The following is a 113,663-nucleotide window of genomic DNA, read 5'->3' as shown; positions in this document are numbered from 1 at the left end:
CCTACAGCTCGCCCGTGCGCGGCGGACTGTCCGGCGAACTGGCGTACGGCTTCGGCGAAGTGCCCGGCGACGCGGCGGCCAGGCGCTACACGGGCGCGGCAGCCACCTATGCCAGCGGGCCGCTGTATGTGCGCATGGCGCACCAGGATGCCAACACCTTGTCGGCTGTGCAGGTGACGGGCAGGGCGCGCAACACGGTGCTTGGCGCCACCTGGGACTTCGGCGTGGTCAAGGCGCATGGCGCCGTCGCCGTCAGCAAGAGCACTGCGGGCGCTGCCACCACGGTCGACAGCGCGGACCTGATGCTGGGCGCCACCTTGCCGGTAGGCCCGCACCGCGTCCTGTTCTCGTACGTGCGGCGCGACGACCGGCGCGCCGCCAACGGCGACGCTTCCCAGATCGGCATCGGCTACACCTACGCGCTGTCGAAGCGCAGCACCTTGTACGCGGCCTATGCGCATATCGACAACCGCAACGGCGCCGCCTATGTGGTGGGCAATGCCACCGAGAACGGCACCGGCAACCAGGCATGGAACCTCGGCCTGCGCCACACTTTTTAACTGGAGAATGGAATGAAGAAGATCGGATGGATTTTGGTCGGCGCCAGCACCGTGGCGCGCGAATGGATGGTCGACGCGATCCGCCAGCAGGGTGACGCGGAAGTGCTGGCCGTGGTCAGCACGGACGCCGCGCGCGGCGCCGCCTTTGCCGAGCAGTTCGGCATAGCCGCCAGCTACACGGACTTGAATGCGGCGCTGGCCCATCCGGGCGCGGACGCCGTGTACATCAGCACCACCAATGAGTGGCATATGGCGCAGACGCTGCAGGCGGCGCGCGCCGGCAAGCACGTGCTGTGCGAGAAGCCGCTGGCGCTGAACCTGGAGGATGCCCGCCGCATGCTGGACGGCTGCGCCGAAGCGGGCGTGGTGCTGGGAATTAACCACCACTTGCGCAACGCCGCCAGCCACGGCAAGGTGCGCGAGCTGATACGCGCCGGCGAGATTGGTCAGCCTTTGTATTGCCGCGTGCTGCACGCGAACAACCTGCCGCAGCACCTGCGCGGCTGGCGCCTGCACGCGCCGGAGTCGGGTGGCGTCACGCTCGACATGTTCGTGCACGATGTCGACACCTTGCGCTTCCTGCTCGATGCAGAACCGCGCCACGTGACAGCCTGCGCCACCAGCGGCGGCATGACGGTGGCCGGGCTGGAAGAGGGCCTGATGGCCGTCATCGAGTTCGACAACGGCACCCTGGTGCAGGTGCACGACGCGTTCAATGCGCCGCATTCCCTGTCCGGCGTGGAAATCATCGGCACCAAGGGCACGATCTTCGCCACCGGCGTCATGACGCAGCGCCCCGTCGGCACCATCTGCCTGACCCGCGACGATGGCAGCGTCGACATCCCCATCGAGCATGAAAACCTGTACGTGCGCTCGGTGCGCGCCTTCCAGCGCGCCATGCGCGGCGAAGGGCAGCCGGCCGCCACTGGCGACGACGGCATGCGCGCGCTGGCCACGGCGCTGGCGGCGCAGCAGGCCAGCCGCAGCCACCAGCGCGTGACCCTGGCCGGCTGACGTCCTGCGGCAGACGTAAAAAAGCCGCCTGATCGCGAAATCAGGCGGCTTTTTTTGCCTTGAAGCATCGAACGCCTGAAAAATCGTAGCGAGCGGATGGGAGTTGCGGCTAAGAAGCGCAACTGTGCTATGGCACAGTGAGCATCGCAGGCCGCAAATCGCGACGCGCAGTAGATTTTTCAGGTGTTCATCACTCTTCGCGGCGCAGATGAGGGAACAGCAGCACGTCGCGGATGTTTGGCGAATCCGTGATGATCATCATCAGGCGGTCGATGCCGATGCCGCAGCCGCCGGCTGGCGGCATGCCGTATTCCAGCGCGCGGATGTAGTCGGCGTCGTAGAACATTGCCTCTTCATCGCCGGCGTCCTTGGCGGCCACTTGCGCCAGGAAGCGGGCCGACTGGTCTTCCGCATCGTTCAACTCGGAGAAGCCGTTGGCGATCTCGCGGCCCACCATGAACAGTTCAAAACGTTCGGTGATGCCGGCCACCGTGTCGGAAGCGCGCGCCAGTGGCGACACTTCGACCGGGTAGTCGATGATGTAGGTCGGTTCCCACAGCTGCGCTTCAGCCGTCTCTTCGAACAGCGCCAGTTGCAGCGCGCCCAGGCCGGCCGTGGCGAACGGCTTGACGCCGAATTTCTTCAGCTCTTCCTTGATGAATTCCGCATCGTTCAACTGTTCCGGCGTGTAGCCTGGCGCGTATTTGTTGATCGCTTCGACGATGGTCAGGCGGTGGAACGGCTTGGCCAGGTCCAGCTCGCGGCCGCCGTAGGTCAGGGTAGCGGTGCCGTGCGCGTCGATGGCGGCCTGGCGGATGACGGCTTCCGTGAAGTCCATCAGCCATTTGTAGTCGGTGTAGGCCGCGTAGAATTCCATCATCGTGAATTCCGGGTTGTGACGGATCGACACGCCCTCGTTGCGGAAGTTGCGGTTGATTTCGAACACGCGGTCGAAGCCGCCCACGACCAGGCGCTTCAGGTACAGCTCGGGCGCGATGCGCAGGAACATCTGCATGTCCAGCGCATTGTGGTGCGTGATGAACGGTTTTGCCGCCGCGCCGCCCGGGATCGTGTGCAGCATCGGCGTTTCCACTTCCATGAACTCGTTCTTTTCCATGAAGCGGCGGATCGACGAGATGGCGGCGGTACGCGCCTTGAAGGTGCGGCGCGTCTCTTCATTCATGATCAGGTCGACGTAGCGCTGGCGGTACTTGGTTTCCTGGTCGGCCAGGCCGTGGAATTTGTCCGGCAGCGGGCGCAGCGACTTGGTGATCAGGCGTAGTTCCGTGACCTTGATGGTCAGTTCGTCCGTCTTGGTCTTGAACAGGGTGCCCGTCACGCCCAGGATATCGCCCAGGTCATAGTGGTGCAGGGCGGCCATGGCCGCTTCGCCGGTGAGATCAAGGGTGGCGTAGATCTGGATGCGGCCGTCGGCCTTCGGGCCGGAAGCGTCTTGCAGGGTGGCGAAAGCGGCTTTTTTGCCCGCTTCGCGCTTGAGCATCATGCGGCCGGCCAGCACCACGGTGACAGGTTCGGCTTCCAGCTCTTCGCGCGTCTTGGCGCCGTATTGCGCGTGCAGATCGGCCGCCTTGTGCTCGGGGCGGAAATCGTTCGGGAAGGCGATGCCTTGTTCGCGCAGTGCGGCCAGCTTGACGCGGCGCTCCGCGATGATCTTGTTTTCATCGGGGGCGGCGGCTTGTTCTTGGATATCCGTAGTCATGGTGTTCTTCGTTGGTGATTATTGATGATGTGGTGCCAGCGCTGGCGCCACGCTGGCAAACAGTGCGTCGACGTCGAGTGCGGAGAAATCCGGCACGATGGCAATGACGTTGTCGAAAGTGGCAAACGCCTCGGCCGGCAGGGTGGTGGTGAGTACCACGACGCGCATGCCGGCACGGCGCGCCGCTTCCACGCCCAGGGGCGCGTCTTCAAAGACGATGCAGTTGTGCGGCAGCGCGCCGGCCAGCAGCGCGCCTTTCAGGAAAACGTCGGGGTGCGGCTTGCCCCGTTCCACGTCGGCGGCGCCGACGATGGCGTCGAAGCGGTGGCGCAGGTCCAGGCCGTCGAGCGTGAACGCGATGTTCTCGTCCGGCGCGGCCGTGCCCACCACCAGCCCGACACCGGCCTGGCGCGCGCTGGCGATCAGCCGGTCGAAGCCGGCCACCGTGGCCAGGTGCGGGCCGTACAGTTCGCGGTAGACGACTTCTTTTTCAGCCAGCAGGGTCACGTGGTCGGCATCCTCGCCCAGGTACTTGGCGATGATTTCGTGTCCCTGCCGTCCTGCCGTGTCGCGGAAAAAGGCGTCCGCATCCAGCGCATGGCCGTGGCGTTCAAAGAACGCCAGCCACGATGTCGTGTGGAAGGCCATGTTGTCGACGATCGTGCCATCCATGTCAAACAGGAAGGCGCGCTGCGCTGGAACGGATGCGTTCATCCTTATACGCCTTGCTTGAGCGAGGCGGAAATGAACTCGTCGATGTCGCCATCGAGCACGCCCTTGGTATTGCCCGTCTCGAAACCGGTGCGCAAATCCTTGATGCGGGACTGGTCCAGCACGTAGGAGCGGATCTGGTGACCCCAGCCCACGTCCGTCTTCGAGTCTTCCAGCTTTTGCTGTTCGCTCATGCGCTTGCGCAGTTCATGCTCGTACAGTTTCGCTTTCAGCATTTCCATTGCTTCGGCGCGGTTGCGGTGCTGCGAACGGTCGTTCTGGCACTGCACCACGATGCCGGTCGGCGCATGGGTCATGCGGACGGCGGAGTCGGTCTTGTTGATGTGCTGACCACCGGCGCCCGACGCGCGGTAGGTATCGACGCGGATATCGGCCGGGTTGACGTCGATCTCGATCGAATCATCGACTTCCGGATACACGAACAGCGACGTAAACGAGGTGTGGCGACCGTTGGCCGAGTCGAATGGCGACTTGCGCACCAGACGGTGCACGCCCGTTTCCGTGCGCAGGAAGCCGTAGGCGTGATCGCCCTCGACCTTCAGGGTTGCCGTCTTGATGCCGGCAACCTCGCCGTCGGATTGTTCCAGGATCTCGACCTTGAAGCCCTTGCGTTCGCAATAGCGCAGGTACTGGCGCAGCAGCATCGAAGCCCAGTCCTGGGCTTCCGTACCGCCGGCGCCGGCCTGGATATCGATAAAGCAGTTGTTCGGGTCCATCGGATTGTTGAACATCCGGCGGAACTCCATGCTTTCGATGACCTTGCGGATTTCCTGCACGTCCTGCTCGATCGCTTCGAGTGTCTCGTCGTCGCCTTCTTCGCGGGCCATGTCGAACAGGTCGCGGGTGTCGCGCAGGTCGGCATCGGCCTTGGCCAGCGTGAAGACGATGGCTTCCAGCGCCTTCTTCTCTTTACCGAGGTCCTGGGCGCGCTTGGGATCGTTCCAGACGGTCGGATCTTCCAGCTCTTCGTTGACTTGCTCTAGTTTCTCCGACTTGACAGTGAAGTCAAAGATACCTCCGAAGTTCGGCTTCGCGGACCGTCAGGTCGTTGAGCAGGGCGGAGATGATATTGATGCGTTCGGCTTCCATAATGTTCTGGTCTTCTATGGTGAAATCAAACCCTGAATTATACGCGAGCGCGGCGCGTTTCCGTTGCCGCCGCGGCGCAATTGCTGGCGCACGGGGCAATAAAATGACGATTTTGCTGTATTTGCGACAATATTTTTGCCTTGAAGATGGCTGCCGTGCTGCGTATGATGCTGGCGATATTGTCTTTCCACAGGAATACATCATGCTTCAACTTCCCCGTCTTGCTCTGTTACCGCTGCTGCTGGGTGGCTGCGGCGCCTTGCCGCCCGCCGCCACCGGACCTGCCCGGGCGCCATCGGCCGCGCCGGCCGGCAGCAGCGCCATCCTGGCCCTGCTGGAGACGACGGACTTGCACGCGAACGTGCTCAGTTATGATTACTATAAGCTGCAGGCCGAGCCGTCGATCGGCCTGGAACGCACGGCGGCCTTGATCGCTCAGGCGCGTGCCGAATTCCCGAACAACCTCCTGCTCGACAACGGCGACACCATCCAGGGCACGGCGCTTGCCGACTACCAGGCCCTCGTGAAACCGCTGGCCTGCGACCAGACGCTGGCCATCTACAAGGCCATGAATCTGTTGAAAGTGGACGGCGGCGGCATCGGTAACCATGAATTCAACTACGGCCTGGCGTTCTTGAGCCAGGTGACGGGCAACCGTTTTGACGTCGACAGCGTGGACGCGGCCAAACCGCGCTGCGCCGGCCCCGCGTTCCCGCAAGTGCTGGCCAACGTCTACAGCGTCAAGACGGGCAAGCCCCTGTTTGCGCCATACCACATCATCGACAAGCAGATCACGGCGACCGGCCCCGATGGCAAGACCGTGACGAGCACCGTGAAGGTGGGCATCATCAGCTTTGCGCCACCCACCATCATGGCCTGGGACAAGCGCTGGCTCGAAGGCCGGGTCTACACGCAGGGCGTGCGCGAGACGGCGGAAAAATTCATCCCCGAGATGCGCGCCAAGGGCGCCGAGCTGGTGGTGGCGATCTCGCACGGCGGCCTCGATAACAGCCCGTATTCGCCGAGCATGGAAAACGGCAATTACTACCTGTCGCAAGTGCCGGGCGTGGACGCCATGCTGATCGGCCATTCGCACCAGCTGTTCCCGAACGCCGCCAGCACGGTGCCGCAATTTAATTTGCCCGGCGTCGACAAGGTCAAGGGGCTGGTCAATGGCGTGCCCACCGTGATGGCCAATTTGTGGGGCAAGCACCTGGGCGTGATCGGCTTACGCCTGCGCCATGACGGCAAGCAGTGGGTGGTCGACAAGAGCGCCACCACGGTGGAAGCGCGCGGGATCCAGAACGCGGACAAGAGTTATGTCGCGCCCGACGCGGCCATCGCCAAGCTGGTGGCGGAAGAACACGCGGCCACCATCGCCTACGTGCAGACGCCGGTTGGCGCCACGGACTTCCGCATGTCGACGTATTTCGCCGACGTGGGCGATGTCAGCGCCATCGAAGTGGTAAACCAGGCGCAATCGGGCTATCTGGCCGCATATGTGAAGGCGAACCTGCCGCAGTATGCGCACTTGCCCGTGCTGTCGATGTCGTCGCCGTTCAAGAGCGGCTCGGCCGGCGTGTCCGACTACACGGACGTCAAGGCGGGCAATGTGGCGCTGAATAACGCGGCCGATTTGTACCTGTATCCGAACGCGCTGTACGGCGTGAAGATGAATGGCGCGGAGGTGAAAGCCTGGCTGGAACAGTCGGCGCAGCGTTTCAACACCATCGATCCGCACAAGGCCGCGCCGCAGGAACTGGTCAACACGGCGCACCCGAGCTACAACTTCGATACGCTCACCAGCGCCGACGTGCGCTACCAGATTGACGTCACGCAGCCGCCGGGCCAGCGCATCAAGGCGCTCACCTACAAGGGCAAGCCGATGGGCGGGGGCCAGGAATTCCTCATCGCGACAAATAACTACCGCGCCAGCGGCGGTGGCAATTTCCCTGGCCTCGACGGCAGCAAGACGGTGGTGGCTTCGCCCGACAACAATCGTGAACTGCTGATCGCCTACGTCACGCAGCAGAAAAACCTGACGCGCGCGAAAAACGGCTCGGCGCGCAGCTGGCGCTTCGCCAAAGTCGCCACGCAAGGCCCGGTGGTCTTCCATTCCGCGCCGAACGTGATCGACCTGGCGAAAGCGGCCGGCATCGATAACGTTACGCAGCTGAAGCTTGATGATGGCGCAGGCAAGGGCTTTGCGCTGTATCAGCTCGACCTGTCCAAATGAAGCGGGCGGCATGGCTGCTGGCAGCCGCCCTGGCGTCGCCCCTGGCATTGGCGGCGCCCGATGTCACGGCCCGGGCCAAGGTGTTGATGCGCGCGGGAGAAGCGTCCCAGCCGCAGGCGCGCGCCCTGTTCGAACACGCGGCGGCGCAGGGCAGCGGTCCCGCCGCGTATTACCTGGGCCTGATGGTCAAGAACGGCATGGGCGGGCCGCAGGACGGCGCCGCCGCGCTGGGCTGGCTGGAGCTGGCCGCGCAACGCCAGGTGGCGCCGGCCATGTTCATCGTGGCGAACCTGCTGCAGGACAGTGACGACGCCAGGGCGCGTTTCTGGCTCGATGCGGCCTGCGACCTGGAGTACCCGGAAGCACTGCAGCAGAAATCCGTCGCCCTGGCGGAGGGACGCATGGGCTATGCGCACAACGAGGAGCAGTCGTTTCTGTACCTGAAAATGGCTACGCACGCGATGGGACACCGCCCGCCCGAACCCTGAGGCACCCGTCTACGCCGGTTCTTCCTTCTTCGACCTGACCCGCAAGCTGGCCGCCGCCTCGCCGATGGCGATCGGGTCGCGCGACAGGATGGCTGCACCCAGGTCGACCAGCTTGGCCGCCGCGACGATGGCTGCCTTGATGTCGGCGATGCGCTTGAGCTGCAGCTTGCCCTTGGCGATGGCGCCCTCGATATCGCCGCGCGCCTGCTCGGCGCCTGCGGCGGTCAGGTAAATGCCATACGCGCGAAACAGGGCCACCATCTGGTCCAGGTGGTTTTCATATTGCTCCAGCAGGGCGCGTTCGTCTGGCGCCAGCGCTTCCCGTTCGCGGATGCGCAATTCCAGCACCAGGTTTGACGCTTGCGCCAGGCTGTCGGCGATGGCGTAGCTTTGGTCTTTCGTCAGTTCGGTCAGTGGGGCCATGGGATTCTCCGGTGGGCCTGTCATTTACCAGCGGGCCGGGGCATAGAACGCCGCTTGCCGCTGCAGCGTCGCGACGTCGCGTGAAAACTGCGCCAACTGCCGTTCCAGTTCGGGCGCCTGCAGGCGGTCGAGATTGCTCCGCAGCGCGGCCACGCTGGCTTGCAGCGCGTCGACGGCGGCGACATACGCGGCGACGATCTTTTGCCTTTCCTGCAATTGCCGGCCTTCCAGGTGCAGACGCGTGCGGATATAGTTGGCGGCCAGCGGTTCGCGCGGCGCGGACTTGTCGACGGCGCCGCGCAGCAGCTCCAGGTCGCGTAATTCATCCTGCAAGCCGGCACGGTAGCTGCGCTGGGCATACTCCTTGAGCGCATTGCTGACGATGTCGACGGCTTCCTGCTCATCGAGCAATTCGCGCAAGGCCGATTTCTGCAGGCGCTGCGTGGCCAGGCGGCTCAGGTGTTCGCTCAGTTTCATAACCTTGTCCAGCTTGCCCACATCGAGCAGAGGCGCGCCGCCATCCGGCTGTGCCAGGCCGCCCAGCGCATCGCCCAGTTCGCCAAGCTCTTCCTTGTAGACAGGCAGCTTGTCATCGGCCAGCGCCGCCAGGGTGTGGGCATAGCGCAGCAGGACGTCATTCAGGCTGGCGACCGACGCGCTGGCCTGCGCGATGGCGGCGCAATCGGCGCGCGCCGCCTGTTCGCTGGCTTGCGCATCGAAACGCTCTGCCAGGATCAAACGCTTGCGCATGGCCTTGTCCATGCAGCTGTGGACGCCGCCCGCCAGCATGGGTTCGAAGTGGACCGACATTTTCTGCGTCTGTTCGGCGAAGGTGCGCACGGGCGCGAGGTCAGTTGCGCAGCCGCCCAGCAGCAGGCTGACGACGGCGCCAAGTAGTGGGGGAAAAAGGGACGAGTTCGACGGGCGCTGCATATGGCCTCCATGCGGTAGGAGCGGCTGATTGGACCGGCGCGCACGCGCTGGCATGGCCGACGTTAGCATGCTGGACAGTGCCAGTATTGCGCCAGATCAGCGGCCAGGCGAATAGCCGAGCTCGCCTGCTTGTCTGTCGCGTTTTGCCACAGTCATGTTGCCGAATGGCGCAGTTGCGCCAATTTGCCTCATATTTTCCTTACAAAAGACTGACATCAGGCCAGCAATTGCGTCTTTTCCGCATGTTGCGACGCGTCATATGTAGTTGTTGCTGGTGCATGTTTACTCACCTACAATGATTTATCGATGGGGCGGTTATCCAGCGTACGACTATAAAAATAAGTGGCATTAAAAACGTTGTATCAGAGGAGATGACAATGAATTTGAAACAGAAATTGCTCGTGGCAAGTTTGGTTTTGGGTTTCTCGCAGGCGGCAGTCGCAGCCGACCCCATCAAGATCGGCGTGTCCGGTCCGTTCACGGGCGGTTCCGCGCCGATGGGCGTGTCGATGCGCGACGGCGTCAAGCTGGCCGTCGCTGAAATCAATGCCAAGGGTGGCGTACTGGGCCGTTCCCTGCTGCTGATCGAGCGCGATGACGAAGCGAAGAACGAACGCGGCGTGCAAATCGCCCAAGAGCTGATCAACAAGGAAAAGGTCGCCGCCACCGTCGGCTACATCAATACGGGCGTGGCCCTGGCGTCGCAGCGCTTCTACCAGGAAGCGAAAATTCCCGTCATGAACAATGTGGCGACGGGTTCCATTGTCACCAAGCAATTCGCCGACCAGCCGGAAAACTACATTTTCCGCAATGCGGCCAATGACACCATCCAGTCCGGCATGATCGTGCATGAGGCCATCGAGAGCCGCAAGTTCAAGAAAGTGGCGATCCTGGCCGACTCCACCAACTATGGCCAGCTGGGCCGCGAAGACCTGGAAAAGGCGCTGGACAAGAAGGGCATCAAGCCCGTTGTCGTTGAAAAATACAACATCAAGGACGTCGACATGACGGCCCAGCTGTTGAAAGCCAAGCAGGCGGGGGCGGAAGTCGTGCTGACTTACGGCATCGGCCCGGAACTGGCGCAGATCGCCAACGGCATGGAAAAACTGGGCTGGAAAGTGCCGCTGATCGGCAGCTGGACCCTGGCCATGGGTAACTTCATCGACAACGCAGGCAAGAACGGCAATGGCACGCGCATGCCGCAAACCTTCATCCAGGATGCCAGCACGCCGAAGCGCAAGGCCTTCATCGACGCCTATGTGGCAGCCTACAAGCCATCGGGCGGGCGCATGCCATCGGCCGTCTCGGCCGCGCAAGGCTACGATTCCATCTACCTGCTGGCAGCCGCCTTCACGCAGGCAGGCGGTACGGACGGCCCGAAAGTGCGCGCCGCGCTGGAAAACCTGAATGAAAAAGTGGAGGGCGCCGTCACCACCTATAACAAGCCGTTCAGCAAAACCAACCATGAAGCGATCACGGCCGAACTGACCGTGTTTGGCGAAGTCAAGGACGGCAAGGTCGTCCTTGCCAAATAAGTCCGGCTAATTCCAACCATCTAGCCGCGAAATGGCCAGCCTTGAGGAATCAGGACTGGCCATTTTTTCATCTTTCGTCTTCCGGGGACTACCATGGAAATCTTCCTGCAGCTCGTCTTCAGCGGCATCGCGCTGGGCATGATCTATGCCGTCATCGCCTTCGGCTATCAGCTGACCTTTGCCACTTCCGGCACCCTCAATTTCGGCCAGGGCGAATCCCTGATGCTGGGCGCGCTCGTGGGCCTTTCCCTGGTGGGCACCATCCACGGCGGCCCGTACATGAGCTATCTCTTGATGATCCCCATCGTCATCGTCTTCGGCGCCTTGCAGGGCGTGTTCGTCGAATGGATAGGCGTGCGGCCCGCCATCAAGATCAAGTCCGAATTCGGCTGGATCATGTCGACCATCGCGCTGGCCATCATTTTCAAGAACGTGGCGGAAAATATCTGGGGCAAGGATGACCTGATGTTCCCGTCGCCGCTGTCGGCCGCGCCGTTCCAGGTGTTTGGCGCCAATGTGCAGCAGATGCAGGTGGCCGTGATCGTCGGCGCGCTGGCCATCATGCTGGCCGTCGAAGTGTTCAACCGCAAATCGATCTACGGCAAGGCCGTCGTGGCGACGGCGAATGACCGCGACGCGGCCGGCCTGATGGGCATCAACACGGGCATGGTCATCACCTTTTCCTACGCGCTGTCGTCGGCCACGGCCGCCTTTGCGGGCGTGCTGGTGGCGCCGTTGACCTTGACGGGGGCCACCATGGGCGCCTCGCTCGGTTTGAAGGCATTTGCCGTGGCCATCATCGGCGGCCTGACCTCGGGCGTGGGCGCCATCGTCGGCGGACTGATACTCGGCATCGCCGAAACGACCACCGGCTACTACATTTCCACCGGCTACAAGGAAGTGCCTGGCCTGCTGCTCCTGCTGCTGGTGCTGGCCATCAAGCCGTCCGGCCTGTTCGGCAAAGCCGCGATCAAGAAAGTCTGAGGATCACATGAACAAGAAAATCACCATGCTGGCGCTGAGCGCGGTGGGCCTGGCCGCGCTCGTGCTGTTCCCCATCGTCATTCCGAATCCCTATTACATCCACCTGGCCGAGACCATTCTGATCTACGCCATCCTGCTGTTCGGCCTCGATATCGTCGTCGGCTACACGGGGCAGGTGTCGCTGGGTCATGCGGGCCTGTTCGGCATCGGCTCGTACGCCACGGGCGTGCTGGTATTCAAGCTGGGCGCGCCGTTCTGGCTGGCCATCCCCGCCAGTATCGTGGGCGCGGCCGTGTTTGGCGCCATCCTGGCCTTGCCTGCCTTGCGCGTGACGGGGCCCTACCTGGCCATGGTGACTCTGGCCTTCGGCACCATCGTGCAAATCCTGATCAATGAAATGAGCTTCCTGACGGAAGGGCCGATGGGCATCAAGATCCACAAGCCCGTCCTGTTCGGCCATAAACTGACAGAGGTGGAGTACTACTATATGGTCGCCGCGCTGCTGGTGATCTCGCTGGTGGTGGTGCACCGTATTTTGAAGTCGAACCTGGGGCGGGCGTTTGAAGCCTTGCGCGACAGTCCCATCGCCTCGGACTGCATGGGCGTGTCCGTCTACCGCTACAAAGTCTACGCTTTCGTCATCAGCGCCGGTTTCGCGGGCCTGGCCGGTAGCCTGTATGCATATTCGGAAGAATACATTTCGCCCAATACCTACAACTTCGAGCTGACGATCTTGTTCCTGCTGGCCGTCATCATGGGCGGACGCAAGACGCGCTCGGGCGCGCTGATCGGCGCCTTGATCGTCGTCATGTTGCCCAGCCTCCTGTCGGACATCGAATTGTTCCGCAAGATCGCCGTCAGCGCCGCCGTGCTGGGCGTGATCGGTTCCACCTTCATGCTGGCCAAGAAGCGCTCTACGCTGCGCGGCGTGCTCGTGCCCCTGGTGGCCACCATCGGCCTGGCTGCGTTTTCCTACAAACTGGACAACATGGTCGACTGGCGTTTGACCATCTTCGGCCTGATGACCCTGTTCGTCGTGTACTACCTGCAGGACGGCATCGTGGGCTTTTTGATGAGCTTTATCGGCAAGGGCCGGCGCCATGTGCAAGCCGTCGCTTCTCAAGGTGTGGCGCCGTTCGCGCAGATCGACCCTGCACAGGGCGGGCAGCAGGGCGCGACCCTGCTGCGCGTGGATCAGGCCCTGATGCAGTTCGGCGGTCTGAAAGCGCTGAACCAGGTGGACTTGAACGTCACGCAAGGCTCCGTGCATGGCTTGATCGGGCCGAACGGCTCGGGCAAGAGCACGATGATGAACGTGCTGACGGGGATCTACAAGCCGACGGCGGGTAAAGTGGAATTCGCCGGCGCCGTGATCTCCGGCCGCACGCCGTCCGAAATCGCGCTGGGCGGCGTGGCGCGCACCTTTCAGAACGTGCAGCTGTTCGGCGAGATGACGGCCACCGAGAACGTGCTGGTGGGCTTGCACAATACCTTCAAATCGAATGTGCTGGACGTGATGCTGCATACGCCCCGCTACAAGCGCGAAGAAACGGCCGCGCGCGAGCGGGCCGCCAGTATCCTTGAATTCGTGGGTTTGGCCGACCTGGCCAACGAAGAGGCGCGCAATCTGCCGTACGGCAAGCAGCGGCTGCTGGAAATCGGCCGCGCGCTGGGCCTCAACCCGCGCCTGCTGCTGCTCGACGAGCCGGCGGCGGGGCTGACGGCGCCCGACATCAAGGAATTGATGGCCATCATCCGCAAGATCCGCGAGCACGGCATCACCATCATCCTGATCGAGCATCACATGGATGTGGTGATGGCGCTGTCGGACGTGGTGACGGTGCTGGACTTCGGCCAGAAGATCGCCGAAGGCGTGCCGAGTGCCGTGCAGAGCGATCCGAAAGTGATCGAAGCCTACCTGGGCGGCAGCGCCGAAACCCTGGCGCCAGCGGCGCACTGAGAGGAAGACCATGCTGACCATTAACAATCTGCACGCCGCCTACGGCAAAGTCGAAGTCCTGCACGGCATTTCGCTCGACGTCCCGAAGGGCAAGCTGGTGACCCTGATCGGCTCGAACGGCGCCGGCAAGACCACCACCATGCGCGCCATTTCCGGCATGCTGAAACCCAAATCCGGCACCGTCACCCTGGGCGGCAAGGATGTCACGGGTTTAGACTCGCACCGCATCGCCCGCGCCGGACTGGCCCACTCGCCGGAAGGACGGCGCGTGTTTGCCTCGATGTCGGTGACGGACAACCTGCTGCTGGGCGCATTTCCCCGCTTTACGCGGGCGCGCCCGAAAGGCGACATCAAGGGCGACCTGGACAAGGCGCTGGAGCTGTTCCCCCGCCTGAAGGAGAGGCGCGACCAGCTGGCCGGCACGCTTTCCGGCGGCGAACAGCAAATGCTGGCCATGGCCCGCGCCGTGATGCTGAACCCGGAAGTGATCTTGCTGGACGAACCGTCGATGGGACTGGCGCCCATCCTGGTAGAGGAAGTCTTCCGCATCATCACGCGATTAAAGGCGGAAGGCGTGACCATGCTGCTGGTCGAGCAATTCGCCGCCGCCGCCCTGAACGTGGCCGATTACGGCTACGTGCTGGAGAACGGCAGTATTTCCGTGCACGGCCCGGCCGAGAGTTTAAAGAACGATCCGAAGGTGATCGCGGCGTATCTGGGCGGTGGGCATTAAAGCGGCAATGGGACCACTGCGCCTGCAGGGTGCGGTTTTTCTTGCAAAAGGGTTATGCTACCGACTTATTATCTTGGAATGCAACGATGACGACGCCAGATATGGATGTTGCGGAGTGGGAGCCACTTGACCTTGAATGGCACGGGGACTTCGCGTTTATGGACGGGGCGTTACTGGGGGACGAGTGTGCACGCGAGATATACATCATGCTCGCGCTTGCAGGAAAGCCGCCCTTTGAGATCGCTCAAGAGGCAAGTGCCAGGCATTTTCCGCCGTCGCCATTGTCTGTTCGGCAAGTAGTCTGGCGACATCGAAGCCATCCGGGTTTGTTGCGCGATAGTCAGCGTGATTACCACCTGCTCCCGCAGTACCTTGCGCGATATGGCTACCATGCGGTACAGGCCTTGCCGTTTCGTTTCAAAGGCACTCTGGAAAACCTGGGATACCATTACTGGCGTGACCAGTCCAGCGCCTATTGGTTTGATGATTATTCGGTCACTTTAATGGTTGATGTAAAGCACCAGGATCTTGCTTTGCTCGAGCCGGCGCCAGCTTTTGTATCAGCCGATTGCGCGCTGTTCAGCGATGGCGTGAATGTCTTTCTGTCTGGAAAGGTGACCGCGAGTGCGCACGACCAGATACGTTATACCAATCACCCGGCTTACCGGGTGATCAACGGACAGGTCTACAGAGGATATAAGCGATTGCACCAGAAGGATGGCACACCTTTGCTCATCGCCAATCCTGACGGCTTTCACATGCTTGCGCGGCGCTGGGGAACGGATGGAGCGTCGATTATTGTGCAGGCACAGCAGGGATCGAGCGTTGCATACGAATACTTTTACCGCATTGACAATGCCGATCTGGCCACATTCACCGTACTGAACGAACGTTATGCGAAGGATAGGCAAAGTGCGTATTATTTGACGGGAAAGTCCATGCGCTATGTGGGCGATTTCCAATTGCTCAAGTGCCGGCAGCCGGAATTTGATGAGGCTGGCCGGGTGGTGTCTGCGAGTGAATATCAGCACGAGTATATTGCCGTGGATGATCAGTTTGTTTACGCAGCAGGGACGCGTGTGCGTGGCGCTCACGGCCCCAGCTTTCAACACCTCGGATTCGACTATTACCGCGATCATCAGCGCGCTTACTGTCGCAACAAACCGCTGCATGTGGATGTAGACAGTTTCGTCGTGGCGCAGTTATATCATGCAGGACGCGATTACTCGCCGATACTGGTGGGCGACCGAAATGGGCCGCTGGGCAGCGACGGGGTACTCGACAAGGCCATGCAGCTGGAGTGGGCGCCATTTTTCGAGGCGCATCCGCAACTGACGGATTACTGGTGGCACCGCTTGCAGGCGCAGGAAGAGGCGCAGGCGGCACCAGAGGAAGAAATCTCGGCGCGGCGTGTCATCGGTCTTGGCTTCGAACTGGGCCGACAGGTGTACTTTCATGGACGGCCTATCATCGGATTGGATGCAGCCAGCTTCAAATTATTGGGTAAACATCTGTGCGGCGATGTCAATGGCTTGTATCTGATCCCGTATCATGGGGTTGACAGCGCCGTGCCTGAACGGTTTTCTACTGAGTCTGTGGAACATTTCAGCGCATTCGATTCGACTTACCTGAGTGACGGTAAAACAGTATATTGCCACAGAATTTTCTATCACTGTCCTCAGCCCATTTTCAAGGCTGACATTGCCACCTTCGTGAGCTGTGGTTATGGCTGGGCCAAGGATAGCCGTGCCGTTTACCACATGGGGCAGGCAAAAAAAAGCCTCGGTCCTGAAAATACACAGATACTTGGTACTTATGCGTTCAATTCCACATTGATGATGTTCCATGGCAAGCCATTGGATGTCGAGTTCAGCCCGGAAGAAGTCTCGGTGCCGCATCCTCATTTTCTGCAGCTAGGCACGCGTAAATTGTTTTGTGGCCGACGCCCGCTGAGCGCCAAGCGCATAGACTTGGCCACGTTAGCGTTTCTCGATGATCGCCATGCGCGCGACAAGCAACGGTTCTACCGCTACGAAGGCCATGCCGGATTGACTGAGGTGAGCGAAGAGGACTACCGGGTGGGACTCGCAAACCAGACAGTATCGTGACGCTTATCCTGAGTGGTCATCTGCTGGCCCCAGGACTTCCTCGGTCTATTGGTTTGTGACGAGGCGCCGTTTCAGGGGCGTCACAGCCATTCCCACGGCTGCTGCTGCCAGACGATAACGCGCGGCAGCAGCACCAGCAGCGCCAGGAATGGAAGAGCGTTTCCAGTTCGGGCGCCAAGCGTTCGAGGGCTGCCGCGTCGATGAGCGTGCGCAGGCGCACACTACTTGCCGCAGAGGAAATCGAGAAGCTGGCTTCGGCTTGCCAAATCCTCTACACTGCGCGCTTCCTCATATGGCGTAGAACAGCTCTCATGCGCAGCAACTTCAGGTATCGCCCCCTCGTTCTCATCCTGCTCTCAGCCATGGCCTGCGCCGACGATGGCGCGCTGCAAAAAGTGGAGGTCTTCGCCGCCAGCGGCGCTGCGCAGCGCGAAGCCGACACGGCCGCCAGAATCATTATTGGTCGTGACGATATCAGCCAGTACGGCGATAACGACCTTGCTGCCGTGCTCAAACGCCAGCCTGGCGTGTCGGTGGTTGGCAACGAGGTGCGCATGCGGGGCCTGGGCGCCGGCTACACGCAAATGCTGATCAACGGCGACCCCGCGCCACCGGGTTTTTCCGTTGAATCCATCGCGCCCGAAATGATCGAGCGCATCGAGATTTTGCGCAGCGCGACGGCCGAATACAGCATGCAAGCCGTCGCCGGCAGCATCAACGTGGTCTTGCGCAAGGGCGCCAGCGGCGCCGAGCGCGAATGGAAACTGGGCGCGGGCCGGCAGAATGGCCGCTGGCAGCCTGCCGTGTCCTTGCGCGTGGCGGACAAGCTGCCCGGTTTCGCCTATACGCTGACGGGCGCGCTGGAGCGCACGGCCGATGACGTGGCGGGACGGACGACTGAAACAATCGCTGATTCCACCGGCATGTTGCTGGCGCTGCGTGACACGCGCACGCGCAACGCTTCGTCCGTCAACAAGGCCAGCCTGACGCCGCGCCTGCACTGGACCCTGGACAATGGCGACACGCTCACCTGGCAAAGCTTGCTGGACTGGTATCGCACGGGGTTTGACGGTGTGGCCCGCGAAACGGTGCTGACGGGGGCGGCCAGCAGCTACCCGCGCAATGGCGCCGCCTCGCAGGCCAGCGTGTTGTCGGCGCGCAGCGATGTGAGCTGGGCGCACTCGCTGGGAACGGCGGGCAAGCTGACGGGCAAGTTGGGCGTCAACCACAACCGGCGCGATACGGATTACGCCTTCCATGGCGAGGCGGCCGATGGCGCGCCCCTGCTGCTGCGCGGCGTGGTCTCCGACGCCATCGATGACAGCGTCAGCAGCAGCGGAAAATACCTGGGAAGGCTGGGCGGCGGGCATGCCCTGAGCCTGGGCTGGGACGGCAGCCTGATAAGCCGTAGCGAGTCGCGCCGCCAGCGCGACACGTATTTTGCCGGCGGCGCACCGTATGCGCTCGATGAAGACTACACGGCCGATGTACGTCGCCTGGCCCTGTATGCGCAGGATGAATGGGATGTGACACCGCGCCTGCAAATGTATGCGGGCGTGCGCTGGGAAGGCTTGCAGACGGCGACCGAAGGGCGCACTTTGAGCGAAGTGCGCACGCGGGCCAGCGTCTGGAGTCCCGTGGCGCAGCTGCTGTGGAAGCTGCCGGAGCAGGAGCGCGACCAGCTGCGGCTGGCGCTGGCGCGCACCTACAAGGCGCCCACCACGCGCAACCTGGTGCCGCGCCGCTATACCGTCAACAATGGCAATGGCGCCAATAATCCCGATTTTCAGGGCAATCCCGACCTGCGCCCGGAGCTGGCGTGGGGGCTGGACGCGGCCTGGGAGAGCTATTTTGGCAAGAGCGGCGTGGCCAGCCTGTCGGCATACACGCGGCGCATCAGCGACGTCACCGTGCAGCACCTGTTCCAGCACGATGGCATCTGGATTGCCAGCCCGTTCAACAATGGCACTGCCACGGTGCGCGGCATCGAAATGGATGTGAAATTCCCCTTGCGGACCTGGTGGGTGCAGGCGCCCGATATCGACGTGCGCGCCAATGCGGGGCGCAACTGGTCGAGCGTCGCCGCCGTGCCGGGTCCCGGCAACCGCCTGGCCAGCCATGTGCCGGCCACGCTCAACCTGGGACTCGATTACCGGCTCTCGCCGAGGATGAGCATGGGCGGTAATCTGAACGTGCAGACGGGCGGCCTGGCGCGGCTCGATGCGCATGCCAGCAGCCATGCGGGCGTGCGGCGCACCCTTGACGCATATGCGCTGTGGCAGCCGGACGCGAAAACGCGCGTGCGCCTGTCGGCGGCCAACCTGCTGCATCAGCAGCAGGTGCAGGGGCAATCCTATGTGGATGATGCGGGCCGCAGCGATAGCGTGACGGCCCTGGACGGCAGCGCAGCGCTGCGCCTGATGTTCGAGCGCAGCCTGTAAGCATCAGTGTCTGGTGGGCTTTTCCTGCTGCACCAGGATGAATGGGCTGACGACGACGGCCCATAGCGCGGCATCGGCTGCCTGCCAGTCCAGCGCCTGCTGGTCCGACACCTTGGCCACTTTGCCATCGACCATCCACTGCGTGATGGTGGCCTTGTCGTCGTGCGAGATGCGCACGGCCACTTCGACCAGGTCCAGTTCATTGGCGACCCAGACGACGTTGCCCTGGGCGAAGTGTTTTTCCAGCTCGCTCCAGGCCAGGCGGGCCGTTTCGCTGTTCACTTTGAGGCGTAGTTCGGTGTCTTTTTCAGGATTGGTTTGCATGCGAAATATCAGGTTGCGGTGAGTCGGGTGCCGATGCGCGCGGTTATTTGCCTGGCAGGGCTTCCACGTGCGGCGTCGGCGTACCCTGCCATGTTAACCGATAGGCCGTGCCTTTGCGAACATTGCCCACGAGGGCAGGGCGGAAGCAGGCGAGGTTGGTGCCGCCCGCCAGCCGGGTACTGGGGAAGATGATGCCCATGGAACCGGCTTCGAGGAGGATGGCGGCCAGGTCTTGCGAGGCGATGTAGCTGGCCGGATCGAGGCAAGCCTGGTAGCGCTCCTGGCCGCGCAAGTCGTGGAAGCTGGCGGAAAAATCGGCCAGCAGCGACTGGTAGTTGACGCTGTCGTCGAAATAATCGATTTCCTGGTATTCCACGGTTTTGTGGAAAATGATCTCCGCCAGCGCCGTTTTCATGTCGAAGGCGCAATACCAGGCCCCCCGTTCGCCATCGTTGAAACGCGCCCCTTCCGGGCGGGCGTACGTGTAGGCGGCATTGATGATGCGAAAGTGCGGCACGCCAAAAACCAGCTCGTCCACGCCAATTCCTGGCGCGCCGCCGTACTCGGCCACCAGGCGCGCGTTGGTCGCGTTATCGAGCTCGAACAACTCGCGCAGGTGGTCGTCGTCCTCGGCCAGGGGCGCCAGCACGGAGTCTTCCATGTCGGCGAAGCGCGAAGGAATCAGGCGGCAGGTGTCGATCTGGCGCAAGGCGGCCAGCGGCGGCAGGGGAGTATTCGGGGCGGCAGGCACGCTTACAGCCCTCCGCGGCGCGCGTCGAGCAGCTTGCGCACGGTCTGCATCGCCAGCAAGCCGCCGGCCAGCATCTGCGACAGGGGCGTGCGCCCGCCGAAGATGGGGTTTTTGTTGGGCAGACTCACCCATTCGTCCGCCAGTTTGTCGCCATACAGGATGTGCAAGGCCTTGTAGATGCCCAGCAAATAGGAAATGCGCGTGATGCGGTCCACTTCCAGCACGCGGTCCGGGTGCTTCTTCCACTCGTAATAGGCGCTGCTGGACAGACCGCCCAGCAATTCGCGCGCATCGTCGTCGCGCAGTTTCCAGGCGGCGGCCAGCTTGAAAAACCCTTTCAATGCCGCCTGCGACAATCGCTCGCGCTCGGCTTTGGCATTCAGGTCGACGAGCACGGCCGGCTCGAAGCGGCTCTTGGGGTAGGCATAGGCGAGATTCATGGCAGTCCTTCTTTAAAACTCTGTTTATGGATTATTTATACTCCTTTTTAGGATTCATTGCAAGGGCGTGCACATGAAAAACGGGGCGCGCCAGGACATGTGTCCCGGTGCGCCCCGTTGGCGGGCCGTGCCGGCTTATCTGGCCGTGACAGTCACCGGCACGGTCAGCTGCGCCGTCAGGCCGTTATTGTCCAGCGCCACCACCTTCAGCGTATAGCTGCCCGTCACCGGCAGGGGCCAGCGGGCCGTGATCGTCATGCCGTTCATGGAAAACTGCATGCCCAGCGGCGCGCCGGTAATCGAGATCCACAGGGCGTTCGCCCCGGGCGCCGTCAGCACGATGCTGCCGCTCATGGCCTTGCCGGCCACGCCCGTCATGGTGGCGGCGCTGATCGTGGGGCCGGCGGCGGCGATTTTCACCGTGGCCACGGCCTGGCCGCTCAAGCCCGTCCTGGTGTCCCTGGCGACGACCGTCACGCTGTAGCTGCCCAGTACGGGCTTGGCCCAGTTGACAACGCCGGTGGCATTGATGGTCATGCCGGATGGCGCGCCCGACAGGCTGTAGGTGACGGGGTTGGGCGCCACCGTCGTGGCGGTGAACGACAGGGCCACGTCCGGCTTGCCGCTGATGCTGGCCACGGTGACCACGGGTGGCAAGGGGGCGGCGATGGCCACTGTGTAGATGCCTTTGCCGCTCAGCTCAGTTTTGCTGTCCTTGGCTGTCACGGTGACGGCATAGGTGCCGGCCACAGGTGCAGCCCAGCTCACCAGTCCGGCGTTGCTGATGGTCATGCCGGCCGGCGCGCCGCTCAGCGTATAGCTGACAGGATTGGCGGCGCTGACGCTGACGTTGAATGCCAGCGCCGTGCCAACCTTGCCCGTGATGGCGCCGGTGGCGACGACGGGCGGCGCGACGGGGGTAATGACGATGGCGTACACGCCCTGGCCACTGAGGCCGCTGACGCTATCCTTGGCCACCATGGTCACGGCATACGTGCCCGCGATGGGGGCGGCCCAGCTGACCACGCCCGTGGCGGCGATGCTCATGCCGGCCGGCGCGCCCAGCATGGTGTAGCTGAGGGGATTGGCTGCGCTGGCCGCTACGGTGAACGACAGCGGCTTGCCGGCCGCGCCGCTGATGTTGGCCGGCGCTACCACGGGGGCGGCCGGTGCGATCTGCGTGCCCGACAGGCTGGCCAGCAGGCTTTTCACGTTAGGCGTGCCCAGGCCGCCCAGCGGGTCGTAGCCGACCCTGGCCGTGCACACGCTGCACGTGCCGTTGCTGCCGCGCGTGATGTCGGCAAAGCTGCTGGCAAAGGTGCCGGGCACGGTGGCGATCTGGCCGTACAGCATGCTGTGCGGCAAGCCGAGCGCTGTCTTGGCTTGCAGCGCGCGGCTGGCGTTGGCGACGGCGACCAGGCCGGCCCATTGCGGCGTGGACAGGCTGGTGCCGCCGATGCTGAGCCAGCTGGCGGTGCTGCTGCCGGGAGTCATCACGGCCGTGTACTGGCCCGTGGCGGGGTCGGCATTGAAGGCCACGTCGGCAACGTTGCGCCGCAGCAGGTTGGTCAGGCCGGGGACGCTGGCCGTCTGGTAGGTGGGCAGCGCCGTATAGGCGCTGATGCCGCCGCCCGTGCCGGACCAGGCCGTTTCGCTGCGCACGCCGCTGCCGCTGTAGCTGAGCGTGGTACCGCCCACGGCCAGCACGTTGGACGACACGGAGGGCCAGGACACGCCGCTGCCCGAATCGCCCGTGGCGGCCAGGTAGCTCATGTTCTTGCCCGTGAAGGCGCTGTCGACGGAAGCTGTCCAGTTGCCTTCGGCGGCGCCAAAGCTCATCGAGACGACGCCAGGCCCCATCAGGTTGGCCAGGCGCACGGCGCCCAGCAGGCTGTTGATGGAAGCGTCGGGCGCCTCGATCAGCACGATGCGCGCCAGCGGTGCCGTGGCATGCGCCCATTGCACGTCGAGCGCGATTTCCATGGCCCAGCCCGAATTATAGGCGGGCGCGGTGGCCGTCATGGTGCTCGATGGCGTGTTGTACACGACGGAAAATTCACAGCCGCTGGCCAGGGCGGGCGGCAGTGGCAAGCTGGCATTGGTGGCGATGGCTTTGGTGGTGCAGCCGGGCAAGCCGAACTTCTGGTTGAAGATGGTCAGTTCGGCCACCGCGTTCGGGTTGTGCATGGCGTCGACGATGTAGATCGTCTGTCCTGCGCCCAGCTGTGCCGCCTGGGCTGGCGTCAGCGCCGTGCCAGCCGCCGGCAGGGCGGGCAGGTCGTAGGCGGCGCGAATTTGCGCGGGCGAGTAGGTGGCCACGACGCTGCTGCCGGCCATGGGCGCGGCGATGTCTGCCGAGCCGCCGGACAGCAGAGGCGCGATGTCCTGTGCTACCTGTTCCGCGGCGGCGATTCTTTGCGCCGTCAGGCGGCGCGTGGACATTTCCTCCATGGCGCCTGGCACGTTCTGCAAGTGCGGCCGCCAGTGGGCCGAGCCGTTGCTATTGGCGCTGTCGCGCCCGTCAGGCGCATCGAGCAGGGCCGGGGCCGCATGAAACATCGGTTGCGCCACCAGCGCGCCGACGGCGGCGGGGATGACGGGTGCCTCGACAGTGAACTGTGTCGCGGCCGTGGCGATGGCGGCAGGCGGCGTCGAGGTCTCCTGGCCGGGGCCGCAAGCGCCCAGCAGGAGGGCGGCAGTGGCGCCCAGCAGCAGGCGCCCGTGACGGGGATGCGGCAGGATGAATCTTTTCATGGCGAAACTCTCCGAGTTGGGCGAGGGCCACATCTCGACAATGCATCCAGGCTGGGGGCCGCGCGCTGGCGGTCCTGGTCCTGCACATTGGCAACCCCGCTGCCATGGCGCTTGTGCGCGGTAGGCCGGTGGCTTTGCGTCCCCGCCTTTCGACGGGTTTGCCCTCAGAATTGATCATGCATCGTTATAAACTTCCTGATGCGTTATCAATTCTAGTGAATTTGACAAATAAGTGTTAACTATTCTCAATCAATATTTTTATTTTTACAATAAAATGTGGTAAATTTGTCTATTGATGAGTGGAATCTTGTCAGCTTTATTAAGTCTTAAAAGCAAGGTTATCAGGGGAGTATCGATGCGTTACAGTGTTTTTCCACAGAAACGGTGCTTGTCTTTTTGATTTTTAAATGAATTTAACGAATTTATTGAATATGCGGTATTTTCAGGATTAGTCCTCGAACACCATGCCTGGATACGGCGCCGCGCGGCAGGCCGCCAGCCGCTGCGCCAGGCTGCCCGCATGGGCCTCCAACTGGTGCCCGTCCGGATCGAGAAAATACAGGGAGTCGCCGGCGCTGCGATTTTGCTGCCATTCCACCACGCCAGCGGCGCGCAGGCGGGCGGCAAAGGCGGCGAAGTCTTCCTGGGAGATGGCAAAGGCATAGTGCGTGTAGGCAGGTCTGGCCAGCGCAGCCGTGTCTTGCCCGTCCAGCGCCAGGCACAGCCACAAATCCCCGGCCGACAGATACGCGCCCCTGTCCCAGCGCGCATGCAGGCGCAGGCCCAAGGTGTCGCGGTAAAAAACGACACTGCGCGCCAGGTCGCGCACGGACAGGGTGAGGTGGTTCAGGCCGGTCAACATGGATGGGAGTGTGTCAGGAAGGTGACCCATGGGTTTGGGCAAGTGCCGTCAGACAGGTTCGGCATGCTCCACCATGAGTTGCACCTTGGTCGTGCCATTGTATTCATTCGCATCGAGCCGGAAGGCCACGCGCGTGCGTTCGCCCAAGGCGTCCGTGTGGCCGAACCAGATGGCGTCGAAGCGCACGCCGTTCTTTTCCAGCAGCAGTTTCAAATGGCGCTCTTTTAATATGCGCTGGCTGACGACGCGGAATTCATCGCAGAAGACGGGCGGGGCGAAGCCCTGGCCCCACACCTGGCCATCCATCAGCTCGATGAAGGCCGTCGTGTAATAGGCGTCTTCCAGCGGGCCATCCGTTTCCACGACCCGTTCCAGTTGTTGCTGGCTGAGCCAGGCCTGGCCCACGGCTTCGAAGGCCTGGGAAAATGCGTCGAAAGCGTCGGCGCGGATGGTCAGTCCCGCCGCCATGGCGTGGCCGCCGAACTTGTCGATCAAGCTGGGCGCCCGTTTCGACACGAGGTCGAGCGCGTCGCGCAAGTGGAAGCCGGGAATCGAGCGTCCGGAACCCTTGATCCAGCCATCCGCGCCCGGCGCAAACGTGATGGTCGGGCGGTAGAATTTTTCCTTCAGGCGCGAGGCCACGATACCGATAACCCCCTGGTGCCAGGATTCATCGAAGACGCTGATGGTGCTGCTGTTGGCCGGTTCGAAATCATCGAGGTGCAGCAGGGCCGTATCCTGCATTTCCGCCTCGATTTCGCGGCGTTTCAGATTGATGTCGTTGAGTTGCTGGGCCAGCGCCCAGGCGCGGCCTTCGTCGTCCGTGATCAGGCATTCGATGCCCAGGGACATGTCTTGCAGGCGTCCGGCCGCATTCAGGCGCGGTCCCAGCGCAAAGCCCAGGTCGAACGGCGTGGCGCTGCGCGCTTCGCGGCCCGCCACGCGGAACAGGGCGGCCACGCCCGCGTGCATATTTCCCTTACGCATGCGTTTCAAGCCTTGCGCGACGAGGATGCGGTTGTTCGTATCGAGGCGCACCACGTCGGCCACCGTGCCCAGCGCCACCAGGTCGAGCAGGTTATCGAGCTTGGGTTGTGTTTGCGCATCAAAGATGCCGCGCCGGCGCAGCTCTGCGCGCAAGGCCAGCAGGACGTAGAACACCACGCCCACGCCCGCCAGGTGCTTGGATGGGAAACCGCAGGCGGGCTGGTTCGGGTTGACGATGACGGCCGCGTCGGGCAGGGTGTCGGCCGGCAAATGGTGGTCGGTGACGACCACCTGGATGCCGCGCCGGTTGGCCTCGGCCACGCCGTCGATGCTGGCGATGCCGTTGTCGACGGTGATGATGATGTCGGGCGACTTTTCGCGGGCAGTGAGCTCGACGATTTCCGGCGTCAGGCCGTAGCCGTATTCAAAACGGTTGGGCACGATGAAATCGACGTCAGCGCCCATGGCGCGCAAGCCGCGTATGGCCACAGCGCAGGCGGTGGCGCCGTCGCAATCGTAATCGGCCACGATGACCATGCGCTTCTTGGCGGCAATCGCGTCGGCCAGGAAGACGCCGGCCGCGCCGATGTGCAGCAAGCCGGACGGCGGCATCAGGGCCGCCAGTTCGCTCGACAGTTCTTTCACGTCTGACAGGCCGCGCGAGGCGTACAGCCGGGCCAGCACGGGGTGGATGCCGCCCTGGCGCAGCAGTTCGGATTCGCGGTAGGGGCAGGGACGGGTGGCGATGCGGGTACGGGTCATGATGCTTTCAACTTGTTCAGGGTAATCGCGCGCCAGAATTTGCGCTGCGCATGCTTGCTGGTGGTGCAGGCTAGCCAGGCGTCGCGGTGGCTCAGCACCAGGCGCAGCTGGCCCAGGCGGCCATCTTTCAGGGCCGCCAGCAGGGGCGCGAACCAGTCTGCTTCCAGTGCCTGCAACTGCTGCAGCCACATGCCCCACTCCTGCGCCTGCGCTGCTTCGATCAGGCCGCCCAGCGCGACAATCGCATCCTGTTTGCTTGCCAGTACACTGTTTGGACTGGCATCGCGCCGCGTTGGTTCCGCCAGCGCGGCCAGCCAACCAGCCGCGTCCTTGGTATGCAGGCTGGCCGCGCAGCGCGCAGGTGCCGGTGCAGATTCCGCCGTGGCCAGGCTCCCGCCCCAGATCCAGAATGAGTTGATGGCTTTCAAGCCCCGCTCTTCGCGCGCCGCATTGACGGGATGTTCATGCCACAGCATCTGCACTTCGTTCTGCAGGCGGCGCGCGGCGCGCGCGTGCTCGCCTTCCGGCATCCACACGGACAGGTCTTGCGTGGTGGCGGCGTCCGGCGTGGCGCACTGCAAGTCGCTCCAGCCATCGGCGCGCATGAACCAGGTGCCCGCGTCGCCATACGCCAGGGGCTGGCCGATCTCGTCGAAATACGGACGCGCCGTGTCGAACAGTGTGCGGCCATCGGCCTCGCTCAGCTTGAGCTGGCGCAAGTCTTCCAGGCTGATATGGCTGCGGGCAATGGCCAGGTGGGCCGGATGCAGCAGGAAGTAGCGCGCGCCCGGTTCCGGCACGAGGCCATAGCCGCGCATGGCCTGGGCCGCGAAGGCCGCCTGCGCCGCCTCGCCGTTGGGCGCGGGCGACAGGCCCAGCGCGTGCGCCAGCCACGCTTCGTGCGGCAGCAGGCGGTTGGCGTTGTCAAAAGTTTCCAAATTGCAAGTGGAAGTGCGCGACAGCAGGGCCGCCAGGGCGGGCGCCTGCAAGACCTTGAGCAGGTCGGCAGCCAGTTCGGCATTGGGCAAGGCGAAGGGCAGGACGAGGGTAAGTTGATTCATCCCGAGATTGTAGGCGATTGTGGCGGTAGGGGAGTAGTCTCCGCGGTTTTTCCCTTGACGGCGGGCGCGGGAAAGTGGCGCCACGGTGATGTGTTTCACGCATGAGTGTCATTTGTGTGGCACACTGCGCGCTCGCATATTATCGTTGTCGCGGGAGCGCATGAGCATCATCAAACAATTTCCTTTTGAGTGGCAGGTTGGCGTGCGCTATACGCGTGCCGGGAAACGCAGTGGCCGCAACAGCTTCATTTCCTTCATCTCCCTCATTTCCGTGGCCGGCATCGGCCTGGGCGTGGCCGCCCTGATCGTCGTCCTCTCCGTCATGAACGGCTTCCAGAAGGAAGTCACCGACCGTTTGATGTCGGTGCTGGCCCACGTCGAGGTGTTCGATACCAGCGGCTCCATGCCGAACTGGCAGGAACAGGAGCGCGCCGCCTACGCCAACCCGCAAGTCAAGTCCGTATCGCCGTTCGTGGAAACCCAGGGCATGCTGCTGAACGACGAAACCATGCGCCCATCCGTCGTGCGCGGCGTGCTGCCGCAGCAGGAAGCCACCGTGTCGAGCGTGGCGAACCAGATGAAGCAGGGCAGTTTCAAGGACCTCACGCCAGGCTCGTACAACATCGTGTTGGGCATCGACCTGGCCAAGGCGCTCGACGTGAAAGTGGGGCAGAACGTGACCCTGATGCTGGAACGCGAGCCGAAGGCGGGCGACCCGGTCAATGGCATCGTCATGCCGCGCATGCGCGCGCTCAAGGTGGCCGGTATCTTCGAGGCTGGTCATAATGAACTCGATGGCAGCCTGGCGTTTGTGAACATGCAGGATGCCGAGCAGCTGCTGCAGCTCGATGGCCCGTCCGGCCTGCGTTTGCGCCTGCACGACATGAACAAGGCGCCGCAGGTGGCGCGCGAACTCAAAGCGTCGATGCCGGGCCAGCTGTGGATGCGCGACTGGTCGCGCGCCAGTGCCAGCTGGTATGCGCTGGTGCAAAGCCAGAAGAACATGATGTTCATTATCCTCAGCATGATCATCGCAGTGGCCGCGTTCAACCTCGTCTCGACGCTGGTGATGTCGGTCACCGACAAACAGGCCGATATTGCCATTCTGCGCACCCTGGGCGCCTCGCCGTTTTCCATCATGAAGATATTCATGATCCAGGGCGCGCTGGTGGGCTTGCTGGGGAGTGCCCTGGGCGTGATCGGCGGCGTCGTGCTGGCGCTGAACGTGGGCGTCATCGTGCCCTTCATCGAAGGCATTTTCGGCCTGCACTTCATCTCGAAGGAAATCTACCAGATCAGCGCCGTGCCATCGGACGTGCATTGGCTGGACGTGGCGCAGATCGGCCTGATCGCCTTTGGCCTGGCGCTGGTGGCGACCATCTACCCGAGCTGGCGCGCCGCGCGTGTCAAGCCGGCCGAGGCATTGCGCTATGAGTAAATGGCTGATCAACAAACTGCTGGGGTCAGACCCGGCCGGTCAGACCCCTGAGAATTAATGAATCAATGAGCATGTTAAAAAATATTCCCTTCGAATGGCTGGTCGGCTTGCGCTACACGCGGGCCGGCAAGCGCAGTGGCCGCAACAGTTTTATTTCCTTCATCTCCCTCATTTCCATGGCCGGCATCGGCCTGGGCGTGGCGGCGCTGATTGTCGTGCTCTCCGTGATGAACGGCTTCCAGAAGGAAGTGACGGACCGCATGTTGTCCGTGCTGGCCCACGTGGAAGTGTTTGACAACAGCGGCAGCATGCCGGACTGGCGCGCCGAGGCGGCGCAGGCTTTTAAAAATCCGGCCGTGAAGGGCGCCGCGCCGTTCGTGGAAACGCAGGGCATGCTGTTGCGCGACGATGCGCTGCGCCCCGCCATCGTGCGCGGCGTGCTGCCCGAAGAAGAGCCGAACGTTTCCGACGTGGCTGGCCAGACGCGCATGGGCAGCTTCAAGGCGCTGCAGCCGGGCACCTTCAATATCGTGCTGGGCATCGAGCTGGCGCGCGCCCTGCGCGTCAACCTGGGCGAAAAAGTCACCCTGATGCTGGCGCAGGGGCAGGTCACGCCGGCTGGCGTGCTGCCGCGCATGCGCAGTTTTACCGTCAGCGGCATCTTCCAGGCGGGTCACAATGAATTCGACGCCGGTCTTGCCTTCATCAATATCGAAGACGGCCAGCGTTTGCTGCGCATCGACGGGCCGTCCGGCCTGCGTCTGCGCCTGGCCGACATGAACCAGGCGCCGCAAGTGGCGGCGGAGCTGAAAAAATCCATGCCGGGCGACCTGTGGCTGCGCGACTGGTCCAAGCTGAACGCCAACTGGTTCGCCGCCGTGCAGACGGAAAAGCGCATGATGTTCATCATCCTGACCCTGATCATCGCGGTGGCCGCCTTCAACCTCGTGTCGACCCTGGTGATGACGGTGACGGACAAGCAGGCCGATATCGCGATTTTGCGCACCCTGGGCGCTTCTCCCCGTTCCATCATGAAGATATTCATGATCCAGGGCGCGCTGGTGGGCATCCTGGGCACGATGTTGGGCGTGGGAGGCGGCGTGCTGGTAGCCATGAACATCGACGTCATCGTGCCCTTCATCGAGCACCTGCTTGGCGTGCAATTCCTCTCCAAGGATATCTATTTCATCAGCACCGTGCCGTCCGACCTGCGCTGGCCCGACGTCACCAAGATCGGCGTGCTGGCCGTGATCCTCGCCTTTTTGGCAACCCTTTACCCAAGCTGGTGGGCTGCCCGCGTCAAACCTGCGGAAGCCCTGCGCTATGAATAAACCATTGACTACGACCATGACCGATCTGAACAAACCCGCTTCCAACGGCGCTTCCGCTGATTCTGCCGTGCTTTCCTGCCGCGGCCTGGGCAAGACTTTTACGCAGGGCGCCTACAAGGTGCAGGTGCTGGCTGGCATCGACATCGATGTTCACCGCGGCGAGCGCGTCGCCATCGTCGGTGCCTCCGGCTCGGGCAAGTCGACCCTGCTGCACTTGCTGGGCGGCCTCGATACGCCCACCAGCGGCAAGGTGACCTTGCTGGGCAAGGACTTCGCCACCCTCAGCGAAAAGGCGCGCGGCGACTTGCGCAATGCCTCCCTGGGTTTCGTCTACCAGTTCCACCACCTGCTGCCCGAGTTTTCGGCGCTGGACAACGTCGCCATGCCCCTGATGATACGGCGCATGAAGCGCGCGCCCGCCACCGACCTGGCGCAGCAGATCCTGACGCGCGTGAACCTGGCCAAGCGCGTCACGCACACGCCGGGTGAATTGTCGGGCGGCGAGCGCCAGCGCGTGGCCCTGGCCCGCGCCCTCGTCACGCAGCCAGCCTGCGTGCTGGCCGATGAACCGACGGGCAACCTCGATCACGCCACGGCCGAACAGATTTTCGACCTGATGCTGGAATTGTCGCGCACCCTGGGCACGGCCTTCGTCATCGTCACGCACGATATCGAACTGGCCAAGCGCTGTGACCGCGTGCTGCGCCTGACGGACGAAGGGCTGCAGCCTTATCAATACTGAGCAATACTAAGGAGCCGCCATGCTGTGGATCGACACGCACTGCCACCTCGACGCGCACGAATTCGGCAGCGAATCGCTGCAGGTGGCGGCGCGCGCGCAGCAGCAGGGCGTGGGCATGATCGTCATCCCCGCCGTCGAACGGGCCAATTTTGCCATCGTGCGCGAGCTGGCGGCAGCGGCGCCCAACACCTGCTATGCGCTGGGCATCCACCCGATTTACGTGCCGCACGCCACGGAAGACGATTTGATCGCCCTGCGCGAGGCCGTGCAAGCGGCCATGGCCGACCCGCGCTTTGTGGCCATCGGCGAGATCGGCCTTGATTTCTTCATTCCCATGCTGTGCGAACCGGCCATGCGCGTCAAGCAGGAGCATTTTTTGCGCGAACAGCTGAAAATTGCCCGCGACTTCAACCTGCCCGTGCTGACTCATGTGCGCCGCTCGCAGGACATCGTCCTCAAGCACGCGCGCCAGATCCGCCCGAATGGCGGCATCGCGCATGCCTTCAATGGCAGCTTCCAGCAGGCGCAGGGCTATATAGACCTCGGGTTCAAGCTCGGTTTCGGCGGCGCCATGACGTTTGCCCGCGCGCTGCAGATACGCCGCATGGCCACCGAATTGCCTTTGGCGTCCATCTTGCTGGAGACGGATGCGCCCGATATTTCTCCTGCCTGGATACACCCTGGCCGCAACAGCCCTGAAGAATTGCCGCGCATCGGCGCCGTGCTGGCCGAATTGCGCGGCCTGGAACTTGCCGACGTGGCGGCGCAAACCAGCGCCAATGCGCGCGCCGTGATGCCTCGATTACCCCTGATGGAGTGAGACCATGAACAAGAAAATGCTTGCGGGCGCCCTGGCAGCCTGCCTTACCGGCGCGTTTGCGCCAGCCCTGGCGGCGACGACCAGCGCCCAATGCGACGGCATGCCGCGCCTCGACGTCACCACGCCGGCCGGTTTTTGCGTAGCCGTGCTGGCCGACGGCCTGAAATTCCCCCGTGGCGTGCTGCCGCTGACGAATGGCGACATCCTCGTCACGGACATGGCGGGTTGGGCGCCGAAGCAGGGTAAATTGTGGCTGTTGCAGCCGAAGGCGGCCGGCGCCGGCTACGAGCGCAAGCTCCTGCTCGACAAGCTCGATCGCCCTAACGGCATCGTGCAGGGACCGGACGGCATGGTCTACGTGGGCGAAGTGGGGCGCATCTTCCGCTTCGACATGCGCGATCCCGCACGCGCCACCACCGACATCATCGGCGGCACGGCCAAGACCCCGCGCCTGCCGGGCCTGGGCTTGCACCTGCTGACGAACATGCGCTTTGGCCCCAAGGGCGACCTGTATGTGAACGTGGGCTCAAGCACCGACCATTGCGAGAACGATGGCAAGGCACCCGATCCGGCCAAGGCTTGCCCTTCGGCCGAAGGCCCGGAAGCGCTGGGCGCCATCCGCGAATACAAGATGGCCTGGCCGGCCGGCACGGTGACGAGCTGGCGCACGCATGCGCGCGGCTTGCGCAATTCGATGGCGCTGGCCTTCCATCCGGCCACGGGCGAGCTATGGCAGGCGGAAAACGCGCGCGACGCCATCCAGGCCGCCATGCCACAACTGAAAAGCGACGAGAACCTGCCGCATGAAGAACTCAATTTGATTAAGGCCGACCGGCACTATGGCTGGCCGTACTGCTACGACGACAATGTGGCCAGTCCCGAATATCCGAAGACGGCGTGCGACGCCCAATATGCGGCGCCGCAGCGCCTGCTGCCCGGCCACGCCGCGCCGCTGGGCATGACCTTTTACACGGCCAGCCGCTTCCCTGCGTTATACAAGAATAGCCTGATCATCGGCTACCACGGCTACCGCAGCAATGGCCACCGCCTGGTGGCCCTGCTGCCCGACAAGGCCGGTGCACCGCTGGGCAAGTCCGTCGACTTGATCAGCAACTGGGAGCGCAAGGGCAAGCAGGGCAGGGGCGCGCCCGTCGACGTCAAGCAGGGGCAGGATGGCGATATCTATATGGCCGATGACCACAATGGCCTGGTGTTGAAACTGCACTATGCGGCGGTTAAACCCTGATGTCTGATTCCGGGCGCTGAGATAAAGCCTATTTGAACTTCTTCGAGCGCCCACGTGACGCCGCATTGTGCGCGCGCAGGATGGAGTCGACGCGCTCCGACGCATCGCGTGACAGGTTTTGCGCCACCGCGATATCGGGGAAGAACTCGGGCAGGCGGTAGCTGAGCCACGCATAGGCGGAGTAGTAGCGGCAGGTGTCTTCCACCTGCTGCAAATTCTGCGTGCCGCCGCCATAGGCGTGCTGACGCAGCGTGCTCGTTTTCCCCTGCGACAGATTCTTCGCCCAGTGTTCCCAGGCCGTTTGCAGCGACGGCACCTTGCTCGATATCGGCACCAAGGACAGGGTGAACTTGTCGGCCACGGACAGGGGCAGGGTGTCGAGCCAGACGGCGCGCTCCTTCTGGTCTTCCGTGATGCGCGGGAAGAAAAAGCCGTCCGGCACGTCGATATTGTGGATGAAGCGGCGTAGCAGTTTTGACAGCGACAACTCGCCCGTCACCGACGAAATGCGGTGCAAATGTTCGAGCGACGGCGCCACGGCAAAGCCGCTGGTGTTCAGCGGGTGCAGCTTTTCCTTCAGCAGGGCGCGCATCACTTCATGCGTCTCGTTGTCGTAGCCGGCCACGAGTCCCTCCTCATGCACGCCGTAGCGGCCCGCGCGCCCGGCGATCTGGCGCGCCAGCGCCGCCGAAATCTCTTCCTCTTCACGGCCATTGTATTTGACGCAGGTGGTCATGACGATGCGCGCGATCGGCATGTTCAGGCCCATCGCCAGCGCGTCCGTGCCGACGACGATATCGGCCGTGCCGTCGCGGAAGCGCTGCGCCTGCGCGCGCCGCACTTCGGGCGACAGGTTGCCGTAGACGGTGGCCACCGACAGCCCCGTTTCCGTGATCATGTCGCGCCACATCAGCACTTCACGGCGCGAAAAGGCGATGACGGCGTCGCCGCGGCGCAGGTTGCGCACCTTGCGCACGGCAGTCGGCTCCATCGACAGGGGCGCCATGCGTTTCAAGACATGCACTTCCAGCGGGCAGTCCAGGCGCTCGGCCAGCGCCTCGATGGCGCGCCGCGCTTCGGGCGCCCCTACCAGGTAGACGGTGTGGGCGGGCGCGCCGCAGACGGCCGCCGTCCACGCGGCGCCCCGGTCCGGGTCGGCCAGCATTTGGATTTCATCGATGACGGCCACCTCGACGACGGTTTTCGTGTCCAGCATTTCCACCGTGCTGGCCACGTGCGTGGCGCCGTCGACGACCCTACGCTCCTCGCCCGTGATCAGGCTCACGGCCAGCGGCTTGCCATGCGGCGCGGCTTCCTGCAGGCGTTCGTAGTTTTCCAGGGCCAGCAGGCGCAGTGGCGCCAGATAGATGCCGCTCTTCGCCTTGACCAGCGCCTCCATGGCGCGGTGCGTCTTGCCGGAGTTCGTCGGTCCCAGCAGGGCGATGAAGCGGCGCGGCAGGCGGCGCGCCATCTCGAACGAGGCGGGATACTCGGCCAGGTTGATGCTCTGGCGCGTGCGTGCCGCGTGCTGTTCTTCCTGCTGGCGCTCAATGGCATGATTGAAACGCTGGCGGATGCGGTCGAAGACCATGCCGGCCGGCTCGGACGTCTGCATGTCGGCCAGCGTGTGCAGGAAGACCATCGGGTCCGTATCGACGTCTTCGCTCAGGCCCGCGATATCGGCGACGAAATCCATCACATGCTGGCGCAGCTCCTCGAAGACGGCCGCGCTGGCCCGTTCGCGCACCAGGGCCAGCTTGGTCTCGCGGTCCATCTTGCGCCACTTGGCTGGCCGCGCCAGCACGCCCTGTGCGGGCACCAGCGCATACGGCACCACCAGGTGGCCCGCCTTGACCACGCCGGAAAAGCGCACGAAGACGCGGCCTTCCATCTTGACCAGGCGGATATGCTCGGCCAGTTCCCCCAGTTCCGCGACCAGAGTGGCGTCGTTATTGTCTTCGGTGCTGTCGGAAATGTCGGTGGAAGTGTCGGGAGGAAGTGCGGAGGAAGTCATGTCATGCCTGGGTGTTGAAGTAAGCGAGGCCGATTATACCGTCGATGGAGGCGGGCGGTAGTGGCCAGCCTTGGCGTTCGCATTTTCAGGCGGCACGCGCGCGCACCAGGCGCAGGCCCCAGCCGGTGGCGATCTTGCCATCGCCGTTTTGCAGAGGCGCCACGGCATCCATGAACGCGCTGCGCAGGCGCTGTCTGGCGTCATCGTCCAGGCGGTCGATATCGTAGGTGTCGGTCAGGGCGGCCCACAGTTCGGCCGGCATGGGCATCCATGGGACGTCGATGTCGTCGGATGCAAGGTCTGCGAAACTGGCATCGAGCAGTTCCCGCCAGCCGGCTTCGGAAGCAGTGCGGCGATCGCCGAAGCGCAGCGGCGGCAGCGCGTCGCTGGCGATGGGTTTGAAGACGCGCATGAAAACGTCGTTGACTTCGCCCAGTAAAAAAGTCCGGCCGACGATGGCCGCGAACTGGCCACCGGGGCGCAGCACGCGGCGCATTTCGCGCACGACCTGCTCGATGTCGTCCATCAGCATCAGCGCCATGTGCGAGACGAGATAATCCACGCTGGCCGATGGCAGGTCGAGCGCCTGGCCGCGTCCCTGCTGCAGCAGCACGGAGGCGGGCAGGGTGGCGCGCGCGGCGGCCAGTTCCGCCTGGCTCATGTCGACGCCGAGCAGATGCAGCCGGGGCTGCCGTCTGGCCGCCAGCAAGCCCAGCAGATGGCCGTCGCCGCAGGCCAGGTCGAGCACGCTCAACGGCGTGTCCACGGCCGGTACCAGGCTGGTCAGCACGTCGTAGGACGAGGCCCAGCTGCCGGTGCGGGAACTGGCTGGCAGATGGGCAAATGCGGCGCTGGTGACGCCCACTTGCCGTTGATGAAAGTCCTGCAAATAGGTTTCGGCCGCTGTCAGTAGGGTCATGCAAGGTCCGTAAAGTCGTGGCGCCCGGGCGCCGGATGACCATCTTAGCATGGGGGAAGTTTCGTCTGCGGTGGTGACGGATGGCGTAACTGAACTTTCTTATTCAGGGCACCATTGCGCCAGATCAGACAGTAAAGAGTAGAAAGGAGGCACAGTTGCTGAGCCTTTTTCGCAGCGAGCCCCCATGCGCACCCTGATACTCGGCTTTGCCGCTGGCGCCGCCTGCTTGCAGACGCAGGCCAGCTTACCATCGCAGGCAGGCGTGTTGCTGTGGGTGGTCGCTGGCGTGTCGCTGCTGACGGCACTGCTGTTGCGCCATCACGCACGCTGGCGTTCCGGCTGGCGTTCCATTATCGCGCTCGCTGCTGGCGTGGGATTGGGCTTTTATTGGGCGGCCTGGCTGGCCCAGGCCGCCATGGCGCCGCAGCTGGCGCTGGCCGATGAAGGACAGGACATTAGCGTCACGGGCACCATCGCCAGCCTGCCGTACCGCTTCGAGCAGGGCGTGCGCTTCAATTTTGCCGTGGAGAAGGCTGTTGGGGCGAAGGTGCCGCCCTTGATCGCCCTGTCCTGGTACGCGGGTTTTCGCGACGAAGTGACGAACGCGGTGGGGGACGTGCAGCCAGGCGAGCGCTGGCGGCTGACGGTGCGGCTGCAGCGCCCGCATGGCAATGCGAATCCCATGGGTTTTGATTACGAGGCGTGGCTGCTGGAGCAGGGCGTGCGCGCCACGGGCTACGTGCGGCCGCAGCCGCGCGCCGATACGCCGAATGTGCGCCAAGCGAGTTTCGTGCCTGGCTTCGGCAATGTGGTGGAAGCCAGCCGCGCGGCCTTGCGTGCCCGCATACTGCGCAGCCTGGAAGGCAAGCAGTATGCGGGCGTGATCGTCGCGCTCGTGGTCGGCGACCAGCGCGCCATTCCGCAGTCGGACTGGCAAGTGTTCAACCGCACGGGCGTGAGCCACCTGATCTCGATATCGGGTCTGCACATCACCATGATCGCGGGACTGTTCGCGCTGGGTGCGGGCGCGCTGTGGCGGCGCTCGTTTTTTACCGACTGGCAACTGCCCCTGCGGCTGCCGGCGCAAAAAGTGGCGGCGCTGGCGGGCGCGCTGGCGGCCTTTCTTTACGTGCTGCTGGCCGGCTTTGGCGTGCCCGCGCAGCGCACCTTGTATATGTTGCTGGTGGTGGCGCTGGCCCTGTGGCTGGGACGCATCACCAGCATCGGCCATATCCTGTGCCTGGCGCTGGGCGTTGTCGTGCTGCTCGACCCGTGGGCCGTGCTGTGGCCCGGCTTCTGGCTGTCGTTCGGCGCCGTCGCCACCATGCTGTACGCGACGGCAGGCCGCACCACGGCACCGATGCCTTTGCAGGCTGGACGCTGGCGCCGTTTGCGCGCCGCCGTGGCGCTGGGCGCCCATACGCAGTATGTGGTGACGGTGGGGCTGGTGCCTTTGACGATGCTGCTGTTCTCGCAAGTGTCACTCGTCAGCCCCGTGGCCAATGCACTGGCCATTCCCATCATCAGCCTGCTCGTCACGCCCCTGTCGCTGGCGGGCAGCTTGCTCCCCGCGCCCCTGTGTGATGGGCTGTTGCTGCTGGCGCATGCCATCGTGCAGATGCTGGCGCAGGTGCTGGAATGGCTGGGCGCGCGCCGCTTTGCCGTGTGGACGGCGCCCGCGCCGCCAATGTGGAGTTTTTGCTGGGCATTTTTTGGCACGGCATGGCTGCTGGCGCCACGCGGGTGGCCGCACCGCTGGGCCGGCATGCTGGGCTGGCTGCCGCTGCTGACGGCCTTGCCATCGAGCCCGCCGCCGGGCCGCATGTGGGTGACGGCCTTTGACGTGGGACAAGGTATGGCCGTGCTGGTGGAAACGCACAATCACCGCCTGCTGTACGACACGGGACCTGCCTACAGCCTCGACTCCGATGGCGCCAGCAGGGTCATCGTGCCTTACTTGCGCGCACGCGGCATCGCCAAACTCGACGGCGTGATCATTTCCCACAGCGACCTCGATCACGCGGGCGGGGCCGTGTCGCTGCTGGAAAACGTGCAAGTGGGCTGGCTGGCCTCGTCGCTGTTCGACGGTCACCCTGCCGTCGAGGCCCGGCGGGCGTTGCGCCGGCCCCATCTGCACTGCATGGCGGGCCAGAGCTGGACCTGGGAAGGCGTGCACTTCGCCATGCTGCACCCCTTGCCCGCCAGCCACACGGACATTGCACTGAAGCCGAACGCCCGCAGCTGCACCGTGAAAATCACGGCAGGCAAGCATGCCATCTTGCTGGCCGGCGACATCGAGGCGGCGCAGGAAGCGCAATTGCTGGCGCGCTCGGCGGAGGGCGAACTGGCCGCCGACGTGCTGCTGGCGCCGCACCACGGCAGCGGCACCTCATCGACGCCAGCGTTCCTGAACACCGTCCATCCGACCTTGGCGATTTTCCAGGTCGGACACAGGAATCGTTATAAACATCCGAAGGCGCAAGTGTATGCGCGCTATGGCGAAATGGGGATTATTCGGTTGCGCACGGATGTGGAAGGGGCGGTGGTGATGGATTTTGGCGAAGATATTGATGTGACGCAGTATCGCGCCAGCCGGCCGCGCTACTGGCATGGGCGCTAGCGCTTTCATGCTACGCTCCCGCTATCATCGTTTCAGGAGTCCTGATTGCACCATTTCAGCCACGCTTATCTTGTCAGCACGGCCCAAGCCGACGACATCGACGCTATCACGGTCTTGCTGCAAGCTAATTCCCCATCGCAGGGCGGTAGCCTGACGGGCGAGTTTTCGCGCGACAAGGTGGCCAGCATGGCGGATGGGCAGTCGCCCGTCATCGTGGCGCGGCGCGTAGCCGATGGGCCTGTCGTTGGCGTGCTGTTCAGCGCGGCGACAGCCACCGCGCAGGCGCCCGTGGTATTGGCCATGCTGGCTGCGTATGCGGCGAGGGAAAACGCCTATGTGTACGGTCCCGTCTGCATTGCGGACTCGGAGCGGGGGCAGGGCTTGCTGGCGCTGCTGTACTCTGCCATGCGCGAGCAGCATGGGGGCGCGGAGGCGGTGTTGTTCATCCGGCGCGACAATATCGGCTCGCTGCGCGCGAATGAACGGCTGGGCATGCGCGAGGTGGCCGCCTTTGTCTTCGATGGCGCGCAGTTCGCCGTGTATAGATATGCCATCGTCGCGCAATAGGCGCTACATTACGCGTTCATCAGGTATCTCCAGTCCTCTCTGCCGCACATACTCCAGAAACAGCCGCGCGCCCTTGGCCATGCGCGAGGTGCCATACACGGCATGGATGCTGGGATCGAGCTCTTTCGACGACGTCAGCCGGTATGCCGTGCAGACCCGGCGCAGGGTGCCGGCGGCGACGGCCGGTTCCGCCAGCCAGCTGGCCAGGCGCACGATGCCGGCGCCTTCCAGAGCGGCCTGGAAGGTGGCGATGCCGGAAGTGAAGCGGAAGCGTGGTTGCACCTGGTAGCGTACGTTGCGCGTAGCAGAGACGAAATGCCAGTCGCGCAGGATGCGCGGGGCCGAATGCATGATGATGTCGTGGCTGGTCAGCTCCTCCGGTTCGTCCGGTGCGCCCATGCGATCGATATAGTCGGGCGAGGCATACATGTAGCGGCGGTAGTTCCACAGGGGATAGCCGATCAGCTCGCTCGATTGGGGAAACGCTCCGCGGATGGCAAAGTCCAGCTTTTCCTGGATGGGATCGATCGACTTGTCCGAGAAATGGATGTCCACCGACACGTTCGGGTAATCGCGCGAAAATTGCGCCACCACCTTCGGCAGAAAGCCCAGCGACAGGATTTCCGGCGCGGACAGGCGCACCCAGCCTTGCGGCGAGTTGCTCAATTCCGCCAATTGGTCTTCCGCCTCGGCTTGTGTTTCCAGCAAGTGCTTGGCCGACGCGTAATACGTTTCGCCGGCCGTGGTCAGGGTGAACTGCTTTTGCGTGCGCAGGATGAGCTCGGCACCGATGGCCTCTTCGAGGAACTGGATGGCGCGCGTGACGGCCGACGGCGAGCGTCCCAGCATGCGCGCCGCATGGATGAAACTGCGCTTTTCGACCACGGTGCAGAAGGCGCGGATTTCCCACATCAGTTTCATCGACATCGCGTGACTCCCGGCAAAAGAGGCCAGTAGACCGCACGGGGCGCATTCCGTCAAGCGTTACGCCTGATTGCGTTTTCCGCAATTTGAAGTTGCATCCGGAAAAATCCACGGCGCCTATACTGCCGCTGTCGTCCATTCCTTACCGCCTATCATGCTGACCATCTCGCTGCTGTGTTTATTTGCCTTCTTTGCCGGCCTGATCGATGCCGCCGTGGGCGGGGGCGGGCTGATCCAGCTGCCGGCCCTGTTCAACCTGATGCCGAACATGGCCTCGACCTCCTTGCTGGGCACGAATAAACTGGCGTCCGCCTGCGGCACCACGTTTGCCGCCCGTTCGTTTGTCGGCAAGGTACATATTCCCTGGCTGCTGGTGCTGCCGGCCGTGGCCAGCGCCTTCGTCATGTCGTTTATCGGCGCGGCCGCCGTGTCCTACGTGCCGCAGCAGGTGGTGCGCCCCATGGTGCTGGTATTGATCATCATCATGGCCATCTACACCTTCATCAAGAAGGATTTCGGCACGACCCGCGAAGCGCGCCCCATCGGACCGCGCGAACGCATCCTTGCCATCGTCATCGGCGGCGCCATCGGCTTTTATGACGGCCTGTTCGGGCCGGGCACGGGCAGTTTTTTGATTTTCCTCTTCATCCGCGTCTTCGGCTTCGATTTCATCCTTGCATCGGCTTGCTCGAAACTGGTGAATATCGCCACCAACGTGGCCGCGCTGGCTTTCTTCATTCCTGCCGGCCACGTGGTGTACGCCGTGGCCGCACCGATGGCCGTGTGCAATATCCTGGGCGCCCTGACGGGCACCTGGATCGCCGTGCGCCGCGGCGCCGCCTTCGTGCGCATCCTCTTCCTCGTGTTGCTGGTGCTGCTGATCGTCAAGTTGTCCTACGACATCTTCTTCAAGTAAGTTTTCAAACGACAACAAGCCATGAAAACCATCCAGGGCGTGCTGTGGGACAACGATGGCGTGCTGGTCAACACCGAACAGCTGTTTTACGAAAGCAACCGCGACTTGCTCTTGCCCTACGGAATAGACCTGACGCCGAAGCAATTCTTTGACTGGTTCCTGGACAATAACTACGGCGCCTGGCATGTGCTGCTGGGGCAGGGCCACGCCATCGAGCTGGTCGAACGCCTGCGGGCCGAGCGCACCGTGCTGTTTGCGCAACGCTTGCGCCAGGCGCGCCAGCTGGCCATGCCAGGCATCGGGCAAGTGCTGGCGGCGCTGCGCCCGCATGTGACCATGGGTGTGGTGACGAGCGCCTACGCACAGCATTTCCAGATCAGCCATGCGGCCACGGGCCTGTTGCAACACTTCGACTTCGTGCTGACGCGTGAAATGTATGGCGAGAGCAAGCCGGCGCCCGACGGCTACCAGCTGGGCTTGCAGCGCCTGGGCCTGGCCGCTGCCGACTGCGTGGCCGTCGAAGACTCGCCGCGCGGCTTGCGCGCCGCCAACGCGGCCGGGCTGGAATGCATCATTGTGCGCAATCACATGAACCGTCACCACGCATTTGACGACGCTTTTTGCGTGGTGGAATCGATGGTGGAGCTGGGCGAAGTGCTGGCCTCGTTCGTGCCCGGCATGGCGTCAGCGCGCTCGCTGGTACCTCGGAAATTAGAGGCCTTCCTCTGATACGTCTTGCCGGCATGCCATTACAATTGTCTATCGCATTCACCGGCTCCGTCCCACGATGACCCTCCCGCAACTGCACTTTGCCCACGCCAATAGTTATCCAGCCGGTACCTACCGCAAGCTGTTTGGCTTGCTGGGCCAGCATTACACCGTGCAGGCGCTCGACATGCATGCGCACGACCCCGCGTACCCCGTCAGCACGGGCTGGCCTGAGCTGGTGCGCGAGTATATCGACGAGCTCGAACGCCGCTACAGCGCGCCCGTGATCCTCGTCGGCCATTCGCTGGGCGGCATGCTCAGCGTGATGGTGGCCAAGCAGCGGCCCGACCTGGTGCGCTGCGTGGTCTTGCTCGATTCGCCCGTGGTGGCGGGCTGGCGCGCCTTGCTGGTGCGTCTGGCGCGCAACACGGCGCTGGGCGAGCGGTTTTCTCCTTCGCGTTTTTCCGCCCGGCGTCGCAAGCTGTGGCCAAGCGCGCAAGCCGCGTATGAACACTTTGCGGCCAAGGACATGTTCGCCATCTGGGCGCCGCACGTGTTGCGCGATTACATAGACAGCGGCCTGGTTCCTCATCCGGAAGGGGTGCAGCTGCGCTTTACGCGCGAAGTGGAAACGCAGGTCTATCGCAGTTTGCCGCACCACATCGGCGGCCTCGTCAAGGATGGCTTTCCCGTGCCCATCGGTTTTATCGGCGGCATGGAATCGGTGGAATGCCGCCAGGCGGGGTTGACGGCCACGCGCAAGCTGGTCGGCAAGTTTTTCCGCCAGGTGCCGGGCGGCCATCTGTTTCCAATGGAAAACCCGGAACTGACGGCGCAAGTGGTGCGCGAGATGATCACGGCATTGCTGGCGAAACAATAGCCTGTCGCCAAGGATTTTCAGGGGAAGGGGGCCAACAGCGGCGGATTTTCGCGTAAAATCCTGCCATCCGGGCCGTGCCTGCAGCAGGCGTGCGGCCCCAGCCATTCCGATATTCTAGAAAGATACCCCTGCGATGACGATTAAAAGCGATAAATGGATACGCCGCATGGCGGAAGCAACGGGCATGATCGAGCCGTTCGAACCGGGCCAGGTCAAGGAACGCGACGGTAACCGCATCGTTTCTTATGGCACGTCCAGCTATGGCTATGACATCCGTTGCGCCGACGAGTTCAAGTTGTTTACCAACATCAACACCACCATCGTCGACCCGAAGGATTTTGACGCGAATAACTTCGTCGATGTGTCGGGCAAGGGTTATTGCATTATCCCGCCGAACTCGTTCGCGCTGGCCCGCACGGTCGAGTATTTCCGCATTCCCCGCAACGTATTGACGATTTGCCTGGGCAAGAGCACCTATGCCCGCTGCGGCATCATCGTCAACGTCACCCCGTTCGAACCGGAATGGGAAGGCTATGTGACCCTGGAGTTTTCGAATACGACACCGTTGCCGGCGAAAATCTACGCCAACGAAGGCGTGGCGCAAGTGCTGTTCTTCGAATCCGATGAAGTGTGCGAAACGTCGTACAAGGACCGCGGCGGCAAATACCAGGGCCAGGTCGGCGTGACGCTGCCCAAGACCTGATTGCTCTGAAGGGCGGCGCGCCAGCCGTCTTTACCTGTCTTTACCTGCCTTTACACCCGCGGCTCTACACCCGCGCCCATGCTTGCCGTTAACCTTGGTATTGAAACACTGAGGAGGCAGTATGGTAGCGGCAATCGGTACAGGCGGCGCGGTCAGCGCGGCCGGTGGCGCCAGTGCAGGCAGCAGTTCGCAGATCGCGGCGCTGCAAAAGCAGATCACGGCAGCGCAGAAGCAGTTGACGGAATCGCAGAAGGGCGAGCAGACGGAAGCGTCGCAAAAGTTGCAGCAGCAATTGGCGCAGCAAATCCAGGCCCTGCAGGCGCAAATTGCCCAGTTACAGGCGGCCGCTGCGCAAAAGGCGGCGCAGCAAGACTCTCAGACGGCCAGCAGCGCCGATACGGCGACGGGTCCGGCCAAATCAAGCTCGTCCACCCTCGGTAGCATCATCGATACGCAGGCGTAACAGCACATCCGCGCGTAAAAAAACGCCAGGCTCGCCGACAGGTCAGCCTGGCGTGTTGACGGGCAACAGCATTTCCACGCACAGCCCGCCGCCGCTGCGCAAGCTGGCCCCGATGCGGCCGCCATGGGCGTTGATGACGTGCTGGGCGATGGCCAGGCCCAGGCCATGGCCGTCCGTGCTGTGCTCGGTATTGCTGGCGCGGAAGAATGGTTGAAAGATGTTGGCCAGGTCGGCGCTGGCCACGCCGGGACCCCGGTCCAGCACGGCGATGCGCAGCCAGTCATGCTGGCGCGACAGCTCCACGTTCACCGTGCCACCATCGGGGCTGTGCTTGACGGCATTGCGCACCACGTTTTCCACGGCGCGCGCCAGCAGTTCTGGCTGGCCCGTGACGCTGGCGTCGGCCGTGGCCGCGTCGCCCGCCAGGTCGATGTCCAGCAGGCGCGCCCTGGCCTCATAGCGGGCGTCGTCCACGATGTCGTGCACGAGGTCGGCGATGCTGACGTCTTCGCTGTGCGTGTGCCCGACGCCCGCTTGCCCTGCGCCCGCTTCCAGCCGTGACAGGGTCAGCAGCTCACCAATCAGTTTATCCATGCGTTCGCTTTCGCGTTCGATGCGCTGCATCGAGGCGCCCATCTTTTCCGGTTGCTGGTGCGCCAGGCCGATGGCCGCCTGCAAGCGCGCCAGCGGCGAGCGCAACTCGTGCGAGACGTCATGCAGCAAACGCGTCTGGCTATCCATGAGGCTGCGCAAACGGCCCGTCATGCGGTCGAAATCGCGTCCCAGATCCGTCAATTCATCGCCGCGCTTGCCGCTGGCGTGAAAGCGCGGCGCCAGGTTGCCGTGCGAGGCGGCCTCGAACGCTTGCCGCAGATCGCGGATGGGACGCGCAAAATACCAGGCCAGCAAAAAAGCGAACAGCAGGCTGGCGGCGATGGCGGCGGCCAGGGGAATGAAGGTGCGGTAGGGACTGTCCATGCGCGGGCCGGGCGGCATGCCGCGGCCGAATTCGCCGCGTGGCGGCGGGGCGCCCGCTTCGTTGGGCCGTGGACCGGGTCCCATGTTGCGCGGGCCGCTCATGGCGACGGCATTGAGCGTGTTGCGCGCGGCGTCCGCTTCGGCATTGCGGAAGCGTTCGGACGAAGGCAGGAACAGCAGGTAGCGCTTGCCATCGCTGCCGGCCGCTTCGCGCACCACGGGATGGGCCTGGCCCTGTTCCAGCATGGCGCGCGCCTTGGCCAGCATGGTCGGATGGACCGTGCGGCCCATCAGTTCTTGCCCTTTGGCATCGACGGCAAACACGCGCATGCGTTCGAGCTTGCCCAGGAATTGCCGCAAGGCCTGGCTGCCGCCCGCTTCCAGAGTGGCGCTGGCGGCCTCGATGATCATTTGCGCTGGCGGACTGGTGTCGATGTCGAGGGCCCGTTCCTGCTGTGCGGCCCGGTTTTTCAGCCAGAAGGTGCCGCCGATGCCGATGGTGGCCGTCACTTGCGCCAGCATGATGCACAGAAAAAACTTCCAGAACAGACGGCCCACGCTTACTCCTTGATCAGCTGGTAGCCGAGACGGTACACGGTTTGCAGGCAGGAGCGGCCGTCGGCCAGGCTGCCGAGCTTGCGTCGCAGGCTGCTCAAGTGCACGTCGATATTGCGGTCGAAGCGGGCCATCGGTCGTCCGAGGCCCAGTTCCGACAATTGATTCTTGCTGACGGGCTTGCCCGCATGGCGTACCAGCACTTCCAGCAGGTTGAATTCCGTGCTCGTCAGCTCCAGGTGCGCGCCGGCCCAGGCGGCGCGGCGCTGCTCGGGCCACATCGTCAGTTGCCCCACGGTCAGCGGCGCCAGGCCTGACGTATCGTGCGGCACGGCTTGCGAACGGCGCAGGATGGCGCGGATACGCGCCGTCAGCTCGCGCGGCGTGCACGGTTTCGTCACGTAATCGTCGGCGCCCAGCTCCAGCCCCACGATGCGGTCCGTATCGTCGCCGCGCGCCGTCAGCATCAAGATGGGCAGGCTGCTGCCGGCGCGGATGCGGCGCAGGGTTTCCAGGCCATTCATGCGCGGCATCATGACGTCGAGGATGGCGATGGCGTACAGGCCCGTCAGCGCTTCGGCCGCACCGCTTTCGCCGTCATGCACGGCACGGGCATCAAAACCTTCCTGCGTCAGGTATTCCTGGAACATGCCGACCAGTTCCACGTCGTCATCGATTAACAAAACCTTGCTCATGCCTGTGCTTTTTTCGGGTGAATATCGCCCGATGATAGCAGTCAAAGGGCGCCGTTCAGGGCGGTTTTACCCGCTTTTACATACGTTCACTTACATTTGCGCACCTTCCTTTACACGCTTTTACGCGGCCCTAACGTTGCTTTACACGCCAGACGCCGACAATCAGGGCTGATCGCCACGAAAGGAAAGCCCGATGAAATACCTGAGTATCGCCGTATCCCTGTTGCTGTTGTCCGCCTGCAGCATGCCGCTGCTGGCGCTGGCCCAGCAAGAATCTGCACCGGACGGCCCGCTAGCGCGCGCCATGGAAGGGCCGCCGCCCGGCTTTGGCCACGCGTCAGGCTTGCCGCCGTTCCTGCATGGCATCGACTTGAGTGAAGCGCAGCAAGACAAGGTTTTCGCCGCCACCTACGCCCAGGCGCCCTTGCTGCGGGAACAGGAAAAGATTGCCTTCAAGGCCCATGCGCAGCTGCGCGCGCTGGCCGGATCCAGCGCCTATGACGATGCGAAGGCCAGCGCGCTGGCGAACACGGCGGCGCAAGCCATGGCGACAATCAGCTTGCAGCAGGCGCGGCTGGAGCAGCAATTGCTGGCCGTGCTGACGCCGGAACAGCGCAAGCAGGCGGAGCAGCGGCGCGACAGCCGCCCCGGCCCGCGCGGCGCCCAATAAGCACAGGAGATTAACCATGAGCATCAGTGCCTTGAGTTCGACCAGCGCCACCAGCCAGCTGAGTGCGTTCAGCCGCCTGGACGGCAGCGACAGTTCCAGCAGTACCAGCAGTGTGGGCGGCACGCGACCGCCAAAGCCTGACGATGGCGCGTTCCTCGACGCCATTAGCAGCGCCCTGTCATCGATCGGCGTGTCAGTGGACGCAAGCGATGGCGGCAGCGATACGGCCACGTCTGAAAGTGGCGCCAGCAGCGACGTAGGCCAAGCGCTGGGCGCCTTCCTGCACCAGCTGATGGGCAGCCTGCGTGCGCAGAGCGGCAGCAGCGCCGGCGGGCAAGAGGAGGGCGCCGAACCGCCTTCGGGGCCGCCGCCCGGCGGTGGCGCGCGCGCTGGCGGTCCCGGCAATATCGAGTCCGACTTGCAAAGCCTGCTGCAAAAACTCTCCGCGTCCAGCAGCGACAGTAGCAGCAGCGACGGCACGGACAGCAGCGTGACGGACTTGCAGTCCAGCTTTGCCAGCCTGCTCAGCGCGCTGGGCGGCGATGCGGGGAGCACGAGCACCAGCAGCAGTAGCAAATTGAGCAGCTTCTTGCAGGCGCTGTCGGGCAGCCTGGGCGCGGCGAGTGCGGGCGGCAACTTGTCCGCCAGCGGCAACCTGGTCAATACAACGGCCTGAACCATGGCACGCAAGCTCGCCCTGGCCGCCAGGAAGGCGCTCTCGCGACATGCGACACAGGCGCTGTACCTGTGCGCCAGCCTGAGCCCCGCCTTGGCGGGCTTGCCCCACTTGATGGAGTATGCATGGACTTACATGATCACGGCCTGGCATCCGACCTCGAAATGATGCGGCGACAGGCGGCTGAGCGGCGGCAAGTCCTGCGCTGGCTGCTGGCCGGCGCCGCCACCGTGCCGTTGATGAGTTGCGGTGGCGGGTCGGACGCCAGCAGCACCGCCGCGAGCAGCGGCGCCAGCACCGGCACATCCGGTACGGCTACGGACGCGACGCCGGCCACGGGCGCCTGCACGGTGATCCCCGAAGAAACGGGCGGGCCGTATCCGGCCGATGGCACGAATACGAATGGCGGCAGCATCATCAACGTGCTGAACCAGTCGGGCGTCGTGCGCAGCGATATCCGCGCCAGTTTTAATGGCGCCACTGGCGTGGCGGCAGGCGTGCCGCTCACTATCAAGTTGCAGTTGCTCAACGCCAGCGGCAGCTGCGCCAGCCTGGCCGGCTACGCCGTTTATCTATGGCATTGCGACCGCGAAGGCCTGTATTCGCTGTATTCGAGCGGCGTGACGGCACAAAATTATTTGCGCGGCGTGCAGGAAACGGACAGCGCTGGCAACGTCGGCTTCACGACCATCTTTCCCGGCTGCTACGCGGGACGCATGCCGCACGTACACTTCGAGGTCTATCCCAGCCTGGCCAAGGCGGCCAGCGCCGCGAACCGCCTCAAGACGTCGCAGTTCACCTTCCCGATGGCAACGTTAAACGAGGCCTACACAGCCAGCGGCTACACGGCCAGCGTGCGCAACCTGGCGCAGATCAGCTATGCCACCGACAATGTCTTCCGCGACGGCACCAGCCTGCAGATGGCCACGGTGACGGGTAATGCCACCGATGGTTATGTGGTGACCTTGACGGTGGCCGTGAACGGTTAGCTTGCCGTCATGAAACCCAGGTCGCGCCGGTTGAAGTTGCCGATATTCGGGAACACGTCGGCCAGCTGGCTGTCGGCCACGCCGAACCACTTGGCCAGCGTGGCGCCGTATTGGTCGACGGAGGTGGTCGGGAGCAGGGCGCCGGAACCCACGTCCAGCGCATGGCCCAGGCCCGTGACGGGGAAGGTGCCGTAGATGTCGCGGCCCTTCACGGCGCCGCCCACGACAAAGTGGTGCGCACCCCAGCCGTGATCCGTGCCGTCGCCATTGCTGCTGAAGGTGCGGCCGAAGTCCGATGCCGTGAACGTCGTCACCTGGCGCCGTACGTCGGCGCCCTGCAGGGCCGCCAGGGTTGTGTCGAAGTACGCGAGCGCATGGGCCAGGCGGGCCATCAGGTCGCCATGCAGTTCCTTTTGGCGGTCATGCGTGTCGAAACTGCCCAGGGTTACATAAAACACTTGCCGTTTCGCCCCCAGGGGGCCGCGCCCGCCGATGATGCGCGCCACCGTTTGCAATTGCACGGCCAGCTGGTTGACGCCGGACGCGCCCGTGTTCGGGTTGACGTAGGGCGGGGGATTGGGCACGCCGCCCGCGCCGGCTGCCAGCATGGCGCCGCTGAGGATGCTCTGGCTGGAAATGGCGCGCTGCGCGACTGCCACGTGTTCCTGTTCGATCAGGTCGCTGCCCGCATCGTTGATGATGGCTTGCAGTGCGCTCGCGCCGCCCGTGCTGCCATACAGGTTGCCGCTCAGGCCGCGGATAGGCACAGCGCCTGCCTGGCCCACCTGGAACTGGCGCACCTGGCGCCCGCTGAGGAAGACGGTGTTGCCCGCGGCGGAAATGGCCGTGAACATGGCATTCGTATTGAGCGAGCCGGCCACGTCGGCCACCCGGCCGCCCCAGCCCACGCTGGCCCCTTCCGGCGAACCCGATTGCCACGTCGATTGCTGGTCGTTGTGCGAGAACAGCTTGGGTGGCAAGGCCACGCTGCCCGCCTTGTACTGCGCCAGGGTGGCGGGCTGGATCAGGGTGCCCACATTGGCCACGATGGCGGCGCGGCCATTGTCGAACAGGTCTTTCAGCGGCGCCAGCTGGGGATGCAGGGCGAAGGTACGGCCCGTTTGCACGGTAGCGGGCACGACTGGCAAGACGCCGCCCGTCTCGCCCACGCCGGGCAGATGGATGGAATCGGCGCCGCCCGTGTTGCGCAGGCGCGAGTATTCATTCCATGACGTGGGATCGGTGGCCAGCACCGTGTTGAAGGCGTCGTTGCCGCCTGCCATGAACAGGCAGACCATGGCCTTGTAGTCGTCGGCCGATTGCGCGGCGGCGTTGCCCATGGCGGCCAGGTTCATGGCGAAGGGGGTGGCCGTGGTGCCGGCCAGGCTCAGCATGGAACCGAGGAAGCGGCGCCGGGAAAATGGGAAGTTTTGCATGTGATCGCTCTTATTTTTGTACCAGGTAGGCCGGCGAGGCCATGGTCAGGAAAATGGCCAGCTTGACGCGGCGGGCCTGGGCGGTGGCTACCTGTGTGGCATTGCTGGCCGTGGCTGCGGGGATGCTGACACCGTTGACGGCGGTCAGGATTTGGCCGCGCAGCCTGGCGGGCATGCTGCCATGCATCAGGAGCAGGTCGACGCGGTCGAGCAGGGCGCCCGTGTCGCTGGCCAGCGCCAGTTCACGCGTGTAGTCGGGCTTGACTTCATTGCCCTCGCCCACACCGCTATTGATGGCTTCCTGCATGAAGTTCAGGTAGCCCGTCACCGACGGTTCAGCCGTGATTTGCAGTTCCGGCGCCACCAGGCCCGCGCTGGCAAGGGCGGAGTTGGGCGGCGTATAGGCGGGGCGGAAAAAACTGAATACGGAAGACGGATTCAAGGGACTCTGGCCCAGGCCGCTCAAAGGGTCGTCGAGGTAATAGAGGCTGTAGCTGCCGCCGGCCGGCTTGGCGTTGAAGGCACGCATCCAGCCAGCCAGGCGCAGCAGTGGCTCGCGCAGCTTGCCTGTGCGCAAAGTGGTGCCGCTTGGGGCCAGCGCCTCCGGGTCGAGCAGCACGGCACGAATCACGGCTTGCATGTCGCCGCGCACGCCACTGCCATTGTTGGCAAACGAGGCGGCCACGCGGCCCACGTAGGCGGGGCTGGGATTGCTGCTGACCAGGCGCTGGATCAGCTGGCGGGCAAAGAACGGTCCCGTATTGGGATGATTGAACAGGGTATCGAGCGCCAGTTTCAGGTCGGCCTGGCCGCTGCTGGCGCCGGAGATGCTCTGGCCCAGGAAACGCTTGTCGCCGCTGGAATGATAGGTCGCGTAGTTCTGCATCGGCTTCCAGTCGCGGTCGGGATCGGTCGTCTCGCCATAGAAGCGCGTGGCGCTCTGGTCCGGGCCGGCCCAGCTCCAGCCCGTAAAGACGCGAGCCAGGCCCGCCACGTCGTCGCGCGTGTAGGTGTCGATGGGCTTGCCACCGGACAGTTTCAGGCTGCCGTCCGGATTCAGCTGGTACAAGCCGATGGTAAACAGTTGCATCACTTCGCGGGCGAAGTTTTCATCGGGCGTGCGCGTCGCCGATTCCTTCTGGTTGCGCAGGTGGGACAGGTACAGTCCCATCATCGGATGCAGGGCCACGCCTTGCAGCAGGTCGCGGAAGTTGCCAAAAGCATGCTGGCCCAGCATGTCGTAGTAACTGGCCACGCCACGCACCTGCGGCCGCACGGACTCATTCTGCATGGAAATAACGAAAATCTCGGACAGGGCAAAGGCCATGCGCTGGCGCAATTGATCCTCGCCGCGGATACCCTGCTGCCAGAAGGTTTCATACACCCCCGTAAAACCCACTTGTTGCCCGCCGGCGGCCTGCGCTGCCAGCATGGCGTCGATATATTTTCGATGCAAGGTTTGCGGCTTGGAAAACTGCGCGCGGAACCAGGCGTCGCTATCGCTGGCGGCCAGCGCGTCGATGGCCGCCATGTCCGGTCCGAACGTGGCGCGGCCCAGGAAGCGCGACGCTTCCTGGCGCGTAAAGGTCGCTGTCTGGCCGGCCGGGGGCGTGGTCAGGGGTGGTGGCGGAATGGTGTCGCCAGGCGCGGCCGTACCGGGGGCTTGCGGATCGCCGGGGGCGGTGGTCGCTGGCGGCACGACCGAGACGTCCGGATTCTGGGTGGAGCCGGTCTTGCTGTCGCCGCCACCGCCGCAGGCGGTAAGCAGGCTGAACAAGGTAATGGCCAGCAAACGGCGCAAAGTAGGGTCAGTCATTTAGTTTCTTTCAGGCAATCAATTCTGGCCCGTTAATTGTAGGGCTTGCTAACCAAAATCCTGTTTTCAATTAACTATTTGCGTGTTGGCTACGTTTGTTTTTGCGATGCGTTTACATGGTGTTGATGGTGTTTTCGGCGCGGTAGCGCGAAGTTTATTTTTTAGAAATGAAAAATATTTTTTCCCGGTCACGGGGACTGTGGCGGATAGGCGACGTAATCATTCCTGGAAATTAAGCTTGAGTTAAAGATCATCTTGACAACGAAACCCGCTACGCGGGAACCGATGGTTTTTACGTCATCGGAGAAACGCCGTTCGCCTGTCTTTCAGCGGAGCGCGCGGCGGCCTGAAATGAAAAACGCCGCCTGATTTACATCAGGCGGCGTCCGTGACCGCGGTTCAAGGAAGGGCGATGTTTTTAGACGTTTTCGTCCAGTTTCACACAGTCAACAAAATAGCCACGCTTGCCATCGACTTCGCGTTTCACGAGACCATGCACATCCGTCTCGAAGCCGGGGAAGCGCTCGTTGAAGTCGCGCGCGAAGCGCAGGTAGTCGACGATGGTTTTGTTGAAGCGCTCGCCCGGGATCAGCAGCGGAATACCCGGTGGATACGGCGTCAGCAGGATGGACGTGATGCGGCCTTCCAGTTCGTCGATGGCCACGCGCTCGATTTCGCGGTGCGCCATCTTGGCGAACGCGTCCGACGGCTTCATGGCCGGGATCATGTCCGACAGGTACATTTCCGTCGTCAAACGGGCCACGTCGTAGGCCTTGTAGAAATCGTGGATTTGCTGGCACAGGTCGCGCAAGCCCATTTTTTCGTAGCGTGGATTGGCCGCCGCGAATTCCGGCAGGATGCGCCACATCGGCTGGTTCTTGTCGTAGTCGTCCTTGAATTGCTGCAATGCCGTCAGCAGGGTATTCCAGCGGCCCTTGGTGATGCCGATGGTAAACATGATGAAGAACGAGTACAGGCCGCATTTTTCAATGATGACGCCGTGTTCGGCCAGGTACTTGGTGACGATGGACGCGGGGATGCCCGTGTCGCCGAACTGGCCGTCCAGCGACAGGCCCGGGTTGACGATGGTCGCTTTGATCGGGTCGAGCATATTGAAGCCGGGAGCCAGGTCGCCGAAGCCGTGCCAGTCATCTTCGGCGCGTATCATCCAGTCTTCTTGCTGGCCCATGCCTTCGTCGTTGAAGCTGGCCGGACCCCATACCTGGAACCACCAGTCCTGGCCCCATTCCTGGTCGATCTTCTTCATGGCGCGGCGGAAATCGAGCGCTTCCATGATCGATTCTTCCACCAGGGCCGTACCGCCCGGCGCTTCCATCATGGCCGCGGCCACGTCGCAGGAGGCGATGATCGAGTATTGCGGCGAGGTCGAGGTGTGCATCAGGTAAGCCTCGTTGAAGGCGTCCTGGTCCAGTTTGACCGTATCCGATTCGCGCACGAGGATTTGCGAGGCCTGCGACAGGCCGGCCAGCAATTTGTGCGTGGACTGGGTCGAGAAGATCATCGATTCCTTGGCGCGCGGACGGTCCTTGCCGATGGCGTGCATATTCTTGTAGAAATCGTGGAAGGTGGCGTGCGGCAGCCATGCTTCATCGAAGTGCAGGGTGTCGATCTTGCCGTCCAGCATTTCACGCAAGGTTTCCACGTTGTAAATCACGCCATCGTAGGTCGATTGCGTGATCGTCAGGATGCGTGGTTTCTTGTTCTTCGCTTCGCGCGCGAACGGATTCGCCTCGATCTTGCGGGCAATGCTTTCCGGCGTGAATTCATGCAGCGGAATGGGACCGATGATGCCCAGGTGATTGCGTGTCGGCATCAGGAACACGGGAATGGCGCCGCACATGATGATCGAATGCAAGATCGACTTGTGGCAGTTGCGGTCGACGACGACGATGTCGCCTGGCGCCACGGTCGAGTGCCACACCATCTTGTTCGAGGTCGACGTGCCGTTGGTGACGAAATAGCAATGGTCGGCATTGAAGATGCGCGCCGCATTGCGCTCCGACGCGGCGACAGGACCCGTATGGTCGAGCAGCTGGCCCAGTTCCTCGACGGCGTTGCAGACGTCGGCGCGCAGCATGTTTTCACCGAAGAACTGGTGGAACATCTGGCCGATCGGCGACTTCAGGAACGCCACGCCGCCCGAGTGGCCGGGGCAATGCCACGAGTAGGAGCCGTCGTTGGCGTAGTGCACCAGCGCGCGGAAGAACGGTGGCGACAGGCCATCGAGGTAGGATTTCGCTTCGCGGATGATGTGGCGCGCGACGAATTCCGGTGTATCTTCGAACATGTGGATGAAACCATGCAGTTCGCGCAGGATATCGTTGGGGATGTGGCGCGAAGTGCGCGTTTCGCCATACAGATAAATAGGGATGTCGGCGTTCTTGTAGCGGATTTCCTCGACGAAAGCGCGCAGCGATTTCAAGGCGTGATCGGTTTCCTCGATGGAACCGGCGCCGAATTCTTCATCGTCGATCGACAGCACGAAGGCTGACGCGCGCGATTGTTGCTGGGCAAATTGCGACAAATCGCCGTAGCTGGTCACGCCCAGCACTTCCATGCCTTCTTTTTCCATTGCGGCGGCAAGGGCGCGAATGCCCAGGCCGGACGTATTTTCAGAACGGAAATCCTCGTCAATGATGACGATGGGGAAACGAAATTTCATGCATGTCTCCAAAAAAGCAAGCCGCCCCTGACATAATGAAGGGGCGGACTAGGGCGCGACTTCAGGCGGTGGTACAACCCGGCAGCCGCAGAAAAAAAATAAGAACGGGATTCTCGCAGAAATGCGGCGTCTGCGGGAAAAAAATATCGCAGCTAAGCGTCACACGCTTGCGCTAGCGTGACGCAAAGGTGTGACAGGGGTATTACAGCAACATTCTGGCTATCAATATCACCTTATCAGGCTTTGCGTTGCAGCGTGACAAAGGCGTAAGGCAGGCCGGATTTCTCCGAAACATGCGCCTCGCGCGCGGTTTCTTGCCACACAGCATGGTCAACGGCGGGGAAAAAGGCGTCGCAGTCAAACGTCTGGCCGATTTCCGTGATGATCAAGCGCTGCGCCAGGGCCAGTGATTGCTTGTAGATTTCGGCGCCGCCGATGACATAGCCTTCGGCGCCGTCCAGCAGGGCGATGGCCGCTTCCACCGACGACACCGCTTCCACGCCCTCATGGCGCCAGTCCGGATTGCGCGTGATGACGATGTTGCGGCGGTTCGGCAGCGGACGGCCGATGGAATCGAAGGTCTTGCGGCCCATGAGGATGGGGTGGCCCGTCGTCAGGCGCTTGAAATGCGCGAGGTCTTCCGGCAATTTCCACGGCAGGGTGTTGTCGATGCCGATGCCGCCTTGCTGGTCGGTGGCGACGATGATGGTCAAATGGCTCATTGGTTCTGTGAAAAAGGTGGGGGCGAGGCCCGATGCCCGTCATTATCGTTGAAATTGCCGGCAGCCTCCAGATGCGCACGCATGGCTTGCGCCAGCGCGTCCGGTGCCTCCAGCGGTATCATGTGGCCCGTGTTGTCTTTTAATAAGTGCAGGGTGGCTTGCGGCAGGCGTGCGGCCATGGCGCGCAGATCGTCGGGATCGACGAGCTTGTCGTCTTCGGCGCCCACGATCAGCACGGGAAAATCGAGCTCCGGCAAGCGCGCCATCAGGTCGGGACGGGCGATGGTGGTGATGAATTGGGCCAGCAGTACGTCCTTGCCCAGGTCCAGGCCCATCTGCTGTATCAGTCCCGTGATGGCGATATCGCCCAGGTGCGATGGATGCAGCAGTTCGCGCAGGCGCTGGCGCGTGATGCCCGCATAGGCATTGCGCTCGAGCATGGCGACGATGCGCTGGCGCGCGCTAATTTCCGCCGGCAGCAAACCTTTGGCGGAATTGGCGATCAAAGTGAGGGACTTCACGCGCCGCGGGTGCGCCAGCGCGTGTTCGAGCGCCAGGTAGGCGCCCAGCGAAAAACCCACCAGATGGGTTTGCGGCGCGCTGTGGCTGGCGATTATCTGCTGCATCTGCAGGCGCGTGCGCGCCTGGTGCAGGGGCACGTGCTGTAGCTGAAAGGCGCCGCCCAGGGCAGGCGCCAGGCGCGACCACAGGCGCTCGTCGCACAGGGTGCCAGGAATAAAGTCGAGTCGTATCTTGGTATTGGTCAAGGACAAACCTGGATGAGGGTGAAAATTCTTATCGAGCGGCATTATCCGTCATTTTGCGCATCCGGGCAGTGGCACCGTCTCCCCGTATGGCATTATTTTCAATAGTGCGCGGTTGGCAAGCGGGAACTTTATGGTAGGCTCATGGCTCATCAAGCCGGCGTGCCGGCGACGTGACCTGAAACACCGAATGCAACCCCCACATTAAAGAGGAATTACCATGGCGATCAGTTTGCAAAAAGGCGGCAATGTCAACCTGAGCAAGGAAGCTCCTGGCTTGAAGAAAATCGTGATTGGCCTGGGCTGGGACCCGCGCGCCACCGATGGCGCCGCATTTGACCTGGACGGCAGCGCCTTCCTGCTGAAAACGGATGGCAAGGCCCGTTCCGATGCCGATTTTATTTTTTATAACAACCTGAAGTCGGCGGATGGCTCCATCGTCCACGCAGGCGACAACACCACGGGTGGCGGCGATGGCGATGACGAGAAAGTTGCCGTCGACCTGGCCAACGTGCCTGCCGACATCGACAAGATCGCCGTGGCCGTCACCATCCACGATGCGGAAAACCGCAAGCAAAACTTCGGCATGGTTGGCAAGGCCTATATCCGCTGCCTGAACGGCGACAATGGCGCGGAAATCGCCCGCTACGACCTGTCGGAAGACGGCTCTACGGAAGCGGCCATGATCTTCGGCGAAATCTACCGTGCCGGCAGCGAATGGAAATTCAAGGCAATCGGCCAAGGTTTCAAGGGCGGCCTGGGTCCTCTGGCCCGTTCTTTTGGTATTAATGCTTAAAAAGCATGTTGACGCCTGAAAGGGCGTACCTTTGCCGGGCGGCCACGCTGCCCGGTTTTGCTTCTCTTTTGCACCTCCCTCTTATCTACCTGACTCCATGGAAAACCTGATCAAGGGGCAGCGCCTGGCGCTGTCCGGCCTCGTCACGGGCAATATTGTGCAACTGGGGCTCGCCAGCGCCGGCGTGCCGCTGGATTTTGCCTGTTTCGGCCTCGATGCCAACGGCAAACTGTCCGACGACCGCTACATGACTTTCTTCAACCAGCCGCGCACGCCGTGCGGCGGCGTGGAAGCCTCGGCGCCGTCCGGTGATGCGGCCGGGTTCAGCTATCAGCTCGACCGCTTGCCTGCCGCCATCGAGCGCCTGGTCGTCACGGCCGCCATCGATGGCGCGACCACGATGGCGCAGTTGCGCAGCGGCTGTCTGCGCCTGCTCGACGGCGGGCGCGAGCTGGCCCGCTACACGTACGCGGGCGCTGATTTTGCGCAAGAAAAAGCCGTCATGCTGGGCGAGTTCTACCGCAAGGACGGGGGCTGGCGCTTCATGGCCGTGGGCCAGGGTTTCAATGGCGGCCTGGACGCGCTGGTCGCCCATTTCGGCGGCGAAGTGGCGCACGCGGCCCCCGAAGCTGTGGCACCCAAGATTTCCCTGTCGAAAATCTCGCTGACCAAGGCGGGCCAGACGCACAAGGTGTCGCTGGAAAAGGGCGCGGGCGCGCCGAGCAAGCTCACCGTCAAGGCTACCTGGGTCGATAACGGCGATGGCGACGACGATAACGACGACCTCGATTTAAGAGTCGGTATCCTCTTGCCGAATGGCCAGATGCGCTTTATCCAGGCGCCCGATACGCCCGGCAACTTTGACGTCATGCCCTTCGTGCGCCATCTGGGCGACGTGGCGGGCGCATCGGGCAAAGAGCCGGCCACGGAAACGGTGGAAGTCAATCCCGCGCTGGCGCAACATTACGGCGGCACGGTGGGCCTCGTCTTCAGCGTGTATTCGGCGGTGGCCAACGGCGCCGTGTCGGTCGCTTCCATGCGGCCGAAAATGGTCATGCAATATGGTCAGCAGATCGTCGAGTGCGCGTTCGACTTCCGCCTGTCCAAGGCGGCCGAGGACGATTCCGTCTACACCTATGTGATCGGCATGGCGCGCATCACGCCGGACAGCATCATTCTGGAGCCTTCGGGCAAGACATCGGAGCCCGGCAGCGAAGCGACGCCGTGGCTGAGCTGGCAGGGCGAGAACCTGCAACTGGCCTTTAACGGTCCCGTCGTCTTCAAGGGCGAGGACAAGGAAGATGAAGATGATTTCAATGCGGACAATCCGCGCCGCTATATCGCCTAGGAGAGACGGATGGAAACCTTGAACAAGGGTCAGCGCTTGCCGCTGGCCAATCTCGTTCCCGATGGCGTGCTGCAGATCGGCGTGGCCGCGCAGGGGCTGGCGCTCGACGTCGCCTGTTTCGGCCTCGACGCCCAGGGCAAACTGTCCGACGAGCGCTACATGACCTTTTTCAACCAGCCGCGCACGCCGTGCGGCGGCGTGGAAGCGCGTGTCGGCAGCGGTGGCGACATGGCCGAGTTTGCCTTGCAACTGGCGCGCTTGCCGGCCAATATCGACCGCCTCGTCGTGACGGCGTCCATCGATGGCGGCGGCGTGATGTCGCAGTTGCAAGCTGGCCACGTGCGCCTGCAGGCGGGCGGGCGCGAACTGGCCCGCTTTGCCTTTGCCGGTAGTGATTTCGCACAGGAAAAAGCCGTCATGCTGGCCGAGCTGTACCGCAAGGATGGCGGCTGGCGCTGCATGGCCGTGGGACAAGGTTTCAATGGGGGACTCGACGCGCTGGTGCGCCACTTCGGCGGTGAAGTCGACCAGGCCGCGCCGGCCGCTCCGGCGGCTTCGGCCGTCATGCAGGCGAAGATCAACCTGGAAAAGCGCGTTGAACGCGAAGCACCGCAACTGGTCAGCCTGGTCAAGCAGGCGGGCGTGTCCCTGCAAAAAGTGGGCTTATCCGACCACCGCGCCAAGGTCTGTTTATGCCTGGACATTTCCGGCTCCATGGGGCGGCTGTATAAAGAGGGGCTGGTGCAGCGCTTTGCCGAACGCATCCTGGCTTTGGGCTGCAAGTTCGACGACGATGGCGAGATCGATGTTTTCCTGTTCGGCAAGAACGTCCACCATCCGGCGCCCATGGCCTTGAGCAACTGCAATAGCTACGTGGGCCAGGCCATACAGCGCCATCCGCTGGAAGGCGATACGCGCTATGGTGCCGCCATGCAAGCGATCCGCGCGTTTTACTTCCCCGACGCGGCTGGCGGCGAGCGCACGCTGCCCGTCACGGCGGAATTACCCGTGTACGTCATGTTCGTCACCGATGGCGGCACCAGCGACCAGGCGACGACGGAGAAGCAATTGCGCTGGGCCAGCAATGAGCCGATTTTCTGGCAATTCATGGGCATCGGCAAGGGACGCAAGTCGAAAAGCAAGTTCCTCGCCGCCTTTGCCGATTCCGACTTCCCGTTTCTGGAAAAGCTCGACGAATTGCAGGGACGCCTGGTGGACAACGCCAATTACTTTTCCGTCAGCTCGCCCGATGAGCACAGCGATGCGGAACTGTATGATTTATTGATGACGGAATATCCGGGCTGGCTGAAACTGGCGCGCGGCAAGGGCTTGCTGAGCTAGCGTAAAGGTAGCGCAAAGGTCATCGGATGAGGCTGTACGATCACAAGTGCAAGAGATTTGTAAATTGAAGTAAATAACAATGGTTCGCATTTGCTTTGATCAATGGAGTCGTGGCATGCTTTCACTGTGCCCTGACATGTGCCCTCACGCCGCGGCGTAGTGCCTCATCCGTAGCGTCTCCATTATTTTTTAGCCAAATGCATAAACTCTTTTTTCATTGCCTGGCGGGTAGCAGCCTGCTGCTCGCCAGCGCCGCTGTCCAGGCGCAAACTGTCACCGGCGATACTGCCGTCAAGCCGGCGCCGGCCAAGGCGCCCGCCGTCGATGCGCCGCCATCCGTCAGCGTCACGGCCGAACGTCCCACGGGCCGCATCGACCGGCAAGTCTACGACGTCAAGTCCGACGTGGGCAGCAGCAATGGCACGGCGGCCGATGCCTTGAACAATGTGCCGTCGGTGGCCGTCGATCCCGATGGTTCTGTGTCCTTGCGCGGCAGCAGCAATGTGCAGATATTGATCGATGGCAAGCCATCGGCCATGCTGCAGGGCGATTCGCGCGGCGCTACGTTGAACGCCATGGCGGCCGACGATATCGAATCCGTGGAAGTGATCAACAATCCTGGCGCCCAGTTCGGCAACGAAGCCGGTGGCGGCCCCATCCTGAACCTGGTGATGCGGCGCAACCGCAAGCCGGGCGGCTTTGCCACCGTCAACGCAAATGCTGGCATCGCGGGACGCTACAACAGTTCCGTGTCAGGCACTTATAATGAAGGGCCTTGGGGCTATCAGGGCGGCATCAATGTGCGCCACGATGGCCGCAATTCCGTGGGCGAGGTCAGTCGCGAGCGCCTGGAACGCGACACTGGTGCTTTCGCCCCCAGCAGCCAGCAGTCCAGCAACAATGGTTTGAATGACTCGCTGGGCTTGCACGGAACCGTCAATTACAACCTGAACGCCAACGACACTCTGGCCGCCAGCGTGTCGTATAACGGACGCAGCAACGACCAGCGCTCGCTCGACCGCTATATCAACGGCGACAGCACGGGCAGCACCATCGGCGACTACGTGCGCAGCACCGTGCGCAATGGCGACAGCCGCAATTACAGCTGGGGCGCGCGCTACGACCACAAAGGCGAGTTGCCGGGCGAAACCCTCAAAATTGACTTGCGCGTGTCCTCGTCGACCAACGAGAGCGACAGCGATTACGCCAACACCTACACGGTGGCGCCCGTGAATGCCTTCGACAGCCGCGCGCGCCAGCACAGCGAGACGGGCAACCGCATCGTCGACTTCAGCGGCGACTACGAGCGTCCGCTGGCGGGCGGCACGGCCAAGCTTGGCTACAAGGTGGCCGATAACAAGAGCAGTTTCGACACCCTGTACACGGACATCAATCCGGGTAGCCTGGCGGAAACTGTCAATCCCATGCGCAGCAACCGTTTCGAACTCGACGAGCGCACCATCGCGCTGTATGGCTCCTACCAGATGCGTCTGACCGAGCGCTGGGGCGCGCTGGCTGGCTTGCGCGCCGAATACACGGACTTGAACGTGCGCCAGATCACGGGCGGCATCGAGGCGAGCAACAATTACGTCAACTACATTCCCAGCTTGTTTGCCACCTACAAGGTCAGTGACGAGAGCAATGTGCGCTTCAGCTACGCGCACCGCATCCGCCGCCCGAATGCGGGCGACCTGAATCCGTACGTGGTCTACCGCGACGAGTTCAATGTGTCAGCCGGCAATCCCAAACTGAAGCCCACGCAGACGGACTCGTTCGAGATTGGTTATGAAACGAAGATCGCGGGCCTGGAAAGCAGCTTGCGCGCCTATCACCGGCGCGACACGGACGCCATCGTCGATTACCGTTACTTCATCAGCGATAATGTGCTGCTGACCACGCGGGAAAACGGCGAAGGCAGCCATTCGAGCGGCCTGGAGTTCAGCGTCAGCGGCAAGTTGACGCCATCCCTGACCCTGAACACGAGCGGCAATCTGGCGCGCAGCCAGCAAACCAGCTCGGATGACCTGGGCAACCGCAGCACGCGCACGGCGAATGCCCTGAGCGGCCGTGCGCGCTTGAACTACCAGTTCGATGCGGCGAACCAGCTGCAACTTGCCCTGCAAATGCAAGGCAAGATGCTGTCGGGACAGGGCTACCGCTCGCCGAACAATACTTTGAATGTGAGCTGGCGCCACACGGTGACGCCGCAGTTGAGCCTGGTCATGAATGTGACCGATGTGTTCAGCAGCAACAAGATGGAAACCGTCATCAACAGCGCTTCTCTGCGCGAGACGAGTACGCGGCGCTTCGATGGCCGCATGATTTATGTGGGGCTGTCGTACCGCCTCGGCGGCGCCACCTCGGCGGCGAAAGAGGGCGAACGGGAACCGCGCTTCGGTCCGCCGGGCGGACGCGGGCCAGGCGGACCCGGCCCGGGCGGACCGGGCGGCGAAGCAGGCTAGGCCGCCCGCGCGATTTCGTGCAGGAAGTCGATGAAATCGTCCGTATGGAGCTCGAAACGCCATCCGCCCGTGCCATGTTCGGCGCGGTACACGGGCAAGTCACCGTCGATGCTTCTTTCTTCCAGGTGCACGCAGTACGGGGCGCCGCCCGCATCGGCAATCACCACGAGCTTCGACTGCCAGCTCGCGATGTTGTGATGGTGCACGGCATGGACGGAGTAGCCGTGCTGGGCCTTCACCAGCTGCGCCGCGCCGTACAGATGCAGGCCCACGGGGAAGCGCTTGCCGTCGACATGCACGCGCAACGGCGAATACCATTGCAGGAAGCGGCGGTATATCTCCGGCAAGACCCAGTGCGCGTCGATCTCGGCCATGTCCTCGGCGCTGGCGACCGTCAGCCAGTTCGACGGTTGCGCCAGGTCCTGTTCGCGCTGGCGCCGCAGCGCCAGTTTTCGCTCCAGCAAGGCGGCTGCTATTTCCAGGCGCGACAGCGGCTTGACCAGCGTCTTATGCGTGGCGGGCGCCTTGTAGCCTGCACCGTCAGGGTAGCCGTCCGCTTGCCAGGCAAGCACGGCGTCCAGCCGTAGCTGCTCTGCCTTCCAGTGGCCGGGATCGGACGGCAAGCCCTGGTCAAACGGCTGGCGGCTGAATACGGCCAGGCTCTTGATTGCCTTGGCGCGCACTTCCAGACTGGTGGTGCCGGACGTTGCCAGCGCCACCAGGGGAGCATACGCATCGACACCTGTACTTTTCAGCAAGCCATCCACGGCCCAGTACGCCAGTGTGGGCTGCTCCAATGCCCAGGCGAAAAAGGCCGCATGTTTGCTGCCTTCCACCAGATGCACGATATCGCTCATCAAAAAGGAGCGCCAGTGCAGCAGTTGCCCATCGCGCGCATACGCCATCAGGATATCGAGCACGGCCAGCCGCTCGTCGACGGCATGCTTTTTCAACAGGCGTTCTTTCAGCCGGGCGAACTTGCTGCCATCCGTTTCGTCAAACAGCTTGCGGTGCAGGGCTGCCAGCGGTGAGACCGCCATCAGACGGCCATCGCGGCCTTGATGGGCGCATGGTGTTCGTAGCCTTCCAGCGAGAAATCCGACGGCTCGATCCTTTCCAGCCATTCCGGCTCGTACTTGCCCGTCTTGGCGTAGTCGGGCACGCGGTCGGAAATGACGAAACGGGGCGCCGGGAACGGCGTGCGCTTCAGCTGTTCTTCCACCATGTCGAGGTGATTTTCATAGATGTGCGCGTCGCCGATGAAATAGGTGAACCAGCGTGGCGTGTAGCCCGTCAGGCGCGCCACCAGGTGCAGCAGGGCCGCGCCTTCGGCGATGTTGAAGGGCGTGCCCAGGCCGATATCGTTGCTGCGCACATATAAACACAGGGAAATTTCGCGTGTGCTGGCATTCGGGATGAACTGGTACAGCAAATGGCAGGCGGGCAGGGCGACGGCGTCCAGCACGGCAGGGTTCCAGCCGTGGAACAGGATGCGCCGGCTGCCAGGGTTATTCATGATGGTGTCCAGGCATTCACGCAACTGGTCGACGGCCTTGTACAGCAGCACTTTTTGCACGCCGTCTTCGACGATGGGGGCAACCAGCGTAAAACCGTTCGCTTGTGCGTCGGCAATTTGCGCCGGCTGGTCGGCGGCCAGCAGTTTATACGCAGGCCATTGACGCCACTGCACGCCATACACGGGGCCGAGGTCGTCTTCGCCTTCGCGGTAAGGGTTGGCCAGCCATTGCGCGTTTTCATTGGCGTTCTGGTCCCACACCTTGCAGCCCAGCGCGCGGAATTCGGCCGCGTTGCGTGAAGCGCGCAGGAAGGCGCATAATTCGCCGATCACGGATTTGAAAGCCAGTTTCTTGGTTGTCACGGCAGGGAAGTTGCCGTTGGCCAAGTCGAAACGCATCATGGCGCCCGGCACGCTCAGGGTGCGGATGCCTGTGCGGTTGTCTTGCCAGCTGCCTGTTTCGAGCACGGTCTTGATCAAATCTTGATATTGCTGCATGTATTTCTCCAACGGTAAGGATGGCAATTGTAACGCAGGCGCGACAGGCGGGCTGCGGCCCACACACATAATTACGCTGCTGCCTTACCTGCAAACATGACTCTGTGGTAATTTGTGTGTCCTTGAAGAAATACACAGAAACGGCAGATGCTGCACCATGTTCTTGCGACAATTTGTAAATAATAATAACGCCGCCGTGGTGGAGATGAGCAGGGCCGATTTTCTCAAGGCCAACCTGCGCCTGATCCTGGCCTGGCCCCTGCTGGGACTGATCCTGTGCGCCGTGCTGTGGACGGCCACCTTGCTGCAACTGGAGGCGGAAAAGAAGGTGGCGCAGCAGCAGGCGCTCGACAGCGTGTCTTCGCTGTCGAAAGCATATGGACAGTATCTGCTGCGCACCCTGGAGCAGATGGACCAGCTGACCTTGCAGCTCAAGTATGAGTGGGAAAATTCGCACGGCCATTTGCGTCTCGACCAATTGAAGACGCAGGGGATGTATGCCTTGCCGCAATTTGCCATCGTCGCCATTCTCGACCGCAAGGGCCATCCCGTGACAGCCACGGCGCCGCTGCAGCGCCTGCGGGTCAACGAGCGCAGCGATTTCCTGCTGCGCCATTGGCGCAGCAATTCCAGTGCGCTGCGCATCGCGCTGGGGAGGGCGAATGCGGCCAATGCAGCCAGCGAGGCCACGGCGCCGGGCGCCGATGAGAGCCTCGTGCATTTCACGCGCCGGCTGGAAGACATCGATGGTAATTTTGACGGCGTGCTGCTCATCTCCATCCATTCCAGCTATTTTTCCGAATTCTACAACAGCGTCAGTTTCGGCAAGTTCGGCATGTCGGCCATGGTGGGCGAGGAGGGCGAGCTGTTCAGCACGCGCCTCGGCTCGCGCGTGCTGCCGACACAGAGCGGTGAAGGCACGCCGTTTCTCGATACCAGCTTCCTGGAATCGGAGAGCGGCGCCCTGCATTCGGGCGGCAGGATCGCTTTTTCCGACAAGCAAAGCCGCTATGTGGGCTGGCAGGCCTTGAAAGCCTATCCGTTTACGGCCGTGGTCGGACTGTCGGATGGCGAAATGCTGCACCCCTACGAGGAAACGCGCACCATTTATATCGGCATCGCCCTGGCCGTCACCGTGCTGCTGCTGGCCTTTGCCGCCGTCGCCACCGTGCTGTCGTTGCGCCTGGCGTGGCGCCACCACCAGTCCGAAGGCGTGCGGAATGCCTACCGCATGGCTACCGAAGGCACGAGCGACGGCTTTTACATCATTGCCGCCCTGCGCGGCGAGGATGGCAGCATTCTCGATTTCGAGATCGTCGACTGCAACGAGCCGGGCGCCGGCTACTTCGGCGTGCGCCGCGAACAGCTGCTGGGCATGCGCTTGCAGTCGCGTGCCCACGAGCCGTATTTCCGCGACCTGATTCATAATTACCGGGCCGCCATGCAGTCAGGCTTTTCCGAGGAAGAGATCGAATTGCCGGAAGGTAACCCCTTCAAGCTGCGCTGGATACGCCGGCGCCTGGTGCGCAGTGGCGATCGTCTGGCCGTCACCCTGCAAGACATCAGCACGGCCAAGGAGCACGAGCGCGACTTGCGCCGCCTGGCCAATGAAGATGGCTTGACGGGCTTGCCCAACCGTTACTGGCTGCAGCAATTCCTGCCCGGCGCCCTGGGCCGCGCCGCCATCGCGCGGCAGATGCTGGCGCTGCTGTTCATCGATCTTGACGGCTTCAAGGATATCAATGACACCCAGGGCCACGCCGAGGGCGACAAGGTGCTGCGCGCCGCCTCGCTGCGCCTGAAGGCCGTGTTGCGGCCGGGCGACCACGTGGTGCGCCTTGGCGGCGACGAATTCGTCGTGGTGCTCGACCCCGTGGAGGACGATAGTCGCGCCGAACAGGTGGCGCAGCGCATCGCCATCGCCTTCGACGAACCGTTTTACCTGGGCACCGAGCGCCACAAGATGGGCGCCTCGATCGGCATCAGCCTGTATCCGCGCGATGGGGCCGAGACGGAAGTGCTGCTGAAGAACGCCGATATCGCCATGTACGCTGTGAAGGTGGCAGGCAAAGGCCATCACCGCTTTTTCCAGCCGGAATTGTTCGAAACCATCCGCAACCGCCGCGAACTCGAGCAAAGCCTGGTGGCGGCGCTGGAGCAGGACCAGTTTCTCGTCGTCTACCAGCCGCGCGTCGACGCCATGAGCGGGCAGCTGTGCAGCATGGAAGCGCTGGTGCGCTGGCACCATCCGCAGCACGGCATGGTGCCGCCGCTGGAATTCATTCCCGTGGCCGAAAGCAGCGGCCTGATTTCGCAGCTGGGCGAAGTTGTCATCGAGAAGGTGTGCCTGCAGATGGCGCGCTGGCAGGCCAGCGGACTGGAACTGGTGCCCGTGTCCATCAACGTCTCGGCGCGCCAGTTCGGCCGTGGTGATGTGCACCAGGTGCTGGCGTCGGCGCTGACGCGCCACCGCATCGATGCGCGGCTGATCGAGGTGGAAATCACGGAATCGGCCATGATGGATGAACAGAACCGCGCCGTGGAGCAGTTGTCTGCCATCCGCGCGCTGGGCGTGCGCCTGCTGGTCGACGATTTCGGCACCGGCTATTCCTCGCTGTCGCAGCTGCAGAAGTTCGCCATGGATGGCTTGAAGATCGACCGCGCCTTCACCATGGAGCTGGGCCGCTCGGAGCAGGGCGAAGTGTTCGTGCGTGCCATCCTGTCGATGGCGCATGCGCTGGGCATGAGCGTGGTGGCCGAAGGGGTGGAGACGCGCGAGCAGCTCGACATCCTGCGCGCCCTGCAATGCAACGAGGTGCAGGGCTATTTCATCTCGCGCCCCGTGCCCGCCGAACAGATGCTGTCGCTGATGCATCAACGCTTTCTGATACCACTTCCAGCCCCTGCGCCGGCATCGTAGAACGTCGCGATAGGCGAGGAAAACAACGCTGTTTCATAAAAAGAGCGAACGTTCGCTTTTTTCTAAAAAATATTATATGCTTCGCTCATGCCGTCAGTGAATTGGAGTTCACGGCGGCAAGAAAAGTGCAAGACGGGGCAGCTTGAGATGCCCACGATAGTGTGCCGAAGACAATTTCATATAATAAAGAGAGACTAACTTGAAACATAAATATCTGCCCCTTCTGATCGTTGCCGCTTTCGCCGGCATTTCCTCCACCGCACAAGCATCGGGCTACCGTTTCGGCTCGCAAAGCGTTTCCGCCCAGGGCACGGCCGATGCCAGCGGCGCCGAAGCGGGCGACGCGTCGACCATTTTCTACAACCCGGCCGGCCTGTCGCGCCTGGAAGGCACGCAGTTCGTTGGCGGCGGCACTTTGGTGGTACCGCATTCGACATTCCAGGATAAGAACTCCGTCAATTTCAGGAACAAGCTCACAGGTGGCACGACCAAGGATTACGCGCCAGATGCGGTCTTTGCGCCAGCCCTGTACGCCAGCAAGAAGATCAATGACCAATGGACCGTCGGCATGGGTCTGTTCGTACCTTACGGTGCCAAGCTTGACTATGGCAACAGCTGGAGCGGCCGCTATGCTATCACCAATATCAAGCTCGAAGCCATCGCCCTGAATCCTTCCGTATCGTTCAAGCTGGACCAGCACCACTCATTCGGTTTCGGAGTGACGGCCGAATACATGAAGGCGGAACTGGGGCAGGCAGTGGACGTGCCAGGTTCGGTCTCTTTCTTGCAGCAATATGCGCCAGCCGCATCGACCGCTTTTCTTACGAATATCCTCAAGACCCAAGGCGTGGATGCATTTAATGCTGCCAGAACTGCACTGGGTACAGCCAAAGATGGCCACGCCTCGATGGATGGCGACGATTGGGGTTTCGGCTTCAACCTGGGCTACCTGTACCAGATGAATGAAGGTACGCGTTTCGGTATTTCCTACCGTTCGTCGATTTCGCACAAGCTGAAAGGCGACACGATCTGGGACTTCTCGCAAGTGTCGAACAACGCCGCCGTGAATGGCTTCATCGGCGCCGCATCGGGCAAGGTCAACTCCAAGGCGTTAGTCGAACTGCGTACGCCGGAAACCGTATCGATCAACGCCTTCCACCAGATGGATGATCGGTGGGCCTTGATGGGCGATGTCACCTGGACCCGCACTTCGCGCCTGCAGAACCTGGACATCCAGTTCCCGCCGACGGCCGAAGGCGCCGAGCGCATTCGCCAGAACTGGAAAGATACTTACCGCGTCTCGCTGGGCACCAACTACAAGTATAGCGAAAACCTGCTGCTGCGCGCCGGTATCGCCCATGACCAGGCGCCGGTACGCAGCGCCGAACTGCGTCATCCAGCCCTGCCGGACAGCGACCGCATGCAGTACTCGATCGGCGCGAACTGGAAGCTGAATGCCAATTCCTCGCTCGACCTGGCCTACAGCTTCATCGACTTCAAGGATGCGGAAGTGAACTACACTAATAAATGCGGTCCAGTGCCACCGTTGTCCACTGGCTGCACCGGCAACGGTGAAACCACCAAGGGCCTGTTCAAGACCCGCATGCAGTTGATCGGTCTCGCTTATAACTACAAGTTCTAAGCAGGTAGTGGCGGCCAACCAGGCCGCCATGAAATGAAAAAAGCGCCTTCGGGCGCTTTTTTTTGGGTGTCATAATTGTGGTGGTGTCGGGTTGCGCTACGCTAATCCGACCTGCGCCGATTACTGCCTGGCGCGCATGGCCTGATCCAGCAGGGTCAAGGCCAGCCGGACGGTGTCGTCGGGCATTTCCAGCAACTGATCTCCCACATACCATTCCACCACGCTGTGCCCGGGGAGCACTGCGTGGCTGGCGCGGCCAAACAGCCAGATGCCGTGCTCTTCGGCCATTTGCTTACGGATGGCGAGGGCCCGTTCGCGCGAGACGGGCAAGTGCAGGTGCAGCATGTTCGCTTGCGGGCTGGCGGGATTGACGGCAATCGATGGAAAGTCGCGCAGCACTGCGTACAGCCACTGCGTGCGGGCAAAATACTGCGGCATGGCGGCGATGCGCGCGTCGAACTGCATGGCGGCGGCTACCACGTACGGCGTGCGGTGCACGATATTGCCGCCCTGGCGGCGGAACCATTCGCGCGCCCGTTCGACGAACGATCGGCTGCCGGCCAGCATGGCGCCACCGAGGCCGCCGATGCCCTTGTACAGCGAGACATAGACGGAGTCAAAGCCGTCGCAGATGGCGGGCAGGGGCTGGCCAAAACCCGCTTGCGCTTCCCACAGGCGCGCGCCATCCATGTGCAGATGAATGTTGTGGTCGCGGCAGTGCTGCTTGATCTGGCTCAAGTCTTCCCAGGAAGGGCACTGGCCGCCGATTTCGCGCATCGGCAGTTCGACCTGCACGGCGCCCAGCGCATCGGGCACGGCGCGCAAATCGTCCACCGACCACGGACGGTGCGGGTCGCCGATCATCAAGCCCTTGAAGTGCTCGAGCAATTCGTGGTTGCCCCGTTCGTGGCGCAGGATGTGCGAAGTGGGATGCAGCGCGACCAGCGGCGAGCCGCGGTCCTGGCACGCCAGGCGCAGGGCGGTCACCTGCGTCATGGTGCCCGTGATGCAGAACACGGCCGCTTCGAAGCCGAGCAGGCTGGCGATCTTGTTCTCGAACTGTTCGATCAGCGCGCCTTCGCCATAGGTGTCGTGCGCGATGTCGTTGGCATCGCACCAGGCGGCCATGGCGGCGAAGGTGGCGCCTGGCGTGGGCTGGCGGTGGCCCGGCAGGACGGTATGGCAGCGCTGGCGCAGTTCGAGGTCGGTCAAGGTAGTTCTTCCTTAAAGGGTGGCAGTGGCCAGTTTCGCGCCAAAGCCGATGAACATGGCGCCCACGCCGCCGCCCATGCCGGCGGACAGGCGACGACGGCGGCGGAAGGTGTCGGCCAGACGGGCACCGACAAAGATGATGGCCGTCAGGTAGGTAAAGCTGATCACCTGGCAGATCAGGCCCAGGCCGATGAAGGACAGTACCGGGTTCGGGAAGGCCGGGTCGACGAACTGGATGAAGAAGGAAATGAAGAACAAGATGGCTTTCGGATTCATCAGGCTGATGATCAGCGCCTTGCGGAACGGGTCGCTTTCCTTGACGGGGCTTGGTACCGCAGGCGTTTCGCCGTCGGCCGGCGCAGGCGCGCGCAGCTTGCGCCAGCAGCCTATCAGCATCTGCAAGCCGATCCAGCCCAGGTAAGCTGCGCCTATGTATTTCACCACATAGAACAGGGCCGGGCTGGCTTTCAGCAGGGAGGCCACGCCGCAGGCCGACAGCACCATCAATATCAGGTCGCCGGCGAAGATGCCGAAGGCTCCCTGGTAGGCGGGCCGCACGCCGCGCTGGGCGGCAACCGACAGCACATACATGGAATTGGGGCCGGGCAGGATGACGATGAAGATCGTCCCCAGTAAAAAGGTCCAGAAATCGGTGATACCCAGGTTGGCGTGGAATAAGGCGTTCATGGCGAGTCGTGTTTAGTTGAGTTGTACGTGATGGAATTGCAGGGCGGCCAAATTGGCGTAAATACCGCCCAGGGCAACGAGCGAGGCATGCGTGCCCGTCTCGACGATCTTGCCATCTTCCATGACGATGATGCGGTCGGCCCGCTGGACGGTCGCCAAGCGGTGCGCGATGATGACGGTGGTGCGGCCGACCATGGCCGCTTCCAGCGCCTTTTGCACCAGGCGTTCCGATTCCGCATCCAGCGCGCTGGTCGCTTCATCAAGCAGCAGCAGCGGCGGGTTTTTCAGCAGGGCGCGGGCGATGGCGATGCGCTGGCGCTGGCCGCCGGACAGGCGCACACCGCGTTCGCCGAGGAAGGATTTATAGCCGTTCGGCAGGCGTTCGATGAATTCGTGGGCGGCCGCCATCTTCGCGGCCGCGATGACTTCCTCGTCGCTGGCGCCGGCGCGGCCGTAGCGGATGTTTTCCATGGCGTCGGCCGAGAAGATCACGGTATCCTGCGGCACGATGCCGATGGCGTCGCGCAGGGTGTGCAGGTCGAGCTGTTTGATGTCCACGCCGTCGAGGCGGATGCTGCCGCTTTGCGGGTCATAAAAACGCAGGAACAGCTGGAACAGGGTGGTCTTGCCGGCGCCGGAAGGGCCTACGACGGCCACCGTTTCGCCGGCGCGGATGTCGAGGCTGACATGGTCCAGCGCGTGGGTGTCGGGGCGCGACGGGTACGAGAACATGACATCGTCCAGGGATAGCGCGGCGCCAGTCGCGGCGCGCGCGGGCAGCGGCAGCGGCGTGGCCGGCGATTCGATTTCCGATTTGACGGCCATCAGTTCCAGCAGGCGCTCGGTGGCGCCGGCGGCACGTTGCGCTTCGCCCATCACTTCGGACAGGGCGCCGATGGCGCCGGCCACGATGGATGCGTACAGGATGAACTGGCCTAAATCTCCACCCGTCATCGAGCCTTCCAGCACGGCGCGCGCGCCCAGCCACAGCACGAACACGATGGTGCCGAAGACCAGCAGGATGGCGATCATGGTGAGCAAGGCGCGGGCGCGGATGCGGCGCATGGCCGTCATGAAAGCGCCTTCGACGGAGTCGCCAAAGCGCTTCGATTCGATTTTCTCGTGCGTAAACGCCTGCACGGTGGGCATGGCGTTGAGGATTTCGCCGGCCATGGCCGAGGCGTCGGCGATGCGGTCTTGCGAATCGCGCGACAGCTTGCGCACGCGGCGGCCAAACACGATGATGGGCACGACGACGAGGATCAAGAGGCCGATGATGATGCCGGCCAGCTTGGCGCTGGTGACGAACAGCATCACCAGGCCGCCCAGGAACAGCAGCACATTGCGCAGCGCCATGGAGATGCTGGTGCCGACCACGGCCTGTATCAAGGTCGTGTCGGTGGTGATGCGCGACAGGACTTCGCCCGTCTGCGTGGTTTCAAAGAATGCGGGACTTTGCGTGACGACGTGGCGGTACACGGCGCTGCGGATGTCGGCCGTGACGCGCTCGCCCAGCCACGACACCGTGTAAAAGCGCGCGGCCGTGGCCAGCGCCAGGATGGACGCCACGCCGAACAGGGCGAGGAACACCAGGTCGACGTGCTGGATGCTCTTGGAGCCGGCCGCCCCGCCGAAACCGAGGTCGATCATCTGTTTGAAGGCGGCAGGAATGGCCAGGGTCGAGGCGGCGGCCACCACCAGCGCGATACCGGCCAGGAAGAACTGTTTGCGGTACGGCGTCAAAAAAGGCATCAAGCCCTTGAAGGCGGCCAGGCTGCCTTTTTTCAGTTCGCGGCTGGTGCCGGTGTCAAGAGTTGGTGTAACGGTTGCTGTACTGGTGCTGCCTGTTTCTGTGCTGGTTGTCATTGTTTTTCGCTTTGATTTACATATTCGATGGTGCTGATAACGCTTATAACTTCATCGGCTGCACGTAGCCCGTCATTTCCAGGTAGGCGCGGCCCACCGGCTGGCCGTCGCGCTCCACCGTCACGGCGCCTTCCCAGTATACGGCGCCCGTCGAGCGGCGCGAATCGAGCTCCTGGTCCGCTTGCAGCGGCTTGATCTGCCAGCGCGTGCGGCCAGTGCGGATCTCGGTGGCGACCGGGTATTCGGCTTGCGTGCGGGGCGAGCGCCACAGCTGCGTGGGCGTGAAATCGACGTCGCCGGGGGCGAACTGCGTCATCTTACCGGACGCATCGCGCCATGTTGCGTGCGCCCATAGTTTAGCACCTGTCTTGCTGCGGATCTGGAAGGCCATCAGCGCGCCGCCATCATCGAGGTTGGCGCCTATCCAGTTCCAGCCGCTGGCGTCCGCATCGAGCACCTGGCTGGACCACTCGTGATCGAGCCAGGTGGTGCCCGTCACGGCTTCGGGCTTGCCGCCCGCACGCGCGATCGTGCCACGGGTAGCAAGCTGCGGCTCGCTGTAGTAGTAACTCGATTGCGCGGGCCGGGCGCCCTTGCGCGAGTAGCCGCCTTCGCCTTGCAGCAGCACGGGCTGGGTGGGGGTGAGATTCAGCTGCAGTGCAAAATCGCGCGCGGCCAGGCTAACCCGGTAGCTGCCGTCCGCTTGCCGCTGCATGCGCCAGTCGCCGAGTTTCACGTCCGTGTCGCCCACCTTGGCGTAGGCCAGGCCGAAGCCTTCGCGCGCGCTTTTCTCGTCGTGCAGCAGCTTGCCAACCTTGGGGTCGGACAGGGCCGCATGGCCGATGATCAGCTGTTTCGGCGCAAACGCGCTGGGATTATCCGCATCGGTCGCCGTGGCGCTGCGAAAGAAGGTCACCTGGTAGCCCAGTTGTTCACCGCCGGCCGTTTTTACCCAGCCCGTGGCGTACCACCATTCCGTTTTATACGCGGGATGGGCGCCGAAGTCGTGCGGCATGCGCAGGGTCTGGCCGGCCGGCAGCGGCGTGACGGGGGCGAACGCGGGCGGCGCCGCCAGGGCCGGCATGGCAAGTGCCACTAATAATATGAAAACACGGCGCATTACCAGTCCTCCCTGACGGCGCGGATGGGGCCAGCGGACAGCGCCTGGCGGCCGGCGATGAGCGCCGTGGCGGCGGCCGCCGTCAACAGGGCGGCGGCCACGGTGGCGATCAAGGGCCACGGCAGGTGCAGTTGCATGGTCCAGTGGAACGATTGCGGATTGACGATGAAGACCAGCACAAAGCTGATCAACAGGCCCAGGACAAAACCGGTGGCGATGCCCAGCGCCGTCAGCGCGCCGCCTTCGAGCGCCAGGATGGATAAAATCTGCCCGCGCGTCACGCCCACGTGGCGCAGCATGCCGAATTCGCGGGCGCGCGCCAGGGTCTGCGCGGAAAACGTGGCGGCCACGCCGAACAGGCCGATGACGATGGCGATGGCTTCCAATAAATACGTGACGGCGAAGCTGCGGTCGAAAATCTGCAGGCTCAGGGCGCGGATGGCCGACGGGTTCGATACTTCCAGGCTGGCGCCGAATGGCAGCGCTTTCAGGCGCTGCTGCAGCGCGTCACCCGTGGCATCCTTGGCCAGCCACAAGGCCGCATCGCTGACATCGAGGTCGCCCGTCAGCGCGCGGTAATCGTCCAGCGGCATCTGGACGGCGCCGGAAGAGCGCGCATAGTCGCGCCAGATGCCGGCGACAAAGAACTTGTGCAGAGCGCCGGCCAGCGGCAGGGCTATCTGCTGGCCGGGTTTGACGCTGTACAGGTCGGCCGCCGCTTCGGACAGCCACACGGGTTTCGCGCCATCTGGCACGGGCAGGGCGTCGCCCACCAGCACCATGCTCTTGCCCGTGTCCTGCAAGTTGATGGGGCGCGCCAGCAGCACCACGTTCGGGCGGTCGGGCGCCAGCGACAGCGAGCGCACGCGCTGGAAGTCCACCCTGGCCACTTCCGGCAAGGCGGTGATGCTGGCCTGTTCGCGTGGATTCAGGCCCGCCGTCCCGCCGCTGGCGGCCGTGCGTGCATACACGTCGGCCGGCAAGATCTGCAGCAGCCAGTCGTCGACGGAAACGCGGAAACTCGACACCATGATGGCCATCGCCACCATCAGGCTAAAACTCGACAGCACGCCACCGAGCGCGATGCCGGCCTGGCCCGAGGCATTCGCCAGACGGGCCAGGGTCAGGCTGCGCACGGGCGCGTGCGCGCAGATGTCCGTGCGCAGCCAGGCGCGCTGCAGGAAGCGGAAGACGACGGCCGCCAGCTGCGGCATCAGGGCGATGGCGCCGATCAGCAGCAGGGCAATGGACAGATAGCCGAACAGGGGCAGTTCGAACACGGGCGGCAAGAACGTCAGGGCGCCGGCCAGCAGCAGACAGGCCAGTGCGGGCCAGGTTTTCGCCAGGCGCGTTGTCACGACTTCCTCGCTGCCCGATTTCAGGGCGATGGCGGGGGTGGCGCGCGCCGCTTCCAGCGCGGGCGCCGCGCAACCGAGCAAGGCGACACCGAGGCCCAGGGCGAAGTAGACGAAGGCGGCGACGGGTGTGAACTGCACCTGCGGCTGCACGCCCGCGAAATAGCCTGCGCCCAGGTCGCCGCCGAAAAAGCGCAGGGCGACGGCCGCCATGGCGTAGCCGCCGGCGATGCCCAGCGCAGCACCGACGACACCCAGGCTGGCGCCCTCCAGCAGCACCTGGCGCAGCAGCTGGCCCCGTTCCATGCCCAGCACGCGCAGCAGCGCGAACTGGCCGCGGCGGCGGATGACGGACAGCGCCTGCGTGGAAAAGACCAGAAAGGCGCCCGTAAACAGGGCGACGAGGGCCAGCACCGTCAGGTTGACCCGGTAGGCGCGGCTGAGGTTATTGTTGCGGCTATTCTGGTTTTCGTCATTGGGCTGGCCTACCTGGAAACGCCCCGGGTATTGCGCTTCCAGCGCGCGGGAGAGATCCGCCTGGAAGGCGTCGCGGTTGACGCCCTGGCGCAGTTTCAAATCGATGCGCGACAGCTTGCCTGTTTTATGAAAACGCCATTGCGCCGCGCCGATATCCATCACGGCGATGCGCTGGCCGGCGCGCGCGCGCTGCAGCGAACCGGCCACGCGCAGCGGCACCGTGCCCGTGCCCGATTGCAGGGCAATCTTGTCGCCTTGCGCCACGTTCAGCCAGCGCAAGGCGGCCGGCGACAGGAAGAGGGCGTCGTCGGCCAGGGTGTCGAAAGGCTGGCCTTCGGCGGGCGCGCCGATCAGGTCGGGCGAGATGAAGCCGGCGCGGAAGACGTCGAGCGCCAGGATGTGCAGCGGGCCGCCGTCTTTCTTGCCGGCCACGCCGGCTTGCAGCTCCAGCACGGGCGAAGCGACGGCCACCCCATCGCGCTGCGCCAGCCATGGATAGATAGCTTCATCGAACAGCGCTTCGCGCCCGGCCACCTGTACGTCGGCCTGGCCGGACAGGCTTTTGACGGCCGTGGAAAATTCGTTGAAGGCGGCCGCGTTGATCAAATGAATGGCAAAGCCCAGCGATACGCCGATGGCGATGGCCAGGATGGCGACGAGGGCGCGCACGGGATGCGCGCGCCATTCGCCCAGCAGCAGCCAGCGCGACAGCAGGCGCGTCGTCGCCGGGCTGGCCAGCGGCGCACTCAATTCAGACATTCGACGGCCAGGCGTTCGCCGGCGCGCCGCGCTTTCAGTTGTGCCGCATCACGGTTCTTGTCGCCCGCGCCGACGGCGTCCTGCGCCGCCCATTTTTGTTCCAGGCGCAGCTGCGCACAGTGCTTCTCGTGCATTTCCTTCTGTTTGGCGGCCCGTTCGCGCGCCTGGTCTTCCAGTTTCTCCTGCTTCTTGCGCGCCGCTTCCATCTGGCTGGCCACCCGTTCCTGGCGCGTGGCCGCGCCCTTGTCGACGGCAGGCGGGGGTGAGGGGATTTCCAGGATTTGCAGCTGGCCGCCCGAGCAGGGAGTGGCGCTATAGCTGGTCTGGCCATCCTTCACGCATTTGTAGACGTCCTGCGCAGTGGCCGGGCCGGCCAGCAAGGCCATGGCGCAGAGCAGGATGGATGGCGACTTCACAATATCTTCCCCGGATTCATGATGTTCTGCGGGTCCAGCGCCTGTTTGACAGCGCGCATCAGCTGCAGTTCCAGCGGCGACTTGTAGCGGGCCAGGTCATCCTTCTTCAGCGCGCCGATGCCGTGTTCGGCCGATATCGAGCCGCCGAAGCCATGGACCTGGTCGTGCACGATACGGTTGATCGCGTCCTGGTTGGACAGAAAATCCGTGTCCGTCATGCCGGGCGGCGGCGCCACGTTGTAATGCAGGTTGCCGTCGCCCAGGTGGCCGAAGCACACGAGCTGGCAGCCGGGGAAGGCCGTTGCCAAAGCCACGTCCGTGACGGCGATGAAATCGGCGATGCAGGAAATGGGCAGCGAGATATCGTGCTTGATGTTCTTGCCCGCCTGCGCCTGCGCCAGCGGAATGTGCTCGCGCAGCTGCCACAGGCCTTCGGACTGCGCCACGGAGCTGGCGACGACGGCGTCCTCGATCAATTCGTCTTCCAGGGCTGCGCCGATGCTCGCTTCCAGCAATTCCACGGCATGCGCCTCGGACTGGCTGCTGGACAATTCGAGCAGTACGTACTGACCATGCGCTTCGGGGAAAGGCCGCGGCAGCTGGGGGAACTGCTCCGCCACCAGTTGCAAACAATACTGCGACATCAATTCAAAACCCGTCAGGCTGGCGCCGCAATGGTCCTGCATCAGGCTTAAGAGACGCAGGGCGTGGGCGGGCGAGGGCATGGCGGCCAGCGCCGTGATGCACGCTTTCGGTTGCGGATACAGTTTCATCACCGCGCCCGTGATCACGCCCAAGGTACCTTCGGCGCCGATGTACAGGTCGCGCAAATCGTAGCCGGTATTGTCCTTGCGCAAGCCGCGCAAGCCACTCCAGATCTCGCCTTGCGGGGTGACCACTTCCAGGCCCAGGCACAGCTCGCGCGTATTGCCGTAGCGCAGCACGGCCGTGCCGCCCGCGTTCGTCGCCAGGTTGCCCCCGATGGTGCAACTGCCTTCGGCCGCAAGCGACAGCGGGAACAGACAACCGGCGGCGCTGGCCGCTTCCTGGATGGTTTGCAAAATGCAGCCCGCGTCCACCGTGATGGTGCGGTTGACGGGATCGAGCGCGCGTATGCTGTTCAGGCGCGCCAGCGACAGCACGACGGCCGTGCCGGCCGCATCCGGGATGCTGCCCAGGACCAGGCCCGTGTTGCCCCCTTGCGGCACGACGGGAACTTGCCATTGCGCGCAGGCGCGCAGGATGGCTGCCACTTGCTCCACGCTGGCGGGCCGCAGCACTGCCAGGGCCTTGCCGGTAAACCGGTCGCGCCAGTCGGTGAGGAAGGGCGCCGTGTCGGCATCCAGGGTGAGTACATAGGTGTCGCCCAGCAGGTCGCGGCAGGCGGCGAGGAAGTCGGTTCGGTCAGTCATTTCTTGATGCTCACTTTAGTCACTTTTTCCAGCAGTTCCCTGGCCATGCGCTTGGCCGCCTTTTTATATGGACGCAGATACAGCACGGCGCAGACAAAATAGATGCAGACGATGGCCGCCTCGCCCCAGGCCATCAGGGCCGAGGTGCTGTTCGTGTCGCTGTAGCCGCGCACCACGCCTTCCGTGAAGTACAGCAGGATCACCATCGACGACCATTGCAGGGTGTAGACGTCGCGCTTGATGACGCCATACAGGGGAATGAGCAGGGGCGCGGCCTTCAGCACGACCCAGGAGCCGCCCGGCTGCAGCGGCGCGACGACGGTTTCCCACAGCACGCACCAGGCGATCAGGGTGACGAGGCTGGCGATGGCGCCCCAGTGAAAATACTTGTGCAGTGCGCCGTGCATCATGCGCCTGCCAGTTTCGCGGCGTTTTCCGCCAGGCGCCGGCCCAGGGCGATGGCCAGGCGCTTTTCATCGTCGCTCAAGGCCTTGTCGCCGTCCATGCCCGACCAGTGCGTGGCGCCGTAGGGCGAGCCGCCGGTGGACGTCGTCATCAGTTCAGGATGCGTGTAGGGCAGGCCCATGACCAGCATGCCGTGGTGGAAGAGGGGGATCATCATCGACAGCAGGGTCGATTCCTGGCCGCCGTGCAGGCTGCCCGTGGACGTGAACACGCAGGCGGGCTTGCCGGACAGGCTGCCGGACAGCCAGTCGCTGGCCGTGCCATCCCAGAAGTACTTCATGGCGGCGGCCATGTTGCCGAAGCGCGTGGGCGAGCCCAGGGCCAGACCCGCGCACTCCTGCAAGTCTTCCAGTTCCACGTAGGGCGCGCCGTCAAGCGGGACTTCCGGCGCCGTCGCTTCGGTCACCGTCGAGACGGCGGGCACGGTGCGCAGGCGGGCATCGCAGCCAGGCACGCTTTCCACTCCCTGGGCTATCAACTCGGCCAACTGGCGCGTGGCGCCATGGCGTGAATAAAACAATACGAGAATAATCAGATTGGTTGGCTTCATCATTGGTATTATAGGGCGCTTTACAGCCTGATACGACTGCTGTCATGGCGCCGTTCTGATTTTGCACATGTTTTCAAAATATATACTGCCGTTCTTGCTATACCTGTGGCGCACCCTGAGCATGGGACTGGCCGTCGTGCGCGGCCTGACCTGGTCCGAAACGCGCGACCTGCTGCAGTTCGCGCGCCGCCGCGTGCGTGAGGAAAGCCTGCCGCAAGTGGCCGGCAGCCTGACGTTCGCCACCGTGTTCGCGCTGGTGCCGCTGCTTACCCTGGCGCTGGCCATCTTCACCACTTTTCCCCTGTTTAATACCTTCCGCCACGCGCTGGAAGACTATTTCGTGCAAAGCGTGATGCCCAAGGGGATATCGAACACCATCCTCGACTACCTGACGACGTTCGCCTCGAAGGCCACGCGTCTGTCGGCCATCGGCGCGGGCGCCCTGATCGTCACCTCGGTGGGCATGATGGGCTTGATCGAGCGCGTCTTCAACCGCATCTGGCGGGTGCGTCAGGAGCGCCGCTGGACCAAGCGCCTGCTCGTGTACTGGGCCATCGTCACCCTGGGGCCGCTGCTGGTAGGCGTGTCGCTGACGGTGACCTCGCGCGTCTTCATCGCCACCAGCGGCGTGGTGGGGGCCGTGCCCTTCCTTGGCACCGTGTTTTATACCCTGGTGTCGGTCGGCCTGACCATGCTGGCGTTTACCCTGCTCTACATCGCCGTGCCGAACCGCGACGTGGACTGGCGCGACGCGGCCTGGGGCGGCTTGCTGGCGGCGCTGGCGTTCGAGGTGGCCAAGCGCGGCTTCGGTGAATTCATCCAGGAATTCCCTACCTATTCGCGCATCTATGGCGCACTGGCCGCGTTGCCGCTGTTTCTCGTATGGATATACCTGAGCTGGATGATCACCCTGGTGGGCGCCTTGCTGGTGGCCGCCTTGCCCGTCGTGAAATACGAGCGCTGGTGGTACGAGGCGGCGCCGGGCAGCGAATTCGTCGACGCGGTCGCCATCTTGAAAGTGCTGCACCAGGCTTGCCACTGCGCTGATTCGGCCCTGGTGGGGGCGGCCGAAATTCGCCGCAGCACGCGCCTGGGTTTCGAAGAGATGGAAACCCTGCTCGATAAGATGGTGCAGCAGGGCTGGGTAGGACGGGTGAACGTGGATGGCGCCGTGCGGGTGCAGTGGGGCAAGCGCGTGGCGGACAGTTCCGACCACTGGGTCTTGCTGGGCAATGTCAACCGCATCAGCCTGGCCGATGTCTACCGTTTATTTGTCTTTGGCGGCATGCGCGTGAACTCCGGCTATCCGGCCGGCTCCACCAATGAACGCGATATCAAGGCGGCGGAAGAAGCAGCCGCCCTGGCGGCGCAGGTGGAAAACGCCGTGGAGCAGGGGCTGGGCCTGACCCTGGCGCAGCATTTCGGCGAAGTGCGCTGCGCCTGAGAGGCGATCAGGTATCGAGCCGGTCGTACAGCAGCGCATCGAGCGCGCCCGTCAGCGTATTGCCCTCTTCGTCGAGCAGCGTGTAATCCTGCTGGCTGTCGCCGAGCGAGGCGCTGCCCTCGATGCCGCACACCAGCTGGTACGTGGCGTCATCGATCGCCAGCTTGATCAAGGCCAGGATTTGTTGGCGCTGGCCACCTGCCAGTGCCATCCCGTCGAGCAGGGTGCCAAGCCGGGTCTGTCCCTGCCGTCCCTGCGCATACAAGGCCAGCAGCGATGCATTGGATGCGACGACATCATCGATGAATTTTTTCGCGTGCATGGCTACCTTGTCTTGAACGGGCGTGGCCTCATGGCCGCCGCCGGGTGGAAAAACTACAGCAGCACGGGCCGCAAGGCCGCCTGCAGCGCCAACTTGCTGAACGCTGCCGCATCGGACGCGCGCACCACGCCCAGGTAATACGTGTCTTCGCCGCCGTGCATGTTCACCAGGCGCAGCTGATGCGGCGCCAAATGGGCGGCGATGGCGGCCAGGCCCTCGGCCATCGCGTCGTCATCTTCGCGCTCCGTCCAGCGGAAGTCCCGCAGCGCCGGCAGTTCGATATGATGGCCGATGCGCGGCACTTCATCGACCGATTTCCAGTCCAGGGTGGTGCCGTGGCCCAGCACATCGGCGGCCGTGGACCAGAGCAGGAAGAAGCACGCCGCTTCGGGTGTGTCGCCTTCGTATTCTTCTTCCGGGGCGTCCTCCGCCAGCTCTTCCAAAGTGATGTCCACGCAACGCGCGGCCAGTGCCGCATCACCCAGCAAGAGCAGGGCGGCCATGACGCGCAACTGTTCGCGGTCGGCCCGCGCCAGGATCTGCGCTGGCGTAAAGCTGCGACGCCTGACGGTTTTTTTCTTGCTCAGGCCCAGGGCCGCGCTCAGCTGGGCCGTGACGGCCGCCTTGAAGTTTTCCACGGTATCGAACTGTTCCAGCAGCTGGCCCGTGAAATCCATGCTCCAGGCCATGCCATCCTTGACGACATATAAAAAATCGCTTTGCACGGCCACGCCGCGCAAATGGTGGGCGGGCGGATATAGGGGCGTGAAAGCCTGTTTTCCATCAGGCGTCAGCATGCAGGCCAGGCCTTGCGCATCGATGGCGAAGATCAGGTTCTTGCGCAGCTTGGGCGGCGACGAGGTGGTGGCGCAGTCGATGGCTTCGTACTGGCAGGGCGCCAGCAGCTCGCCCTGGCTATTGACCAGGCCAAACAGGAAGCGCCCGGCTATGCGCTGGCTGACGACGGCGATTTTTTTCTTCGTGCCGAAATCCTGCACGGAGCTGTAGGCCGGTGGCACCACGACCTTGCCCGTGGCGTCGATCACGCCGCAGACATTGTGCTCGTCATCGTGCGTCTGGCGTTCGATATCGATATAGCCATCGTCGCGCTGGCCGATCTGGTGCACGCTTTCGAATAGCAGCGCGCCATCGGGCAGGCGCAGCAAGCGGCTGGCGCCGTCCTGATCGTATTGCTGCACCAGGTGGGGGCTGATCACATACAGGGCGCCGGGGGCGGGCGGCAGCACCACCGTGCCGTTCAGGTCCAGTACGCCGTGCGCATCGGGGGCGTCCGCCGTGGCAAAGGTGATCCAGCCATAGCCCGCGTCGCTGCTGTCCAGGTCAATCACGTTCAGCGACAGCGGCACGATCCAGCGCCCGTACGGCGTGACCAGGCCCAGGATGTCGGGTTGCCCCACCGCAGCCACCTCGTAGCACAGCGCGTCTTCCAGCCACTTGCGCACTTCCAGGCCTTGCAGGAAAGGCAGTTCGTCAGCGCCGAGTTCCTCGACATCGGCCAGTTGCGCGTCGGCCGTGGCCGACCAGTAGCCTGTGACGGGCGAAGTGGCGCCGGCGGCCAGCAGGGGCGCCAGCGCTTCCCGGTCGCCGCGCTGCAGGGCAGCGTGCAAGGCTTGCGCTTCGGCGCGCAGGGCCTCGAGCGCGGCCGCGTATTCTGGCGTGTCGATATCGTACGGGATCAGCTGCACGCTATCGAGGATGATCCATGGCTGGCCACCGGCCAGCAGGGCGCTGATGCCGGCGCGCGCAACAATGGCGGCCGCGTCGCGCGGCCTGTCCATCAGGGCGGACAGGGCTTGCCAGCTGGCTTGCGCCTGGACCATTGGCGCGGCCAGCACGCAGAGGCAGTCTTCGCCATCGTCGTAGATGGGCCAGGCGACGGCTTGCGCGTCGGCGCTGATGAGCAGCTTGAACAGCATGGGCGTGTCCAGCCGCCATTCGGCCAGGCCGGTGATGGCGTCGGCGTCGAAACCGGCCTGGCCGGGTAAAAAGGTGGTGCTGAACAGGGCTGCGGTATTGATCATTGATACTTGTCTAAAAGTGAAGGGGGGTATTCAGGGCGATGGCGGCATGACCCAGTGCGCCAGCGCGCTGCGATCCAGGCTCAGATGCTTGGCCACGGCGGCTGCCTCGAAGGCCCACAGGCCGTAGTAGCCGCCCAGGCCGTGCGCGCGCAAATGGCCGTTGAACCAGTCTTCGCGCACCAGCGCGCCATGCCAGCTGGCCAGGTATTGCCGCAGGTGCTCCAGCTGCTGCGCGGGATCGTTTTCGTCCAGGCAGTCGTACAGGGCCGAATACGGCTCGGCGAAATACCATTCGTCGACGGCGGGCCGCTGCGGATCGATGGTCGCCAGCAGTGCCTCATACACGCCGTCTTCGCCATCGAAGGCCGTCTGCAGGGCGGCGATGCGGGCGGTCAGGTCGTGGCGGCCGAACAGCAGGGTCGCGCCCAGCAACTGCAAGGTGCGTGCGTAATCCGTCAATTGTTCGAAATCAAAGGCGGGCAAGGCATCGTCATCGTAGGCGGCGGCCAGCTCCGCGCGCGCTGTTTCGCAGGCGGCGACGGCCGCTTCCAGCGCACTGTCCACCTCGGGCAAGGGCAGGCCGGCCGTGTAGCGCAGCGAGAATACCTGGTAAGCCACGCTGGCGGCCGCGCAAGCCCAGTAGGCGCTATCGCCACCATCGTCTTGCGCCCGCGCCTGTGCCCGCACATAGGCCGCCAGCAGGGCGTCGAGATAGGCCAGATTGCGGCCGAAATCGAACGGGGTGCCGGACGGCAAGGGCGGCGCCTGGCGCGGCGTGCATGGCCAGGGCGTGGACGAAGTCGGGCAGGTGGCGGCGCAATCGCGCTGGATGGCCCAATCGGCGAAGATTTGCTGCAAATATTCCGCCGTCTCGTCGTCGTGGACGATGGCGCCGACGCCCACCATGGTCGTGCCCAGCAGGGTGTAGCCAGGGAAGCGGCTGCTCTCGTAGGCGATGGTAGTCACGCTCTGGATGGTCCTGCCGTCGCTCAGGTCGCGCACGCGGAAGTACACGTCGTCCCAGCCCGCTTGCGGTGGCGCTGGCGGTTCATTCGGCAGGGTGGCCCAGCTGCCGTCCGGCTGCTCTTCATAGGCCTCGAGCAGTTCATCGAGGCCACCGGGGCGGTCGATGCGGTTGTTGGCATCGTATTGCAGGCCCAGTTCGGCCGCGAAGGCTGCCGCGTGGCGGCCCTCGAAGACCAGGTAATGGGAGCTCGTGGTGCCGACCAGCAGATCCGTGTGCTGGCCCGCCACGCTGAGCGCCTGCGGCAGCCGGCACCATTGGTAGTACGGAATGCCGGCCATGGAGCCGCCTTCGGCCGCCTGAGGGTTGGTGAAGCGCAGTTGTTCCAGCCATTTATAGCGTTCGTACCGCTCCGCTTCCGTGCCGCTGCCTCGGCCAGTCAATTCATCGAGCAGGGTATTTAACAACATCATCTATCTATCCTAAAAAAGTGTGTGTGGCATGGCGTCATGCCGGCGTGCTTTGCGCAAACGCAAACAGCGCGTCGAGCACGGCGTCGGGCTGCTCGGCCATCAATTCGTGCCCGCTGTCGACCTGCACCACCGTGCCATGCGCTATTGTCGCTGTCAGCAGCTTGGTCGATTTGGGCGGCGTCATCATGTCGCGCGCGCCGAAAATGAATAAAGTGGGGCAGTGTACCGAAGCGGCGGCGATGTCGCCGTTCGCGTAGGCATTGCAGGCGAAAAAATCCGTGTGAAACACGTGATCGGGGTTGAGGGCGGCGATGCGCTGTTTCAAGCGACGCGCGCCGCCCATGGCATAGAAGCCCGGGCCGGGGAACGACGGCTTTTGCGCGATCGACGAGTGCGACCAGATATTGACCATGTCGATGGCAGCCTGTTCGTCCTGGAGCGACGTTTCCAGCAGCGCGGGCGAGACCTTCATCGGGTAGGTGGACCCCAGCATGGCCAGGTGGCTGATCCTCCCGGGCGCCAGGAATGCCGCTTCCAGCGCGATCAATGAACCCATGCTGTGGCCGATCAGCATGGCCTTGGCCGCGCCAGCCGCGTCCAGCACGGCCAGGATCCAGTGCGCCAGTGCTGCGACATTATCCTTTGCTGTACCCAGGCTGCGCCCATGGCCGGGCAAGTCGACGGCCAGCACGTTCCAGCCGTGGTGGGCGAAATAGCGCGTTTGCAAGGCCCACACGGAATGGTCGTTCTGCGCGCCGTGGATGAAGACGGCCGTCGGCTGGCCCGGGTTGTATGGTTTGCCGCCCGTGTAGCAGTAGGCCGTGGTGTTCTCGATGGTGAAGTGCATCTCAGGCGCCTTTCTGCGACAGTTTCAGGCTGCGGGCCAGGTCTTCAATTAAGTCGTCCGCGTCTTCCAGGCCCACCGATAAGCGCATGGTGCCCTGCGTGATGCCCGATTGCGCCAGTTGATCGTCGGGCACGCGGAAATGCGTGGTGGAAGCGGGGTGGATGACGAGCGACTTGGCGTCGCCCACGTTGGCCAGGTGCGAAAAAATCTTCAGGCTGTCGACAAAGCGCTGGCCCGCCGCGCGGTCGCCGCGCAGGCGGAAGGTGAACACGCCGCCCGCGCCTTTCGGCAGCAGGGTTTTCGCCAGTTCGTAGTCGGGATGCGACGGCAGTTCGGGGTAGGACACGGCATCCACAGCCGGATTGGCCAGCAGGAAGTCGATGATTTTGCGCGTATTGGCCACGTGGCGGTCCATGCGCAAGCCCAGGGTTTCGATGCCCTGCAGGATGGCGAAGGCATTGTGCGGGCTCATGACGGCACCGAAATCGCGCAAGCCTTCGCGCCGCGCGCGCAGGGCGAACGGCGCCACCGTCGATTCTTCGGCGAAGACCATGCCGTGGAAGCCTTCATACGGCTCGCACAGTTCGGCGAAACGGCCCGTTTTGTCGTACGCGGCTTGCCAGTCGAAGGTGCCGCCGTCGACGAGCAAGCCGCCGATGGCCGTGCCGTGCCCGCACAGGAACTTGGTGGCCGAGTGGAACACCAGGTCGGCGCCATGCTCGAAGGGGCGCAGCAAATAGGGCGTGGTAAACGTCGAATCGAGCATCAGCGGCAACTGGTGTTCGTGCGCCAGGGCGGCTATCGTCGGGATGTCCAGCACGTCGAGGCCGGGATTGCCCAGGGTTTCCGCAAACAGTACTTTTGTATCTGGGCGGATGGCGGCGCGCCAGGCATCCGCATCGCGCGGGTCGACAAAGGTCGTCTCGATGCCGAAGCGTTTTAATGTATAGGCCAGCAGGTTGTGCGAGCCGCCGTACAGGGCGCGCGAGGCAACGATGTGCGAACCCGCACCCGCGATGGTACATAGGCCAAGGTGCATGGCGGCCTGGCCGCTGGCCGTGGCGATGCCGGCCACGCCCCCTTCGAGGGCGGCGATGCGCTCTTCCAGCACGGCGTTGGTGGGATTCGAGATACGCGAGTACACATGGCCGGCCCGCTCCATATTGAACAGCGAGGCCGCATGTTCCGAGCTCTTGAAGGCAAACGAGGAGGTGAAATGGATGGGCGTGGCGCGCGCGCCCGTGGCCGGGTCGGGCGCCGCGCCCGCATGCAGGGATAAAGTATCGAAACCGGGATATTTCGGGCCGTTCATGGTGTCTCCGCCAAGTTTTATAGTGGCAAGATCATAAGCTGATTTGCAGCGAAGCAAAAGGGCTGCTGTGCAGGGCGCATGGCGCCGTGCTGGCGGGCCGCGCGTGTAACCGGCAGTGTAAAAAAAGTGACCGGCACAGCACGGCGGTGGTAGGATACCGGATCAGCGATATTCGGGCTGTTTGACCTGTGCGCGTGCGCCGCGCCACAGGGAAGGCTGCCACGTGCCAGCGAAATCCTGGGCTTCAGGCGAACTCTCATCGCATGTTCACCAGGAAAGATTTTATGCCCGCAATATCGTTCGACGGCTCCCTTGCCGTACCCGGACCTTCTATCGTCGACGGCCTGTGCCACGCAGGCTGGCTCATGCAAGAGCATTTTATCTCCCCTGAACTGAGCCGCCAGCTGGCCGCCGAATGCGTGCAATCCATGCTCAGCGGCAAGATGAAGGGCGCTGGCGTGGGCAGCGGCCATGCGCCGCTGCTGCAGCCGGACATCCGCGGCGACCATATCGAATGGCTGGAAACGGGCAGGTCTGGCGCCTGCGATAGTTATCTGAGCCATATGGAAGCGCTGCGCCAGACCCTGAACCGCGAGCTGTTCCTGGGACTGGACGAGTACGAAAGCCATTTTGCGCTGTACGCGCCGGGCGCCTTTTACCGCGCCCATCTGGACCGTTTCCGCGACGACGACAAGCGCACCGTGTCCGTCGTGCTGTACCTGAACGACGACTGGCTGCCCGAACACGGCGGCGCGCTGCGCCTGCACCCGCAGGACGGCGACCACGTGGATATCGCGCCGGTAGCGGGCCGCATGGCCATGTTCCTGTCGGGCGAGATGCTGCACGAAGTGTTGCCGACGGCGCGCCAGCGCCTGTCGATAGCAGGTTGGTTCCGCCGCAGAGCGTGAGAAAAACTACTGCGCGTCGCGGGGCACGGCCGGCGATGCTCACGGTACTCGCGTACCGCTGCGCTTCTTGGCCGCGCCGCGCATCCGCTCGCTACGTTTTTCTTGCCCGACAATCCCCTTCGATTTGATTGCGCGCAAGGCTGGATTTTTCCGCAGGCATAGGCTACAGTCGCAGTAAGGGCTAGAATAACTAAAATACCAATCACGCGGACAGGACGGCCAATATGAAAGTATCTGAAATTCTCCAAGTCAAGGGCAACATCCTCTATACGGTCACGCCTGACCAGCCCTTGCTTGATGCGGCCAATACCATGGCTGAAAAAGACATCGGTTCGCTGGTGGTCATGGAATTCGGCGACCTGGTCGGCATGCTGACCTTCCGTGAAGTGCTCAACGCGCTGCATGAAAACGCGGGCCAGATCGGCGGCGGCACCGTGCGCAAGCACATGGATGACCATCCGATCACCGTGACGCCCGATACGGAAGTCAATGAAGTGCGTCGCATCATGCTGGAAAAGCACGCGCGCTACCTGCCCGTCATGAACGCCAAGACCTTGCTGGGCGTTATCTCCTTTTACGACGTCGCGCGCGCCGTGCTGGAAGCGCAAAGCTTTGAAAACCAGATGCTCAAGGCGTATATCCGCGACTGGCCGGCCGAAACCGCCGACTAAGCTTCGCTCATGCAGTAAAAACAACGCCGGCATTGCCGGCGTTTTGCATTGTCAATTCACAGTGGCGCCTACGCGGCACCCTGCAGTGCTTCGTTGTTCAGCCAAGTGCCCAGTGCCGTGGCCGTCATGGGGCGGGCGAACAAAAAGCCTTGCGCCATGGGGCAGCCCAGCGCCTGCAAAATTTGCGCTTGCCGCTCGTCTTCCACGCCTTCCGCGATTACGGCCAGGCCCAGGTTGCGGCCCAGTTGGATGACCATCTCGGCGATGCTGCTGCCGCGCGCGGAGCCCGTGATTTCCGTCACGAAGGCACGGTCGATCTTGAGGCGGTCGACTTGCAGGCGCTGCAGGTAGGACAGCGAGGAAAAGCCGGTGCCGAAGTCGTCGATGGCGATGCTCACGCCCGTCTGCTTGATTTGCCACAGCATCTTGATCAGCAGATCCGGCTCTTCCATGGCCATCGATTCCGTGATTTCCAGCTCGATGAACTCGGGCGGCGCCTGCGTCTCTTCCAGCGCCGCGCGCAGCATTTCCAGGAACAGCGGGTGGCGGAACTGCACCTGCGACACGTTGACGGACATGACGAAATTGCGGTGGCCCTGCTCGCGCAGCAGCACCAGTTCGCGGCAGGCCGTGCGCAGCACCCATTCACCGAGGTCGATGATGATGCCCGAATACTCGGCAATGGGGATAAAGCGGTCGGGCGAGATGAATTTGCCATCCGGGGTCTGCCAGCGCAGCAGTGCTTCGGCGCCCACGGGGCGGCGCGTGCTCAGGTCGATCTGCGGCTGATACACGACAAACAGCTGGCCCTGGCTGAAGGCCGTGCGCAGCGCATGCATCATGCGCACTCTCTCGCGGATTTCGATGCCCATGCTGCGCGAAAAATAGAAGTGTCCGGCGCGCTGCTGGCTTTTCGCCCGTTTCAGGGCGATATCGGCGTCCTTCAGCGCATCGGCGCCCGTGCTCGCATGTTCGCCCAGCCGCACCAGGCCCAGGGTGGCCGATAACTGCACGTCCTGGCCATCGATGCTGAACGGCGCCTGGAACAGGGCCAGAATCTTGGCCGGATTGACCTGCGAAGAGTCGCCCAGCACGCAGAAAATGTCGCCGCCCAGGCGCGCCACCGTCAGTTGCGGACCCAGCTGGGTTTGCAGGCGTCCCGCCACGGCCACGAGCAGCATGTCGCCGAACTGGTGCCCCAGCGCGTCGTTGGTCTCGGCAAAGTGGTCGAGGTCGACCAGCGACAGGGTGGCGTCGTCGCGCGCGGGGCCAGCCAGGGCGGCGTCGAGGATTTCCACCAGGCGCGTGCGGTTGGGCAGCTTCGACAACTGATCGTAAAAGGCGGCATTGTGCAGGTGCGATACCAGCTCGACATTGTCCAGGCCCACGGCGACATTGCTGCAGAATACTTCCAGCAGGCTTTCATCGATGGCCGAGAGGGGGCGCGGCAGCACCAGGTAGGCGGCCGCATCGCGGCTGGCCTTGCCCGCGAAGTACAGGGTGGCGTAGTCGTGCGCGTACACATTGCGCCGCTGCGCCAGGGTGTGCTCGATGGCGGCCATCACGCGCGGGTTTTGCAGGCCGCACAGGGCGCTGTGCGGCAAGCTGGAAAAGCTGCCCGTGCAGGCCGAGACGAGCAGTTCCCGCGAGCCGTTGTCCTGCAAGTCCTGCACGCACAGCACGCCGTCGGCGCGGATGCCCAGCAGGTCGGCGATCTGCGCCAGCACGCCGGCCGAGAAATTCTGCACGCCGTGCAGCGCCATCAACTGCGTGCTGGCGTGGACGATACGGTCCAGGCCACGCCGGCTGCTGCTGATCGAACGGATCTGTTCGTACGAGCGGATGGCCGCCGTCACCGTGGTAAACAGCTTGATGCGCGTCAGTTCGGACTTGGTCTTGTAGTCGTTGATGTCGAAATCGCGGATGGCGTCGATTTCCGGCGCATAGCCTGGCTGGCCCGTGCGCAGGATGATGCGCACGTCCGTCATTTTCAGGGTTTCGCGGATGTAGCGCACCAGGTGCAGGCCAGCGTCATCCTGTTCCATCACCACGTCGAGCAGGATGACGGCGATATCGTCTTCATGCTTGAGCAGTTCGCGCGCCTGGCCGGCCGAATACGCATGCACGAATTCCAGCGGGCGGTGCTGCATTTCCAGGTTGCCCAGGGCGAAAGTGGTGGTGGAGTGGACGTCTTCATCGTCGTCGATGATCATCACCCGCCAGACGCTGCGCGGTGCGACGGCCAGCGGCGGTGCTGGTTGCTCATCGAGGAATACCAGGTCGTCGTGATCGTCCTTGTTGGTGTCAAGGGGGATGATCGGTGCGGGCATGTATAGCTTCTCCAGGATGACTCGGAACGAGATGTGAGCACATCAGAAATGTCCATGGCGTTGTTGCAGCGCCTCGCCGTACTCGCGTACTGTCTTCGGCGCCGCGCCTAGCCCTGGCCATTTCTGATGCACTCAGGGTGCATCGAAAATGCAGCACTCAGGTGCACATTTTCTAATGGCCCATCATCCAAGTATATAGCTATTTAATAAGCAAAATGTTTTTTTAAGTCTATTCTGCGGAGCAATATTTCTTGTATTGCATGATTGCAACTCTTATTTGGTGTTTTTGTGTGAAAAAATACGCAGGATTTTAAAATGGCGAGATGGGTGGGGGAATATCGGGGCTAGTGGCGGCATTAGCGGCATGGCATGCCCCGCAGGCTGGTAGAATTGAGTTTTCCAGTCCTCACACTTCCTACTATGTCCGGCAATTCTTTTGGCAAGCTGTTTACTGTTACCACTTTCGGCGAATCGCATGGTCCGGCCATCGGCTGCGTGATCGATGGCTGTCCGCCGGGATTGATCCTGTCGGAAGCCGATATCCAGCCCGAGCTGGACCGCCGCAAGCCGGGCACTTCGCGCCACGTGACGCAGCGCCAGGAATCGGATACGGTCGAGATTCTCTCTGGCGTGTACCAGGGCGTGACGACGGGCACGCCCATCGCGCTGCTGATCCGCAATGAAGACCAGCGCAGCAAGGATTACGGCAATATCGCGGAAAGCTTCCGCCCCGGTCACGCCGACTATACCTACTGGCATAAATACGGCGTGCGCGATCCGCGCGGCGGCGGGCGCTCCTCGGCGCGTCTGACGGCGCCCGTGGTGGGCGCGGCGGCGATTGCCAAGAAATGGCTGCTGCAGCAGTACGGCACCACGTTCAAGGGCTGCATGAGCCAGCTGGGCGACATTCCCGTGCCATTCCAGTCGTGGGAACACGTGCATGCGAACCCGTTCTTTGCCGCCAGCGGCGATGCGGACCTGATCGCGCGCATGGAAGAGGCGATGGATCAATTGCGCCGCGACGGCGATTCCATCGGCGCGCGCATCGACGTCATTGCGCAAAACGTGCCGGTCGGCCTGGGCCAGCCCATCTACGACAAGCTTGACGCCGACATCGCTTACGCCATGATGGGCATCAATGCCGTCAAGGGCGTGGAAATCGGCGCCGGTTTCGATTCGGTGGCGCAAAAGGGCTCCGAGCACGGCGACGAACTGACGCCGGAAGGCTTTATCGGCAATAACGCCGGTGGCGTACTGGGCGGCATCTCGACGGGGCAGGAGATCAGTGTGTCGATCGCCATCAAGCCGACTTCGTCGATCCGCACGCCGCGCCGTTCGATCGATAAAGAGGGCAATCCCGTGATGGTGGAAACGTTCGGCCGTCACGACCCGTGCGTGGGCATCCGCGCCACGCCAATCGCCGAAGCCATGCTGGCGCTGGTGCTGATCGACCACGCCCTGATGCACCGCGCGCAATGCGGCGATGTTAGCGTGAGTACGCCGAAGCTGAAGTAATGGAATCTTGCCGGATTGGCGTGGCTGGGCCACGCCAATCCGGCACCAAGCGCCTCAAGCCACTTTATTGGCCACCAGCTCCAGCTGGTGGCGCATTTCCACCGACTGCACCAATAACGCCCGGATATCGTTGATCAGGTTGAATTCCGTCTGGTTCAGCTGGATCGGCGGGAAGCTGTCGTCCCAGTCGCCGTATAAAAAGCCCGTGGGGTGGCCGTTGGCCGACAGGGGCAGCACGACGAAGCTGCGCGCCTCCGACAGGGTGGCTTTCCACCATTGCGGCAGCTTGGCGGCAAATTTCGGGTCGCGCGCGTTGTCGATGAAGATCACGCGGTCGCTATTGAGGGCCGCGTGGAAGACGTTCGGCTCATACGCGTCGCCAAACACCATCAGGTCCTGCAGGTCGGCCATGCCTTCGCCCATGCTGATGCGCGCCGAATACAGATGATCCCGGTGGTTGCGCACGAACGCCACCGAGCGTGAAAAATCAAAACCCTGGTGCAGCGTTTCGAGCGCCATCGAAACCATCTGTCCCGGGCTGGCGCTGCCGATGGCGCTGCGCAGGTCGGCCAGGCCGCCAATCAGCACGCGGTTGCCTTCGGCGCGCATGCGCGTCGACGCCAGTTGGCGCGCGCGCCGTTCGGCCGGTTTCGACAGGGGCGCAATCGACAGGTCGGCCGCCGCCATCGCCTTGGCCTTGTCCACCGCCACCACCAGGTCGGTGGCGGTAATGCCCAGGGTGCCCGCGTAGTCGTCGATCAGCGCGTGTACTTGCGCCGCGCCGGCCGCATCGTCATGCCACAGCGAGTCGGCGCAGCGCGCCGCCATGGTCGACAGGCCTGCCATCCAGTCGGCGCCGCTGACGGGGGAATTGTCCGGCGACGGATCCATCGGACGCATGCCGTTGATCAGGTGCTGCGGCAAGCCCCAATGAGCGGCCGTGGCATAGCCCACTTCCGGCAGCGACAGGCCGAGGATTTCGCGCGCGGCGGCCGCCTCGTTGCCGGGACCGGCGTGCGCCTGCATGCGCGCCCAGAAGTCCGTCATGTAAAACGTCACCATCATGCGGCCCAGAGTGTGCAGCATGGAGCAGACGACGGCCTGTTCCGCCTGCAGGCTGCCGGCGCTGGTGGCCACTTGCTGCGCCACCATTCCGGCCAGCACGGCCTTTTCCATTTCCACGTGGGCGCTGACGGAATCGGGCGAAGCCTGCGACAGCTCCTCGATCAGTTTCAGACCCAGCGCCAGGTGGCCGATGGCGTCGATGCCCAGCACCAGCACGGCCTTCGAGACCGTGTTGACCCGCTGGCCGAAGGCCGAATACATGCCGCTGTTGGCCAGCCTGAGCACCTTGTGCGTGAGGACAGGGTCGGACAGCACCGTTTGCGTGATGTCGAATTCGTGGTCATCCTCGCCGCGCATGGCGCCCAGGATGGCGCTGATGGCTTTGGCGAAGCCGGGCATGTCGCCCTGCTGGCGCGTACGGGCCCACAGCAGGTCCAGGGTATTTTTGCCGAGTTGTGTCGGCGCCGTGAAATGACCTGGATTCATTGCACCCCTCCGCGCTGTTCATAGGCAGACGGCGTGGGCACCAGCGCCGCATAGGTTTTGTCGCTCAAGGCCGATAGCGCGGCGTGGGCCGGCATCGGTTTGCCCGTCAGGTAGCCTTGCACATACTGGCAGCCGCGGGACTCCATGAAATGCATCTGCTCCTCGGTTTCCACGCCCTCGGCCACCACGGACAGGTTCAAATGCTTGGCCAGGTCGAGAATGGTGTTGCAGATGGCTGCATCCTTGCTCGATTCGGGCAAGTCCTTGATGAAGGTGCGGTCGATCTTCAGCACGGAAATCGGGAAGCGTTTCAGATACGCGAGCGAGGAGTAGCCGGTGCCGAAATCGTCGATGGCGATGCGCGCGCGGCGCTCCGTCATCTTGACGAGGATGGTTTCCGCATGCACGGGGTCGATCATCAGGGTGCCTTCCGTAATTTCCAGCACCAGGTGTTCGCCGGAGAGCCCCGAGAACGCGATGGCGTCATCGAGCACGTCGAGGAATTTGTCGTTGCGGAACTGGCGCGGGCTGATGTTGACGGAGATGTACAGCGGCCGTTTGGCCACTTCCTGGAATTGCTTGAGCTGCACGCAAGCCGCTTTCAGCGCCCAGGCGCCGAGCAGGTTGATCAGGCCATTGGCTTCGGCAATCGGAATGAAGCGAACAGGCGGCACCAGGCCCAGGGTCGGGTGTTTCCAGCGCATCAGGGTTTCGAAACCCTGGATTTGCCGCGTGTGCGCATCGACGATGGGCTGGTAAAAGAGCAGAAATTCGCCTTCGCGCACGGCGTGGAACATGGCCGCTTCCAGCGAAATATCGTGTTCCGACGGACCATTCAAGCGCGGGCTGTAGACCAGGCAGCGGGCTTTGCCCGTTTCCTTGGCGCGCGACATGGCCGCATCGGCCAGCGCCACCAGGCGCACTTCATCTTCCGCGTGCAGCGGATAGATAGCCACGCCGACGGACGCGCCCACGTAGATCGTGTGGCCATCGACTTCGAACGGCGCCTGCAGGGTAGCCAGCAGGCGGCCCGTCACCAGCTTGATCTGCGCGTCGGTGGCGCTGCCGGGCAGCACGGCGACGAATTCATCGCCGCCCACGCGCGCCAGGGTGTCGCTGTCGCGCAGGGTCTTGCGCAGGCGTGCCGCGGCCAGGCGCAGGACGGCGTCGCCGACGGGGTGGCCCAGGCCATCGTTGACCTTTTTAAAACCATCGAGGCCGATGGTGGCGACCGAAAAACCCTGGCCCGAACGGGCGGCCTGGGCGATCACCATGCGGATGCGGTCCGACAGCAGCAAGCGGTTCGGCAAGCCCGTGAGCGCATCGTGCGTGGCCATGTGGCGCAGCCGTTCTTCCGTATTGTGCTGGGCCGACGTGTCGCGTCCGACCACCAGCAATTCGGCGATGCCGGCCGCGTTCATATAAGAAGACAGGCGCAGTTCGAACCAGATTTCCTGGTCCGGCGTTTGCAGGCGCACTTCCAGGCGGCCAGGTTCTTCCAGGGCGTCTTCCAGCGCCGCTTGCAGGGCCGCGCGCGATGCTTCGGTGGCCAGCGGCAGTAGCAGATGGCCGCACAGGCCCGATGGTGCGCCAAACAGGGTGGCCGCGCGCTTGCTGGCGAAGAGGATCAGGCCGTCCGTATCGAGCCGGAACACGACGTCGCCTGCCTCTTCCATGAGGTTGTCCAACTCGTGGCGAGCCTCGCGGTGGGCGGCGGATGGGGTACTGGAAAACATCGTGCTGGCTTTTACCTTTTTTGTTATCAGTGCCGGCGCTCGCTGCAGGGCAGGGCGTCAACGGAAAGAGTGCATCGTGCGTGACGCGTGCCAAAGTGGCCGAAAGGGCGGCTATCGGAACGCGATCCACCCGAAATGTATCATTGAAAAGCACCCGATTACATGAAATAGAGCAACATTGCTTCAGGTTTTGTAAATATTCCTGCCTTCTATGAAAAAAATCATCCCGCGCGGCATACGCAGGCATTTTCATTCCGCATGGAAACAATTATCTGTGCTTGCTTCCACTGGCGCGCTTGCCCCGCCATGCGCTTTGCGCTAGTCTGGCTGGCAGACGGTGTTGACAGTGCGCCAGCGACGGCAAGGGCGCCATGATAACAAATCGCAGGAGACGCCCATGAATGCCTTTGACACGCATGAAGTTTTCAACCAGGCCACGCCCTTTGAAAACGTCAATCTGTTCGCCTGCGACCCGGCGCTGATCGAGGCGCTGCTGCGCGAGGGCGGCGGCGCGGCGTTGCAGGAGCTTGACGCGCTGGGCGAAAAGCTGGGCCGCGCCGAGACTTATGCGCTGGCGCGCCTGGCCAATATCCACACGCCCGAGCTGCAGCAGTTCGACCGGGCCGGGCGCCGCATCGACGAGGTGCTGTTCCATCCGGCCTGGCATGAGCTGATGGCCATCCTCGTTGGCGCGGGCGCGCACGCTTCGCCCTGGGCTTCGCCCGGTCCCGGCGCCCAGGTGGCGCGCGCGGCGGCCTATCTATTAGTGGGGCAGGTAGAAAACGGCACGCAGTGTCCCGTGACGATGACGTATGCCTCGGTGCCGGCCTTGCGCCAGGCGCTGGATTTGCCGCAAATCGCGCGGCGCTGGCTGCCGAAAATCCTCTCGCACGAATACGATTCCCGCTCCCTGCCGGTGGAACAGAAACGCGGCGCCCTGGTCGGCATGGGCATGACGGAAAAGCAGGGCGGTTCCGACGTACGCAGCAACACCACGCGCGCCGTGCCCGTGCCACCGGACGAGGCGCGGGCCCTGTTTGGCGGCGAGGCCGGCGGCGCCTGGCGCATCGTCGGCCACAAATGGTTTTTCTCGGCGCCCCAGTGCGACGCGCATTTGATCCTGGCGCAGGCGGACGAGGGGGGATTGTCGTGCTTTTTCCTGCCCCGTTACCTGCCCGACGGCAGCCGCAATGCTATCCGCGTGCAGCGCTTGAAGGATAAGCTGGGCAACCGCTCGAACGCTTCATCGGAAGTGGAATTTACCAATGCCTACGGCTGGCTGGTGGGACAGCCGGGGCGGGGCATACCTACCATCCTGGAAATGGCCAGCCACACGCGCCTAGATTGCGTGCTGGGCAGCACCGGCATCATGCGCGCCGCCTTGACGCAGGCGCTGCACCATGCGCGCCAGCGGGCCGTGTTCGGCAAGCCGCTGGCCGAGCAGCCCCTGATGCAAAACGTGCTGGCCGACCTGGCGCTCGAATCCGAGGCCGCCACCGCGTTTGCGCTGCGCCTGGCTCGCTGTTTCGATGAAAAGGAAGAGGCAGGGCAAGCGATGCTGGCGCGCGTGCTCACGCCGGCCGGCAAGTACTGGATCTGCAAGCGCGGTCCCGGTTTCGGCGCGGAAGCCATGGAAGTGCTGGGCGGCTCCGGTTATGTGGAAGACGCGCCGCTGGCGCGCCTGTACCGCGAGCTGCCCGTCAACTCGATCTGGGAAGGCTCGGGCAACGTCATGTGCCTCGACGTCTTGCGCGCCTTCGGCAAGTCGCCGGCCGCGCGCGACGCCCTGGCGGCCGAGTTGGCGCTGGCCGGCGACGATGACGCCGCCTTTACTGATTACCGCGCGCGCCTGCTGGCCGACCTGGACGGACCTCAGACGGATGAGTTTGGCGCTCGGCACTTATCCGAACGCATCGTGCTGGCCGTGCAGGCGGCCTTGATGCTGCGCCATGCGCCACCGTTTGTTGCGCAGGCGTTCCTGCAGTCGCGCCTGGTGCAAGCGCCGGGCGGCGCGTATGGCCGTCTGCCGGCCGGCACCAATTGTGCGGCCATCCTGGCGCGCGCATTGCGTGAGTACTGAGTTTGCCTTGGCTTTGGCATGCAATTATTTCGAAAATTCCGGCCACAGGCGGGCTGGGGGCTGGGATAATGCTGCAATCCATCATTTTATCGATACACAGCGCGCCTGCGGCGATGCTTGCCGCCGCGCCAGAGAGCAGAGAAAGAAAAACAAGATGAAACAAGATCCACGCTTCCCGAATTTGTTCATTACCGATCACCCTTTGATCCAGCACAAACTGAGCCACATGCGCGAACACGACACGTCGACGCGCACCTTCCGTGAATTGCTCAAGGAAATCACCTTGCTGATGGGCTATGAAATCACGCGCGACTTGCCGCTGACGACGCGCGAAATCAAGACCCCGCTGGTGACCATCGACGCGCCCGTCATCGCCGGCAAGAAACTGGCCATCGTGCCCATCCTGCGCGCCGGCATCGGCATGAGCGATGGCTTGCTGAACCTGGTGCCATCGGCACGCGTGGGCCACATCGGTGTATACCGCGACCCGGCCACCCACATGCCCGTGGAATACCTGGTGCGCCTGCCGGACTTGAACGAGCGTACTTTTATCCTGTGCGACCCGATGGTAGCGACCGGCAATTCGGCTGTGTACGCCGTCGACGTGCTGAAGAAGCGCGGCGTGACGGACGAACAGATCATCTTCCTGGCCCTTGTTGCCGCACCAGAAGGCGTGACCGTGTTCCAGAACGCGCATCCGAACGTCAAGATGTTCTGCGCTTCGCTCGATTCGCACCTGGATGACCACGCCTACATCGTGCCGGGCCTGGGCGATGCCGGCGACCGTATCTTCGGCACCAAGTAAGCCAACTCAGGCGAGTATTGCGATGGCAACCTTGATCGACCCGGATTTTCGCGCGCGTTTGCGTGCCCTGAACGAAAAATATGCGGCTGGCGTGCCGGCCCTGATGCAAGCGATCACGCAGGCAAGCGGCCGCTGCGATAGTGTAGGGCCCCGCCTTGAGCCTTTGACAGAGCTGCACCGCGCGCTGCACGCGGTGGCCGGTTCGGCCGCCACCTTCGGCTTTGCTGCGCTGGGCCAGGAGTGCCGGCGCATCGAACAGCTGGTACGCGCCATGCTCAATGCCCCTGCGCAAGCGGTGGCGGATTGGCCCGCCGTGCGAGCACAGGTGGAGGCGCTACTGGACTGGGCCGCGCGCGATGCGGGCGCCACCCATTTCACCGTATGAGCGACAGCGCTATAGATATGTGGTTGCAATGATTCATTTGATGCAACGCAAAGCACCCGCGTCGCAGATTAGGATATAGTGTCTTCATGCCGCTGGTACGGGGCGCCGCAAGACGGGGATTTGGCTATTAAAGTAGTGTTCGCAAGTTTATTTTGCGAAAGAATGGTTTTTCTCAGTTTTGTTGGTATAATTGGGCATCGTTGGATTCGAGGTAGTAGTGCAGTTAGTCTGTCATTTCTTTCTTGCTTCAAACGATATAACGGGCGCAAGCCCAACTTAACTGAAATAGGAAATTGTAATGGCAACTGGCATCGTAAAATGGTTCAATGATTCGAAGGGTTTCGGCTTTATTACCCCTGACGAAGGCGGCGAAGATCTGTTCGCTCACTTCTCGGCTATCCAGTCGAACGGCTTCAAGTCCCTGCAAGAGAACCAACGCGTTTCTTTTGAAGTGACCGCTGGCCCTAAAGGCAAGCAAGCTTCGAACATTCAGCCAATCTAATACGCTGGATCAAACGAAATAAAGAAATCCTCGGTCTCCGAGGATTTTTTTTCGCCTAAATTTCCGTGAGCCTTGGGTTTTACGCGAGTTGCATGGCTCTTTTGCCATGCTTTGCGTTCTTCCAGTCCGGCCTGCAGTGACTAGATTGCCCTTTCACGCCAGTAATCTGGTTGCGAATAGCTATGCCGCAAAAAATCCACAAACGCCCGTATGCGCAGCGGCAAGTGGCGGCGCTGGGCGAACACGGCGTAAATGTCATTGCCCGGCGCGGCAAACTGGTCCAGTACCGTCACCAGCTGCCCCGAAGCGATCTCGGCGCCCACTTCCCACATCGAGCGCCAAGCCAGGCCCTTGCCGGCCAGGGCCCAGTCATGCAGCACTTCGCCATCGTTGCAGACCATATTGCCGGCCACCTTTAAAATCACATTCTTGCCGTTTTCGCGGAAGGTCCAGCCCCGCTGGCTGCCTTCGCTGCTGATCGCCAGGCAATTGTGTTTCGCCAGGTCGGCCGGGATGCGCGGCGTGCCAGCCCGTTTCAGATAGGCGGGCGAGCCGACCAGCACGCGCTGGTTGTCGGCCAGTTTCGTACTCACCAGCGAGGAATCGGACAGGCTGGCGATGCGGATGGCCACGTCGATGCCTTCGCCGATCAGGTCGACGAGGCGGTCGTTCAGGTTCAGCGACACCGTCACGTCGCGGTGCTCGGCCACGAACGAGGGGATCAATGGCGCCACGTGCTGGCGTCCGAAGCCGGCCGGCGCGGAAATGAGCAGATGGCCGCTGGCCTTCACGCTGCGCTCGGCCACGGCCGCTTCCGCCTCTTCCAGTTCGCTCAAGATGCGCTGGCAATCTTCCAGGAAGGCGGCGCCTTCATTCGTCAAGGCCAGCTTGCGCGTCGTGCGCTGGAGCAATTTGACGCCCAGGCGCTGCTCCAGCGCATCGAGGCGCCGGCCGATCATGGCCGGTGCGATCCCTTCCGCGCGCGCGGCCGCCGACAGGCTGCCCTTGGCCACCACTTCCACGAACGTTGATATTTGTCTGAACTGCCCCATGCCGTACTCCCGCGATGCCATCACTTGTGATAAAAACGCATAGATGAAGTGATTTTTAATCTCGTTTCCATGCCTTATAGTGCAATACTATAGAACAAACGCGCCACCTGGCGGAGTGTTTTTGCCTCTCTCCCCTGCGTGTTGCTGCAGTCGTTCAGCTTATACTTGGATCACCAGATTACCTTTGCTTATATTTATTAAAAACCGGAGAACTTCATGACGCAGAACACGATCGCACTTCCCGAAGGCATGCAAATTACGGGTGAAATCAAGCCCGGCTACGAACAGATTTTGACGCCAGCGGCGCTGGCGCTGGTGGCCAAGCTGACGCGCGCTTTCGAGCCGCGCCGCCAGCAATTGCTGGCCGTGCGCGTGGAACGGGCCAAGCGCCTCGACGCGGGCGAGCGTCCTGATTTCCTGCCAGAAACCGCACACATCCGCGACGGCGACTGGAAGATCGCGCCTATCCCGAAGGCGCTGGAATGCCGCCGCGTGGAAATCACGGGTCCCGTCGAGCGCAAGATGGTCATTAACGCCTTCAATTCCGGCGCGGACAGCTACATGACGGACTTCGAGGATTCGAACACGCCGAACTGGGACAACCAGCTGACGGGCCAGATCAATATGTTCGATGCCGTGCGCAAGACGATTTCGCTGGAGCAAAATGGCAAATCGTACAAGCTGAACGACAAGATCGCGACACTCGTCGTGCGTCCACGCGGCTGGCACCTCGATGAAAAGCACGTGCTGGTCGACGGCAAGCGCATTTCCGGTGGCATTTTTGACTTCGCCCTGTTCATGTTTCATAACGCCAAGGAACAGCTGGCGCGCGGCGCCGGACCGTATTTCTACCTGCCGAAAATGGAATCGCATCTGGAAGCACGCCTGTGGAACGATATCTTCGTCATGACGCAAAACGAATTGGGCTTGCCGCAAGGCACGATCAAGGCGACTGTCCTGATCGAAACCATCCTGGCAGCGTTTGAAATGGATGAAATCCTGTACGAACTGAAAGAGCACAGCTCGGGCCTGAACGCGGGTCGCTGGGATTACATCTTCTCGTGCATCAAGAAATTCAAGTTGGACAAGAATTTCTGCCTGGCCGACCGCGCCAAGGTCACGATGACGGCGCCATTCATGCGCGCCTATGCCTTGCTGCTGCTGAAAACCTGCCACAAACGCGGTGCGCCAGCGATTGGCGGCATGGCAGCCTTGATCCCGATCAAGAACGATCTTGAAAAGAACGACATCGCCATGGGCGGCGTGCGCAACGACAAGGCGCGCGACGCCACCGATGGCTACGATGGCGGCTGGGTTGCCCATCCGGGCCTGGTTGAGCTGGCCATGGGCGAGTTCACCAAAGTGCTCGGTGACAAGCCGAACCAGATCGAGAAACAGCGTCCCGACATCGACGTGAAAGCATCTGACTTGCTGAACTTCCAGCCGGAAGCGCCGATCACGGAAGCGGGCTTGCGCTACAACATCAACGTGGGTATCCATTACCTGGGCAGCTGGCTGGCCGGCAATGGTTGCGTGCCTATCCACAATCTGATGGAAGATGCGGCCACGGCCGAGATCAGCCGCTCGCAAGTGTGGCAGTGGATTCGTTCCAGCAAGGGCGTGCTGGAAGATGGCCGCAAGGTGACGGCCGAGATGGTGCGCGCCATGATTCCGGAAGAGCTGGCCAAAGTGCAGCGCGATGCGCCAGGCGGCAACGGCCCGACTTACGTGCGCGCCGGACAAATTTTTGAGGAAATGTCGACGTCGGAATCGTTCGCCGAATTCCTGACCTTGCCGCTGTACGAGGAAATCTGATCCTGATCAAATAGCAGCATGAAAAAATCCCGGCGATGCCACAAAGCATCTGCCGGGATTTTTTATTGCGGAAAGATCGGCTTAAAAATTATTCTTCCACATCCGCAAGGCCGCAAACGCTTCCACGGGCGAGGCGTCGCTGGTCAGTTTGCCTTCCACCTTCAGGCTGGTCAAGATCGCTGGTTCGCGATAGCGCAGGAAGGGATTCGTGGCTTTTTCAAGGGCAATCGTCGACGGCACGGTGGACAGGCCTTGCTGGCGCTTTTCCGTGTCGATGGCAATGCGTTCCTGCAAGGCCAGATTGTTTGGCTCGACGGCGTTGGCAAAGCGCAGATTGGACAAGGTGTACTCATGCGCGCAAAATACCTCCGTATCGTCGGGCAGGGCAGCCAGCTTGCTCAGCGAGTCGGCCATCTGGCCCGGCGTGCCTTCGAACAGGCGGCCGCAGCCGCCCGCAAACAAGGTATCACCGGAAAATAGCCACGGCGCGCCGCTGCGCTCGTCGCGCTGGCGCACATAGGCGATATGCCCCTTGGTGTGGCCGGGTACGTCGATGATGGTCAGTTGCAAGCCCAGCTCGGGCACGTAGGCGACATCGCTTTCGGCAAGCGGTTCCGTGATGGCTGTGATAGCCTCATTGCGCGGGCCGAAGACGGGTACGGCGAAATGCTGCAACAATTCAGGGACGCCACCCGTGTGGTCGGCGTGGTGATGCGTGAGTAAAATGGCGGACAAGGTCAATTGATGTGCTTGCAGCGCATCGAGAATGGCCGTCGCATCGCCGGGGTCGACCACGGCGGCGTGGCGGCCGTCATGGATCAGCCACAGGTAATTGTCGGCAAAGGCGGGCACGGCAAGTACCGATAAAGCGTGTTCAGGGGAGTGTGTCATGAGCAAAAGAGAAAACTGAATGGACAGTGTGGCATCCGAAAAATCCATTATAGCGCTTGACGGCTGGCTGCAGACGCCGGCCGGTCTCTACGTGCGCGCCTGGGAACAGCAATGCCTCGATAGTCTGACCGTCGATATCTTCGGTTTTAACGCCGTGCAGATCGGCTTGCCCCAGCTCGACGCGCTGGCAGCCAACCGCATGCCCAACAAATGGCTGCTTGATGCGCGCCTGCCGTCGCGTCCACCGCAGGAAAGCCGTTTGACCCTGGTGTCGGCCTTCGATGAGCTGCCGTTCGACTCGCAAAGCCTGGACCTGGTGGTCTTGCCGCATGTACTTGAATTTGCCGCCGAGCCGCACCAGGTCTTGCGCGAAGTCGAGCGCGTGCTGATCCCCGAGGGGCGTGTGATCGTCTGCGGCTTCAATCCGGCCAGCCTGTGGGGCGTGCGCCAGGGCCTGGGACGGGTTACGGGCCGTCATTATCTGCCGCAAGCGGGCGAACTGATCTCTATGCCGCGCATGAAAGACTGGTTAAAATTGCTGAATATGGGCGTCAGTCAAAGTCATTTCGGCTGCTACGCGCCCGCCTGCAGGACAGAAAAATGGCTGCGCCGCAACGCCTTCATGGACAAGGCCGGTGCGCGCTGGTGGCCATATCTGGGCGCAGTGTATATAGTGCAGGCGATCAAGCGCGTCAAAGGGATGCGATTGATCGGTCCGGCGTGGACCAAGAAACCGGCGACGGCGCCCGCAGGCGCACCGGTCACGAATAAAAGGCGGGAACAGCAAGATGGATAAGGTTGAGATTTATGCCGATGGCGCATGCAAGGGCAATCCGGGCACGGGCGGCTGGGGTGCGCTGATGGTGGCCGATGGCGCCAAGAAGGAAATTTACGGCGGGGAATTGAATACGACGAATAACCGCATGGAATTGAAGGCCGTGATCGAAGCCTTGACTGCGCTCAAACGTCCCTGCCAGGTAGTGCTGTTTACCGATAGCCAGTACGTGCAGAAGGGCATCAGCGAATGGATCCACGGCTGGAAGGCGCGCGGCTGGAAAACGGCGGCCAAGGCGCCCGTCAAGAACGTCGACCTGTGGCAAGCGCTCGATGCGGCCCAGGCCGTGCATGAAGTGGAATGGCGCTGGGTGCGCGGCCATAATGGCCATCCGGGCAACGAGCGCGCCGATCAGCTGGCCAACCTCGGCGTGGAAACCGTGCGCGCCTGAGAACGGACAAGTAAAGCTACTGCGCGTCGCGCTTTGCGGCCGGCGATGCAGCGCATGATGTTGTAAAAGAAGGGCACAGGTTTGCTATACTGTGCCCTTCGCTTTTTGCTTTTACGACTGAATCTGCCATGCGTCAAATTGTTCTCGATACTGAAACCACCGGCCTGAATCCGCGCACGGGTGACCGCATCCTGGAGATCGGGGCTGTCGAGCTGAACAACCGCATGTTGACGGGGAATAATTTCCACCATTACATCAATCCCGAGCGCGACTCGGAAGAGGGCGCGCTGGCCGTCCACGGATTGACGACGGAATTCCTCAGCGATAAGCCGAAATTCGCGGAAATCGCGGAAGAATTCCGCGCGTTTATCGCCGGTGCCGAATTGATCATCCACAACGCCCCGTTCGATATCGGCTTCCTGAACGCGGAATTCAAACGCTTGAACCTGCCGCCCGTGCACGAGCAAGTGCATGGCGTGATCGATACCTTGGTGCAGGCGAAGGAAATGCATCCGGGCAAGCGCAACTCGCTCGACGCCCTGTGCGACCGCTACGGCGTCTCGAACGCCCACCGCAAGCTGCACGGCGCGCTGCTTGACTCCGAATTGCTGGCCGACGTCTACCTGGCCATGACGCGCGGCCAGAACAGCCTGAGCATGGAAGAAGAAGTGGAAGTGGCTGCCGATGGCGCCGCCCTGGAAATCGTGCCCCTGGCCGAAGTCATCTTCCAGAGCGCCACGGCCGACGAACTCGCCGCTCACGAAGCCACCATCGCCGGCCTTGACAAGGCAGCCAAAGGCCAGTGCATCTGGACCGCCGTCACGGCGCCGCCAGCGGCCGCCTGAGAAAAAGCGGGGGCGTGGCAAATTTCCTGTTGCCAGCCCTTGCAGATGCCGCAACACGTATGCGATAATTCGCCTCGCTTCGGGAGGTTAGCTCAGGGGTAGAGCACTGCATTCACACTGCAGGGGTCGCAAGTTCGAAACTTGCACTTCCCACCAGAATTCGCTTTAATATCAAGCACTTAGAACAAGCCGCCTATCATCGATAGGCGGCTTTTTTTATGGGTGTGACCCGTCCTGGAATAAGTTGACACTTTTTCGATGCAGAGAAGTAGTGTCAAATGGAACAAGGGTTTAGGCGCAGCCAGCGCGATTACAGTCTGGCTTTTAAATTGAGCGTTGTCGAGCAAGTGGAAAAAGCCGAGATGACGTACAAGCAGGCGCAAATGCGCTATGCAATACAGGGGCGGTCGACAGTTTTGGTATGGTGTCGCAACACGGCCTGCAGGATTGGACGCATCCAAGGGGCCGAAACCAACGGAGCGCGATGATGGCAGGCAAGCCGACCAATCCACTGACGCCAGAGCAACGCATCAAGGAGTCGGAGCGTCAACTCAAGGAAGAAAAACAGAAATCCGCACTGTTCAAAGCGGTCCTCGACATCCTGCGTGACGATTACGGGGTGCCGGTAAAAAAGCCTTTGGGCAGGTCATCGCGCGCAAGCAAGTCGAAGGATTAAGCGTCGAGCGGGCCTGCCGCTGTGTCGGCATCAACAGCCAAGCCTATTACCAGCGCCGTCAGCGTGAGCGACAGTGCCTGGACAGGGCACAAACTGTCGTCAAGCTGGTGCAGCCGATACGCCTGCGCCCGCCGCGCATCGGCACGCGCAAGGTGCACAGCATGCTCGGTGCAGCCTTTTCCCGGAAAAATATCAAAGTGGGACGCGATGGGCTCTTTGACATCTTGCGGCAAGATCGGCTGCTGGTGCAGGCACAGCGGGCCTATCATAAGACCAGGGCAGCCATCACCGCTTCCTGCGCCATCCCAACCCTTGAGCACGTCGTCATCCTCGACGTCCTCGCGCACTGGCAGCAGGCCGACCGCAAAAATCAGCGCAACGCGGCCCGGATAGTAGCCGCCCTCGTCGTGCACGAAGCCACGGAACTCCATCAGCTCATCGCTGCGGCCGAAAATCACGAGCAGACCGGCAGCCTTGGCCTGCTGCTCTTCTTCCTTGGCCATTTCGCTGCCGTACTCGCGGCCTGTCAGCAGCCCGGCCAGCAGTTCCTTGCTCAACTTGACGGGCGCCAGCTCGATGGCCGGCGTGCCCATGTTCGTGTAAGGGGGCACTTCCAGGAGTAGCACGTCTATGACCTGCTGAGCAACGCCGACATGGCACGCCGCATTGCGCCAGATGGCCATGCCATCCTGCCCGTGGCCCAGGCTATGGTCGAGGCAGTAACCAAGATCCAGGCACGCGCCCAGCGCACGGGCACTTTCGGCGTCAACGGCGATGAAATGCGCGTGCTGCGCGAAGGCGTCGGCAAGACTATGGTCTTCCTGCGCGGCGTGCCGAACGTCGAAATTGTGCGCGCCATCCTGGCAGCCGTGCGCGAATTCAACTGGACTGGCGTGCTGCGCGTGCACCATCAATAAGCTTTTCGAGGGGAGCTCTGGTAACCTGGCACAACTTCTGCGCATCTGGACGACAGCGGTGACGGGCAAAGGGCGCTCGCGTCGTTGGGTAAAGGCCAACACGGCTTGGGATCAGCAGGCGGCGCAGGTGCTGTATCGGCGTGTGGGATATGCCTCGCTCGCGCACTGGTTAGATGGGAAATGTAAGCAATGCCAAGGGACTAAGATCGTTACAGGCACTGGTACGAAGGGCTTCAAGATGTGTGATTCTTGCGGCGGTACCGGTCAAACGTCCGTTACGGCTGGCGGTTTTGAGCGGGAGAGGATTTGGATATGGTGAACGAATTGGACCAAGTGTTGAATACACACAATGCCAAAGCTCACCGGCATCTACTTCCTAGCGCTTCATTCTGAAGTAAACACGATCAATCCCCGCCGCAGTTTATGTGTCGAAGTGGAGGTTTCGTGGCGATAATACGCCAGAGCCTTTTTCTTAATTTCGGCTCGATAGTTATCTATTTCATCAAAATGCGTATCGAGAAGGCCATCCAGGAGCACTTGATCACTATGATTGCCCATCGAAGGTTTGTATCCATGATCAGCAAGCTCAAGCGCTTGATTGAAGATTGTTTCAGAATCTCTTGCGGGTGCGGCGCCTCCGAAGGTTGTGAAGACGCCGCTCGTATCGAGCATTAAACTTAATCCCTGTTTCATGCCCTTCCTTTGTGAAATTTCCAATATGTAATGATAGCGTTAATTCAAATAAAGTTGAAAACTTGTGAAATTCGGTGTAAGATTTCAATAAATACTCCCTACACTCGTAATGATCGCGCAAGCGGCACCGATAGTGGGGATTCGCAGAGCACCCATCAGCCGATGAATTCGCTCGCGGTAAAATTGTGTAGCTCTCCATGCGGATTGTCATGGAAGTAATATCGAAGCCACCTTTGAGGTGGCTTTTTCTATTGCGCATCCGCTTTCGAGGCCGCTGTGACCGAAATAGCTCATCCGCTGCATTACTTGATACGAGAATACTTGGAGCGGCGATGAAACTTCTTATTTTGAATATGCTCGCCATGACAAATTCTTCTAACTCAGCTCGTTCATCTTACGCTTACCGCAAGTCCCAATATTTTACCGACGCTGGATATGAATTGGAGGTTGGCGATCACCTGATTGTAAGCCGTACGTTTTATACGCATCACGGCATCTATGCTGGCGAGGGAATAGTCATCGCTATTCTGGGCTCAGTGACGGCCTGACATCTGGCCCTGTCGTTTCCGATACACTTGAAACCTTTTCTAGTGGCTGAGAGATAACCGTTCGAGGTTATTCCTCTGCCTCATTTCATGGTAAAGAAATTGTGTGCCGTGCAGAATCGAGCGTTGGCGAGAAAGAGTATGACGCTCATAGCAACAATTATGAAGATTTTTTCTCTTGGACAATAACGGGAAAGGCGAAAAGCGAGCAGGTCAACTTTGTCGAAACTGTAGCGGGTTTATTCTTTCCATTTGTCTCGACAGCTGCGCAGGTGCGAAAGCACGTATCGCGCAAGGATCTACAAGATGATGGTGGGAGCACAACGGGCGACATTACGGAGGTAGTTTTGAAAGCAGCAGCAATTTCCGTGCTTCCTGTTTCTGTACCCGTGCTTGTGGCCGGAGAAGCCCTACGTAGAATCTTTAAGTAGTATCAAATTACAACCCGCTACGGCGGGTTTTTTCATGACCAAATCAAGCCGCCGGGGCAACCAGGCGGCTTTTTTTATGCCGCTAGCGTACGCGAAGCGGTGCACGGCCGGAAGGCCATTCACAAGGGCGGATGCCCAGAAAGCTCTCAAATGAAATTGAAACTCGACGCAAATGTCAACGTGGTGCTGCAAGACGGCGAGCCTGCCTACATTCTCGACGATGGCCGCGAAGTTGCTGATGACGCCGCCGCGACCGTGGCGGAGATTTCCAGCCTGAACGGTGAGGCAATGAGCCACCGGCAGGCAAAAGAGGCTGCCGAAGCCGCGCTGAAGCCATTCAAGGATGCCGCTGCTGCATCGCAAACCATGGCCAACATCAATTCCGGCGACCTGACCACGGCGGCCAAAGTTCAGGAAATCAAGGACGCTGCGACTCGCTCGGCGAACGGCAAGCTCGTTCCGATGGATCAGCAGGGTAATCCACAGGGGCTGTCGTGGTTGTCAGACACGCTAACCGGCATCGACTTGTATGCCGGCGGATTCATTTGCCGACCGACGATCTTTTTTGACCCGGGCGCAACCGCCAGCCTCGGCTATGGCACGATGCAGCACCCATACAGCACGCAGGAGCAACTGGAAACCGCATGCAGGGGCGATATGTCGGGTGAAGTTCTCGGCATCAAGCGCGGCTCGATCACCAGGGTGGCAGGCAAAGGCCTGACGCTGACCGTCCACGGCTCGCCAAGTCGTCCGTTCACGATTTGCCCTTACGGCATCGAATCGGAGGCGCTTCCTGTCATCAGTGGCGCTGTCTTCGTGACCGATTGGACGCTGGTTGACGCTGCCAAGAACATCTGGTCGAATCCGATGGGCGCCAGAGAGTATCCGTGCTGGCAATCCGGGGTTCGGATCAACAATAGGGCATGGGCGGGAAATCCAGCGGCGTCGTTGCCCGCACCAGGCGCCAGTGTGTACCAGGCAGGCGTATTTTATGTGCGCCCATTTGAGGGCGCCGATCCTCGTCGCAGCGCCATCGAAATTGCAAAAGCGGATGTTGCCCTCAATATCATCCTGGACAACGTGGCGGCCACAGGCTACGTGCATGTCTGCGGGATCCAGGCGGTAATGGGCTATGGCTGCGGACTGCGCGTCGGGGCAGATGCGCAGACCAAAATCGCGACCATGGCAGACGTGAGAATTACCGGATGCAGGGCATCAAATATCGGTCTTGACGCAGCAACAGCGCAGGGGCCTGGCGACGGGTTCTGGCTGGTCGGCATCGACAAGGTGCGCATGAAGGATGCACTGATTCAGGGCTGCTATGCCTCAGACTGCACAAATAATGCGTATGAGTTCATCAATACGTCCGGCGCAAAACTCATCAAAAACATGAGCCTCGACTGCTCCGGAAACAGCATCGTCGAACTGTGGTCTGGCAATGATAACTGCCTCATTCAGCACAACGTCGGCGAATTCTCTACTGCATTGCATCGACTCGCTGTTGACCCGGCGCAGGGTGGCGTGTGGTTCTCCAATCAGGCAGTAGATCAGGAAATCGGGATTGAGGACGCCACAAATACGGAAAACTTCAACAACATCGCCAGGTTTAACCTGATCATCAGTCCTGGGCAGCGAGGGTTCGCCGCCGGCGGCGGGCACGGCCATGTATTTCAGCACAACACCGTTATCCTTGACCCGGATGCAACAACGCCCGGCGGCTATTACGGCGCTAATGCATGGTTCACCTATGGCAATGCGCCGACGGGTTTTGTAGATATATCGAACAACCTGTTCTATTGGCGCGCATCAGTCACGACGCGCCACCTATCTTGTGGCGACCTGCGCGCAGGGATTGGCGCCAACAAGTCGAATCCAGTCGGGGATAAAAATATTTATTGCCCAGCGAACCCTGGGAACTACAACTGGGGATTCAACAGTGACGCGACGTATTGGATGGAATGGAAATCGAGACTACTGGCCGCTGGCGTGGCTCTCGATCAAAATTCACTGCTGTACGCCCCGGAGCCGAACGCATCGCTGAAGCGTTTGCAGCTTGGATTTAACGAGCTGACGAACCGGCCGATCTCGGCCATGGCGCGCGGCCTGACCGCTCTCGCGGTTGGATCTCGCTATTGCGATGGACAGCCCTATAGGCCATCTGTTGCGACGATTGGCGCATTGAATGGATATTGATATATGACTATCATCACCGAAATTGGCACCGGCCTGGCCGGTGCCGAATCCTATGCCAGCGTTGCCGCGGCGGACGCGCGCTGCGCCAGCCTGGGCCTGGCCACCTGGCCACCTGGCCACCTGGGCAGCGCTGGTCGAAGCTGACAAGGAAATCGCGCTGCGCAAGGCGATGATCTTCATGGCCACCTACCGCACGGGCTGGGCCGGCCGGCGCGTTTATCAACGCCAGGCGCTGGACTGACCGCGTTACGGCGTGGCGGCCGATGGTTTTACGGTGCCCAGCACCATCGTGCCGGCGGACGTGGTAAATGCCTGTATCGATCTGGCCGTGCGCGCCGGCAGCGGCGAGGATACCGGCAAGCTCGTCGTCATGCAAGCCCGCGATACGCATCTATCCTTCGAGATCGCCGGCCGCAATGGCTAGCAAATGGTTGCACTGGCCGATCAACGGGATGTGCCATGCCGCATCTTTGCGCTTAACCGGGATTGCGAATATCGCCATGTTCGTCAACATAAAAGAGAACGTCATGCCGGAAGGCGTCGCTGCCATGCCTGAAGGTCCGACGCTGGAAGAACGTGTTGACAACCGCGCCTGCGCCGTCGCTGAAGTCACTGGCATTCATGGGGGGGAGGCGCGCGCGTATTGATACCGTCAACGGTTATTCATACACGCCGCTGGCCGCCGTCGAAGCGCTGCGTCTGGCGGCGGCGGGGCAATTCACGCCTGGTTTCCAGACTCCGGCCACCGCGTTTGGCTCCGGTTTTGCCGTTTCGATTGCAGACACCCACATTATTGACATGGCCTGAGGCATCCGCCGGCGTAGTGCGCTAAGTATTGCTATTCCTCGCTCTTGGCTGCGGACTCGGCGCCAGCCAAGGCTTTTTTGTGCATGGCTTCGAGGCCTTGATGCACGAGGTCCAGCAGCTCGATTTCTATGGTGCTGCCATTTTGCATGGCAAGGCGCTTCACGGCGAAGGCAAGCGCGGGGGGAAGCTCCAGGCATTTCAGGATCAGCCCCTCTCCGGCCGGCACTGGCGGGTCGATTTGCGTCTCGCTGGCGACAGGCAACGTCCCGTGCATAAGCCAGGCGGTGCTGACGCCAAGGGCTGCGGCAATTTTCTCTGCCGCTTCCATACGAAGTTTGGCCTTTCCTGATTCGTAGCGATACAGTTGCGTGGGATTGATGCCTGCCAGTTCGGCAAGCAGGACTTGTGAGATACGAAGTTCTTCGCGGCAGCTTTTGATCCGCTCAGAAACATAGGTGTCGCCAGACATACATTTTGCCTTTCAATATACAACGTTCGTGAATGACCTGCTGTGACGCACCTGTCACCGCAAGGATGAAAGGAACGAGAGCGTTTTGCCAGCCATAGTCTGGTCACCAGCATTGATTCTACCGCCCGGGCGGGGCAATGCGGCAGCATGCCTTCCCGTCCGCCTGGATCCATGGCAGCCGCGAAGCCAGCCAGTAGGGCTCAGGACCTACGGTTGGGTACCTGCACGTCGGCGCGGTGCCAGACACGGGCCCAGGTATTTCCTCACGGCATTGCTCGGGAGTACTACTGTTTCTGGGCGGCACAACGATCCACGCGCCGTTTGATGTGCATCATTCATTTTCCTGTAGCAAATCAATATCATTAATGCATGCATCTGTCCGGGTGCCGGGTAACCGGGGGAGGGAACTTTATCATGGCTAATCATCTGACTCGATTCGATCCATTTTCTGACATCGCGCGTTTCGAACCCCTGAACGCCATTGAGGACTGGTTGCGCGATTTTCAGCTTTGCCCCGCCGTGCGCGATTGGAATGTCGGGCCGGGCATCAAGGTAGATGTCGAGGGCGGTATCGCGTCGGTCACGGCTGAATTGAAACACGAGCACCTCGGGTGACGCCGGGCCTCGCCTTCGCTGCGTATCGTCGCCGTGTTGCTGCATCTATCTACCGAGTGAAAGGGGCGAGTCTATGTCTGCTACCGGGCGTTCTGCTGACTACCCACGGGGGATTCTTTTCCGGCATTTTTCCCTGGTCGCTTTGGCGGCGGGATGTGTTGTGCTGGTATGCCTGTCTATCCTGACGCTCCAGCTGTCGACGATATGGCGCGCGCGCGAAGTGCGGCTGCACGAAGCGCGCGACGCGGCGACGAATGTCAGCCAGGCTGTCGCGCAGCATGCCCACGATACGATCAGGGAGGTCGATACGCTGTTGCTTGGACTGGTCGAGCGTGGCGACATGCTGGGAGCGTCAGGCTTCGACCAGTCCCGTATGCAAGCGTTGTTGAAGAGCCGTGTCGCGGAATTTCCCCAATTGCATGCCATCATCGTCTTTGCCGATGATGGCAGACCATTGTTCAATTCCGGCACGCAGATGCCAGTCAATCTCGACAATCCGGAAAATGACTATCTTCATTACCATCGTTTGCATAATGACCTGAAGCCTTATCTAGGGATGGGCGCGGGACGGTTGGCCCATGGTGAATGGATCATGGCGGTGTCACGCAGAATTAATCTTCCCGATGGGAGCTTCGGCGGCGTTGTGCTTGCCACTATCCGCCTCGACTATTTTAAAAAATTCTATGAGGACTTTTCCATCGGTGAGCAAGGAACGATTCTGATGACACATGATGATGCCAGGCTCGTATTGAAAACTTCCTATGATGGCGGGGTGCCTGAAGGTATGGGTTCGCCGTTCAAACTGCTGTCTGAATCCTCGTCGATGGTGAAGATCAAGGAAGCGCACGCCAGTCAGGGCTTGGACGGAAAATCAAGCATCATCAGCTATCGTAAGATCACCGAATATCCGCTGGTGGCCTTGACTGCCTTGTCGCGGGATGAAGTTCTGAGTGGCTGGCGCAATGATGCCTGCCTGCAAATTGCAGCGTTGAGCGCCTTGATCTTGCTCACCGGATTTTTTGGCTGCCGCTTGCTCAGCCAGCTGAGCTCACGCTTGATTATCGAGGAGGAATTCAAGGAAGCGAGCGATGAATTAAAAGTATCTAACCAGCGCTTGACGCACCTCGCCTTGCAGGATGGCTTGACGGCTCTGGCAAATCGACGGAGTTTTGATGACGCATTGATTGTGGAGTTCAGTCGGGCCCAGCGGGCAGGAAATTCCCTGGGCCTGATGATGATTGATGTTGATTTTTTCAAGCAATATAACGACATTTATGGCCATGTGGCTGGCGATGACTGTTTGAAGAAAATTGCCGGCGTGGTCGCCACGGGCATGCGCAGGGCGGGCGATATGGCGGCACGCTATGGCGGCGAGGAAATGGTTCTGCTATTGCCAGGATCGGATATCGACGGAGCCATATCGCTTGCGGAAACCATTCGTCATGGCATAGAGAGTTTAGGCATTCCCCATATTGGCAGTCCCCTGTGCAAGGTGACGGTAAGTATCGGCGTGGCGGTGTTCCCCCTGATTAAGATGGAAACGATGGCCATTACCCTGCTCAATGCTGCCGACCATGCCCTGTACAAGGCCAAGGCATCGGGGCGCAATAACGTATGTACCTGCGATTCGCGCGAAAGGAAGTTCTCCCGCACAACTGCCGTTGAAATCAATGAAAACTGGTGCCAGGAGTATATGAGGCAGGCAGACATATCAAGTTCAGAGAGATGAGGACGGCCGCCAAGCCGATCGGATGGGGCATGCACCATCAATATTGAGGATTTCTGACAACAATGTTGCCTGGGAGACTGATGTTATGCACCTCATTGATGTAGATCATTCCTCGCTCGTGACTGTGCGTACTTGAAACGATACAGTATCCATCAGCAGGCAGCACATTCCCCACCCCCTCGTCGGCAGGTGCTTGGGACGATCCAGGCGCTGCCCTGCGCACCGGGCAAATGCAAACAACAGGAAGGTCACCCATGCATGCAGATATCTGGATAGTTCGGAACGGTAGTGATTATCTCTTGTTGCATGGCCATTTGCGCCTGCACTCCACCTTGAACGCAGCTGGCGCCGTTTTTGTCGAGGTGGCGCACGAAGGCGTCGTCAAGATCACACGCGTATCGGGCTATCTTCAGGTCGATTCTGGCAATGCGCTGTCGCTACTTTGTGTCCAACGGGCAACAGTTAAAGCATTGGGCGAAACCCTGCCTGACGCTTGGTGACGGGCGTATGCCCGGTGAGCACAACGCTGGGCCATCACTTCGATCCACGCAGTCATTCTGGCTGCACATTGTGCAAAAAAACGGCATTTTTTTTTCGCGACTATTACTGAGCTCACTATTGCGCTAATATAAATAATAATTGTTGGTTAGTACACACCATCCACGAACCTTGCCAAGATGTGATGCTGCAGGGGGGAAACTTGCTAACGATGGGTATGGTCAACTATTTATGTGCGCGAAGCGAAGAAAGTCTTTTGCCGTTCCTTTTCAGACTGAGCAATACTGGAACTCATTGCGTCAGCATGCGGAGCTGCGGCTCAAGCTGAAACAGGCGGCGTCCAAGCCCCTTTCTCAAGAG

General features: G+C 62.4%; 101 protein-coding genes, 1 tRNA gene, 2 pseudogenes and 1 riboswitch (2 of these 105 only partly in view). Of the genes and pseudogenes, 58 read left to right on the top strand and 46 right to left on the bottom strand.

Annotated elements, in window-relative coordinates; genetic code table 11:
* Together ACQ4WY_RS03135 and ACQ4WY_RS03130 are read left to right on the top strand one after the other, a co-directional pair.
* Positions 1-560 carry the 3' portion of a porin gene (locus ACQ4WY_RS03135; protein WP_436502778.1) on the top strand. 463 nt of this gene lie to the left of the window's left edge, so 560 of the gene's 1,023 nt are visible here — the last part of the coding sequence; its start codon lies off the left edge, out of view; it ends in the stop codon at positions 558-560.
* 12 nt (positions 561-572) lie between these two features.
* Complete coding sequence (locus tag ACQ4WY_RS03130; RefSeq protein ID WP_436502777.1) at positions 573-1,574, top strand: Gfo/Idh/MocA family protein; 1,002 nt, start codon at positions 573-575, stop codon at positions 1,572-1,574.
* Positions 1,575-1,764: 190 nt separating this feature from the next.
* Here the strand turns inward: ACQ4WY_RS03130 and lysS are convergent, their stop codons facing one another.
* The 4 genes from lysS to ACQ4WY_RS03110 form a co-directional block, all read right to left on the bottom strand.
* The gene (gene lysS, locus ACQ4WY_RS03125; protein ID WP_436502776.1) at positions 1,765-3,294 is read right to left on the bottom strand and encodes a lysine--tRNA ligase; all 1,530 of its coding nucleotides are present in this window, start codon (positions 3,292-3,294) and stop codon (positions 1,765-1,767) included.
* Positions 3,295-3,312: 18 nt separating this feature from the next.
* The gene (locus ACQ4WY_RS03120) at positions 3,313-4,008 is read right to left on the bottom strand and encodes an HAD family hydrolase (RefSeq protein ID WP_436502775.1); all 696 of its coding nucleotides are present in this window, start codon (positions 4,006-4,008) and stop codon (positions 3,313-3,315) included.
* Positions 4,009-4,010: 2 nt separating this feature from the next.
* Positions 4,011-5,115 (bottom strand): peptide chain release factor 2 gene (gene prfB / locus ACQ4WY_RS03115; protein WP_150130978.1). Its coding sequence is split into 2 segments (ribosomal slippage): positions 4,011-5,033 and positions 5,035-5,115, totalling 1,104 coding nucleotides; the frame shifts between segments, so codons are not numbered across the junction.
* On the bottom strand, positions 5,032-5,319 hold the full coding sequence (locus ACQ4WY_RS03110) for a hypothetical protein (RefSeq protein WP_436504450.1): 288 nt from the start codon (positions 5,317-5,319) through the stop codon (positions 5,032-5,034). The genes prfB and ACQ4WY_RS03110 overlap by 84 nt, the downstream gene beginning before the upstream one ends.
* Between ACQ4WY_RS03110 and ACQ4WY_RS03105 the strand changes: the two genes are divergently transcribed.
* Positions 5,318-7,351 carry a bifunctional 2',3'-cyclic-nucleotide 2'-phosphodiesterase/3'-nucleotidase gene (locus ACQ4WY_RS03105; RefSeq protein ID WP_436502774.1) on the top strand — a complete coding sequence of 678 codons (2,034 nt, stop codon included), beginning with the start codon at positions 5,318-5,320 and terminating at the stop codon, positions 7,349-7,351. The genes ACQ4WY_RS03110 and ACQ4WY_RS03105 overlap by 2 nt on opposite strands.
* Positions 7,348-7,839 (top strand): tetratricopeptide repeat protein, encoded by a 492-nt coding sequence (locus tag ACQ4WY_RS03100; protein ID WP_436502773.1) that lies wholly within the window; start codon positions 7,348-7,350, stop codon positions 7,837-7,839. The genes ACQ4WY_RS03105 and ACQ4WY_RS03100 overlap by 4 nt, the downstream gene beginning before the upstream one ends.
* Positions 7,840-7,848: 9 nt before the next feature.
* Here the strand turns inward: ACQ4WY_RS03100 and ACQ4WY_RS03095 are convergent, their stop codons facing one another.
* Together ACQ4WY_RS03095 and ACQ4WY_RS03090 are read right to left on the bottom strand one after the other, a co-directional pair.
* The gene (locus tag ACQ4WY_RS03095) at positions 7,849-8,262 is read right to left on the bottom strand and encodes a hypothetical protein (protein ID WP_436502772.1); all 414 of its coding nucleotides are present in this window, start codon (positions 8,260-8,262) and stop codon (positions 7,849-7,851) included.
* A 24-nt stretch (positions 8,263-8,286) separates the two neighbouring features.
* On the bottom strand, positions 8,287-9,195 hold the full coding sequence (locus ACQ4WY_RS03090) for a hypothetical protein (RefSeq protein ID WP_436502771.1): 909 nt from the start codon (positions 9,193-9,195) through the stop codon (positions 8,287-8,289).
* A 377-nt stretch (positions 9,196-9,572) separates the two neighbouring features.
* Here ACQ4WY_RS03090 and ACQ4WY_RS03085 point away from each other — a divergent pair, with 377 nt between their 5' ends.
* The 6 genes from ACQ4WY_RS03085 (at position 9,573) to ACQ4WY_RS03060 (ending at position 18,956) form a co-directional block, all read left to right on the top strand.
* A complete protein-coding gene (locus tag ACQ4WY_RS03085) occupies positions 9,573-10,730 on the top strand; it encodes an ABC transporter substrate-binding protein (protein WP_353656789.1) in 1,158 nt (385 codons plus the stop codon).
* Positions 10,731-10,823: 93 nt separating this feature from the next.
* Positions 10,824-11,714, top strand: coding sequence for a branched-chain amino acid ABC transporter permease (locus ACQ4WY_RS03080; RefSeq protein WP_034782923.1), 891 nt, complete (start codon positions 10,824-10,826; stop codon positions 11,712-11,714).
* 7 nt (positions 11,715-11,721) lie between these two features.
* Positions 11,722-13,674 carry a branched-chain amino acid ABC transporter ATP-binding protein/permease gene (locus tag ACQ4WY_RS03075; RefSeq protein ID WP_436502770.1) on the top strand — a complete coding sequence of 651 codons (1,953 nt, stop codon included), beginning with the start codon at positions 11,722-11,724 and terminating at the stop codon, positions 13,672-13,674.
* 10 nt (positions 13,675-13,684) lie between these two features.
* A complete protein-coding gene (locus ACQ4WY_RS03070) occupies positions 13,685-14,407 on the top strand; it encodes an ABC transporter ATP-binding protein (RefSeq protein ID WP_099667581.1) in 723 nt (240 codons plus the stop codon).
* Between the two features lie 86 nt (positions 14,408-14,493).
* The gene (locus ACQ4WY_RS03065) at positions 14,494-16,515 is read left to right on the top strand and encodes a DKNYY domain-containing protein (RefSeq protein ID WP_436502769.1); all 2,022 of its coding nucleotides are present in this window, start codon (positions 14,494-14,496) and stop codon (positions 16,513-16,515) included.
* 311 nt (positions 16,516-16,826) lie between these two features.
* Positions 16,827-18,956, top strand: a complete 2,130-nt coding sequence (locus ACQ4WY_RS03060) for a TonB-dependent receptor plug domain-containing protein (protein ID WP_436502768.1) — start codon at positions 16,827-16,829, stop codon at positions 18,954-18,956.
* A gap of 3 nt (positions 18,957-18,959) precedes the next feature.
* Here ACQ4WY_RS03060 and ACQ4WY_RS03055 read toward each other — a convergent pair whose 3' ends face one another.
* From ACQ4WY_RS03055 to ACQ4WY_RS03025, 7 genes are all read right to left on the bottom strand, one after another.
* On the bottom strand, positions 18,960-19,280 hold the full coding sequence (locus ACQ4WY_RS03055; RefSeq protein WP_353656795.1) for a DUF2288 domain-containing protein: 321 nt from the start codon (positions 19,278-19,280) through the stop codon (positions 18,960-18,962).
* A gap of 43 nt (positions 19,281-19,323) precedes the next feature.
* On the bottom strand, positions 19,324-20,031 hold the full coding sequence (locus ACQ4WY_RS03050) for an RES family NAD+ phosphorylase (protein WP_436502767.1): 708 nt from the start codon (positions 20,029-20,031) through the stop codon (positions 19,324-19,326).
* Between the two features lie 2 nt (positions 20,032-20,033).
* A complete protein-coding gene (locus ACQ4WY_RS03045; protein WP_046682984.1) occupies positions 20,034-20,471 on the bottom strand; it encodes an MbcA/ParS/Xre antitoxin family protein in 438 nt (145 codons plus the stop codon).
* A 135-nt stretch (positions 20,472-20,606) separates the two neighbouring features.
* The gene (locus tag ACQ4WY_RS03040) at positions 20,607-23,225 is read right to left on the bottom strand and encodes a S53 family peptidase (RefSeq protein WP_436502766.1); all 2,619 of its coding nucleotides are present in this window, start codon (positions 23,223-23,225) and stop codon (positions 20,607-20,609) included.
* An 86-nt stretch (positions 23,226-23,311) separates the two neighbouring features.
* A riboswitch (cyclic di-GMP riboswitch) is annotated at positions 23,312-23,398 on the bottom strand.
* 275 nt (positions 23,399-23,673) lie between these two features.
* Complete coding sequence (gene fos, locus ACQ4WY_RS03035) at positions 23,674-24,087, bottom strand: fosfomycin resistance glutathione transferase (RefSeq protein ID WP_436502765.1); 414 nt, start codon at positions 24,085-24,087, stop codon at positions 23,674-23,676.
* Positions 24,088-24,135: 48 nt separating this feature from the next.
* Positions 24,136-25,836, bottom strand: a complete 1,701-nt coding sequence (recJ, locus tag ACQ4WY_RS03030; protein WP_436502764.1) for a single-stranded-DNA-specific exonuclease RecJ — start codon at positions 25,834-25,836, stop codon at positions 24,136-24,138.
* Complete coding sequence (locus ACQ4WY_RS03025) at positions 25,833-26,897, bottom strand: hypothetical protein (protein WP_436502763.1); 1,065 nt, start codon at positions 26,895-26,897, stop codon at positions 25,833-25,835. The genes recJ and ACQ4WY_RS03025 overlap by 4 nt, the downstream gene beginning before the upstream one ends.
* 160 nt (positions 26,898-27,057) lie before the next feature.
* Between ACQ4WY_RS03025 and ACQ4WY_RS03020 the strand changes: the two genes are divergently transcribed.
* The 5 genes from ACQ4WY_RS03020 to ACQ4WY_RS03000 all read left to right on the top strand — a co-directional run bounded on the left by ACQ4WY_RS03020 (position 27,058) and on the right by ACQ4WY_RS03000 (position 32,474).
* Positions 27,058-28,335, top strand: coding sequence for a lipoprotein-releasing ABC transporter permease subunit (locus tag ACQ4WY_RS03020; RefSeq protein WP_436502762.1), 1,278 nt, complete (start codon positions 27,058-27,060; stop codon positions 28,333-28,335).
* A 65-nt stretch (positions 28,336-28,400) separates the two neighbouring features.
* Entirely contained in the window at positions 28,401-29,666 is a 1,266-nt protein-coding gene (locus tag ACQ4WY_RS03015) for a lipoprotein-releasing ABC transporter permease subunit (protein ID WP_426056703.1), read from the top strand.
* Positions 29,667-29,682: 16 nt separating this feature from the next.
* Positions 29,683-30,408: a lipoprotein-releasing ABC transporter ATP-binding protein LolD gene (lolD, locus tag ACQ4WY_RS03010; protein ID WP_436502761.1), complete on the top strand. Its 726-nt coding sequence runs from the start codon at positions 29,683-29,685 to the stop codon at positions 30,406-30,408.
* A 22-nt stretch (positions 30,409-30,430) separates the two neighbouring features.
* Positions 30,431-31,228, top strand: a complete 798-nt coding sequence (locus ACQ4WY_RS03005) for a TatD family hydrolase (protein WP_436504381.1) — start codon at positions 30,431-30,433, stop codon at positions 31,226-31,228.
* A gap of 4 nt (positions 31,229-31,232) precedes the next feature.
* Positions 31,233-32,474, top strand: coding sequence for a PQQ-dependent sugar dehydrogenase (locus ACQ4WY_RS03000; RefSeq protein ID WP_436502760.1), 1,242 nt, complete (start codon positions 31,233-31,235; stop codon positions 32,472-32,474).
* Positions 32,475-32,502: 28 nt separating this feature from the next.
* Here ACQ4WY_RS03000 and ACQ4WY_RS02995 read toward each other — a convergent pair whose 3' ends face one another.
* Together ACQ4WY_RS02995 and ACQ4WY_RS02990 are read right to left on the bottom strand one after the other, a co-directional pair.
* Positions 32,503-34,488 (bottom strand): helicase-related protein, encoded by a 1,986-nt coding sequence (locus ACQ4WY_RS02995; protein ID WP_436502759.1) that lies wholly within the window; start codon positions 34,486-34,488, stop codon positions 32,503-32,505.
* An 85-nt stretch (positions 34,489-34,573) separates the two neighbouring features.
* The gene (locus tag ACQ4WY_RS02990) at positions 34,574-35,407 is read right to left on the bottom strand and encodes a class I SAM-dependent methyltransferase (RefSeq protein ID WP_436502758.1); all 834 of its coding nucleotides are present in this window, start codon (positions 35,405-35,407) and stop codon (positions 34,574-34,576) included.
* Between the two features lie 184 nt (positions 35,408-35,591).
* On the opposite strand from ACQ4WY_RS02990, the gene ACQ4WY_RS02985 reads away from it, so the two are divergent.
* Entirely contained in the window at positions 35,592-38,027 is a 2,436-nt protein-coding gene (locus tag ACQ4WY_RS02985) for a DNA internalization-related competence protein ComEC/Rec2 (RefSeq protein WP_436502757.1), read from the top strand.
* Positions 38,028-38,072: 45 nt separating this feature from the next.
* Positions 38,073-38,594, top strand: coding sequence for a GNAT family N-acetyltransferase (locus ACQ4WY_RS02980; protein ID WP_436502756.1), 522 nt, complete (start codon positions 38,073-38,075; stop codon positions 38,592-38,594).
* A 3-nt stretch (positions 38,595-38,597) separates the two neighbouring features.
* Here ACQ4WY_RS02980 and ACQ4WY_RS02975 read toward each other — a convergent pair whose 3' ends face one another.
* The gene (locus ACQ4WY_RS02975; protein WP_436502755.1) at positions 38,598-39,521 is read right to left on the bottom strand and encodes a LysR family transcriptional regulator; all 924 of its coding nucleotides are present in this window, start codon (positions 39,519-39,521) and stop codon (positions 38,598-38,600) included.
* Between the two features lie 151 nt (positions 39,522-39,672).
* Here ACQ4WY_RS02975 and ACQ4WY_RS02970 point away from each other — a divergent pair, with 151 nt between their 5' ends.
* The 5 genes from ACQ4WY_RS02970 to ACQ4WY_RS02950 all read left to right on the top strand — a co-directional run bounded on the left by ACQ4WY_RS02970 (position 39,673) and on the right by ACQ4WY_RS02950 (position 43,188).
* Positions 39,673-40,434 (top strand): sulfite exporter TauE/SafE family protein, encoded by a 762-nt coding sequence (locus tag ACQ4WY_RS02970; protein WP_034756294.1) that lies wholly within the window; start codon positions 39,673-39,675, stop codon positions 40,432-40,434.
* A 21-nt stretch (positions 40,435-40,455) separates the two neighbouring features.
* Positions 40,456-41,163 carry an HAD family hydrolase gene (locus ACQ4WY_RS02965; RefSeq protein WP_436502754.1) on the top strand — a complete coding sequence of 236 codons (708 nt, stop codon included), beginning with the start codon at positions 40,456-40,458 and terminating at the stop codon, positions 41,161-41,163.
* 58 nt (positions 41,164-41,221) lie between these two features.
* On the top strand, positions 41,222-42,022 hold the full coding sequence (locus ACQ4WY_RS02960) for an alpha/beta fold hydrolase (RefSeq protein WP_436502753.1): 801 nt from the start codon (positions 41,222-41,224) through the stop codon (positions 42,020-42,022).
* A gap of 133 nt (positions 42,023-42,155) precedes the next feature.
* Positions 42,156-42,725 carry a dCTP deaminase gene (gene dcd, locus ACQ4WY_RS02955; protein ID WP_436502752.1) on the top strand — a complete coding sequence of 190 codons (570 nt, stop codon included), beginning with the start codon at positions 42,156-42,158 and terminating at the stop codon, positions 42,723-42,725.
* Positions 42,726-42,846: 121 nt separating this feature from the next.
* Entirely contained in the window at positions 42,847-43,188 is a 342-nt protein-coding gene (locus ACQ4WY_RS02950) for a FlxA-like family protein (protein WP_436502751.1), read from the top strand.
* A gap of 42 nt (positions 43,189-43,230) precedes the next feature.
* Here ACQ4WY_RS02950 and ACQ4WY_RS02945 read toward each other — a convergent pair whose 3' ends face one another.
* Positions 43,231-44,724 (bottom strand): sensor histidine kinase, encoded by a 1,494-nt coding sequence (locus tag ACQ4WY_RS02945; protein ID WP_436502750.1) that lies wholly within the window; start codon positions 44,722-44,724, stop codon positions 43,231-43,233.
* A gap of 2 nt (positions 44,725-44,726) precedes the next feature.
* Positions 44,727-45,416, bottom strand: coding sequence for a response regulator transcription factor (locus tag ACQ4WY_RS02940; protein WP_436502749.1), 690 nt, complete (start codon positions 45,414-45,416; stop codon positions 44,727-44,729).
* Between the two features lie 193 nt (positions 45,417-45,609).
* On the opposite strand from ACQ4WY_RS02940, the gene ACQ4WY_RS02935 reads away from it, so the two are divergent.
* From ACQ4WY_RS02935 to ACQ4WY_RS02920, 4 genes are read left to right on the top strand one after another with little or no spacing between them, the layout of a single operon-like run.
* Positions 45,610-46,086 (top strand): Spy/CpxP family protein refolding chaperone, encoded by a 477-nt coding sequence (locus ACQ4WY_RS02935; protein ID WP_436502748.1) that lies wholly within the window; start codon positions 45,610-45,612, stop codon positions 46,084-46,086.
* Positions 46,087-46,102: 16 nt separating this feature from the next.
* Positions 46,103-46,762 (top strand): hypothetical protein, encoded by a 660-nt coding sequence (locus ACQ4WY_RS02930; protein WP_436502747.1) that lies wholly within the window; start codon positions 46,103-46,105, stop codon positions 46,760-46,762.
* A gap of 3 nt (positions 46,763-46,765) precedes the next feature.
* Entirely contained in the window at positions 46,766-46,930 is a 165-nt protein-coding gene (locus ACQ4WY_RS02925; RefSeq protein WP_436502746.1) for a hypothetical protein, read from the top strand.
* Positions 46,888-47,751, top strand: a complete 864-nt coding sequence (locus tag ACQ4WY_RS02920; RefSeq protein ID WP_436502745.1) for a dioxygenase family protein — start codon at positions 46,888-46,890, stop codon at positions 47,749-47,751. The genes ACQ4WY_RS02925 and ACQ4WY_RS02920 overlap by 43 nt, the downstream gene beginning before the upstream one ends.
* Here the strand turns inward: ACQ4WY_RS02920 and ACQ4WY_RS02915 are convergent.
* The 5 genes from ACQ4WY_RS02915 to ACQ4WY_RS02895 all read right to left on the bottom strand — a co-directional run bounded on the left by ACQ4WY_RS02915 (position 47,748) and on the right by ACQ4WY_RS02895 (position 55,175).
* Positions 47,748-49,187, bottom strand: coding sequence for a DUF1501 domain-containing protein (locus ACQ4WY_RS02915; RefSeq protein ID WP_436502744.1), 1,440 nt, complete (start codon positions 49,185-49,187; stop codon positions 47,748-47,750). The two genes, ACQ4WY_RS02920 and ACQ4WY_RS02915, sit on opposite strands and share 4 nt — an antisense overlap.
* 10 nt (positions 49,188-49,197) lie before the next feature.
* Entirely contained in the window at positions 49,198-51,003 is a 1,806-nt protein-coding gene (locus tag ACQ4WY_RS02910) for a DUF1800 domain-containing protein (RefSeq protein WP_436502743.1), read from the bottom strand.
* Between the two features lie 418 nt (positions 51,004-51,421).
* Positions 51,422-53,686 (bottom strand): arginine/lysine/ornithine decarboxylase, encoded by a 2,265-nt coding sequence (locus tag ACQ4WY_RS02905; protein WP_035819521.1) that lies wholly within the window; start codon positions 53,684-53,686, stop codon positions 51,422-51,424.
* A gap of 236 nt (positions 53,687-53,922) precedes the next feature.
* Positions 53,923-54,408, bottom strand: coding sequence for a dihydrofolate reductase (locus tag ACQ4WY_RS02900; protein ID WP_436502742.1), 486 nt, complete (start codon positions 54,406-54,408; stop codon positions 53,923-53,925).
* A complete protein-coding gene (locus ACQ4WY_RS02895) occupies positions 54,405-55,175 on the bottom strand; it encodes an alpha/beta fold hydrolase (RefSeq protein ID WP_436502741.1) in 771 nt (256 codons plus the stop codon). Before ACQ4WY_RS02895 ends, ACQ4WY_RS02900 begins: the two co-directional genes overlap by 4 nt.
* 217 nt (positions 55,176-55,392) lie before the next feature.
* On the opposite strand from ACQ4WY_RS02895, the gene ACQ4WY_RS02890 reads away from it, so the two are divergent.
* From ACQ4WY_RS02890 to ACQ4WY_RS02875, 4 genes are all read left to right on the top strand, one after another.
* Positions 55,393-55,968, top strand: coding sequence for a TerD family protein (locus tag ACQ4WY_RS02890; RefSeq protein ID WP_034784423.1), 576 nt, complete (start codon positions 55,393-55,395; stop codon positions 55,966-55,968).
* 97 nt (positions 55,969-56,065) lie between these two features.
* Positions 56,066-57,316, top strand: a complete 1,251-nt coding sequence (locus tag ACQ4WY_RS02885) for a TerD family protein (protein WP_436502740.1) — start codon at positions 56,066-56,068, stop codon at positions 57,314-57,316.
* A 9-nt stretch (positions 57,317-57,325) separates the two neighbouring features.
* Positions 57,326-58,657, top strand: coding sequence for a VWA domain-containing protein (locus tag ACQ4WY_RS02880; RefSeq protein ID WP_436502739.1), 1,332 nt, complete (start codon positions 57,326-57,328; stop codon positions 58,655-58,657).
* A gap of 197 nt (positions 58,658-58,854) precedes the next feature.
* On the top strand, positions 58,855-61,119 hold the full coding sequence (locus ACQ4WY_RS02875) for a TonB-dependent receptor domain-containing protein (protein WP_436502738.1): 2,265 nt from the start codon (positions 58,855-58,857) through the stop codon (positions 61,117-61,119).
* On the opposite strand, the gene ACQ4WY_RS02870 is transcribed toward ACQ4WY_RS02875, so the two are convergent.
* Positions 61,116-62,159: an SMI1/KNR4 family protein gene (locus tag ACQ4WY_RS02870; protein WP_436502737.1), complete on the bottom strand. Its 1,044-nt coding sequence runs from the start codon at positions 62,157-62,159 to the stop codon at positions 61,116-61,118. The genes ACQ4WY_RS02875 and ACQ4WY_RS02870 overlap by 4 nt on opposite strands.
* A complete protein-coding gene (locus ACQ4WY_RS02865; protein WP_436502736.1) occupies positions 62,159-63,133 on the bottom strand; it encodes a thymidylate synthase in 975 nt (324 codons plus the stop codon). The genes ACQ4WY_RS02870 and ACQ4WY_RS02865 overlap by 1 nt, the downstream gene beginning before the upstream one ends.
* A 157-nt stretch (positions 63,134-63,290) precedes the next feature.
* Here ACQ4WY_RS02865 and ACQ4WY_RS02860 point away from each other — a divergent pair, with 157 nt between their 5' ends.
* Positions 63,291-66,053, top strand: coding sequence for a bifunctional diguanylate cyclase/phosphodiesterase (locus tag ACQ4WY_RS02860; RefSeq protein WP_436502735.1), 2,763 nt, complete (start codon positions 63,291-63,293; stop codon positions 66,051-66,053).
* A 199-nt stretch (positions 66,054-66,252) separates the two neighbouring features.
* Positions 66,253-67,695, top strand: a complete 1,443-nt coding sequence (locus tag ACQ4WY_RS02855; protein ID WP_436502734.1) for an OmpP1/FadL family transporter — start codon at positions 66,253-66,255, stop codon at positions 67,693-67,695.
* Positions 67,696-67,815: 120 nt separating this feature from the next.
* On the opposite strand, the gene ACQ4WY_RS02850 is transcribed toward ACQ4WY_RS02855, so the two are convergent.
* The 9 genes from ACQ4WY_RS02850 to wrbA are packed head-to-tail and all read right to left on the bottom strand — an operon-like array spanning position 67,816 to position 78,014.
* Positions 67,816-68,907 (bottom strand): threonine aldolase family protein, encoded by a 1,092-nt coding sequence (locus ACQ4WY_RS02850; protein WP_436502733.1) that lies wholly within the window; start codon positions 68,905-68,907, stop codon positions 67,816-67,818.
* Positions 68,908-68,919: 12 nt separating this feature from the next.
* Positions 68,920-69,594, bottom strand: coding sequence for a leucine efflux protein LeuE (leuE, locus tag ACQ4WY_RS02845; RefSeq protein ID WP_436502732.1), 675 nt, complete (start codon positions 69,592-69,594; stop codon positions 68,920-68,922).
* A gap of 12 nt (positions 69,595-69,606) precedes the next feature.
* Entirely contained in the window at positions 69,607-71,460 is a 1,854-nt protein-coding gene (locus ACQ4WY_RS02840; RefSeq protein WP_436502731.1) for an ABC transporter transmembrane domain-containing protein, read from the bottom strand.
* A 43-nt stretch (positions 71,461-71,503) separates the two neighbouring features.
* The gene (locus ACQ4WY_RS02835; RefSeq protein ID WP_436502730.1) at positions 71,504-72,580 is read right to left on the bottom strand and encodes a lipocalin-like domain-containing protein; all 1,077 of its coding nucleotides are present in this window, start codon (positions 72,578-72,580) and stop codon (positions 71,504-71,506) included.
* Positions 72,580-75,171, bottom strand: coding sequence for an FtsX-like permease family protein (locus ACQ4WY_RS02830; protein ID WP_436502729.1), 2,592 nt, complete (start codon positions 75,169-75,171; stop codon positions 72,580-72,582). The genes ACQ4WY_RS02835 and ACQ4WY_RS02830 overlap by 1 nt, the downstream gene beginning before the upstream one ends.
* A complete protein-coding gene (locus tag ACQ4WY_RS02825; RefSeq protein ID WP_436502728.1) occupies positions 75,159-75,587 on the bottom strand; it encodes a DUF4124 domain-containing protein in 429 nt (142 codons plus the stop codon). The genes ACQ4WY_RS02830 and ACQ4WY_RS02825 overlap by 13 nt, the downstream gene beginning before the upstream one ends.
* Positions 75,584-76,999, bottom strand: a complete 1,416-nt coding sequence (locus tag ACQ4WY_RS02820; protein WP_436502727.1) for an FAD-binding oxidoreductase — start codon at positions 76,997-76,999, stop codon at positions 75,584-75,586. The genes ACQ4WY_RS02825 and ACQ4WY_RS02820 overlap by 4 nt, the downstream gene beginning before the upstream one ends.
* Entirely contained in the window at positions 76,996-77,409 is a 414-nt protein-coding gene (locus tag ACQ4WY_RS02815; RefSeq protein ID WP_353656841.1) for a DUF2069 domain-containing protein, read from the bottom strand. The genes ACQ4WY_RS02820 and ACQ4WY_RS02815 overlap by 4 nt, the downstream gene beginning before the upstream one ends.
* Entirely contained in the window at positions 77,406-78,014 is a 609-nt protein-coding gene (gene wrbA / locus ACQ4WY_RS02810; RefSeq protein WP_436502726.1) for an NAD(P)H:quinone oxidoreductase, read from the bottom strand. Before wrbA ends, ACQ4WY_RS02815 begins: the two co-directional genes overlap by 4 nt.
* A gap of 67 nt (positions 78,015-78,081) precedes the next feature.
* Between wrbA and ACQ4WY_RS02805 the strand changes: the two genes are divergently transcribed.
* Positions 78,082-79,458: a YihY family inner membrane protein gene (locus ACQ4WY_RS02805; RefSeq protein ID WP_436502725.1), complete on the top strand. Its 1,377-nt coding sequence runs from the start codon at positions 78,082-78,084 to the stop codon at positions 79,456-79,458.
* A 7-nt stretch (positions 79,459-79,465) separates the two neighbouring features.
* Here the strand turns inward: ACQ4WY_RS02805 and ACQ4WY_RS02800 are convergent, their stop codons facing one another.
* The 5 genes from ACQ4WY_RS02800 to ACQ4WY_RS02780 are packed head-to-tail and all read right to left on the bottom strand — an operon-like array spanning position 79,466 to position 85,418.
* Positions 79,466-79,780, bottom strand: a complete 315-nt coding sequence (locus tag ACQ4WY_RS02800) for a hypothetical protein (RefSeq protein WP_436502724.1) — start codon at positions 79,778-79,780, stop codon at positions 79,466-79,468.
* A 53-nt stretch (positions 79,781-79,833) separates the two neighbouring features.
* On the bottom strand, positions 79,834-81,822 hold the full coding sequence (locus ACQ4WY_RS02795) for a DUF6630 family protein (RefSeq protein WP_436502723.1): 1,989 nt from the start codon (positions 81,820-81,822) through the stop codon (positions 79,834-79,836).
* Positions 81,823-81,852: 30 nt separating this feature from the next.
* A complete protein-coding gene (locus ACQ4WY_RS02790; protein WP_436502722.1) occupies positions 81,853-83,259 on the bottom strand; it encodes a PoNe immunity protein domain-containing protein in 1,407 nt (468 codons plus the stop codon).
* A 34-nt stretch (positions 83,260-83,293) separates the two neighbouring features.
* Complete coding sequence (locus tag ACQ4WY_RS02785; RefSeq protein WP_436502721.1) at positions 83,294-84,106, bottom strand: alpha/beta fold hydrolase; 813 nt, start codon at positions 84,104-84,106, stop codon at positions 83,294-83,296.
* Position 84,107: 1 nt separating this feature from the next.
* The gene (locus tag ACQ4WY_RS02780) at positions 84,108-85,418 is read right to left on the bottom strand and encodes an O-acetylhomoserine aminocarboxypropyltransferase (protein WP_436502720.1); all 1,311 of its coding nucleotides are present in this window, start codon (positions 85,416-85,418) and stop codon (positions 84,108-84,110) included.
* A gap of 284 nt (positions 85,419-85,702) precedes the next feature.
* Between ACQ4WY_RS02780 and ACQ4WY_RS02775 the strand changes: the two genes are divergently transcribed.
* Both ACQ4WY_RS02775 and ACQ4WY_RS02770 read left to right on the top strand, forming a co-directional pair.
* The gene (locus ACQ4WY_RS02775; RefSeq protein ID WP_436502719.1) at positions 85,703-86,326 is read left to right on the top strand and encodes a 2OG-Fe(II) oxygenase; all 624 of its coding nucleotides are present in this window, start codon (positions 85,703-85,705) and stop codon (positions 86,324-86,326) included.
* A 224-nt stretch (positions 86,327-86,550) separates the two neighbouring features.
* Complete coding sequence (locus tag ACQ4WY_RS02770; protein WP_092709205.1) at positions 86,551-86,997, top strand: CBS domain-containing protein; 447 nt, start codon at positions 86,551-86,553, stop codon at positions 86,995-86,997.
* A gap of 68 nt (positions 86,998-87,065) precedes the next feature.
* Here the strand turns inward: ACQ4WY_RS02770 and ACQ4WY_RS02765 are convergent, their stop codons facing one another.
* Positions 87,066-89,327 (bottom strand): putative bifunctional diguanylate cyclase/phosphodiesterase, encoded by a 2,262-nt coding sequence (locus ACQ4WY_RS02765; RefSeq protein ID WP_436502718.1) that lies wholly within the window; start codon positions 89,325-89,327, stop codon positions 87,066-87,068.
* A 420-nt stretch (positions 89,328-89,747) separates the two neighbouring features.
* Between ACQ4WY_RS02765 and aroC the strand changes: the two genes are divergently transcribed.
* Positions 89,748-90,842 carry a chorismate synthase gene (gene aroC / locus ACQ4WY_RS02760; protein WP_436502717.1) on the top strand — a complete coding sequence of 365 codons (1,095 nt, stop codon included), beginning with the start codon at positions 89,748-89,750 and terminating at the stop codon, positions 90,840-90,842.
* A gap of 54 nt (positions 90,843-90,896) precedes the next feature.
* Here aroC and ACQ4WY_RS02755 read toward each other — a convergent pair whose 3' ends face one another.
* Both ACQ4WY_RS02755 and ACQ4WY_RS02750 read right to left on the bottom strand, forming a co-directional pair.
* Positions 90,897-92,393, bottom strand: a complete 1,497-nt coding sequence (locus ACQ4WY_RS02755) for an HDOD domain-containing protein (protein WP_353656852.1) — start codon at positions 92,391-92,393, stop codon at positions 90,897-90,899.
* On the bottom strand, positions 92,390-94,129 hold the full coding sequence (locus tag ACQ4WY_RS02750) for a putative bifunctional diguanylate cyclase/phosphodiesterase (protein ID WP_436502716.1): 1,740 nt from the start codon (positions 94,127-94,129) through the stop codon (positions 92,390-92,392). Before ACQ4WY_RS02750 ends, ACQ4WY_RS02755 begins: the two co-directional genes overlap by 4 nt.
* A gap of 397 nt (positions 94,130-94,526) precedes the next feature.
* Here ACQ4WY_RS02750 and ACQ4WY_RS02745 point away from each other — a divergent pair, with 397 nt between their 5' ends.
* The 4 genes from ACQ4WY_RS02745 (at position 94,527) to ACQ4WY_RS02730 (ending at position 97,901) form a co-directional block, all read left to right on the top strand.
* Positions 94,527-96,209, top strand: coding sequence for an isovaleryl-CoA dehydrogenase (locus ACQ4WY_RS02745; protein WP_436502715.1), 1,683 nt, complete (start codon positions 94,527-94,529; stop codon positions 96,207-96,209).
* Positions 96,210-96,363: 154 nt separating this feature from the next.
* Positions 96,364-97,014: a uracil phosphoribosyltransferase gene (gene upp / locus ACQ4WY_RS02740; protein ID WP_010398816.1), complete on the top strand. Its 651-nt coding sequence runs from the start codon at positions 96,364-96,366 to the stop codon at positions 97,012-97,014.
* Positions 97,015-97,036: 22 nt separating this feature from the next.
* A complete protein-coding gene (locus tag ACQ4WY_RS02735; RefSeq protein WP_436502714.1) occupies positions 97,037-97,399 on the top strand; it encodes an Hpt domain-containing protein in 363 nt (120 codons plus the stop codon).
* A 298-nt stretch (positions 97,400-97,697) separates the two neighbouring features.
* Positions 97,698-97,901: a cold-shock protein gene (locus tag ACQ4WY_RS02730; protein WP_010398811.1), complete on the top strand. Its 204-nt coding sequence runs from the start codon at positions 97,698-97,700 to the stop codon at positions 97,899-97,901.
* A gap of 140 nt (positions 97,902-98,041) precedes the next feature.
* Here the strand turns inward: ACQ4WY_RS02730 and ACQ4WY_RS02725 are convergent, their stop codons facing one another.
* Positions 98,042-98,953, bottom strand: coding sequence for a LysR family transcriptional regulator (locus ACQ4WY_RS02725; RefSeq protein ID WP_436502713.1), 912 nt, complete (start codon positions 98,951-98,953; stop codon positions 98,042-98,044).
* 216 nt (positions 98,954-99,169) lie between these two features.
* On the opposite strand from ACQ4WY_RS02725, the gene aceB reads away from it, so the two are divergent.
* The gene (aceB, locus tag ACQ4WY_RS02720; protein ID WP_436502712.1) at positions 99,170-100,768 is read left to right on the top strand and encodes a malate synthase A; all 1,599 of its coding nucleotides are present in this window, start codon (positions 99,170-99,172) and stop codon (positions 100,766-100,768) included.
* 81 nt (positions 100,769-100,849) lie between these two features.
* Here the strand turns inward: aceB and gloB are convergent, their stop codons facing one another.
* Positions 100,850-101,659, bottom strand: coding sequence for a hydroxyacylglutathione hydrolase (gene gloB, locus ACQ4WY_RS02715; protein ID WP_436502711.1), 810 nt, complete (start codon positions 101,657-101,659; stop codon positions 100,850-100,852).
* Positions 101,660-101,678: 19 nt separating this feature from the next.
* On the opposite strand from gloB, the gene ACQ4WY_RS02710 reads away from it, so the two are divergent.
* The 6 genes and pseudogenes from ACQ4WY_RS02710 to ACQ4WY_RS02685 all read left to right on the top strand — a co-directional run bounded on the left by ACQ4WY_RS02710 (position 101,679) and on the right by ACQ4WY_RS02685 (position 105,323).
* Positions 101,679-102,455 (top strand): class I SAM-dependent methyltransferase, encoded by a 777-nt coding sequence (locus tag ACQ4WY_RS02710; protein WP_436502710.1) that lies wholly within the window; start codon positions 101,679-101,681, stop codon positions 102,453-102,455.
* Positions 102,448-102,885 (top strand): ribonuclease HI, encoded by a 438-nt coding sequence (gene rnhA / locus ACQ4WY_RS02705; protein ID WP_436502709.1) that lies wholly within the window; start codon positions 102,448-102,450, stop codon positions 102,883-102,885. Before ACQ4WY_RS02710 ends, rnhA begins: the two co-directional genes overlap by 8 nt.
* Before the next feature lie 128 nt (positions 102,886-103,013).
* Complete coding sequence (gene dnaQ, locus ACQ4WY_RS02700) at positions 103,014-103,730, top strand: DNA polymerase III subunit epsilon (RefSeq protein ID WP_353656857.1); 717 nt, start codon at positions 103,014-103,016, stop codon at positions 103,728-103,730.
* Positions 103,731-103,811: 81 nt separating this feature from the next.
* Positions 103,812-103,886: transfer RNA gene (locus ACQ4WY_RS02695), tRNA-Val, on the top strand.
* 122 nt (positions 103,887-104,008) lie between these two features.
* Positions 104,009-104,716, top strand: a pseudogene (locus ACQ4WY_RS02690) (transposase family protein); the annotation flags it as partial.
* Positions 104,717-105,059: 343 nt separating this feature from the next.
* Positions 105,060-105,323: a hypothetical protein gene (locus ACQ4WY_RS02685; RefSeq protein ID WP_436502708.1), complete on the top strand. Its 264-nt coding sequence runs from the start codon at positions 105,060-105,062 to the stop codon at positions 105,321-105,323.
* 384 nt (positions 105,324-105,707) lie between these two features.
* Here the strand turns inward: ACQ4WY_RS02685 and ACQ4WY_RS02680 are convergent, their stop codons facing one another.
* A complete protein-coding gene (locus ACQ4WY_RS02680; RefSeq protein ID WP_436502707.1) occupies positions 105,708-106,016 on the bottom strand; it encodes a hypothetical protein in 309 nt (102 codons plus the stop codon).
* A gap of 332 nt (positions 106,017-106,348) precedes the next feature.
* On the opposite strand from ACQ4WY_RS02680, the gene ACQ4WY_RS02675 reads away from it, so the two are divergent.
* From ACQ4WY_RS02675 to ACQ4WY_RS02645, 7 genes and pseudogenes are all read left to right on the top strand, one after another.
* The gene (locus ACQ4WY_RS02675) at positions 106,349-106,564 is read left to right on the top strand and encodes a lecithin retinol acyltransferase family protein (RefSeq protein WP_436502706.1); all 216 of its coding nucleotides are present in this window, start codon (positions 106,349-106,351) and stop codon (positions 106,562-106,564) included.
* A 53-nt stretch (positions 106,565-106,617) separates the two neighbouring features.
* Complete coding sequence (locus tag ACQ4WY_RS02670; RefSeq protein ID WP_436504380.1) at positions 106,618-106,992, top strand: lecithin retinol acyltransferase family protein; 375 nt, start codon at positions 106,618-106,620, stop codon at positions 106,990-106,992.
* A 150-nt stretch (positions 106,993-107,142) separates the two neighbouring features.
* Positions 107,143-109,185: a hypothetical protein gene (locus ACQ4WY_RS02665; RefSeq protein ID WP_436502705.1), complete on the top strand. Its 2,043-nt coding sequence runs from the start codon at positions 107,143-107,145 to the stop codon at positions 109,183-109,185.
* 3 nt (positions 109,186-109,188) lie between these two features.
* Positions 109,189-109,245 (top strand): annotated as a pseudogene (locus ACQ4WY_RS02660) (hypothetical protein); the annotation flags it as partial.
* Entirely contained in the window at positions 109,238-109,426 is a 189-nt protein-coding gene (locus ACQ4WY_RS02655) for a hypothetical protein (protein WP_436504449.1), read from the top strand. The pseudogene ACQ4WY_RS02660 and the gene ACQ4WY_RS02655, both read left to right, overlap by 8 nt.
* 12 nt (positions 109,427-109,438) lie before the next feature.
* Positions 109,439-109,609: a hypothetical protein gene (locus ACQ4WY_RS02650; RefSeq protein WP_436502704.1), complete on the top strand. Its 171-nt coding sequence runs from the start codon at positions 109,439-109,441 to the stop codon at positions 109,607-109,609.
* Between the two features lie 152 nt (positions 109,610-109,761).
* Entirely contained in the window at positions 109,762-109,992 is a 231-nt protein-coding gene (locus tag ACQ4WY_RS02645) for a hypothetical protein (RefSeq protein WP_436502703.1), read from the top strand.
* Between the two features lie 31 nt (positions 109,993-110,023).
* Here ACQ4WY_RS02645 and ACQ4WY_RS02640 read toward each other — a convergent pair whose 3' ends face one another.
* A complete protein-coding gene (locus tag ACQ4WY_RS02640) occupies positions 110,024-110,461 on the bottom strand; it encodes a helix-turn-helix domain-containing protein (RefSeq protein ID WP_436502702.1) in 438 nt (145 codons plus the stop codon).
* A 414-nt stretch (positions 110,462-110,875) separates the two neighbouring features.
* On the opposite strand from ACQ4WY_RS02640, the gene ACQ4WY_RS02635 reads away from it, so the two are divergent.
* From ACQ4WY_RS02635 to ACQ4WY_RS02620, 4 genes are all read left to right on the top strand, one after another.
* Complete coding sequence (locus ACQ4WY_RS02635; protein WP_436502701.1) at positions 110,876-111,076, top strand: hypothetical protein; 201 nt, start codon at positions 110,876-110,878, stop codon at positions 111,074-111,076.
* Positions 111,077-111,149: 73 nt separating this feature from the next.
* Entirely contained in the window at positions 111,150-112,805 is a 1,656-nt protein-coding gene (locus ACQ4WY_RS02630; protein WP_436502700.1) for a sensor domain-containing diguanylate cyclase, read from the top strand.
* Between the two features lie 254 nt (positions 112,806-113,059).
* A complete protein-coding gene (locus tag ACQ4WY_RS02625) occupies positions 113,060-113,305 on the top strand; it encodes a hypothetical protein (protein ID WP_436502699.1) in 246 nt (81 codons plus the stop codon).
* A 292-nt stretch (positions 113,306-113,597) separates the two neighbouring features.
* Positions 113,598-113,663, top strand: partial view of a PAS domain-containing sensor histidine kinase gene (locus ACQ4WY_RS02620; protein ID WP_436502698.1) — the 5' end (the start) only. The gene runs 1,530 nt beyond the window's last position; the window shows 66 of its 1,596 coding nt (coding positions 1-66); the start codon lies at positions 113,598-113,600; its stop codon lies off the right edge, out of view.

Origin of the sequence: Janthinobacterium salmonicoloratum, from assembly GCF_051380845.1 — a bacterium.
Classification (GTDB): Bacteria; Pseudomonadota; Gammaproteobacteria; order Burkholderiales; family Burkholderiaceae_D; genus Janthinobacterium; species Janthinobacterium lividum_F.
This window is presented reverse-complemented; position numbering and strand designations above follow the sequence as displayed.

Bases quoted from the DNA above. Each gene is read 5' to 3' on its own strand.
- ACQ4WY_RS02900 (WP_436502742.1), bottom strand. From the start codon at position 54,408: ATGAGCCATTTGACCATCATCGTCGCCACCGACCAGCAAGGCGGCATC.
- ACQ4WY_RS03055 (WP_353656795.1), bottom strand. From the start codon at position 19,280: ATGCAAACCAATCCTGAAAAAGACACCGAACTACGCCTCAAAGTGAAC.
- ACQ4WY_RS02965 (WP_436502754.1), top strand. From the start codon at position 40,456: ATGAAAACCATCCAGGGCGTGCTGTGGGACAACGATGGCGTGCTGGTC.
- ACQ4WY_RS03085 (WP_353656789.1), top strand. From the start codon at position 9,573: ATGAATTTGAAACAGAAATTGCTCGTGGCAAGTTTGGTTTTGGGTTTC.
- ACQ4WY_RS03015 (WP_426056703.1), top strand. From the start codon at position 28,401: ATGAGCATGTTAAAAAATATTCCCTTCGAATGGCTGGTCGGCTTGCGC.
- ACQ4WY_RS02915 (WP_436502744.1), bottom strand. From the start codon at position 49,187: ATGCAAAACTTCCCATTTTCCCGGCGCCGCTTCCTCGGTTCCATGCTG.
- ACQ4WY_RS02680 (WP_436502707.1), bottom strand. From the start codon at position 106,016: ATGAAACAGGGATTAAGTTTAATGCTCGATACGAGCGGCGTCTTCACA.
- ACQ4WY_RS02930 (WP_436502747.1), top strand. From the start codon at position 46,103: ATGAGCATCAGTGCCTTGAGTTCGACCAGCGCCACCAGCCAGCTGAGT.
- ACQ4WY_RS02865 (WP_436502736.1), bottom strand. From the start codon at position 63,133: ATGCAGCAATATCAAGATTTGATCAAGACCGTGCTCGAAACAGGCAGC.
- ACQ4WY_RS02940 (WP_436502749.1), bottom strand. From the start codon at position 45,416: ATGAGCAAGGTTTTGTTAATCGATGACGACGTGGAACTGGTCGGCATG.
- ACQ4WY_RS03105 (WP_436502774.1), top strand. From the start codon at position 5,318: ATGCTTCAACTTCCCCGTCTTGCTCTGTTACCGCTGCTGCTGGGTGGC.
- ACQ4WY_RS02665 (WP_436502705.1), top strand. From the start codon at position 107,143: ATGAAATTGAAACTCGACGCAAATGTCAACGTGGTGCTGCAAGACGGC.
- ACQ4WY_RS02775 (WP_436502719.1), top strand. From the start codon at position 85,703: ATGCCCGCAATATCGTTCGACGGCTCCCTTGCCGTACCCGGACCTTCT.
- ACQ4WY_RS02880 (WP_436502739.1), top strand. From the start codon at position 57,326: ATGGAAACCTTGAACAAGGGTCAGCGCTTGCCGCTGGCCAATCTCGTT.
- ACQ4WY_RS02655 (WP_436504449.1), top strand. From the start codon at position 109,238: ATGCCAGCGTTGCCGCGGCGGACGCGCGCTGCGCCAGCCTGGGCCTGG.
- ACQ4WY_RS02730 (WP_010398811.1), top strand. From the start codon at position 97,698: ATGGCAACTGGCATCGTAAAATGGTTCAATGATTCGAAGGGTTTCGGC.
- ACQ4WY_RS02640 (WP_436502702.1), bottom strand. From the start codon at position 110,461: ATGTCTGGCGACACCTATGTTTCTGAGCGGATCAAAAGCTGCCGCGAA.
- ACQ4WY_RS02835 (WP_436502730.1), bottom strand. From the start codon at position 72,580: ATGCGCCGTGTTTTCATATTATTAGTGGCACTTGCCATGCCGGCCCTG.
- ACQ4WY_RS02990 (WP_436502758.1), bottom strand. From the start codon at position 35,407: ATGACCCTACTGACAGCGGCCGAAACCTATTTGCAGGACTTTCATCAA.
- ACQ4WY_RS02755 (WP_353656852.1), bottom strand. From the start codon at position 92,393: ATGAATCCAGGTCATTTCACGGCGCCGACACAACTCGGCAAAAATACC.
- ACQ4WY_RS03080 (WP_034782923.1), top strand. From the start codon at position 10,824: ATGGAAATCTTCCTGCAGCTCGTCTTCAGCGGCATCGCGCTGGGCATG.
- ACQ4WY_RS02830 (WP_436502729.1), bottom strand. From the start codon at position 75,171: ATGTCTGAATTGAGTGCGCCGCTGGCCAGCCCGGCGACGACGCGCCTG.
- ACQ4WY_RS02885 (WP_436502740.1), top strand. From the start codon at position 56,066: ATGGAAAACCTGATCAAGGGGCAGCGCCTGGCGCTGTCCGGCCTCGTC.
- ACQ4WY_RS02685 (WP_436502708.1), top strand. From the start codon at position 105,060: ATGGCACGCCGCATTGCGCCAGATGGCCATGCCATCCTGCCCGTGGCC.
- gloB (WP_436502711.1), bottom strand. From the start codon at position 101,659: ATGACACACTCCCCTGAACACGCTTTATCGGTACTTGCCGTGCCCGCC.
- ACQ4WY_RS03095 (WP_436502772.1), bottom strand. From the start codon at position 8,262: ATGGCCCCACTGACCGAACTGACGAAAGACCAAAGCTACGCCATCGCC.
- wrbA (WP_436502726.1), bottom strand. From the start codon at position 78,014: ATGAAGCCAACCAATCTGATTATTCTCGTATTGTTTTATTCACGCCAT.
- ACQ4WY_RS02910 (WP_436502743.1), bottom strand. From the start codon at position 51,003: ATGACTGACCCTACTTTGCGCCGTTTGCTGGCCATTACCTTGTTCAGC.
- ACQ4WY_RS02870 (WP_436502737.1), bottom strand. From the start codon at position 62,159: ATGGCGGTCTCACCGCTGGCAGCCCTGCACCGCAAGCTGTTTGACGAA.
- fos (WP_436502765.1), bottom strand. From the start codon at position 24,087: ATGTTGACCGGCCTGAACCACCTCACCCTGTCCGTGCGCGACCTGGCG.
- ACQ4WY_RS02750 (WP_436502716.1), bottom strand. From the start codon at position 94,129: ATGTTTTCCAGTACCCCATCCGCCGCCCACCGCGAGGCTCGCCACGAG.
- ACQ4WY_RS02970 (WP_034756294.1), top strand. From the start codon at position 39,673: ATGCTGACCATCTCGCTGCTGTGTTTATTTGCCTTCTTTGCCGGCCTG.
- rnhA (WP_436502709.1), top strand. From the start codon at position 102,448: ATGGATAAGGTTGAGATTTATGCCGATGGCGCATGCAAGGGCAATCCG.
- ACQ4WY_RS03075 (WP_436502770.1), top strand. From the start codon at position 11,722: ATGAACAAGAAAATCACCATGCTGGCGCTGAGCGCGGTGGGCCTGGCC.
- ACQ4WY_RS02860 (WP_436502735.1), top strand. From the start codon at position 63,291: ATGTTCTTGCGACAATTTGTAAATAATAATAACGCCGCCGTGGTGGAG.
- ACQ4WY_RS03000 (WP_436502760.1), top strand. From the start codon at position 31,233: ATGAACAAGAAAATGCTTGCGGGCGCCCTGGCAGCCTGCCTTACCGGC.
- ACQ4WY_RS02920 (WP_436502745.1), top strand. From the start codon at position 46,888: ATGGACTTACATGATCACGGCCTGGCATCCGACCTCGAAATGATGCGG.
- ACQ4WY_RS02925 (WP_436502746.1), top strand. From the start codon at position 46,766: ATGGCACGCAAGCTCGCCCTGGCCGCCAGGAAGGCGCTCTCGCGACAT.
- ACQ4WY_RS02630 (WP_436502700.1), top strand. From the start codon at position 111,150: ATGTCTGCTACCGGGCGTTCTGCTGACTACCCACGGGGGATTCTTTTC.
- ACQ4WY_RS03100 (WP_436502773.1), top strand. From the start codon at position 7,348: ATGAAGCGGGCGGCATGGCTGCTGGCAGCCGCCCTGGCGTCGCCCCTG.
- ACQ4WY_RS02935 (WP_436502748.1), top strand. From the start codon at position 45,610: ATGAAATACCTGAGTATCGCCGTATCCCTGTTGCTGTTGTCCGCCTGC.
- ACQ4WY_RS03060 (WP_436502768.1), top strand. From the start codon at position 16,827: ATGCGCAGCAACTTCAGGTATCGCCCCCTCGTTCTCATCCTGCTCTCA.
- ACQ4WY_RS02795 (WP_436502723.1), bottom strand. From the start codon at position 81,822: ATGATCAATACCGCAGCCCTGTTCAGCACCACCTTTTTACCCGGCCAG.
- upp (WP_010398816.1), top strand. From the start codon at position 96,364: ATGAAACAAGATCCACGCTTCCCGAATTTGTTCATTACCGATCACCCT.
- ACQ4WY_RS02875 (WP_436502738.1), top strand. From the start codon at position 58,855: ATGCATAAACTCTTTTTTCATTGCCTGGCGGGTAGCAGCCTGCTGCTC.
- ACQ4WY_RS02815 (WP_353656841.1), bottom strand. From the start codon at position 77,409: ATGATGCACGGCGCACTGCACAAGTATTTTCACTGGGGCGCCATCGCC.
- ACQ4WY_RS02770 (WP_092709205.1), top strand. From the start codon at position 86,551: ATGAAAGTATCTGAAATTCTCCAAGTCAAGGGCAACATCCTCTATACG.
- ACQ4WY_RS02800 (WP_436502724.1), bottom strand. From the start codon at position 79,780: ATGCACGCGAAAAAATTCATCGATGATGTCGTCGCATCCAATGCATCG.
- ACQ4WY_RS02960 (WP_436502753.1), top strand. From the start codon at position 41,222: ATGACCCTCCCGCAACTGCACTTTGCCCACGCCAATAGTTATCCAGCC.
- ACQ4WY_RS02725 (WP_436502713.1), bottom strand. From the start codon at position 98,953: ATGGGGCAGTTCAGACAAATATCAACGTTCGTGGAAGTGGTGGCCAAG.
- ACQ4WY_RS03070 (WP_099667581.1), top strand. From the start codon at position 13,685: ATGCTGACCATTAACAATCTGCACGCCGCCTACGGCAAAGTCGAAGTC.
- ACQ4WY_RS02785 (WP_436502721.1), bottom strand. From the start codon at position 84,106: ATGCACTTCACCATCGAGAACACCACGGCCTACTGCTACACGGGCGGC.
- ACQ4WY_RS02905 (WP_035819521.1), bottom strand. From the start codon at position 53,686: ATGAAATTTCGTTTCCCCATCGTCATCATTGACGAGGATTTCCGTTCT.
- aceB (WP_436502712.1), top strand. From the start codon at position 99,170: ATGACGCAGAACACGATCGCACTTCCCGAAGGCATGCAAATTACGGGT.
- aroC (WP_436502717.1), top strand. From the start codon at position 89,748: ATGTCCGGCAATTCTTTTGGCAAGCTGTTTACTGTTACCACTTTCGGC.
- ACQ4WY_RS02780 (WP_436502720.1), bottom strand. From the start codon at position 85,418: ATGAACGGCCCGAAATATCCCGGTTTCGATACTTTATCCCTGCATGCG.
- ACQ4WY_RS02790 (WP_436502722.1), bottom strand. From the start codon at position 83,259: ATGATGTTGTTAAATACCCTGCTCGATGAATTGACTGGCCGAGGCAGC.
- ACQ4WY_RS03120 (WP_436502775.1), bottom strand. From the start codon at position 4,008: ATGAACGCATCCGTTCCAGCGCAGCGCGCCTTCCTGTTTGACATGGAT.
- ACQ4WY_RS03025 (WP_436502763.1), bottom strand. From the start codon at position 26,897: ATGAATCAACTTACCCTCGTCCTGCCCTTCGCCTTGCCCAATGCCGAA.
- ACQ4WY_RS02675 (WP_436502706.1), top strand. From the start codon at position 106,349: ATGAAACTTCTTATTTTGAATATGCTCGCCATGACAAATTCTTCTAAC.
- dnaQ (WP_353656857.1), top strand. From the start codon at position 103,014: ATGCGTCAAATTGTTCTCGATACTGAAACCACCGGCCTGAATCCGCGC.
- ACQ4WY_RS02625 (WP_436502699.1), top strand. From the start codon at position 113,060: ATGCATGCAGATATCTGGATAGTTCGGAACGGTAGTGATTATCTCTTG.
- recJ (WP_436502764.1), bottom strand. From the start codon at position 25,836: ATGACCCGTACCCGCATCGCCACCCGTCCCTGCCCCTACCGCGAATCC.
- ACQ4WY_RS02765 (WP_436502718.1), bottom strand. From the start codon at position 89,327: ATGCCCGCACCGATCATCCCCCTTGACACCAACAAGGACGATCACGAC.
- ACQ4WY_RS03090 (WP_436502771.1), bottom strand. From the start codon at position 9,195: ATGCAGCGCCCGTCGAACTCGTCCCTTTTTCCCCCACTACTTGGCGCC.
- ACQ4WY_RS02995 (WP_436502759.1), bottom strand. From the start codon at position 34,488: ATGACTTCCTCCGCACTTCCTCCCGACACTTCCACCGACATTTCCGAC.
- ACQ4WY_RS02710 (WP_436502710.1), top strand. From the start codon at position 101,679: ATGGACAGTGTGGCATCCGAAAAATCCATTATAGCGCTTGACGGCTGG.
- ACQ4WY_RS02635 (WP_436502701.1), top strand. From the start codon at position 110,876: ATGGCTAATCATCTGACTCGATTCGATCCATTTTCTGACATCGCGCGT.
- ACQ4WY_RS02890 (WP_034784423.1), top strand. From the start codon at position 55,393: ATGGCGATCAGTTTGCAAAAAGGCGGCAATGTCAACCTGAGCAAGGAA.
- lysS (WP_436502776.1), bottom strand. From the start codon at position 3,294: ATGACTACGGATATCCAAGAACAAGCCGCCGCCCCCGATGAAAACAAG.
- ACQ4WY_RS03040 (WP_436502766.1), bottom strand. From the start codon at position 23,225: ATGAAAAGATTCATCCTGCCGCATCCCCGTCACGGGCGCCTGCTGCTG.
- dcd (WP_436502752.1), top strand. From the start codon at position 42,156: ATGACGATTAAAAGCGATAAATGGATACGCCGCATGGCGGAAGCAACG.
- ACQ4WY_RS03020 (WP_436502762.1), top strand. From the start codon at position 27,058: ATGAGCATCATCAAACAATTTCCTTTTGAGTGGCAGGTTGGCGTGCGC.
- lolD (WP_436502761.1), top strand. From the start codon at position 29,683: ATGACCGATCTGAACAAACCCGCTTCCAACGGCGCTTCCGCTGATTCT.
- ACQ4WY_RS03065 (WP_436502769.1), top strand. From the start codon at position 14,494: ATGACGACGCCAGATATGGATGTTGCGGAGTGGGAGCCACTTGACCTT.
- ACQ4WY_RS02950 (WP_436502751.1), top strand. From the start codon at position 42,847: ATGGTAGCGGCAATCGGTACAGGCGGCGCGGTCAGCGCGGCCGGTGGC.
- ACQ4WY_RS02735 (WP_436502714.1), top strand. From the start codon at position 97,037: ATGGCAACCTTGATCGACCCGGATTTTCGCGCGCGTTTGCGTGCCCTG.
- ACQ4WY_RS03110 (WP_436504450.1), bottom strand. From the start codon at position 5,319: ATGATGTATTCCTGTGGAAAGACAATATCGCCAGCATCATACGCAGCA.
- ACQ4WY_RS02820 (WP_436502727.1), bottom strand. From the start codon at position 76,999: ATGACTGACCGAACCGACTTCCTCGCCGCCTGCCGCGACCTGCTGGGC.
- ACQ4WY_RS02840 (WP_436502731.1), bottom strand. From the start codon at position 71,460: ATGACAACCAGCACAGAAACAGGCAGCACCAGTACAGCAACCGTTACA.
- ACQ4WY_RS02985 (WP_436502757.1), top strand. From the start codon at position 35,592: ATGCGCACCCTGATACTCGGCTTTGCCGCTGGCGCCGCCTGCTTGCAG.
- ACQ4WY_RS03130 (WP_436502777.1), top strand. From the start codon at position 573: ATGAAGAAGATCGGATGGATTTTGGTCGGCGCCAGCACCGTGGCGCGC.
- ACQ4WY_RS03045 (WP_046682984.1), bottom strand. From the start codon at position 20,471: ATGAATCTCGCCTATGCCTACCCCAAGAGCCGCTTCGAGCCGGCCGTG.
- ACQ4WY_RS02805 (WP_436502725.1), top strand. From the start codon at position 78,082: ATGTTTTCAAAATATATACTGCCGTTCTTGCTATACCTGTGGCGCACC.
- ACQ4WY_RS02975 (WP_436502755.1), bottom strand. From the start codon at position 39,521: ATGTCGATGAAACTGATGTGGGAAATCCGCGCCTTCTGCACCGTGGTC.
- ACQ4WY_RS02745 (WP_436502715.1), top strand. From the start codon at position 94,527: ATGAATGCCTTTGACACGCATGAAGTTTTCAACCAGGCCACGCCCTTT.
- leuE (WP_436502732.1), bottom strand. From the start codon at position 69,594: ATGAACGCCTTATTCCACGCCAACCTGGGTATCACCGATTTCTGGACC.